This window comes from Desulfofustis glycolicus DSM 9705, assembly GCF_900130015.1.
GTDB classification, from domain to species: Bacteria; Desulfobacterota; Desulfobulbia; order Desulfobulbales; family Desulfocapsaceae; genus Desulfofustis; species Desulfofustis glycolicus.
The window spans coordinates 1-104474 of sequence record NZ_FQXS01000020.1 but is presented as its reverse complement, the minus strand read 5'-3'; the positions used below and the strand labels follow the sequence as shown (position 1 = coordinate 104474).

General features: G+C 59.6%; 104 protein-coding genes and 2 pseudogenes. 82 read left to right on the top strand and 24 right to left on the bottom strand.

The annotated features are described in order from the left end of the window. Window positions 1-285, bottom strand: a 285-nt coding sequence (locus tag BUC26_RS15645; protein WP_073377503.1) for an IS3 family transposase, incomplete at its 3' end; no start/stop codon positions are given. A gap of 74 nt (window positions 286-359) precedes the next feature. Between BUC26_RS15645 and BUC26_RS15640 the strand changes: the two genes are divergently transcribed. Beyond that, the gene (locus BUC26_RS15640) at window positions 360-920 is read left to right on the top strand and encodes a TVP38/TMEM64 family protein (RefSeq protein ID WP_073377502.1); all 561 of its coding nucleotides are present in this window, start codon (window positions 360-362) and stop codon (window positions 918-920) included. Between the two features lie 172 nt (window positions 921-1092). Here the strand turns inward: BUC26_RS15640 and BUC26_RS15635 are convergent, their stop codons facing one another. Further along, window positions 1093-1377 carry a hypothetical protein gene (locus BUC26_RS15635; protein WP_143166039.1) on the bottom strand — a complete coding sequence of 95 codons (285 nt, stop codon included), beginning with the start codon at window positions 1375-1377 and terminating at the stop codon, window positions 1093-1095. 694 nt (window positions 1378-2071) lie between these two features. On the opposite strand from BUC26_RS15635, the gene BUC26_RS15630 reads away from it, so the two are divergent. Then, entirely contained in the window at window positions 2072-4396 is a 2325-nt protein-coding gene (locus BUC26_RS15630) for a heavy metal translocating P-type ATPase (RefSeq protein ID WP_073377498.1), read from the top strand. A 110-nt stretch (window positions 4397-4506) separates the two neighbouring features. Beyond that, the gene (locus BUC26_RS15625; protein WP_073377496.1) at window positions 4507-5325 is read left to right on the top strand and encodes a serine/threonine protein kinase; all 819 of its coding nucleotides are present in this window, start codon (window positions 4507-4509) and stop codon (window positions 5323-5325) included. 35 nt (window positions 5326-5360) lie between these two features. On the opposite strand, the gene BUC26_RS15620 is transcribed toward BUC26_RS15625, so the two are convergent. The 4 genes from BUC26_RS15620 to BUC26_RS23900 all read right to left on the bottom strand — a co-directional run bounded on the left by BUC26_RS15620 (window position 5361) and on the right by BUC26_RS23900 (window position 10153). Further along, on the bottom strand, window positions 5361-6086 hold the full coding sequence (locus BUC26_RS15620) for a PP2C family protein-serine/threonine phosphatase (RefSeq protein ID WP_161949868.1): 726 nt from the start codon (window positions 6084-6086) through the stop codon (window positions 5361-5363). A 36-nt stretch (window positions 6087-6122) separates the two neighbouring features. After that, a complete protein-coding gene (locus tag BUC26_RS15615; protein WP_073377494.1) occupies window positions 6123-7955 on the bottom strand; it encodes a serine/threonine-protein kinase in 1833 nt (610 codons plus the stop codon). A 239-nt stretch (window positions 7956-8194) separates the two neighbouring features. Next, window positions 8195-9769: a multicopper oxidase family protein gene (locus BUC26_RS15605; RefSeq protein ID WP_073377490.1), complete on the bottom strand. Its 1575-nt coding sequence runs from the start codon at window positions 9767-9769 to the stop codon at window positions 8195-8197. Window positions 9770-9787: 18 nt separating this feature from the next. Next, a complete protein-coding gene (locus tag BUC26_RS23900; RefSeq protein ID WP_208609808.1) occupies window positions 9788-10153 on the bottom strand; it encodes an SHOCT domain-containing protein in 366 nt (121 codons plus the stop codon). Between the two features lie 1012 nt (window positions 10154-11165). Here BUC26_RS23900 and BUC26_RS15595 point away from each other — a divergent pair. Beyond that, a complete protein-coding gene (locus BUC26_RS15595; RefSeq protein ID WP_073377507.1) occupies window positions 11166-11552 on the top strand; it encodes a DUF302 domain-containing protein in 387 nt (128 codons plus the stop codon). 179 nt (window positions 11553-11731) lie between these two features. Then, on the top strand, window positions 11732-13081 hold the full coding sequence (locus tag BUC26_RS15590; protein WP_073377488.1) for an APC family permease: 1350 nt from the start codon (window positions 11732-11734) through the stop codon (window positions 13079-13081). A 603-nt stretch (window positions 13082-13684) separates the two neighbouring features. On the opposite strand, the gene BUC26_RS23445 is transcribed toward BUC26_RS15590, so the two are convergent. The 4 genes from BUC26_RS23445 to BUC26_RS15575 form a co-directional block, all read right to left on the bottom strand. Continuing rightward, window positions 13685-13861, bottom strand: a complete 177-nt coding sequence (locus BUC26_RS23445) for a hypothetical protein (RefSeq protein WP_153307087.1) — start codon at window positions 13859-13861, stop codon at window positions 13685-13687. Further along, window positions 13862-14482, bottom strand: coding sequence for a methyltransferase family protein (locus tag BUC26_RS15585; RefSeq protein ID WP_073377486.1), 621 nt, complete (start codon window positions 14480-14482; stop codon window positions 13862-13864). It abuts the gene before it with no gap. A 163-nt stretch (window positions 14483-14645) separates the two neighbouring features. Then, complete coding sequence (locus BUC26_RS15580; RefSeq protein ID WP_073377484.1) at window positions 14646-15194, bottom strand: SHOCT domain-containing protein; 549 nt, start codon at window positions 15192-15194, stop codon at window positions 14646-14648. 2 nt (window positions 15195-15196) lie between these two features. Further along, window positions 15197-15418: an SHOCT domain-containing protein gene (locus BUC26_RS15575; RefSeq protein WP_073377482.1), complete on the bottom strand. Its 222-nt coding sequence runs from the start codon at window positions 15416-15418 to the stop codon at window positions 15197-15199. Between the two features lie 427 nt (window positions 15419-15845). On the opposite strand from BUC26_RS15575, the gene BUC26_RS23800 reads away from it, so the two are divergent. Beyond that, entirely contained in the window at window positions 15846-16484 is a 639-nt protein-coding gene (locus tag BUC26_RS23800) for a hypothetical protein (protein WP_073377480.1), read from the top strand. Here BUC26_RS23800 and BUC26_RS24170 read toward each other — a convergent pair. Then, the gene (locus BUC26_RS24170; protein WP_244155872.1) at window positions 16453-16923 is read right to left on the bottom strand and encodes a hypothetical protein; all 471 of its coding nucleotides are present in this window, start codon (window positions 16921-16923) and stop codon (window positions 16453-16455) included. The two genes, BUC26_RS23800 and BUC26_RS24170, sit on opposite strands and share 32 nt — an antisense overlap. On the opposite strand from BUC26_RS24170, the gene BUC26_RS15560 reads away from it, so the two are divergent. The 3 genes from BUC26_RS15560 to BUC26_RS15550 all read left to right on the top strand — a co-directional run bounded on the left by BUC26_RS15560 (window position 16922) and on the right by BUC26_RS15550 (window position 19054). Next, entirely contained in the window at window positions 16922-17269 is a 348-nt protein-coding gene (locus tag BUC26_RS15560) for a transposase (protein ID WP_073377471.1), read from the top strand. The genes BUC26_RS24170 and BUC26_RS15560 overlap by 2 nt on opposite strands. Before the next feature lie 200 nt (window positions 17270-17469). Next, window positions 17470-17703: a DUF2933 domain-containing protein gene (locus tag BUC26_RS15555; protein WP_073377470.1), complete on the top strand. Its 234-nt coding sequence runs from the start codon at window positions 17470-17472 to the stop codon at window positions 17701-17703. 496 nt (window positions 17704-18199) lie between these two features. Beyond that, window positions 18200-19054: an ATP-binding protein gene (locus BUC26_RS15550; protein ID WP_073377469.1), complete on the top strand. Its 855-nt coding sequence runs from the start codon at window positions 18200-18202 to the stop codon at window positions 19052-19054. Window positions 19055-20216: 1162 nt separating this feature from the next. Here BUC26_RS15550 and BUC26_RS15545 read toward each other — a convergent pair. Genes BUC26_RS15545 through BUC26_RS15530 form a run of 4 tightly spaced genes read right to left on the bottom strand, consistent with a single transcriptional unit; the run spans window position 20217 to window position 23016 of the window. Beyond that, on the bottom strand, window positions 20217-20639 hold the full coding sequence (locus tag BUC26_RS15545) for a hypothetical protein (protein WP_073377467.1): 423 nt from the start codon (window positions 20637-20639) through the stop codon (window positions 20217-20219). Further along, the gene (locus BUC26_RS15540) at window positions 20636-22222 is read right to left on the bottom strand and encodes a recombinase family protein (protein ID WP_073377466.1); all 1587 of its coding nucleotides are present in this window, start codon (window positions 22220-22222) and stop codon (window positions 20636-20638) included. The genes BUC26_RS15545 and BUC26_RS15540 overlap by 4 nt, the downstream gene beginning before the upstream one ends. After that, window positions 22215-22739, bottom strand: a complete 525-nt coding sequence (locus BUC26_RS15535) for a DUF2924 domain-containing protein (protein WP_073377465.1) — start codon at window positions 22737-22739, stop codon at window positions 22215-22217. Before BUC26_RS15535 ends, BUC26_RS15540 begins: the two co-directional genes overlap by 8 nt. Window positions 22740-22773: 34 nt before the next feature. Continuing rightward, window positions 22774-23016: a hypothetical protein gene (locus BUC26_RS15530; protein WP_073377464.1), complete on the bottom strand. Its 243-nt coding sequence runs from the start codon at window positions 23014-23016 to the stop codon at window positions 22774-22776. A 301-nt stretch (window positions 23017-23317) separates the two neighbouring features. Between BUC26_RS15530 and lexA the strand changes: the two genes are divergently transcribed. The 12 genes from lexA to BUC26_RS15470 all read left to right on the top strand — a co-directional run bounded on the left by lexA (window position 23318) and on the right by BUC26_RS15470 (window position 36130). Then, window positions 23318-23950, top strand: coding sequence for a transcriptional repressor LexA (gene lexA, locus BUC26_RS15525; RefSeq protein ID WP_073377462.1), 633 nt, complete (start codon window positions 23318-23320; stop codon window positions 23948-23950). Window positions 23951-23955: 5 nt separating this feature from the next. Further along, a complete protein-coding gene (locus BUC26_RS15520) occupies window positions 23956-25083 on the top strand; it encodes a hypothetical protein (protein WP_073377461.1) in 1128 nt (375 codons plus the stop codon). After that, on the top strand, window positions 25076-26143 hold the full coding sequence (locus BUC26_RS15515) for a hypothetical protein (RefSeq protein WP_073377460.1): 1068 nt from the start codon (window positions 25076-25078) through the stop codon (window positions 26141-26143). Before BUC26_RS15520 ends, BUC26_RS15515 begins: the two co-directional genes overlap by 8 nt. A gap of 189 nt (window positions 26144-26332) precedes the next feature. Continuing rightward, a complete protein-coding gene (locus BUC26_RS15510) occupies window positions 26333-26653 on the top strand; it encodes a hypothetical protein (RefSeq protein ID WP_143166038.1) in 321 nt (106 codons plus the stop codon). 195 nt (window positions 26654-26848) lie between these two features. After that, window positions 26849-27433, top strand: a complete 585-nt coding sequence (locus BUC26_RS15505; protein WP_073377457.1) for a sigma-70 family RNA polymerase sigma factor — start codon at window positions 26849-26851, stop codon at window positions 27431-27433. Window positions 27434-27537: 104 nt separating this feature from the next. Next, complete coding sequence (locus BUC26_RS15500) at window positions 27538-27873, top strand: hypothetical protein (RefSeq protein WP_011367847.1); 336 nt, start codon at window positions 27538-27540, stop codon at window positions 27871-27873. After that, on the top strand, window positions 27870-28886 hold the full coding sequence (locus BUC26_RS15495; RefSeq protein ID WP_073377456.1) for a PD-(D/E)XK nuclease family protein: 1017 nt from the start codon (window positions 27870-27872) through the stop codon (window positions 28884-28886). The genes BUC26_RS15500 and BUC26_RS15495 overlap by 4 nt, the downstream gene beginning before the upstream one ends. Before the next feature lie 26 nt (window positions 28887-28912). Further along, on the top strand, window positions 28913-29683 hold the full coding sequence (locus tag BUC26_RS15490; RefSeq protein WP_028577534.1) for an ATP-binding protein: 771 nt from the start codon (window positions 28913-28915) through the stop codon (window positions 29681-29683). A gap of 12 nt (window positions 29684-29695) precedes the next feature. Then, complete coding sequence (locus tag BUC26_RS15485; RefSeq protein ID WP_028577533.1) at window positions 29696-30169, top strand: DUF669 domain-containing protein; 474 nt, start codon at window positions 29696-29698, stop codon at window positions 30167-30169. Beyond that, the gene (locus BUC26_RS15480) at window positions 30169-30651 is read left to right on the top strand and encodes an ERCC4 domain-containing protein (RefSeq protein WP_013258639.1); all 483 of its coding nucleotides are present in this window, start codon (window positions 30169-30171) and stop codon (window positions 30649-30651) included. The genes BUC26_RS15485 and BUC26_RS15480 overlap by 1 nt, the downstream gene beginning before the upstream one ends. Beyond that, window positions 30603-32831, top strand: coding sequence for an SF1B family DNA helicase RecD2 (gene recD2 / locus BUC26_RS15475; RefSeq protein WP_028577532.1), 2229 nt, complete (start codon window positions 30603-30605; stop codon window positions 32829-32831). Before BUC26_RS15480 ends, recD2 begins: the two co-directional genes overlap by 49 nt. Then, window positions 32828-36130: a CHC2 zinc finger domain-containing protein gene (locus tag BUC26_RS15470; protein ID WP_028577531.1), complete on the top strand. Its 3303-nt coding sequence runs from the start codon at window positions 32828-32830 to the stop codon at window positions 36128-36130. Before recD2 ends, BUC26_RS15470 begins: the two co-directional genes overlap by 4 nt. A 33-nt stretch (window positions 36131-36163) precedes the next feature. Here the strand turns inward: BUC26_RS15470 and BUC26_RS23440 are convergent, their stop codons facing one another. Together BUC26_RS23440 and BUC26_RS15465 are read right to left on the bottom strand one after the other, a co-directional pair. Continuing rightward, the gene (locus BUC26_RS23440; protein WP_043775422.1) at window positions 36164-36313 is read right to left on the bottom strand and encodes a hypothetical protein; all 150 of its coding nucleotides are present in this window, start codon (window positions 36311-36313) and stop codon (window positions 36164-36166) included. A 24-nt stretch (window positions 36314-36337) separates the two neighbouring features. Beyond that, complete coding sequence (locus tag BUC26_RS15465; RefSeq protein WP_073377454.1) at window positions 36338-37846, bottom strand: Fic family protein; 1509 nt, start codon at window positions 37844-37846, stop codon at window positions 36338-36340. Between the two features lie 627 nt (window positions 37847-38473). Here BUC26_RS15465 and BUC26_RS15460 point away from each other — a divergent pair. The 3 genes from BUC26_RS15460 to BUC26_RS15450 all read left to right on the top strand — a co-directional run bounded on the left by BUC26_RS15460 (window position 38474) and on the right by BUC26_RS15450 (window position 40121). Further along, on the top strand, window positions 38474-39247 hold the full coding sequence (locus BUC26_RS15460; protein ID WP_028577529.1) for a hypothetical protein: 774 nt from the start codon (window positions 38474-38476) through the stop codon (window positions 39245-39247). Between the two features lie 3 nt (window positions 39248-39250). Then, a complete protein-coding gene (locus BUC26_RS15455; RefSeq protein WP_028577528.1) occupies window positions 39251-39529 on the top strand; it encodes a hypothetical protein in 279 nt (92 codons plus the stop codon). A gap of 91 nt (window positions 39530-39620) precedes the next feature. Then, a complete protein-coding gene (locus tag BUC26_RS15450; RefSeq protein ID WP_015721258.1) occupies window positions 39621-40121 on the top strand; it encodes a hypothetical protein in 501 nt (166 codons plus the stop codon). 600 nt (window positions 40122-40721) lie between these two features. Here the strand turns inward: BUC26_RS15450 and BUC26_RS15445 are convergent. From BUC26_RS15445 to BUC26_RS15435, 3 genes are read right to left on the bottom strand one after another with little or no spacing between them, the layout of a single operon-like run. Beyond that, the gene (locus tag BUC26_RS15445; RefSeq protein ID WP_028577527.1) at window positions 40722-41636 is read right to left on the bottom strand and encodes a tyrosine-type recombinase/integrase; all 915 of its coding nucleotides are present in this window, start codon (window positions 41634-41636) and stop codon (window positions 40722-40724) included. Continuing rightward, window positions 41617-41991, bottom strand: a complete 375-nt coding sequence (locus tag BUC26_RS15440; protein ID WP_028577526.1) for a hypothetical protein — start codon at window positions 41989-41991, stop codon at window positions 41617-41619. Before BUC26_RS15440 ends, BUC26_RS15445 begins: the two co-directional genes overlap by 20 nt. 33 nt (window positions 41992-42024) lie before the next feature. Continuing rightward, the gene (locus BUC26_RS15435) at window positions 42025-42219 is read right to left on the bottom strand and encodes a hypothetical protein (RefSeq protein ID WP_028577525.1); all 195 of its coding nucleotides are present in this window, start codon (window positions 42217-42219) and stop codon (window positions 42025-42027) included. Between the two features lie 140 nt (window positions 42220-42359). Between BUC26_RS15435 and BUC26_RS15430 the strand changes: the two genes are divergently transcribed. From BUC26_RS15430 to BUC26_RS15150, 58 genes and pseudogenes are all read left to right on the top strand, one after another. Continuing rightward, window positions 42360-42632, top strand: coding sequence for a hypothetical protein (locus tag BUC26_RS15430; protein ID WP_028577524.1), 273 nt, complete (start codon window positions 42360-42362; stop codon window positions 42630-42632). Next, a complete protein-coding gene (locus BUC26_RS15425) occupies window positions 42629-42907 on the top strand; it encodes a hypothetical protein (protein WP_011366961.1) in 279 nt (92 codons plus the stop codon). Before BUC26_RS15430 ends, BUC26_RS15425 begins: the two co-directional genes overlap by 4 nt. Beyond that, on the top strand, window positions 42907-44430 hold the full coding sequence (locus tag BUC26_RS15420) for a terminase large subunit domain-containing protein (RefSeq protein ID WP_028577523.1): 1524 nt from the start codon (window positions 42907-42909) through the stop codon (window positions 44428-44430). The genes BUC26_RS15425 and BUC26_RS15420 overlap by 1 nt, the downstream gene beginning before the upstream one ends. A 114-nt stretch (window positions 44431-44544) precedes the next feature. Beyond that, window positions 44545-46053, top strand: coding sequence for a phage portal protein family protein (locus tag BUC26_RS15415; protein ID WP_028577522.1), 1509 nt, complete (start codon window positions 44545-44547; stop codon window positions 46051-46053). Continuing rightward, window positions 46053-50642 (top strand): minor capsid protein, encoded by a 4590-nt coding sequence (locus BUC26_RS15410; protein WP_028577521.1) that lies wholly within the window; start codon window positions 46053-46055, stop codon window positions 50640-50642. The genes BUC26_RS15415 and BUC26_RS15410 overlap by 1 nt, the downstream gene beginning before the upstream one ends. Beyond that, window positions 50639-51151 carry a hypothetical protein gene (locus BUC26_RS15405; protein WP_028577520.1) on the top strand — a complete coding sequence of 171 codons (513 nt, stop codon included), beginning with the start codon at window positions 50639-50641 and terminating at the stop codon, window positions 51149-51151. The genes BUC26_RS15410 and BUC26_RS15405 overlap by 4 nt, the downstream gene beginning before the upstream one ends. Beyond that, complete coding sequence (locus tag BUC26_RS15400; RefSeq protein ID WP_028577519.1) at window positions 51148-51501, top strand: hypothetical protein; 354 nt, start codon at window positions 51148-51150, stop codon at window positions 51499-51501. Before BUC26_RS15405 ends, BUC26_RS15400 begins: the two co-directional genes overlap by 4 nt. 103 nt (window positions 51502-51604) lie before the next feature. Next, window positions 51605-54013 (top strand): DNA adenine methylase, encoded by a 2409-nt coding sequence (locus BUC26_RS15395; RefSeq protein ID WP_028577518.1) that lies wholly within the window; start codon window positions 51605-51607, stop codon window positions 54011-54013. Window positions 54014-54025: 12 nt separating this feature from the next. Beyond that, the gene (locus BUC26_RS15390; protein WP_028577517.1) at window positions 54026-54388 is read left to right on the top strand and encodes a hypothetical protein; all 363 of its coding nucleotides are present in this window, start codon (window positions 54026-54028) and stop codon (window positions 54386-54388) included. An 18-nt stretch (window positions 54389-54406) separates the two neighbouring features. After that, window positions 54407-55270: an HK97-fold major capsid protein gene (locus BUC26_RS15385; protein WP_011366969.1), complete on the top strand. Its 864-nt coding sequence runs from the start codon at window positions 54407-54409 to the stop codon at window positions 55268-55270. Between the two features lie 18 nt (window positions 55271-55288). Then, a complete protein-coding gene (locus BUC26_RS15380) occupies window positions 55289-55648 on the top strand; it encodes a hypothetical protein (protein WP_013258624.1) in 360 nt (119 codons plus the stop codon). Beyond that, window positions 55635-56099 (top strand): hypothetical protein, encoded by a 465-nt coding sequence (locus tag BUC26_RS15375; RefSeq protein ID WP_028577516.1) that lies wholly within the window; start codon window positions 55635-55637, stop codon window positions 56097-56099. Before BUC26_RS15380 ends, BUC26_RS15375 begins: the two co-directional genes overlap by 14 nt. After that, on the top strand, window positions 56086-56445 hold the full coding sequence (locus tag BUC26_RS15370) for a hypothetical protein (protein ID WP_028577515.1): 360 nt from the start codon (window positions 56086-56088) through the stop codon (window positions 56443-56445). The genes BUC26_RS15375 and BUC26_RS15370 overlap by 14 nt, the downstream gene beginning before the upstream one ends. Beyond that, complete coding sequence (locus tag BUC26_RS15365; protein ID WP_028577514.1) at window positions 56435-56920, top strand: phage virion morphogenesis protein; 486 nt, start codon at window positions 56435-56437, stop codon at window positions 56918-56920. Before BUC26_RS15370 ends, BUC26_RS15365 begins: the two co-directional genes overlap by 11 nt. 59 nt (window positions 56921-56979) lie before the next feature. Beyond that, window positions 56980-57528, top strand: coding sequence for a hypothetical protein (locus BUC26_RS15360; protein ID WP_028577513.1), 549 nt, complete (start codon window positions 56980-56982; stop codon window positions 57526-57528). A 12-nt stretch (window positions 57529-57540) separates the two neighbouring features. Continuing rightward, window positions 57541-57798: a hypothetical protein gene (locus BUC26_RS15355; RefSeq protein WP_028577512.1), complete on the top strand. Its 258-nt coding sequence runs from the start codon at window positions 57541-57543 to the stop codon at window positions 57796-57798. A gap of 2 nt (window positions 57799-57800) precedes the next feature. Then, window positions 57801-59330, top strand: a complete 1530-nt coding sequence (locus BUC26_RS15350; protein ID WP_028577511.1) for a phage tail sheath C-terminal domain-containing protein — start codon at window positions 57801-57803, stop codon at window positions 59328-59330. A gap of 15 nt (window positions 59331-59345) precedes the next feature. Beyond that, a complete protein-coding gene (locus tag BUC26_RS15345) occupies window positions 59346-59807 on the top strand; it encodes a phage tail protein (RefSeq protein WP_011366977.1) in 462 nt (153 codons plus the stop codon). A 15-nt stretch (window positions 59808-59822) separates the two neighbouring features. Further along, window positions 59823-60500 carry a T4 family baseplate hub assembly chaperone gene (locus tag BUC26_RS15340; protein WP_028577510.1) on the top strand — a complete coding sequence of 226 codons (678 nt, stop codon included), beginning with the start codon at window positions 59823-59825 and terminating at the stop codon, window positions 60498-60500. Between the two features lie 143 nt (window positions 60501-60643). Then, a pseudogene (locus BUC26_RS24545) lies at window positions 60644-61516 on the top strand (phage tail tape measure protein); the annotation flags it as partial. A gap of 2771 nt (window positions 61517-64287) precedes the next feature. Next, complete coding sequence (locus BUC26_RS15330) at window positions 64288-64599, top strand: DUF7768 domain-containing protein (RefSeq protein WP_028577508.1); 312 nt, start codon at window positions 64288-64290, stop codon at window positions 64597-64599. A gap of 3 nt (window positions 64600-64602) precedes the next feature. Then, complete coding sequence (locus BUC26_RS15325) at window positions 64603-65073, top strand: CIS tube protein (RefSeq protein ID WP_011366981.1); 471 nt, start codon at window positions 64603-64605, stop codon at window positions 65071-65073. Further along, window positions 65070-65360, top strand: coding sequence for a LysM peptidoglycan-binding domain-containing protein (locus tag BUC26_RS15320; RefSeq protein ID WP_028577507.1), 291 nt, complete (start codon window positions 65070-65072; stop codon window positions 65358-65360). Before BUC26_RS15325 ends, BUC26_RS15320 begins: the two co-directional genes overlap by 4 nt. A gap of 66 nt (window positions 65361-65426) precedes the next feature. Further along, the gene (locus BUC26_RS15315) at window positions 65427-66710 is read left to right on the top strand and encodes a phage late control D family protein (RefSeq protein WP_028577506.1); all 1284 of its coding nucleotides are present in this window, start codon (window positions 65427-65429) and stop codon (window positions 66708-66710) included. After that, entirely contained in the window at window positions 66703-67077 is a 375-nt protein-coding gene (locus BUC26_RS15310) for a YcbK family protein (RefSeq protein ID WP_028577505.1), read from the top strand. Before BUC26_RS15315 ends, BUC26_RS15310 begins: the two co-directional genes overlap by 8 nt. Beyond that, window positions 67074-67493, top strand: coding sequence for a DUF1353 domain-containing protein (locus BUC26_RS15305; RefSeq protein ID WP_028577504.1), 420 nt, complete (start codon window positions 67074-67076; stop codon window positions 67491-67493). Before BUC26_RS15310 ends, BUC26_RS15305 begins: the two co-directional genes overlap by 4 nt. Further along, window positions 67486-68535 (top strand): phage baseplate assembly protein V, encoded by a 1050-nt coding sequence (locus tag BUC26_RS15300; RefSeq protein WP_028577503.1) that lies wholly within the window; start codon window positions 67486-67488, stop codon window positions 68533-68535. The genes BUC26_RS15305 and BUC26_RS15300 overlap by 8 nt, the downstream gene beginning before the upstream one ends. Window positions 68536-68548: 13 nt before the next feature. After that, window positions 68549-68923, top strand: a complete 375-nt coding sequence (locus BUC26_RS15295; RefSeq protein WP_015721232.1) for a hypothetical protein — start codon at window positions 68549-68551, stop codon at window positions 68921-68923. After that, window positions 68920-69183: a PAAR domain-containing protein gene (locus tag BUC26_RS15290; RefSeq protein ID WP_013258605.1), complete on the top strand. Its 264-nt coding sequence runs from the start codon at window positions 68920-68922 to the stop codon at window positions 69181-69183. Before BUC26_RS15295 ends, BUC26_RS15290 begins: the two co-directional genes overlap by 4 nt. A gap of 10 nt (window positions 69184-69193) precedes the next feature. Continuing rightward, window positions 69194-69502 carry a hypothetical protein gene (locus BUC26_RS15285; protein WP_020886740.1) on the top strand — a complete coding sequence of 103 codons (309 nt, stop codon included), beginning with the start codon at window positions 69194-69196 and terminating at the stop codon, window positions 69500-69502. After that, on the top strand, window positions 69499-70509 hold the full coding sequence (locus tag BUC26_RS24165) for a carboxypeptidase regulatory-like domain-containing protein (RefSeq protein WP_028577502.1): 1011 nt from the start codon (window positions 69499-69501) through the stop codon (window positions 70507-70509). Before BUC26_RS15285 ends, BUC26_RS24165 begins: the two co-directional genes overlap by 4 nt. A gap of 12 nt (window positions 70510-70521) precedes the next feature. Next, window positions 70522-71412 carry a hypothetical protein gene (locus tag BUC26_RS15275; RefSeq protein WP_028577501.1) on the top strand — a complete coding sequence of 297 codons (891 nt, stop codon included), beginning with the start codon at window positions 70522-70524 and terminating at the stop codon, window positions 71410-71412. Further along, a complete protein-coding gene (locus BUC26_RS15270) occupies window positions 71412-72329 on the top strand; it encodes a GPW/gp25 family protein (protein WP_028577500.1) in 918 nt (305 codons plus the stop codon). The genes BUC26_RS15275 and BUC26_RS15270 overlap by 1 nt, the downstream gene beginning before the upstream one ends. Before the next feature lie 99 nt (window positions 72330-72428). Further along, the gene (locus BUC26_RS15265) at window positions 72429-73838 is read left to right on the top strand and encodes a baseplate J/gp47 family protein (protein ID WP_028577499.1); all 1410 of its coding nucleotides are present in this window, start codon (window positions 72429-72431) and stop codon (window positions 73836-73838) included. Continuing rightward, window positions 73838-75412: a phage tail protein gene (locus tag BUC26_RS15260; RefSeq protein WP_028577498.1), complete on the top strand. Its 1575-nt coding sequence runs from the start codon at window positions 73838-73840 to the stop codon at window positions 75410-75412. The genes BUC26_RS15265 and BUC26_RS15260 overlap by 1 nt, the downstream gene beginning before the upstream one ends. A gap of 10 nt (window positions 75413-75422) precedes the next feature. Then, window positions 75423-76016, top strand: coding sequence for a hypothetical protein (locus BUC26_RS15255; RefSeq protein ID WP_028577497.1), 594 nt, complete (start codon window positions 75423-75425; stop codon window positions 76014-76016). A 10-nt stretch (window positions 76017-76026) separates the two neighbouring features. Beyond that, entirely contained in the window at window positions 76027-77016 is a 990-nt protein-coding gene (locus BUC26_RS15250; RefSeq protein ID WP_028577496.1) for a hypothetical protein, read from the top strand. A 4-nt stretch (window positions 77017-77020) separates the two neighbouring features. Further along, window positions 77021-77152 (top strand): hypothetical protein, encoded by a 132-nt coding sequence (locus tag BUC26_RS24435; protein ID WP_278594068.1) that lies wholly within the window; start codon window positions 77021-77023, stop codon window positions 77150-77152. After that, a complete protein-coding gene (locus BUC26_RS15245) occupies window positions 77139-77600 on the top strand; it encodes a hypothetical protein (protein WP_028577495.1) in 462 nt (153 codons plus the stop codon). The genes BUC26_RS24435 and BUC26_RS15245 overlap by 14 nt, the downstream gene beginning before the upstream one ends. A gap of 12 nt (window positions 77601-77612) precedes the next feature. Next, complete coding sequence (locus tag BUC26_RS15240) at window positions 77613-78146, top strand: hypothetical protein (RefSeq protein WP_028577494.1); 534 nt, start codon at window positions 77613-77615, stop codon at window positions 78144-78146. Between the two features lie 15 nt (window positions 78147-78161). Beyond that, the gene (locus BUC26_RS15235; RefSeq protein WP_028577493.1) at window positions 78162-81710 is read left to right on the top strand and encodes a DUF4815 domain-containing protein; all 3549 of its coding nucleotides are present in this window, start codon (window positions 78162-78164) and stop codon (window positions 81708-81710) included. A 12-nt stretch (window positions 81711-81722) separates the two neighbouring features. Beyond that, complete coding sequence (locus BUC26_RS15230) at window positions 81723-81980, top strand: hypothetical protein (protein WP_022993020.1); 258 nt, start codon at window positions 81723-81725, stop codon at window positions 81978-81980. Between the two features lie 249 nt (window positions 81981-82229). Beyond that, window positions 82230-83189, top strand: a complete 960-nt coding sequence (locus BUC26_RS15225) for an amidoligase family protein (RefSeq protein ID WP_028577492.1) — start codon at window positions 82230-82232, stop codon at window positions 83187-83189. A gap of 11 nt (window positions 83190-83200) precedes the next feature. Then, window positions 83201-83725 (top strand): DUF5049 domain-containing protein, encoded by a 525-nt coding sequence (locus BUC26_RS15220; protein WP_028577491.1) that lies wholly within the window; start codon window positions 83201-83203, stop codon window positions 83723-83725. After that, window positions 83710-84507 (top strand): glucosamine 6-phosphate synthetase, encoded by a 798-nt coding sequence (locus tag BUC26_RS15215; RefSeq protein WP_028577490.1) that lies wholly within the window; start codon window positions 83710-83712, stop codon window positions 84505-84507. Before BUC26_RS15220 ends, BUC26_RS15215 begins: the two co-directional genes overlap by 16 nt. After that, window positions 84504-85028, top strand: coding sequence for a gamma-glutamylcyclotransferase family protein (locus tag BUC26_RS15210; RefSeq protein WP_028577489.1), 525 nt, complete (start codon window positions 84504-84506; stop codon window positions 85026-85028). The genes BUC26_RS15215 and BUC26_RS15210 overlap by 4 nt, the downstream gene beginning before the upstream one ends. Window positions 85029-85188: 160 nt before the next feature. Continuing rightward, entirely contained in the window at window positions 85189-85404 is a 216-nt protein-coding gene (locus BUC26_RS15205) for a helix-turn-helix domain-containing protein (protein WP_011367784.1), read from the top strand. A 9-nt stretch (window positions 85405-85413) separates the two neighbouring features. Continuing rightward, window positions 85414-87546: a type I restriction-modification system subunit M gene (locus BUC26_RS15200; RefSeq protein WP_028577488.1), complete on the top strand. Its 2133-nt coding sequence runs from the start codon at window positions 85414-85416 to the stop codon at window positions 87544-87546. Then, a complete protein-coding gene (locus BUC26_RS15195) occupies window positions 87546-88961 on the top strand; it encodes a restriction endonuclease subunit S (RefSeq protein ID WP_043775376.1) in 1416 nt (471 codons plus the stop codon). The genes BUC26_RS15200 and BUC26_RS15195 overlap by 1 nt, the downstream gene beginning before the upstream one ends. After that, on the top strand, window positions 88948-89991 hold the full coding sequence (locus BUC26_RS15190) for a PDDEXK nuclease domain-containing protein (RefSeq protein ID WP_028577486.1): 1044 nt from the start codon (window positions 88948-88950) through the stop codon (window positions 89989-89991). Before BUC26_RS15195 ends, BUC26_RS15190 begins: the two co-directional genes overlap by 14 nt. Beyond that, window positions 89988-92978 (top strand): type I restriction endonuclease subunit R, encoded by a 2991-nt coding sequence (locus BUC26_RS15185; RefSeq protein ID WP_073377453.1) that lies wholly within the window; start codon window positions 89988-89990, stop codon window positions 92976-92978. The genes BUC26_RS15190 and BUC26_RS15185 overlap by 4 nt, the downstream gene beginning before the upstream one ends. Further along, the gene (locus BUC26_RS15180) at window positions 92968-94014 is read left to right on the top strand and encodes an HTH domain-containing protein (protein ID WP_028577484.1); all 1047 of its coding nucleotides are present in this window, start codon (window positions 92968-92970) and stop codon (window positions 94012-94014) included. The genes BUC26_RS15185 and BUC26_RS15180 overlap by 11 nt, the downstream gene beginning before the upstream one ends. Next, window positions 94011-94190 (top strand): hypothetical protein, encoded by a 180-nt coding sequence (locus BUC26_RS23795; RefSeq protein ID WP_028577483.1) that lies wholly within the window; start codon window positions 94011-94013, stop codon window positions 94188-94190. The genes BUC26_RS15180 and BUC26_RS23795 overlap by 4 nt, the downstream gene beginning before the upstream one ends. Window positions 94191-94319: 129 nt before the next feature. Continuing rightward, entirely contained in the window at window positions 94320-95393 is a 1074-nt protein-coding gene (locus tag BUC26_RS15170; protein ID WP_028577482.1) for an HlyD family secretion protein, read from the top strand. Then, entirely contained in the window at window positions 95390-98182 is a 2793-nt protein-coding gene (gene rbbA, locus BUC26_RS15165; protein ID WP_028577481.1) for a ribosome-associated ATPase/putative transporter RbbA, read from the top strand. The genes BUC26_RS15170 and rbbA overlap by 4 nt, the downstream gene beginning before the upstream one ends. A gap of 3 nt (window positions 98183-98185) precedes the next feature. Then, entirely contained in the window at window positions 98186-99307 is a 1122-nt protein-coding gene (locus tag BUC26_RS15160) for an ABC transporter permease (RefSeq protein ID WP_028577480.1), read from the top strand. 5 nt (window positions 99308-99312) lie between these two features. Further along, a complete protein-coding gene (locus BUC26_RS15155) occupies window positions 99313-100350 on the top strand; it encodes a lipid A deacylase LpxR family protein (protein WP_200907020.1) in 1038 nt (345 codons plus the stop codon). A gap of 111 nt (window positions 100351-100461) precedes the next feature. Next, a pseudogene (locus BUC26_RS15150) lies at window positions 100462-101025 on the top strand (sodium:calcium antiporter); the annotation flags it as partial. 457 nt (window positions 101026-101482) lie between these two features. Here the strand turns inward: BUC26_RS15150 and BUC26_RS15145 are convergent. The 4 genes from BUC26_RS15145 to BUC26_RS15130 form a co-directional block, all read right to left on the bottom strand. Beyond that, on the bottom strand, window positions 101483-101791 hold the full coding sequence (locus BUC26_RS15145) for an XRE family transcriptional regulator (RefSeq protein WP_073377452.1): 309 nt from the start codon (window positions 101789-101791) through the stop codon (window positions 101483-101485). Then, window positions 101784-102137: a type II toxin-antitoxin system RelE/ParE family toxin gene (locus BUC26_RS15140; RefSeq protein WP_073377505.1), complete on the bottom strand. Its 354-nt coding sequence runs from the start codon at window positions 102135-102137 to the stop codon at window positions 101784-101786. Before BUC26_RS15140 ends, BUC26_RS15145 begins: the two co-directional genes overlap by 8 nt. An 88-nt stretch (window positions 102138-102225) precedes the next feature. Beyond that, window positions 102226-103404 carry a tyrosine-type recombinase/integrase gene (locus tag BUC26_RS15135; protein WP_073377450.1) on the bottom strand — a complete coding sequence of 393 codons (1179 nt, stop codon included), beginning with the start codon at window positions 103402-103404 and terminating at the stop codon, window positions 102226-102228. A 51-nt stretch (window positions 103405-103455) separates the two neighbouring features. After that, window positions 103456-104289 (bottom strand): hypothetical protein, encoded by an 834-nt coding sequence (locus BUC26_RS15130; protein ID WP_073377449.1) that lies wholly within the window; start codon window positions 104287-104289, stop codon window positions 103456-103458. Window positions 104290-104474: the final 185 nt, after the last annotated feature.

The window sequence follows — 104474 nt, the reverse complement described above, 5'->3', positions numbered from 1 at the left end:
CCCGGACTTTTTTTTCAACCAGTCGAGCTCCACCTTCAGCTTGCCAATCTCGCTGTACAACAGTTCAGGTTCTCGATGTGCCGCGATCGGTGTAGGACCTCGCTTTCCTTCAAAGAGCGTTTTTGCCTGCTCTTGAAGTTCCTTCTTCCAATGCCCAACCGTAATAGGGTGGACCCCAAATTCTTGCCCTATCTCGTTGAGCGTTTTTATCCCTCGCAATGCCTCCAGAGCTACCTTGGCCTTGAACTCGGGAGTATGGAACTTTCTCTTCTTTCCTTCACTCATCTTTTCCTGTTCCTCGGGATTGCGTCTAGCTTAAACTACTGTCTTAAAACTGGGGTCCACTATAGTCTGCACTCATGAATGAAAATGATTTGCAGAAAAGCATCTCTGAGTTCGGCTGGAAAGGACCTCTGGTGCTCATGATGCTGATGGCCGGTGCTATCGTGATCTCTCCTTTGCCCAGCGCTCCCATCGCCCTTGCCTCCGGCGCACTCTACGGCCACACCTGGGGAACGGTTTATGTTGCCGCGGGGGCTGTTGCCGGAGCACTGATCGCCTTTTCCCTGGCCAGGGAACTTGGCAGGGCAAAGGCGCAAAAATGGCTGGGCGAACGTCTATCCATGCGGCTTCCCTCCTCGCAAAACGGTCTTATGCTCGCGATTTTCATCTTCCGGCTCGTTCCTTTCATATCGTTTGACATTGTCAGTTACGCCGCAGGACTGACTGATATCTCCTGGTGGCGATTCAGCCTGGCAACTGTGGCCGGAGTGATCCCAGTCAGTTTCCTTCTAGCCCATTTCGGTAAAGAAATGGTTGGGGGAGGTACTCGCCAGACGGTAATCACCGTCCTGGTTCTCGGATTGCTCACCGCCATTCCTGTAATTCTTGCAAAGAGAAGGAAGAAGCGCAAGCCATGATATCTTCGTGATGAGTTGCCGCTGGGTAATCGCTCCGAGGCGAGGTCTGACCAGGCAGCGGCAAAGACCGTGTCACGGTCAGGCCCCCTGTCTGAATGATGATCAAGAATAACTAAAGCATAGCATTGATATGCAGCTATTCCTTACCTTGCCTTTAGCCCGGTGTCGGAACCTATGGCTTCTGCATCAATTGGTGCTGTTGAGCGAGCATGCTTTGCATAACCTCCTGCATTACCATCATCTTTTTCTCCATCTGTTTGAGGCGAGGATTTGCTGCAGCAGCAGACGGACCTCCCATCATACCGCTGCTGCCCATCATGTTTTCCATCATTGCCATCTTTCTTTCCATCATCGCCATGCGATCATTCATGGACATTGCGCTTGTATCCTGCGGGGTCATGATGCTGTTATGCTCATTTGCTTCATGGCCCTGCATCATCTGCATGTGCTGTTGCATGAGGTCTTCTCTGGCTGCAGGATTAACTGCCTGTTGCACCTTCTGTCGCAGTTGCTCCAAGTCCTCAACTGTTTTTTCTAAGAGTCGCCGGAGCGGATGATGCGGTTTTCATGGGCAGGATATCCGATTCCTGCCGGAGTTTTTTGGCGTGATACAAGTGCTGGTCAGCCTGCTGCAGTAGCAGACTCGCTGCATGTTCATCGGCAGCTGATTCGCACGAGGCACAGCCGAACTGACGGTAATTCTACCGCCGGGCTGGCCGAAAAGTTTTGCGGTGCGATATCGATCAAATCCGTGCAAGAACCCGAATATGCCTCCAAGCAGCGTGAAATAAAGGGCCATCGCCATAGGATGCGCATCGAATGCCGCGGGTAGCGAAACGGCTGATGATGAGGAATTCGGAAGAGTTCGGGAATAAATGAACCGCAGATTGGATGCCAGAAAATCAGAAAGAATGAGCGTAATGGTGCTGACTGTAATTCCGCCCCTGTAGAAAGTAGGAAAATCATGGGGCAATAAATCCACGATGCTGCTGCAGAATCTGCTTTTCCCCAGTCCTTGGGGGCGGCATGATTTGTGTGCCTGAGGTCTCATTGTAAATCCAGGCATCCTTTTTATAGTTATCATAAAGACACACCCTGAGCTTGTCAGCAGGAAAGGCGGCAATTGCTGAAATCAACGACAGGAGAAATTTATGGCTGAACGACAGGAGAAAAACGGCAGCGTTGTCGATCCGGTCTGCGGCATGCGCACCGAAGATCCCGACAGCTGGGTGGCCCACGAGCATCAGGGCGAGAGCTACTATTTCTGCAGTGAGCACTGCCGGGATGCCTTTGCCGGTAATCCCCGGCAGTATCTGCAGCACGGAAAAAAAACTATGGGTGAGGATACCCCCTCTGACAAGCGGCAATACACCTGTCCCATGCATCCCGAGGTGGTGCGGGATGCACCGGGAAGCTGTCCCAAGTGCGGCATGGCCCTTGAGCCCAAGGCCATCGCCGCCGAGGAAGAAGGAAATCCGGAATATGAATATATGCGCAAGCGGTTCTGGGTTGCGGCCTTTCTGACTCTTCCCGTCGTACTGGTCGCCATGCGGCACTATTTCGGGCTCGGTTTTCTCGAGGAGGTGGCTTCGCCAAAACAGCTGCACTGGGCCGAATTAATCCTGTCGACGCCCGTGGTCCTCTGGTCGGGTTGGATATTTTACGAGCGGGCCTGGCAGTCGGTGATAAACAGGAATCTTAACATGTTTACCCTGATCGGCATGGGAACGGCCGTGGCCTATGTCTACAGTGTCATCGGGGTATTGTTGCCCGGCATTTTCCCCGCATCCTTTCGTATGGAAGGCGGCACGGTCGGGGTCTATTTCGAAGCAGCCGCCGTCATTGTCACGCTGGTTCTGCTGGGCCAGATGCTGGAGCTTCAGGCCCGCAGCCGGACCGGTGCAGCTATCCGGGCTCTGTTGGGCCTAGCGCCTAAAACCGCCAGGCTCATGCGGGAGGACGGTACGGAGGAGGATGTGCCTCTTGACCAGGTGCAGAAGGGCGACCTGCTGAGGATACGTCCCGGTGAAAAGGTCCCGGTAGATGGCGAAGTACTGGAAGGGGAGAGCAATGTCGACGAGTCGATGATCTCCGGCGAGCCTATGCCTGTTGCCAAATCGCCCGGAGAAAAGGTCGTGGGAGCCACGGTCAACGGGACGGGGGGGCTGATCATGAGAGCCGAGAAGGTAGGCGCAGAGACGCTGCTCTCCCAGATCGTTCACATGGTGGCGGAGGCGCAACGCAGCCGGGCGCCCATCCAGAAACTGGCTGACACGGTAGCCGGTTATTTCGTCCCGGCCGTGGTGCTGATCGCAGTAATCGCCTTCATAATCTGGGCTTTCTTCGGCCCAGAGCCGCGTTTGGCATTTGCCCTGATCACGGCGGTCTCCGTGCTTATCATCGCCTGTCCCTGCGCCTTGGGACTGGCCACGCCGATGTCGATCATGGTGGCCACCGGCAAGGGCGCCACCATGGGCGTACTGTTCAAGGATGCCGAATCCATTGAAATAATGCGCAAGGTCGACACCCTCGTGGTGGACAAGACCGGCACCCTGACGGAAGGAAAACCCCGCCTAACCGACGTTTATTCCCTCGAAGGCTTTACGGACGACGAGGTACTCAGATTTGCGGCCAGCGTCGAGATGTCCAGTGAGCATCCACTGGCCTCGGCCATTGTTACCGGCACCCGCGAGCGTGGCCTTGCCGTCGAGTCCGCCAGTGAGTTTCAGTCCTTCACCGGCCGCGGCGTTTCAGGCTCTTACCAAGGTCGCGCCATTCTTGTCGGCACCAGGTTGCTCTTCGAGGAAAATAGCGTCGATCCTTCCCCCATGACGAAAAAGGCAAATGAATTCAGGTCAGAGGCCAAGACCGCCATGTTCATTGCCGTGGATGGCCAACCGGCCGGACTGGTGGCAGTGGCCGATCCGATCAAGGAGTCGACCTTCGAGGCCGTCTCCAGTCTGCACGAAGACGGCATCAAGATCATCATGCTTACCGGTGATAACAAAAACACGGCAGAGGCGGTGGCCGGCAAACTGAACATAGATCGTTTCGTCGCCGAAGTGCTTCCCGAAGACAAGGTCAAGGTGGTCAAGGAACTCCAGGAGGAGGGCCGGGTGGTGGCCATGGCCGGTGACGGCATCAATGACGCCCCGGCGCTGGCCCAGGCCCAGGTAGGCATCGCCATGGGCACTGGAACCGACGTGGCCATGGAATCGGCCCGGGTGACGCTGGTCAAGGGAGATCTCAGGGCCATTGCCAAATCAAGGATGCTTTCCCGGGCAACCATGCGCAACATCAAGCAGAACCTCTTTTTCGCCTTTATCTATAATGGGATCGGCGTGCCCATCGCTGCCGGAGTGCTCTATCCGGTCTTCGGCATCTTGCTCTCGCCGATGATCGCGGCCGCGGCCATGAGTCTTTCTTCGGTATCCGTGATCGCTAACGCCCTTCGGCTTAAAAATGTCAGAACCTAGAGAAGAGCGGCAGCAGCAGCCTTAATGCCGATCTGAGTTTTCGGCGCCAAGTCGTATCTGGACGCAAATCGCCTTGATTGATCTGTATAGGTCTTTCACAAAAGAGATAGATGCTCACGAGGCTTGGAAAATACCTTCTCCTGGAACGGCTGGGACGCGGAGGCATGAGCGAAGTCCATAGGGCAAAAAACCTGCTTGATGGCGGTATTGTCGCCCTGAAGCTCTTGCTTCCCCGGGATGAAATCTTCATCGATCTCGTCGGGGAGAAGAAACTGCGGGACATCTTCTTTGCAGAAGCACGCACAATGGCAGGTCTTCAACACGAATGTATTGCCGGAATCATCGAGTCCGGTGAGATTGACGATATTTTGTATATCGCGCTGGAATATGTTCCCCGTTCCCTCGGCTCGATCATCGGAGATTCCACCAGGATCGAGGTGACGCGGATTCTTGGTACCAGCCTTACTTGCGACTATCTCCGCCAGACTCTGTGCTGCCTGGATGCGGTGCATGGTGCTGGCCTGGTTCACCGGGACATAAAACCCGACAACCTGATGATCACCGAGCGCGACCAGGTCAAACTGATCGATTTCGGTCTCTGCAAAACGGCAGGAAATGAGGAGATGGTCATACCGGGGATGCAGATCGGCTCACCCTTCTACACTGCTCCCGAACAGGAGCACGATCCTGCGGCAGCCGACGAGAGGGCCGATCTTTTCAGCGCCGGCGTTATTGCCTATCGTCTGCTTACGGGCAGGCTCATAAATCACCGGCAGGGTAAAATTGCTGCCGCCAGCAGGTTTAACGCAGATCTGACCAAGCAGTGGGACCAATTCCTGTTCAAGGGCGTCCACAAAGAAAGAAGCAAACGCTTCCAATCGGCACGTGCGATGCGGCTGCACCTTGAGGATATATGCCGCTCTGTCTGAGACAGCAGTAAGAGTGGTGGATACCTTGGCAGAACTTACAAAACAGCTACAACCGCCGTCGCATCGTCCCGTGTCCCGGCGCGCACAGCCAGTTTAAGAAGGCGGTCGACTTGATCGGAGGCATCTCCGGAGGTGTTAAGAAGATTGCCTATCTCAGTTTCTCCCACATACCTGTAAACGCCATCGGTGCACAGCAGAAGGAGATCGCCGGTGACAATGGAAAAAGCTCCGCTTTCAGGCACAGCTTCGGCGCAGCCGACGCATTGATCGAGCACATGCGCCATGGGATGTTCCGCAGCCTGTTGCGGCGTCAAGGTACCGTCGTCGATGAAATCCTGCAAAAAAGACTGGTCTTTGGTGATCTGCTGCATTTTCCCGTCTCTAAAGAGGTAGAGCCTGCTATCGCCCACGTGCACCCAGAAAACTTCGCTGGCCCGGATAAGGGCGGCGGTAATGGTGGCGCCCATACCAGTCAGCTCGGTATTTCTTTCCACCCTTTTCAGGATGCTCGCTTCGGCGCTCGCTACGGCAGCAATGAGAAAAGATAGGGGATCGGAGATATCTTCTTCTCTAGCGCTAAGGCTCTTGAGAATATCTTCTGCGGCAATATCGCCGGCGGGATGACCGCCCATGCCATCGCTGACGGCAAGCAGCGTGGAGTCCCCGATTGTCTGGACAAGAAAACGATCTTCGTTACGCCTCCTGCCAACCCCCTTTCGCGATCCGCCGGCAGCGTCAATAGTTAAGTGTTGTTCTTTCATGACCATTTCTTGGTTCGGTACTACCGGAATCTGATTTCATTGCTGCTGCACGACTAGTTTGGTGCGGAAGCCGACAGTATCGAATCCTTCCCATGGCTGTCTTCGTACCGGCGGCTTATCCTCTCGAGCCAGTTGTCCATCCATAACCCCGGAGGCATAGGCGTTTGATGTTAGTCCGGTATCTTCGTCACTGTTTTCGGCCTCTATCCGCACCCATTCTTTCGAACCCCACCCGAAGCTCTGCACAGATCGATACTCGCTCTCCCCCTCACCCGGCAAAGTTGATGATGCCTGCATATGGGGCATTCCACCAGATTGGTCAACGGCGTGATTATCTGCCTGATTTACGGTTACATCTGACGAGTGATACCGATAGGCAGAGCGCCACTCCTCGCCGGACAGTAACGATTTGCCATAGATAGCCGCGTACCGGGAGGCGCCGTGATACGTTACGCGCACCACCGGGTCGGTACCTTTACTCTGATCACTAAGATGGAAGGTGTTGTGCAGATAGATAATGGGGGTCTCGTCGGGCGAGCTGCCGATATAGAAAATGATTTGTTCGTCGAGACGGACAACACCGTTATTGACCGTCACTGCATCGCCAAGATGGTTGAGAAATTCGACGAAAAGAAAATTTGATATCTTTTCCTCGTCGACGTAAAAAAGTGGCCTCTCCTCGGGTCCGCCGGGTATTCCGGTAAGTACCATCCTGCTGCCGTCCCTGCCGAACATGGTTGGTGGCGCTATTTCGCCGGAATCAAGTTCGACGATCTGCGGTTCATATCCGCTGCTTTCCTGATGAACAGACGGCGACAAACTTGGCCCGCTGACAAATTTCGGCCGGTCCATCAGGTGATATGCGGTCATCCCTGCAACGACGATGATGGCAATAGCGGCGGTTGTCCATCCGATCAGGGGGAAATAATCGGATCGCACCGGCTTTTTTGACATTTTCCCCCCGGCCGGCAGAATCGGAGTTGTTCCCTCAAAGACGGCCAGGGTTTCATGGATACCACTCCTGAACTCTTGTACTGACTGATAGCGCTCTTCCGGTTTTTCGTTTGTGGCTTCGAGCAGGACGGCATTGAGTGCCTTCAAAAAGCTGTTGGCGGGGTTGTCGAGGGAAACGGCGGTGAACGGGAGTGTGTTCTCCGTGAGAGTCCCCCGAGCTGCTTCATACAGGATCTTTCCCAGAGCATATATGTCCGTTCTGAAATCGGCGTTCTTGAAATCGGCGCATTGCTCGGGTGACATGTAGGCAAGGGTGCCGAGCATCTCCACGGAACAGGTGAGCGCTTTCATCCGGTAAGACCGGGATAGGCCGAAGTCGGCGATCTTCGGTACTTCGCCGTCGAGAAAAATGTTTTCCGGCTTCAGATCCCGGTGCACGATGCTATGCGTGTGCAGAACCTCGACCCCGTTGAGCAGCGGCAGAAAATATTTGGATATCCAGGTGGCCAGCAGTTCCGAGTCGTCATCCAGACCATCTTCATCCATGGTGAAGCGCAGGGTGTTGCCCGGGATGTATTCCATGGCGATATAGGCCGTATGGAATCCCCCGGCGGCCTCGGCATTCGGTATCTCGCCGTAGTCGTAGATTGTCAGCACATTGGGATGGCGAACCTGGGCCATTGCCTGAACTTCGCGCTGGAACCGTCCGAAGGCTATATTCAGTTCCTCAGGGTCATCCTCGATAGCGGCCAGGACCTCTTGTGAAATGATCTTGATGGCAACGTCGCGGTTCAGGTTCGTCTGGTGAGCACGATACACCTCCCCCATGGCACCTTTGCCGATCAATTCAATGATTATCCATTTATCTTCGAGCACCGTGCCCGGCTTGAATATGGAGGTAGATGGTTCGCTCATCGCTGAATTCCCGCCTGACTGTCGTCAAAGGTAAAAGCAGTGCTAGGAGGAGTCATGGCGAGAAGAATGGTCGCTCCCACTTCCGGATACCGGATGGCCGGATGGCCGACTGTCTCGCAGATGGTGCAGAATCTCCTCAAAGCCCCGTCCTCAAGCATTCACGGAATGACTGGCAAAAGAGCCAAAGCACCTATCACTGTTGAAGAAAAGTTGATCCAGCAGCAGTACCCATCATAGGGCTATGCCTTCACATAATAATTGCGCATCATACCCATATCTTCATGTTCCAGGTTGTGACAGTGGTAGAGAAACATTCCCGGGTAGTCGGAAAAATTCACCAATACCCGGGCTCGTTCACCGGGCATAAGCAAGACCGTATCTTTCCATCCTTCATCCACATAGCCGTCATGAAAGACGCCGGCACGCTCAATAACGCGAAACTGTTTGCCATGCAGGTGAATGGGGTGAGGCATGCTCATCATCCCACCCCCGGTGTTGTTGAATTCCCATATCTCCGCCGTATCCAAGCCGACGATCTCGTCGTCAGCCACCTCCTCCATCTGAAACACCCGGCCGTTGATAGTCCACTGCATATGCCGCATCGTGAGATAAAATCGCCGTGGGTTCTGATAATTCACAGCGTCTCGAGGTCTGGCAGGCCCGATCTCGGAGAGTTTGTCCGGGAGACGGTAGGTTGTTTGTACGGGTTGCGTCACATTCACCCCGAATACGGAAAAGGCCGCACCATTTGGTAAAAGCAGGTTTTGGCCCATCCTGCCGCCCATCATCATGCCGTGGCCCATCCGTCCTCCATCCATGCCGCCGGTTTCAAATGGAAGGCTTACTAAAGATGTCTTATAGCCGACCGGATTATCACTGAAATCTGCCCAGATCTCCAACCGTTCCCCGGGGCTTAAAAAAACATACCGACGCTGGACCGCTTTTTCCAGCAACCCGCCGTCTGTGCCAATGACGGTCAGCGGGCGGCCGTCTTCCCATGCCAGCTTATAAATGCGCGAATTGGAGCCATTCAGCAAACGCAGGCGATAGGCACCGGTCGATACCGGCAGGGTAAAATCCGGCATGCCGTTTGTCATGATCATATCCCCCAAAAACCCGGTCATCCGCTCCATTCTGTTTCCCGACAGATAGACAAGCTGATTATCCTGCTCAAAGGTCCGGTCCTGAATCACCAGCGGTACATCATATTCGCCATCGGGTAAGCCAACGGCCTGTTCTTCCGCGTCTGATACAAGGAAAAGGCCCGCCAGACCGCCGTACACCTGAGGGCCGGTTCTCCCGTGCGGGTGCGGATGGTACCAATAGGTTCCGGCCCTGTTCTTTACTTCGAACTCGTACAGGTAAGATTGGCCCTGCGGAATGACATAGCGCGGGTGGCCGTCCATTATCGCAGGCACATGAAGACCGTGCCAGTGCACGATAGACACTTCAGGGATGGCATTGTTGAAGCGAATCCGTATTTTTTCACCCTGATTGACCTTGATGATCGGACCAAGATAGCTCCGTGGCATTTCAACAATCCGTGCGCGGTCGCCTTTATGCACCGTCGCATGGTAGCGCCAGACACCGGTGGAGCTTCCCGGAAAGATTGCAACTTCATCGGGGCGCGCCGAAAGGGAGATGTCGAGGTCGGGCTCAAAGTCCGTATCCGGAGTTTGCGCTGCCGCCAAGAGATCGAGCCCCGGCCAGAGGCCGCCCGCCAGCATGCCCAGCGTCCCATACCCGGTCAGTTTCAAAAAGTGCCGTCTGGAATGATCACTATCTCTGTTTATGCCGGTATTCTTGTCTTTCATCGCAAGCCTCCCGTAGGGCTATTCGAGTATCTCTTTTTTCATGGATTCAAACTCATCCTTGCTGATTTCTCCTCTGGCGTAGCGCTGTTTAAGAATTTCCATTGCCTGCGAACCTGTGCCGGCATCGAAACGATCTCTTCCGCCCCTGCCTTGAACCAGCCAGCGAACCAGGAAGACGATTCCAGCGATTACTAAGACCCAGAACAGTAGCATGAATATCATACCGAACCACCCCATTCCCCAGTCACCCATCATCCCCCCCCACATGTGCCCAGTCCTATATCCACCGGATTGAGCGAAGGCGGGACTCAATAAGATATTGTTCAAAAACCAAATCGTGACAACCCCTAACGACAACCTGCTAAAAAGAATTCTCATGACCATATCTTTCTCCTCTATGGTAACTCACGCTGAGACGGCTATACGCCATCACCGTCCATTATCCTCCACAACCATTCCCGCAGTCTGGCCCGCGGCGGTGGCGGCCTCTGTCTTGGAGGGCTGTGCAGAGAGCCTAAAAGCAGCTATTGCGGCAATCGTCACTGCTATTATACTCTTGGTATTACGCCTCATTTTCCGCTTCTACCCTGTTTTGTCTACAGCGACTGTTCGTCATTTCAAAAGCGGCCGCTTCCTGAAAGTCGCGTGGCTTTTTGCATAATAATCAAGCAAACATCATGCCAGGACCCTGGCAGTCGGTCTACATGTGAGTCTATCGGGTCGTAGTATTAAGAACTTGGAGGATGAATTTTGTTCAATGGAATAAATCGCTCCACCGTATGCGGGCCGGAATGTGTATAGAAAATACCCACATCAGCCCCGACTTGTACGACACGGTGGGACAAAATTAAACAGCCTTCGGGAAAGGTGAGACCTTTATACAAGATTCTTGAACACCATACGGGGACACAAAATCGTATCCTGCCTGCCCTGGCGGATACAGGTGCCATACACGCCGCCCATGGTTATATATAACCACAGGTCGGTTATGACCAAGGCATCACTGGCAGTTTAAAGACAGCCGGCAAAGCTACCATCATTGCAGGGTGGTATGTCCGAAAGACTATTCCATAAAATTATGCTTGGCTGTCCTGTCTTCTAAGTTTTTCGCTCGGGGTGGCATGGTCTCTGCATATAGAGAAATGGAACCACTGCGCATGCTCGAAAATTTGCCAATGATAGTAATGGGGAGATGAGAGGAAACGACGGATAGCAAGATTGGACTTCCACGGTCAACGGATACTTGTCGGCGTGTGAGCGATGCGTGAGATCGTGGTGGTACCATTCAACGTAAGAAGCAGAATCTCTGATACCGGGACGGTATATCACAAGGTCGTGCCACCTCCTTGAGGAGCAGGCAGGTATCAAATTCGGGAAACAAAATATGGAGGAAATGATGACTTATTATTACAGCAAGACGATTGGAACAGGATTCGATGAAGCCGTTGCCAGAATAAAACAGGCACTGAATGAAGAAGGTTTCGGTATTTTGATGGAAATCGACGTCAAAGGCACCATGAAGGAAAAACTGGACGTTGACTTCAGAAATTATCGAATTCTGGGCGCCTGTAACCCTTCTTTTGCCTACAAGGCGCTCCAGGCGGAGGACAAAGTCGGTACGATGTTGCCCTGCAATGTCATCGTTCAGGAAGCTGCCGATGGTGACGTTGAGATTGCGGCCATCAACCCGATCGCATCAATGCAAGCGATAGATAACCCTGAACTGCTTGAGATAGCCGAGACGATAGGGCAGAAGCTGAAAATGGTTATCCAGAATGCATGACAGGCAGAACGTGGAGAATGGTTTGAATTGAGTTCTCTACGATGATTGGCCGGGACATGAAATACGCCTACGCCGGTGGCGACGGCGGCGTGCCACTGGCTTCATTATCCGGCCGTAGATCTCTCTTTTGGTCGTGATGGCCGTCTGGATGACGAAAACATTTATCTCACTACAAAACCATGGGCGAGAACAGTTCTTCCAACTACAAAAAAGATAGCCTGAAGCTTTGGGGCGCGGTCTCCATGGGCACGGGCGTGATGATCGGCGCTGGCATTTTCGCGCTGACCGGGCAAATCGCCGAGCTGGCAGGCACATGGTTTCCATTGGCTTTTTTCATCGCCGCGATCATCGCAGGCTTCAGCGCTTATTCCTACGTAAAGATGGCACAGACCTATCCGTCGGCGGGCGGTATCGCCATGTTTCTCAAAAAGGCCTACGGCAAGAGCCTGATGACAGGCGCCTGCGCTCTGCTCATGTATTTTTCCATGATCATCAACGAGAGCTTGGTGGCTCGCACCTTCGGCACCTATACCTTGCAGTTGTTTGACGCCGAGCAAGCCGACTGGCTTGTGCCCGCGCTTGGGGTCGGCCTACTCGTTTTCGCCTTCGGCATCAATCTGCTGAAGAATAAATACATCCAGTCTTTTTCCTTTTTTACCGCTTTCTTGAAGATCGCCGGGCTTGTTGTGCTTGCGGCCGGCGGTCTGTGGGCTTCAGGCTTGGAGTTTGAGAGCGTGAGCGCCGCACCCGAGCAGGTCGGTGTCGCCGGTTTCCTTGGGGCGGTAGCTTTAGGCATTCTGGGATACAAAGGCTTCACCACCATCACCAACAGCGGTGGCGAGTTGAAGGATCCGAAGAAAAACGTCGGTCGCGCGATCATTGTTTCCATAGCCATCTGCACCGTCCTCTATGTGCTCATCGCTCTGGCCGTGGGTGCCAACCTGTCGATCGAGGAAATCGTCAGGGCGAAGGACTATTCTCTGGCCGAGGCCTCGCGCCCGGCCTTTGGACAATACGGGCTCTGGTTCACGGTCGGCTTCGCCATCATCGCCACGGTCTCGGGCGTGATCGCCAGTGTCTTCGCCGTCTCGCGGATGCTGGCCATGCTCACCACCATGCAGCTCGTGCCGCACCGTCATTTCAAGTTACCCGGCGGGCTGCAAACACACACGCTGATCTATACAGTCGCCATCGCCATCGTCCTAACCATCTTCTTCGACCTCAGCCGCATCGCTTCGCTTGGCGCGATTTTCTACATCATCATGGACATCGGTATCCACTGGGGCGTGTTTAGGCATCTACGGGACGAAATCGGCGCTAAAGCGCCTATTCTGATCACGGCTATCATGCTCGACGTGGTGGTGCTCAGCGCCTTTATTTGGGTCAAGATACAGTCCGACATGCTCGTCATCTGGGCCTCGCTCATCGGCTTGATTCTCGTTTTCGCAGGTGAGAAGTTTTTCCTCAAAGTGCACAAATCCGACGAGGACGATCCAAACTATAACGATCCTCAAGTGGCATCTTCATGATCTCGCGATGCGATAGGCAACGGCTGGAAAGCCCGCCTTAGCTTCCCCCAGCAATTCTCCTGAAACAGTTTATCAATCCACGACGACCTATCTTCGTTCAATCGTCCTTTGAGTCGATTTTATTGTATTATTTTGATGCGATGCACAAATAGCCGTCTTTTACGACATAAGTGGACATCAACCTTTATGTTTTTTCCTCTTGTTTCCGATCGGTTGGAAAGAGCCCCTAGAGCGACCGGAGGCCGTGCGGGGCCTACTAATGCTCGGCTGTGCACGACGGCAGTATGCTTCTCCAGACCGGACTGGTGGTACGGGTAATCCTCAAAGGCACAGTTCTTCAAGATGTGTCTGCATCGCAGTGGCCGACTGAAAGCGGTGCGTTCTTTCTTTGCGGACGCCTTTGAGTAAAAAGTGCTCCCAATCACTCGTTAGCTCAGGACGGTACATGCGGGGGGACGCTGTGTTTTCCCGCCGGTGGTAAACGAGCCTGACCGTGAGCAAGCGATATCAGGAGCAGATTAGGTGCCGATCCTCTTGATCATGTACCCCCTTCATGAGCGATCCTCGGTTGGCCGATGGAGAAGCTCAGGTAATGTCTCATCATCAGGATTGATTTCCTTTTCTTTTCTCCTGCTCGATTGATTCTTTGTCGAATCGCTTGTGATTAGATGGTTTCTTTGGTTTGCTTCCGGCGTTGCGGCGGCGTAAGTATACACCCACCGACGCGAAAAGGATCAACAGGGCAACGCCGCTGATAATCGTGGCGGTTTGGGCATCCATTTACTCCTCCTGATTTTGTCCGGTGCCGAACCTGGGAATGAACATAGGCACCTTTTGCCTGTATTCACGGTATGCGGCGCCGAATTTTTCGAGCATCTGGCGTTCTTCCTTGCGGGCCAGTATGGTGTAGGCGACGACGATGATCGGAAAAGCCGCCACAGAAAAAAGCGTTGGCCAGTGCACAACCCCTTCTCCAAAGACAATAAGAAACAACCCGGTATATTGCGGATGGCGCACACGGGAATATATCCCATCGGTCATAAGTTTCTCCTCCTTGCGGGCACGGTGAATTCTCCGCCATCCCTCCACGACGAATGTTGCCCCGGAAAAGACGATGGTGTAGCCGATGCCCATGGCGACTAGATGCGCCATGGGCGTACCGAAAGTCTGAGCCCACAGATTTCCTCCCGCCCCCGAGTGAATATCGAGGCCGAAAAATCTGGTCAGAAAATAGATGGTCAGCGGGAAGCCGTACATCTCGGCATAAAAAGCGATGATGAAGGCCTGAAGGACTCCGGCCCGGGACCATTCCTTCCAACTTTGCGGCGCCAGATAGCGATACATCAGCCACGAAACGATGACGGTGACAATAGCGGCCAATCCCCACATTCCAACATGCATGTTGTCAGCCCTCCTCCTGAAATGAAATTTTTACCACCAGGCAGGTATAGACAGACCTGCCCGGGGAAAATAAAAACCCGCCTCAGGAAAACTGCACCAGATCATGCATTTCGACACTGCTTTCTACCGGGTCGGGAAGTGCGGCCGGTATAAGGCTGAGGCGCTATTGTTTCAACAGCTGCATTTTTTCCTGAAACTCTTCGGTGGTAATTTCACCTTTGGCATACCTGGTCTTGAGCAGCAGTACCACGTCAACGGCTTCGACTCTGTCAGCGGTACCGCTCTGTCTGATATAGTAGGCAAGCGAGATGATCAGCAGACATACCGAAAGGATGGCAAGGGCGGGGTAGATGAGTAGCGTGACGTCTTTCTTGGCAATTCTGAAAAAAACAACGAGCGATTCTATCAGCAGTGCGGTGACGACCACGATCAGAAATTTGGTGAATTGCCACCTGAACTCTCTCAGATCCTTTTTGGCGCCCCGCCAGGAGATTTCTTCGAAAATGATGCCTGCCAGGTCAAATACCGCAAGAGCAACTGTGATCAGCCATATGGCATTGAAAATTTCGTCGACCGCATCAACTACCTGGAACGAATTCAGGATATGACCAATGGCAAGATGAATCAGGTGCAGAGACAGAACCACCAGAATGAGCGAGAGGGCCAGCTGAATGAGATTTGCGCATGTTCGGGGGATGACGGAGGGGTGCATGGTCACTCCTCGGAAAGGCTCTTTTTCATATCTTCGTATTCCTGCCTGGTGATCTCACCGCGCGCATAGCGTTTTTTCAGGATGTTCACTGGGTCATCCTCTTCGTCTTCGGGAGGGTCTTTTTTTTGTTGTGTCAAATAGATACCGGCAATAACAAAGAACAGTATCAGGACGATGAGATAGATCCAGGCGCCAATTCCCATTTGATGCATGTGCCACCCCATAAATCTTCTCCTCAGATGGATAGTGCTCAGGGGCGTATCGAGCCTTTCCGGCAAGCAGCCCCGGAAGCCCCGTCGGCCGAGCTTTAAGGTTGAAAAACCGCTGCTGCCTTAAGACAAGTGTAGTACCGAGAAACACATTATCAAGAGAAAGAGATTCAATCCCTTATATTTCTGTAGAAACGGTCGGTGCAGTTGCTCCTGTTGTTCGGCATGGAAGAACACGAGGTCTTGTTGCTTTCGTCGTTCCACATGATTAGCTTTTTTATTGTGCTGGAGGAAAGGATCTGCATTTCACGAATAGTACGTAACAGACATAGAGGGGACGCAGTCTGTCGCCAAAGGCGTGTGAGCCCTGCGGGGGATTCGGTGCGCGGGATTTCGGTCGGGAATCGAGAGGAATTAAGGAACCAATAAATGGGAGGCTACTATGTTGAACATCTTTGTTGTCACAATTTTTTCGTCTCTGGTAGTTTTTGCCTCCCCGGTGTGGGCGGTAGATGCGCACCATCCGGAAGAAACGGCAGCTTCTGCTACTGTGGAGACGCAAGACAAGGGCCTTGAACAAGATGAAAAAACGGTCCAGAACCTGAAGCAACTCCGGCAGGAGCTCCTCCAGGCTGAGAATCCTTCAGCCCGAGAAAACCTCATGCAACAGCACATGCAGATGATGCAGGATGCTATGAAGCACATGAGCATGATGGGAAATGACGCCATGATGGCCCAGCAAGATACCAGTTCCATGCCCATGGATGAGCGTATGGCCATGATGGAAAGAAAGATGGCTATGATGGAAAAGGTGATGGGCAGCGGCACCGGAATGATGGGCGGCGGCACCGGAATGATGGGCGGCGGCACCGGAATGATGGGCGGTGGCACCGGAATGATGGGCGGCGGCACCGGAATGATGGGCGGCGGCACCGGAATGATGGGCGGCGGCACCGGAATGATGGGTGGCTCTTCTGATGCAGCGGCCGCTCGTATCGAGCAGATGGAGAAGAAGATGCAGTTGATGCAAGAAGTTATGCAAAGCATGCTCACCCAGCAGCAGTTGATGCAGAAGCCATAAGATCCCGATATCGGGTAAAAGGGAAACGCGCCGATTTGGCCGCAGATCCAAGCTCCTTTTTCCTCTGCCGGTGTACCTTAGGCAGTGGAGGCCACGTCGGCTCGTCCCTTGACGCAGCAATATGCGAATGATCGTCGGTCTGACGGTAGCGGTGGTTGCTTCGGTCGTCTATTTCCTTGCCACGGTGAGTCTGGCCGAATGGCCGCGCCTGGAAAGCCGATGCTGATATAATCGGTACCGCAGTCCCGATTACAACAAGAAGATTCGCCGAAACGGCGCCAATGCCGCCAGAACCAGCACGCACATTAACGTGGCGCTTGATTTCAGAATCGAAGAGGCCGCTGGCAAACAGGTCTGGGAGCAGGTCAGAACCCTGAACTGCCGCGGCGTCGGACAGTGCTGTGGCGAATTCTGGCACATCGGTTGCCGCGGTTGCCATGGACCTGTCGCCGGCCTTTATCACCTCGGACACCGCACATCTTCCCACTGCAACTACCGTCTTCGACCACTTCCATCTGATCAAGCTGTTCAATAAGGTATTTATGCCCTTAGGCATGAATGTGGCCGCTGCCCCATGGGAACCCCATGGGGAGCGGTCAACTTCCGACTGTGTACAATTGAGACAGCAAGGTGATGACTGGCTCAGCGAAACTGTCTCGATTTTAGGCACATTTGCGGCACGGTGTGCGTTGAAAAACGACGCAATACCTGCTCAATATGGCTGGCGTCAAGGAAACGTAGATGATACGCGCTATCTGTTCAGGCTGGCATGTCATGTGCATTAAGACAAAGTGAATGACAACCAAGCGGGCGGCAATGCCCGCCAGGTGGCGATTCGGACCGGCACGAAGTAACTCACCCGCTGCTGTACCGGGTGGCGAGAAGAAATAAGCAGGCAGTCAAGAACGCTCAGCATTGTAATCGGGACGATATCAGTCATCATTTCGATCCTGACTGGATGATTTGAGCCGGAGGGTTGAACAAAATGAACAGTCTACAAAAAAGCATGCAGTGGCTCTCCCGCCGATCCCTGAATCATATACTACTTGCCGGAGTGGTGTTGGCCGGCGGCTTCATCGTGGTGCAAAGGCATCAGGAACATGTCGTCGCCTTCCTGCCGTATCTCATTTTTCTCCTGTGTCCGCTCATGCATATTTTTATGCATGGAGGCCACGGCGCCCCCAACTCGCGGCATCAGGGGGAAAGGGAGGACGGCTGATGGCCGGTAAGACCGACTATACCAAAACGGTGCCGGCCTTGGTCCCCGGTCTGAAAAAACACACCTTTTATTCACCGGGGAAAACGTAGTGAGCGCGAAATGGCGTTGATGGTGGAGCGGTGGTCCTGCGTTCGGACATGCCGGTTTCGTTTTGACGACCACACTTACGGACAACAAGAGAGAAAAGTCATGGAGGTTACCCCATCTATATGATGGGTTACGAAATGAATCATACATACGGAAAAGATGCTTCACGGGGAAATGAATAAGTCGACTCCAACACACAATGCAGATGCCGAGCAGCGTCCGCGGGTGTGGGCTCAGCATCGGTCAGCGCGAGTCCGGCTGTTACTTGTCGCCCTGCTGGTTGTTGGGCTCAGCGGATTGCACTATCTGATCAGCCCAGAGCATATCTATTTGCACGTTATCTACCGAGAACTGTACTTCCTGCCGATTATTCTCGCCGGCTTCTGGTTCGGCCTGCGGGGGGGGGATCATGACTGCCCTCGGAGCAGCTCTCTTCTACCTGCCCTCGATAACGGGCAATCTCGACACGTTCAAGGCTCACGACCTGGGCAATGTGCTCCAGGTCATCCTCTTCTTTGTCGTCGGTCTATTGACCGGATGGCTTCGTGACCGGGAACTCCGCCAGCAGCGTCTCAGGGAACAGGAGTCGGAACTGGCCGCCATGGGTGCGGCGGCCGCCTGCATCGCCCACGATTTCAAGGCGCCGCTCGTCGCCATTGGCGGTTTCGTCCGTCTCGTACGCAAAACAATTTCGGACAACGAAGCCGCGGCCGCAAAACTGGACATCGTCATCCAACAGACACAGCGGCTGGAAGACATGGTTGCGGATATCCTGGTCTTTGCCCGGCCGCTGAAAATAACCCGTCGCCGGAACAGTCTGAACACTCTGTTAAGCAACACGGCCCTGCTTTGTGCCGAAAAGGCCGAGTCCTTCAATGTTGAACTGCGCCTCGAGTATTTTCGGGAGGAGTCGTACGGGGATTTCGACTTCGACCGGCTCCAGCAGGCGCTGATCAATCTGATCGGCAACGCCATCGAGGCATGCGGCAAAACCGGTGAGGTAACCGTCCGCGGTCGCCATTATTCAAACGGCGTCCTGATCGAGGTGGAGGATACAGGTGCGGGCATCCCCGCAGCCATAAAAGAGCGTATGTTCAAGCCATTTGTCTCCGGCAAGGAGAAGGGCACAGGCCTGGGATTGCCGATCGTACAGAAAATCGTTGCGGCCCACGGCGGCACCCTGACCTATTGCTCCGCTGAACACTCCGGCACCATTTTCACCCTCATGCTCCCGGGAGTTGATCCAGCCCCCGAGAAACCATAGCTGAAGCAAAAACATAAAGGTGGTTTAACGTGTGTAAACAAGAATCGCATTTTTTTACTTGAGAAGGGGCACCGATTTCTTGGACAGAATTTTGGCAAGATTTAGGTGGATTCTGGCAGTTTCAAATTGTTAGATGCAGCCAAAGCTCTAGCTTATTCCTGAGCGGTTATAATGCGGGGTGTCGGTTCGCTTCCCATTTCCCATTCTCGCCATCGAACTGGAAGTTCCGTTATCCATCCGTTTCCTGTGAGCAAAAGGAAATTGGTTCTAAATTGTTTACCCCAGCGGGAGCAGAAGCCAGTACGCTGTTTTAACCTGATCGAAACGGCGCTGAACAACAGGTGCGAGGAACTTGTTTCGGGGAGCGACCCGTAAGGCAGGTGGTAACCATTGTTATCGGAGTAACCAGTTTCGGTAACCTTCGTGAGGATCGATTGAGTAATCGTAATTGTTTGATCTCGTTTCGCTTGCGACCGTCTGTAACCACGGTAATCACGGTAACCAGACGTTAATGTTGTTTCACATGAGTTTGATAGGGACGTGGGTTCTAATCCTAAACACTCAATCGAATAGATAGGTTTGAGAGGTAACCAGTAACCACTTTTCGAGGTGGTACATTGAAACTGATAAGATGAGGGCATTGCAGGACATTCGATCACAATGTCGAACGTCAAATTGCTATATGGGGCCTCACTTTTTGAGTTATATCAGTGCAATAACCTAAATTCCCGCCGCCTCCACCATTTAAAAAAGACAAACCCGTCTCTCTGGGGTCATTCTCCGGGGTGACGGGTTTTCTTTTTCCCCTTGTTTCTAAAGGGTTTGCGCCCGTTTCACATCTTTCCAAAGCACCTCTTTGCACCATCGATTCTCCCCATCCTCCCGCCTTCCTTTCTCTGTTTGGCCCCTGATTCTCTGTTTTCTCCGGACCAAGTCCGAAGCGCGTCCGGAAAGCTACATCCTTGATTGATATGGGTTTGCGGCTCGTTGCCATTTTGGGCGGTTGTCTTAGGTCATCGTTCGATGCCGCAACCGGACGTTTTTTTCGAAATTGCCCGCCTCGGCCATGAAAAGAAGCGCGGTCAACTCCGGCTTCCTGCCCCCTAAAGAAGAAAAGCCGACGCTGATGGTCGGCTCTCTGGGGCGGTCTCCGGTCCGGTCGTCAGTCGGTGGCGAAGCCGAACTGGCGGCGCTGCTCGGCCCAGTCCTCCGGGAAGCTCTGGGTCAGCTTCGCCAACGAGAGCCCGTTGGGTTCCTCGCCGTTGATCAGGGCTTCGACGATGTCGGGGGCCAGGGTCGTCAGCTTGAGAATGCGGGCCACATACGAGCCATCGACGTCGAGGGTACGGGCAAGCTCGCTGATGGACTTGATCTGGCCGGATTCGAGGATGTCGGCCCAGGAAAAGGCCCTTGCCAGCGCCTGGAGGACGGCGGACTGCACTGGCTCCTGTGCCCCGGGGGCATCTCCATCCAGGGCCTGGGGAGCGATGACCGTCTTGCGACCGCGCATGCGCCGGATCAGCATCGGGATGTGGATCTGCAGGTTGCCGTTGTCGGCCACGGTAATGGTCGGCTTCATTTTCATCGGCTTGCCCTCCGTTCGGTGACTTCGCAGGCCAGACCAGCCAGCTCGGCGATGAGCGTTGTCAGCCCGTTGGTGCGCAGCTCCATATCGATTCCGGTCTCGCGGATCTCCACCTTATCCACCAGGAGGCGGATGAGCCGGTTTCGCTCCACCGGGAAAAGGTCCTCCCAGAAGCCCTCGACATTCTGGAAGGCCTCCGAAACGTCCTGTTCCGTGATGTTGTTCCCCCGGTAGGCTCTGCATCGCTCGCTCACGTGCGTCAGTTGTTTCGAGAGCTCGACCGCCTGGCGGTTGACGGTCGTGAGCATCTCGGCCTTGCCCGGCTGATCGCTGCCGGGTTTCATCAGTTCGAGTGCCTGCTCCCTCACCTGCGACAGCTCCATCTCGAGTTGGGCTTTCTGCTTGAACAGCCGCTCCCGCTCCGCCTGCTCGATGTCCCGGGCCGCGAAGTAAGTTTTGGCCACCAGCGTCGGTGTGCGGAACACCGCGCTCAACTGCTCGATCACCGCCTGCTCGATGTCCCCGGCGGGAATTCGTTTGAGGGGGCATCGGCTCACGGTCCGCTTGCTGTCCTTCTGGCAGATGTAATAGGTGTAGTGGCGGCCGTTCTTGCGGGCGTAGGTCGGTCCCATCGAGCAGCCGCAGTGGCCGCAGCGGATAACGCCTTTCAGCGGGGCGACCATTTTGGTTCTGGCCATGGACACCTTGACCGGTTTGTTGTCCTCCAGGATGGCCTGAACCTTGTCCCAGGTCGCCCGGTCGATGATCCCCTCGTGCTCGCCGGGGTAGCTGCGATCCTTGTGGGCGATCTCGCCGATATAGATCCGGTTGTTGAGCAGCCGGTAGATATGGGCGGTGTTCCATTCGGAGCCCTCGCGAACCTTACCTTTCTTGGTGGTCCAGGCCTTGGTGCGGTATCCCTGTTCGTTCAATTCCTGGCCCAGCTTTTTGGCCGATCCGATCTGGATGAAGCGGCGGAAAATGTATTGCACTGTCCTGGCTTCATCGGGGTTGACCAGCAGCTTCTTGTTATCCCGGTCGACATCGTATCCGAGAATGGGTACGCCGCCGCAGTATTTTCCCCGGCGCTTGGCTGCCGCCACCTTGTCCCGGATACGTTCGGCGATGACCTCCCGCTCGTACTGGGCGAAGGTAATCAGGATGCCGAGAAACATCCGGCCGGTGGGATCGGTGGTGCTGAAGTGCTGGGTGACCGAGACGAAGCTGACGCCCTTTTCGTTGAAGAGGTCGATCATCTTCATGAAGTCCAGTAGCGAGCGGGACAGGCGGTCGACCTTGTAGACCACGATCACATCAATCTTCCCGGCGTCGATGTCCGCCAGCAGTCGGCGCAGCCCCGGGCGCTCCATATTCCCACCGGAGAAACCACCATCGTCGTAGCGATCCGGCAGAGCCGTCCAGCCACGCATCCTCTGGGCCTCGATATAGTGTTCCGCCGACTCCCGTTGGGCATCCAGCGAGTTGAACTCCTGTTCGAGTCCTTCCTCGTGGCTCTTGCGGGTGTAGATGGCACAGCGCAGGGTTTTGTTTTTGCCCGGCGCGACATTGCTGTTATCAAGCATCCGAACCTCCCTCGGCTTTTCTGCCGTAAACCTTCTTCAGCCCGAAAAAGACCTTACCGTTCCAGCGCGTCCCGGTGATCTCCCTGGCCACCGCGCTGAGCGACCGGAAGGTGCGGCCTTCGAACTCGTAGCCATCGGCAAGGACGATCACCTCATAGCGCCGGTCGTTCCAGACCCGCACCAGTCTGGTTCCGGGCAGGATCGCCTCGTTAGATTTCCGCTCTTCTGGGATGCGTCGATTGACAGTGGCGACCGGGTCATCCTTGGCGGCCTGCTGGAGATGGACCTTGGCCTGCTCGGACAGTCCGCCGTAGAAAAGCTCCTGGATGCGATAGGCCAGCCGCTTGATGAGGAATTGCTTCTTGTACTGGGGCGGCTCTTCGCCGTAGAGGTCGAGCCATTTTTCCCGGAGCTGCTCCAGGGACATGGATTGCAGCAGAGCCATCTGCCGAAGGACCGAGTTTCGGGTTCGGTCCTGATTCTTGCCGCCCGTGGCGGCGTTCTGTAACTCATTCATTTTCAACTCCTTATTTTGGTTTCCGGACGAGTTGTCATGAATGAATGCTCTGTTCCGGCAATGAATCAAGTCCTTCTCCGAGCACAGGGGAAGAATCTTCGAAAACCTCTAACTCATTGCCCACAAATGCGTTTTTTGCCTTTCGGCGCAGGATCGCAGTGGCCAGAATGGAGGCGGCTGACTGGAGCCTCGCCTCACCCGACAGGCGGCCGGGTTTGCCGTTTTCGCCAAGCTCATCCGTCCCCGGTAAATCATTCATTTCCTGTACATCCAACATCGAACACCTCCGGTGGGACCGGGGGGCTGGATAGTGTGGATGCCAGAAAACGGCGGCGGTCGGGATGCACGTTCGATGGCACCCACAACCGCCTCAGCTCCGCCTCTGGTCGGTTATCTGGTTTCTAACTGCTCGTCCGGTTTCAAACCGGCATTCTTCAGGCCTTACCTACCGAGGGGCTCGTGGAAGTGTCGGAAATCAGGTGTGAGATTATTTCTTGACCTGATATGCATCAGGTTTATATTATTAGGATTTGCTGGCGCATTGCGCCTTTTTGTCTTTCAACAGAAATGGAGACGCCATGGGCAAAGCGAAGACGGATGAGATAACGCCGTTGCAGCGGAAAACGCTTGAAGCGATATGTCGTTTTGTCGATGCCAAGGGCTTCCCTCCAACGGTGAAGGAACTGAGCGAGATCTTTGAAATCAGCCCGGCGAGTGCCCACGACCGGATCAACCAACTGGTGCGCAAGGGATACCTGAAGCGAGAGGACGGGAAGTCTCGCGGCATTGCCGTCGCCCGCCGTCCCAGCGAGATGGCTGCCTCCCTGGTTTCAGTACCTGTAGTGGGTATGGTGGCGGCTGGCTGCCCCATCCTGGCTGAGGAGAACATCATCGGCCAAGTACTGGTCGAATCGAACGTCGTTCGTTCCGGTCAGCACTTCGCACTCCGTGCGGTGGGTGACAGCATGGTCGGTGCCGGTATCAACGATGGTGATTTGATCATCGTGCGGCAGCAGCCCATCGCCGAGGACGGAGACATCGTTGTCGCGCTGCTCAACAACGAGGCGACTGTCAAGCGCCTGAAAATCAAAGACGAGCTCATCGAATTGGTGCCCGAGAACCCGGAGGTAAGAAAGATCCGGATCAGGCCGGAGGATGATCTTCGCGTGTTGGGTAAGGTCGTTGCCGTTAGGCATAAACAAGGGAGGTAAGAAAAATGGGGAAGCCGAAACATCGAACCTTTAACGCAGAGCGGTTTTTGGATAAATTCCAAGGCTATGAGCCCATTCTCCGTAGTTTCGTTGAACTTTGGAATGGCCATCTGGAGCTTGATTCCGCATCGCTTGATGTTCCCCTCTTCAAAGAATTCCTCGTTAGTGGCGATGGCTATAGCAAGGATGATCTGCTTGAGAGTCTCTATATGGCTTATGACCTCTGTACAGAGCGAGGTCATGAAGACATCGTGGCAGCTTGTCAGGAATGCAATTATTCGCCGGAAGGAAACGGGGAGTTGCCGGTCGAGTGCCTGAGCCTTAAGGTCAGAACTGAAAATGAGGAGGCTTTTAATCTCGCATATGATCGGTATACCCTTTGGCGTGCAGAACGATTCACCATATTTCGCGGGAAGACTGCAGCAGCCATTGCAGACGTAGATACAGCTTCCGGAGTCTTTCAATCAAAACTTGCCGAGATTTTCAAAAATCATAAAAACAGTGACCGTGTTCTCGTCCGCTACTATCAAGAAGGAGCATACACTAATTTCATCATTTACCACGAGAAGCGGGTCAAAGCGGAACTGATATTCAAAGGAACCACTGCAAGTCCGAAAGTCTCCCCGACCATCCTACGTCCGGCCCAGCAAGATTTCATCAGCTATAACAACGAGACCGGCCAGATTGAAATTGAGGCTGCTGTTGAAAAAGAAGAGACGGCTCTCCGCAAGGCTTTTGCTGAGTGCTGCCTCAAAGACGAAGACTTTTTCGACTCGCCCGGATCAGCAGATAGACTAAACCTCGCCAGGATCGCGGAGGAGGACTTTGACATGCCGGTTGACGAAGATCATTCAGTCATCCTCGCCGAGATCCATTTCAACCTTCCGCAAGCGCCGTTCCCATCATTTATAGTGCGGTCCAGGAATGTGATGGAGACGCTTGAAAAGACTTACCTGCGTAAGCGTTTGGGGGGTGGCACGATCCGACGGGCCGTATTTAAAATCATGTTCCCCGATGACCTACGGGGAAAACGCATCGAATTGTCCGGCACCAACAAAATCAAGTTCAAACGGGCCACACATGCCGAAGACGTATTCCGATATCTGAAGAATTGGGGGATTGTCGTTGACTGAGGGGCTCCTCAACTTCATCTTTCAGCGTCTCGACCAAGTCGAGAGTCCTGTCTTTCTGCACGGGGAACTGGAGTGTTACCCAGAAGATGAGTTCCGTGTCCTTCGAGAGAAAGGAATCCTGAGGGAAACATCAAGAGCAACGGAGATTCCTCGACCGAAACGTTTTCCCCTAGGTGGCGATCTGATTGTCCGCCAGACCTCGAAGGGTATATTTGGGGTTGCTGATGAGGACAATTATTTCGATCCGATCCCGCTCACCGAGGACGACGTCCGGCAGTATGAACTCTCCCTTCCAAAACTCACGACAGTGATCCGCCAAGCGAATGGCATTGAAGGCAGCGGGTTTGCGAATCATCACGGCCTGATTCCTATGGGGCTTAAGACACTTGATAGCCTCGGGACGTTGGAAATTTTTCTTTCGATTCCAAACCTGGATGAAGATGATGTTATTGCTCGATGCAGGAGACTTGACCGAGAGCTTGATACCGTGGGGATTGTCATTTTAACCCCAGGCGGCATCGCACTTTCCCCAGAAATCCGCCAACAGATGAAACGACTTGGAATTATTATGGTCGCCATCACAACAAACTCTTCTTGTGCTTTCTTGCTGGATTGGCATGCCATTGCCAAGAAAGCGGATTTGCAAGTTGCACATTTCATTGGTCACGCTGGAGAGGCACTGCGGGAAGACGAATCGAGAGACGATTCTGTAAATACAATAACCGAAGAGGATAAGATCGTTCTCGAACGAAAAGAAATCGGCGAAAGAGTCCACTGGTTCGTGAACGGGGTGGACAAAGGACACATTTTTGTCCGCAATGAGTCCATCATCGCCAAGATCATGGAAATTCTTTACGATCAGATCGGCCACGGATGGGTACGGCATAAGACTTTTATGAATGCGTGTGCGTGGAAGAAAGATGAGTATTTTCCCGCTTCGGGAGACCCAGGCCGTATGCAACGACAACTGAATAATATCCGGAAAAAACTAGGTGTTGCTATAGACTTTCGCAAGGAGAAAGGCGTGCGTTTTCCCGAAAACATAGTCAAGTCCAAATAACAGTCCAAAGAAACTTTTCTTAAAAAATATTTCCGCGCAACCGAGGCCGCAGGTGAAAAACCTGACGGCCTTTTGTTTTTTGGGGTCGCTCATTTTGGACAGTCCAAAGACAAGTCCAGAAAACAGGGCTTCATGAAAACCGGATTTATTCTGCCCTCCAGAAACATCAAACCATGCTTAGGAGGCAGAATGATGAACAAAAAAAATCTCACCCCACCGAAGCGGCGACTCATCGAGCTGATGCAGGACATCAACTTCGGCCGCATCTCCAACATTCCGGTCCGCGACGGCGAGCCGGAACTCACCCCTGACACGGTCATCGAGCGCGAGATCAAGCTGGGCGGACAAAGCGGTCCCCGGCCCGAGCGCGACCAGGATGACTTCATTCTCAAGCAAGAGGTCGTGGCGCTGCTGGAGCACCTCGCGCAGATGGGCAGCGGAAAAGTCTGCCTGCTCGAGATCAAGCACGGTCTCCCGTTCCTGATGCGCATCGAGGAACGGGCAGCCTGAACACGTAACGACCTGAACCCTTAGACACTGGACAACAAGCTGGACGCATGGCGGAGGCTGTTGTGGGTGTCGCCGAGCCGAATACGGCAATTGGCGGCGTACCTGCGACCCCTTCGCCCACGCGACAGCTTTGTCCTGTGATCTGGCCCGTGCCGACACCCACGCGGACCTCCTCCTCGCTCCGAGGAGGCCCCGATGGTTTCACAGAATTCTTACGACGGCATCGACAAGTATGCCGCCGACCTCATTCGGCACAAAGCACGTCAACTCGTAGGCAAGGCCGGATTCACCGAGGACGACAGACCCGACCTCGAACAGGAACTGATGATCGATCTGCTGCAGCGGATGCGGCATTTCAATCCCGCCAAGGCCAAGAAGACCACCTTCATGGCCCGGATCGTCGAACGTCACATCTCCACCATCCTGGAGGCACGGTTCGCCCAATGCCGGGACTGGCGGCTCTGCCAAACCTCACTCAACGAACCCCTCGACAACGGCGAAGGCGACACCACCGAGCGGATCGACTTCCTGGACGGCGAGGGCTCTCTGGGAAGCGGCACCCGCGAAACAAGAGAGCGCCTCGCCCATGAGATCCGCATGGATCTCGGCCAGGCCATCGCCTCGCTGCCGGAAGAGCTCCGGGATCTGTGCTTGCGTCTGCACGACAGCACCATGGCCGAGGTCGCCCGGGAGATGGGCATTCCCAGAACCACCCTCTACGACCGGCTGAGCAAGCTGCGGGACGCGTTCCGCGAGGCCGGGCTCGAGGACTACCTGTGATCTCCGACGCATCGGCTCCGGCTCCGGTAAGTAAGCACCGTGCCGCATGGTGCGGCTATCCGGGGCCTCGGAAATCTGAACCTGAACGAAAGAGGAGTTCAACCATGACTCACGACACCTACAAGTACCGTTTTGACGAGTCGGTCCCGGCCCAGGAACTGGAAGACACTTTCATGCTGGCGATGCTGGCCGTCGAAAGCCTGCATGGCCGTTCCCGTGTGCGGATGGAGAGCCGGTTCAATTTGGACAAGGCCCGACGCACTTGCGTGATCGACGCCTCCACCGATGTCGGCAGTGATCTCGCCCGCATCTTCACCGGCTTCGCCACCAAGGAATACGGCGAACGCTCGGTCCTGATCGAACGTACCCAGCCGTCGGGTTGCGCCTGTGCCTCCAAGCATCGCGCAGCGCCCGCCGCCGAAGCGGGGGTGGCGGTATGAGCGAGCTGATGACCACCACCTATTCCATGTGGCGGCTGTTCCGCAACTGCCGCATGGCCTGCAAGTGGCGCTACATCGACGAGCTGGTGCCGCTCGAGCGCGACCCCAATCTGGCCTTCGGCTCGGTCATCCACGACTGCCTGGAGTGCTGGCACGGCGAGCGGAATCTGGCCAAGGTCCTCGACCACATCGACCGGACCTATCCGAACCGGGCGCAGGACGACCATCAACAGGCCGACTGGCATCTCGCCCGGGCCATGATGAGCGCCTATGCGGAACACTACCCGGCCGAAGAGTTCGAGGTCGTCGCGCTCGAGAAAACCTTCGAAGGTCCCATCGTCAACCCGGCGACCGGGGCGACCTCGCGCAGTTTCATTCTCGCCGGGAAGGTGGACGGCATCGTCCGTCAGGATGGCCAGTATTTCCTACTGGAACACAAAACCGCCTCGCAGATCGACGCCAGCTACCTGGAGCGGCTGTGGACCGATTTCCAGATCATCCTCTACGCCTGGTACCTGGAGCAGACCCTCGGCATCACGGTCAGCGGCATCATCTACAACGTCCTGGTCAAGGCCAAGCTGCGCCAGGGCAAGGGTGAGACCGAAGCCGAGTTCGAGGCCCGCCGGGCGGAGCTGATCGCCAAGTCGAAAACCGGCAAGAGCAGCGCCAAGCGCAAGCTACCGGAGGACGACGAGACCTTCCAGCAACGGCTCCAGGAGAAGTACCTCGAGCCGGGCATGTTCCATCGCGAGGTGCTCTACATCTCCCGAGACCAGTTCGAGGAACTGCGGGCGGAGCTGTGGGAACTCTCCAAGGCCATGCTCGACGCCCGTCGGCGCGACACCTTCTACCGCAACACAAGCTACTGCTTCCAGTACGGAAGACCCTGCGCCTACTTCCAGCTCTGCCGCTCGGGCGGCAACCCCAACGTCATCGAAAACCATTTCCAACGGATCGCCCCGCACGAAGAGCTGCGGGACGGAGCCGGTGAAGACGCCGCTCCGGTGTTTTGAAATCCCAACCATAAGGAGACGAAGCCATGCTTCCCAAGACCAAAAGCAAACCCAAACACACGCTCTCGGACCTCACCGCCCTGGTGTACGGCCCGAGCAAGATCGGCAAGAGCACCTGGTGCTCCAAGGCCGATGACGCAGTGTTCCTGGCGACCGAGCCGGGCCTGAACGCCCTGGAGGTGTTCCAGACCCCGATCACCTGCTGGGACGACCTTCTGCAGGCCTGCGCCGAAATCGCCGAGGGCAAGCACGAGTTCAAGACCATCGTCGTCGACACGGTGGATAACGCCTACAAGATGTGCTCGGACTACGTCTGCAAGAAATTCAAGATCGAGCACGAATCCGACCTGGGCTACGGCAAGGGCTACGCGCTGATCAACAACGAGTTCCAGCGCGTCATCAACAAGCTCGCCTTCCTGCCCTACGGTCTGATCCTGATTTCCCACTCCCAGGAGCGGGACATCGAGACCCGGACCGGCAAACACACCCGCATCGTGCCGACGCTGCCGGAAAAGGCGCGAAAGCTGGTCACCGGCCTGGTGGACCTGATCCTGTTCTGCGACCTGGACATGAAAACCGGCGAGGACGGCAAGCCGGTATGGCAGCGCGTGATGCGCACCAAGCCCAGTCCCAACTACGACGCCGGTGACCGCACCGGCCGACTCCCCGAAGTCATCCCCCTCGATTTTTCGAGCTTCGTGAAAGCGTTCAACAACACGGCAACCGGAGCTGCGGCGAGTGCCGCCCGGCCGAAGCCGGAGCCGACCGCGAGTGCGGCGGCGAAACCTCAACAGTAAGGAGATCCGACCATGGAACACTACGAAAACCAATCCGGCAGCAACCTCGACCTGGCGCAGTTCGACGACGCCTTTGAAACCGCCGAAGTCGAGGAGCGTGAGTTCGAGGCCGTGCCCGATGGCAAGTACCAGGTCAACGTCGACCGGGTCGAACTGACCCGCGCCCAGACCTCGGGCAACCCCATGCTCAAGTGGACCCTGCGCATTCTTGCGCCGACCCACAAGGGCCGTCTGCTCTGGCGCAACAACGTCATGGCCAGCAACGAGAACATCAAGTGGCTCAAGCAGGACCTCTACACCTGCGGGCTGCAGCTTCAGAAGCTCTCCGACCTGCCGGGCCACCTCGAACAGCTTCTGAACATCAAGCTGGAGGTGACCAAGCGCACTCGCGGTGAAAACGAGAACATCTACTTCAACCGTCGCATTGTCATGGCCGACGATGCCGGGGCTCCCGGCGCGGCGATGGACGACATGATCCCGTTCTGATGATGGACCGGATCACCGTTGTCGTCGACACCCGCGAACAGGAGCCCTACAGCTTCGATAGCGACAAGGTTTCGGCGGTTCGCAAGGCGCTGCCCGCCGGTGATTACTCGCTGGTCGGCCTCGAGGAACGGGTGGCGGTGGAGCGCAAATCCCTGACGGATTTCGTCTCCACCGTCATCCGGGGGCGAAAGCGGTTCCACCGCGAGCTGGAAAAGCTCTCCGCCTACGAATCCGCCTGCGTGGTTGTCGAGTGCAACTTTCGCGATCTGGTCGATGGCCGCTACCGCAGCGATGCCCACCCGCATGCGCTGATTGGAACGGTCGCCTCCATCGTCGTCGACTTCGGTGTCCCCGTCTACTTCTGCTCGGACCGGCAGGCCGCCTGCCGTTTTGTCGAGGAGTACCTGACACGTTTTCACCGGAGGATCGCGAGATGCCAAAAAGAAATGAGAGTAACCCGGCGCGACTCCGGGGAAGAATAGAGCGCGTTTACTATGCCGGACCCAAGTTCTCCGCAGGCCGACTGCTCACCCCGACCGGTGAGGAAGTCCAGTTCGCGGGCAATTTGTTCGCCCGTGAAAATCAGCCTGTGGTCCTGCTCGGGTCGTGGTCCACCCATCCCAAATACGGCCGTCAGTTCAAGGTCGACGGGATGGAGCACGACCTCGAACTCGACCCGGAGGGGCTGATCCACTATCTGGCTAACCATCCGGAGATCAAGGGCATTGGTCCGGCCAAGGCCAGATTGATCGTCGAGAGTTTCGGCGACGCCTTTGAAAAAACCCTTCTGAACGACCCCGAGCGCATTGCGCTCAAGGCCCGACTGCCCTTGGATGCTGCCCGGCGGCTGCGTGACGAATGGTTGAAGAACCGCAGCGTCAACGCCGTCATGGCCTGGTTGTCGGCATTCGGTCTGACCCATCATCAGGTCACCACTCTGGTCGAAAGACTCGGCGGCAACTGCCTCGATATCCTGAAGGAAGACCCGTACATCCTCATTCGGGAGATCCGGGGATTCGGCTTCAAGAAGGTCGACAAGATCGCCCGCAAGCTGGGAACCCCCAAGGACCATAACCCTCGTATCCGGGCCGGGTTGAATTTCTGCGTCCGTGAAGCCCTGGACAATGGCCACTGCTGGATCGAATACGAGGATCTGGTGGACCAGGCCAACCTGCTGCTGGTCATGGATGCCCTGGACAGCCGGGTTCGCATCGAGAGCGCCCTCGACGTGCTCATCGAAGAACAGGCGCTTGCCTGCGATTCCCACGGCGGACGTTTTGTAGTCGCCCTGCCGGAGATCGTCCGTATGGAGCGGGAGCTGGCCTCGCTGTTCGGCCAGGCCGAAACACCCAATCCTCATTTCCAGTCCGTCAAGAAACTCGACGCCCTGATTCGGCGCTGCGCGGTGACGCTGAACGAGAAGCAGCTTGAAGCTGTGCGCTCGGCACTCAAGCACAGCATCAGCTTGATCTCGGGTGGAGCCGGTTCTGGCAAGAGCTACACCATCTCGGTCATCAACACCATCTGCGAGGAGAGTGATCTGGAGGTCGTGCTCGCCGCGCCGACCGGTAAGGCGGCCAAGCGTCTGGAGGAAGTCAGCGGTCGCAGCGGCACCACCATTCACCGTCTGCTCGGCTATGACGGCAAGGGCTTCTCCCGCAGCAAGGAGAACCCCATCGATGCCGACGTCCTGGTGGTCGACGAGTTTTCGATGGTCGACGTGCCGCTGGCCTGGCATCTGTTCGAGGCGGTCGACCTGTCGCGGACCACGGTGCTGCTGGTCGGCGATCACAACCAGCTTCCGCCGGTGGGACCCGGAAACATCCTGCGCGATCTGATTCAGACACGCGCCATCCCCACGGTCATCCTCGACAAGGTCGTGCGCCAGGCTGGCGTCCTCAAGGAGAACTGCACCGCCGTTCTCAAGGGCGAGGTGCGCAAGACCAGCGAGGCGTCGGTGGCCGGATGCCGGGATTGGTATCTGGTGGATCAGTTCACCGACCCGATGGCTGCACGCTCGTTCCTGCTGGAGCTGTTTCAGGAGCGGCTCGACGCCCTGGGGTTCGACATCATCAAGGACGTGCAGGTGCTGACGCCGACCCACAAGGGGCCGCTCGGCACCAAGGAACTGAACGAGGAATTGCAGCGGCTCATCCAGCGCAAACTCTGGAACACCGAGGTGCCGCCGGTCGCCATGGGACGCCGCGCCCCGTTTCTCAAGCACGACAAGGTCATCCAGACCCGGAACAATTACGACCTGAACGTGATGAACGGTGCCATCGGCTATGTGGTCGATGTCCTCGCGAACGGCACCTTGGTCATCGACTTCGACGGCATGCCGGTGGAGCTGGAGAAGGGTTCGCCCGACCTTCAGGACCTGCAGCTCGCCTATGCGCTCACCATCCACAAAACCCAGGGCTCCGAGTTCCCCTGCGCCGTGTTGGTGGTCCACAAGGCGCATTCCTTCATGCACCACCGCAATCTGCTCTACACCGGGGTGACTCGTGCCCGGCGCACCGCCATTGTCCTGGGTGACCATTGGGGCATCCAGAACTGCGCCAAGCGTTGCCAGGTGGATGACCGCCGGACCTTTTTGCCCCTGTTTCTGGACGCCGCCCAGCACGCGGATGCCGATTTCGCCCGTGTCGCGGAGGCCGAATGAGTATGGGCGGAACGGATAACGTCAGGGAGTATTACCGGCTCGTCACCGAGATGGACATCGGTGACGTGGCCCGGGAACTCCTGCCGGGACGGATCACCCAGGAGACCGGCCAGCGCTTGATGTGCGACTGCCCCAACCATCAGAGCCAGTCGCGCCTGTCGCTGCACGTGATGCTCGACAAGCAGGGCTGGTACTGCTTCGGCTGCGGAGCCGGCGGTGATGTGCTGCAGCTCGTTGAGTTCATTCAGACGGGCTCGGTCACCGCCGGGCAATCCGGTCCGATGACGGACAGCCACCGTCAGGCCCGGGACTATCTCGCCAAAAAGGCGGGCTTGCCGCCGCTGTCGCGCTATGGCCTGAGCCAGGAGCGTCTGGCCCAGACGGAGGCCGACCGTACCTTCGAACTGCGGGTCAAGGACGCGCTGACCTCGCTGGCCAGGCTTTACCACGCCAGGCTGAAGGAGTCGTCGGAGGTCCTCGACTGGCTGAAATCCAAATACGCCCTGAGCGAGGAGACCATCGACGATCTCCTGATCGGCTACGCGGACAACGCGTCCGGCGCGGTCGCCCAACTGACCGGGGGTGAGGACGGTTTTTCCAAGCGGGAGCTCGCCGCCACCGGCGCTTTCCGTCCCACCAGCCAGGACGGCCTGACGCCATTTTTCGAGCGCCGCATCGTCTTTCCCTACTGGAGCCGTGGCCGAGTGGTGTTCATGATCGGCCGCAAGACGCCGTGGACCCCGGACGTGGGCTGGGAGCAAGGGAAATACAAGAAACTGCCGGTTCATGACGAGCACCAGCGGCCCTACGTCGCCGACTTCATCAACAACGCGCTGCTGTTCAACGAGGACTGTCTGCTGGCCCGGCCCGGCAAGGTGATCATCACCGAGGGGGTGACCGATTGTCTGGCGCTGATGCAACTGGGCCTGCCCACCGTATCTCCGGTCACCGTTCGCATCCGGGCCGCCGATTGGGAACGCCTGATCCCCAAGCTGCGCGGCGTCGAAACCGTCTACATCTGCCAGGACAACGAACTCTCCCAGGCCGGTCTCAAGGGGGCGCTGCAAACCGCCCGCACCCTGGCCGAACACAAGATCGACACCCGCCTGGTGACGCTGCCCTTGTCGGAGACACAGATCTCGGCCCGGCAGGAGCTGACCGAACGCTTCGGCCTGACGGCGAGCGTGGGGCCGAAGGAGCTGGCCAAGCTGCTGGCGGGACGTCCCGCCGAGGAAATCAAGTCGGCCGAGGTGCTTCTCGCCACCGCCAAGATCGACGTCAACGATTACATTGCCGCCGGGCATACCCGGGAGGATTTCGAACGCCTGCTCGCCGAGGCCAGCACGCCCATCGAGTTCGGCGTGCGCTCGCTGCCAGAGGGCGCTGAGGAAGAGGAACGCAACCGCCTGCTCGAACCGATACTGGGGGAGATTTCCGAGCAGTCTCCGTTGGAACAGGCCCGCCTGCTGAAGCTGGTGCAGGAGCGCATCGGTGGTGGCGTCTCCATGGCCACCCTGAAGGAACAGATCCGCGCCATCCAGAAGGACCGCAAGGTCGAGTTCCGTAATGAAAAGAAGAAGGCCAAGCGGATGTCCGGCGCGATGCCCGGATCATGCCGCGCCAGGGTCGACGAGGTGCTGATCGACACGGAACTGGAGAACGGCGCTCCCGACTACACCCTGGCCGCCGAGGCCGCCTACGACTGGTTCACCGCCAACGGTGCCCAGTTCTTTCACACCCTGCAGGGCGAGCCGTTCATGTATTTCGATAACGCCATCTACTGGATGGATTCACCGGACCGTGGCCGCAAGCGCCATTACGCGGCCATGCTCTACAAGCACACGGGCATGGTGCCGACCTCCAACGGCGGACGGACATTTTTCGAGGTGCTGCCCAGCCTGGCCATGATCCGTGGCCAGGTGCGCGACCATTTTTCCTGGCTGCATACGGATGTGGCTTCCTACACCGTCTATTTCAACCTGAACAATCCGGAGCACGAGATCGCCAAGATCACCCCGGACGAAATTCAGATCATGAAGAACGGCGGTAACGAGGACGGCATCATCCTGGATGGCTCGCGGAAGATGAAGCCGCTGAAATTCCTGCCCGACGCCGACCTCGAAGAGGCGGACCGGCTCCTGGTCGATCTGCTGGTGGGCAACATGACCTGTCCGCAGGGAGATCGCTTTCTCATCCTTTCCTGGCTCTCCTGTTTCCTGCTGATCGACTTCGCCGGGACGCGGCCCATGACCCGCTTCGAGGGCTCGGCCGGATCGGGCAAGACCACCGCCAGCAAGATCACGTCGACGCTGCTTTACGGCGAGCCCCAGCACAAGAAAGCCACCGACGCGGCGAACTACACCGATGGCTCGCAGAACCCGCTCATCGTCCTCGACAACATCGAGGTCAAGCAGATGACCGAGGATCTGACCACCTTCATGCTGACCAGCATCACCGGCATCGCCAAGGAGAAACGCAAGAGCGGCACCGACAGCGAGACCATCACCGAGCGGACCAAATGCCTGCTGAACACCACCGGCATCGAGCCGCTGTGCGGGGAGCTCTCGGAGGTTCAGTCACGCAGTTTTGTGATCAATTTCGATGTCGCCAACCAGGGCAATGACTGTTTCATCGAATCCGAGGTTGTCGCAGGCATCCAGCAGCATCGTGACCTCATCATTTCGGTCATCATGAAGCGGACCCGGGTGGTGCTGGCGATGATGCGAGACGGCATGAGACGCCATGCCATGAAGCTGTTGCACGAGGCCCTGGGGAACCACGACAAACGCCGCTGCAATGAGTATCTCAGCCTGATGTACCTGATGATGCTGGCCGGATCGAGCCGTGAAGAGATGGAACAGGGGCTGGAAGCGTTGGCACCGGCATTCGCCCGGCAAATCGAGTCGCTCAACCGGACCAGCCGGGATACGGCCCGGGATTCAAACCATACGGCCACCGCGCTGGCGACCCTGTTCAACGCATGGCGCACCGCGACCGAAACCAATGCGCATGATGTTTACGGAGACCGCCGGACGGACCCGGTTCAGGAGTTCGTCCAGCGGTATCAGATCCGCTTTGAAGACGATGGAAGTTTACGGGAGGTTCTTTCCCGGGACCTGTTCGTGGCCCTCAAGCGAGTCGCTCGGGATTTCGGTCTGCGTTTCGAGATGGACTCATCCCGGCAATTCGCACAGCGGCTGGTGAATGATCTGGAGACCATCCGGGGGGCAGGGTTCGAGATTGAAATAGGCCAGAAGCGATACGGCACAAAACTCTACACGATCCGCCGCATTGAATGACCCGGGAAGAGGGGCAAATGATGCTTTTCCTCTTCAGGTTGTCGCCCGCCGCTCCCGTAGTCGCTTAATCATTTCTGCGGCTGGCTGAACCTTGCCATCCTTGATCTGGCGTTCGCCAAGGACCAGAATTTCTTGGAGTGCAACAGTGTGTTTGCTCTGCTCGTTTTGATCGATTTTCTTCATTTCACACCCCCATTGCTTTGAAGCTCAGTCCCTCGCGTATCCTTCCCGGACGGCATTTTCCATGTCGGCCAACTCGTCATCGGTCAGAAACCCGAAATGCGATTCCCTCTTTCTCGCCGAAAGGCGACCATTGTTTTGCAGGCAGAGCTGGATAAAAAGATCAATGAGGCGGTCAGGCATGTCCACGATCTCCTGAATGGCCTGCTTGGTCTTGTCGTAACTCGCCAGAAAATCGAGTTCTTCCACCAGTTCGTGCTCGATGGTGAGCTTGACGAAATCATACAACGCCTCCGCCTGAGCGGTCATGTCGATGTACCTGTACAGAGGTCCGGTCTCATCCGGCACGGTCATCTGGCCGAGATCGTCCAAGTCGTATTCAACCAGCCGCATCAGCGGGTTTGAGAACGCCTCCAGGGAGTGATCGTAAAGCGCCGGATTTTTCAGCATGGCGGCGGAGACCGGGAACATGAGCCCTTTCGGGATCTCGCCGCGCAGAAACAGGATATTGTGAATGAGAAACCGGTGAATACGGCCGTTGCCGTCCTCAAAGGGATGCATGAAGACGAATCCGTAGGAGATGGCGGCGGCATGGATAATGGTGGGGACCGCGCCCTCCTTCATCACTTGATGGGCAGCGAGTAGTCCCGCCATCAGTTCCGGGAGGTCGTCGGGCTTCGGGCAGACATAGTGAACGAGCTGCTTCTGATAGGAAATAGTTTGACCGACGTAGTTCTGGTTGGCCCGGTAGTCCGTGTCTCGAAATCGGGGATCGACGATGCGGTTCTGCACGTCGATCAGGAGAGGCTTCTCGCAAAAGTCCTTGTGCTCGGCCATCTCCAGCAAGCCGATGAATTTCTCTATCCGGGAGGCGCTCGGCTTGATGTGTTCGATCTCGAATGAGGACTTGGTCTCTTTGTTATACAGGTAGCTTAGTGCCCGTCTGAGAAGCTCCGGTGGATAGGAGGTCACGACCTCTTCGCACCGTTTCTGCAGGTCGATTCCTTCCATGGCGGCGAGCTTTTCGGTGCGCCGGATGATGGGACAGAAATCTTTCCCGCCAAGCAGATTGTCGATGACTCTCTGACGCTGCATGCGACGGCCGGGCGCTGCGGTGTAGTAACGGTCCGGCTCGAGCAGCTCGATGTAATTCCCCTTGGTCAAATCCGGCAGCGGGAGTTCCCGCCCGGTCAGGAATTCATACAGGAACCAGATCCTGCGGGCGTATTTCCCGGTCGGTTTCGAGCTGATCCAGGCCGCTATCTCGTCTGCTGGGACCACGTCGAAAAGGGCCGACAGGATGCCAAGGTTCACGCCGTCGTACTTGAGGGCGAACTCCAGATGGTCTCCCGTCCCGTCTCCGGGCCAATAGGACTGGGGGTAGACGGATTCCACCTGCCCATCCTGAATAGTAGAGCGCAGCGTCCCCGTCGGGCTGACTGAGGACGTGTGCCAGTTCGGCAAAGCTCTCAAGTCGAATTGCTCTATCAGAAACGCATAGCCTGCCAGCCGGTTCTGTGTCGTGTCCAATGTCATCACACCTCAAAAAATCGTTACGTTTCTCAAAAAATGATTACTATGAGCCTTTGAGTTAAAAATATAGTTACATTATCAGCAGTTTTCAAGAAAATTGTTTGGGATGCCTGGGTGAGGGGTCAAAATGGGGGGTGGTCCTCAAAAAACGTATTTGCAACTCAAAATATGATTACAAACAGGCATTTTTTACGAAATACAGTTACAGAGGCGTCGGAATCCGGCGGAGGATGCACAGCCTCCGGTAGAAAGACCTTTCTACGCTGTAGAATGTCCCGGGAACCACTTTCTACGCAGCAACCCATTGGTTTCAATCGGTTTTCATCGGAAGCGTAGAAAGGGTAGAAAGGTTTCCGGGGTCACTTCCCCTGACTCATGAATTTTTCAGCCCCATGACCTCGGTGCTGGCTCACGGGAAAAATCCCCGTGCGGCAAGTAACCTCCATAACCTTTCTACACTTTCTACCATCATAATCATAACCTATTGATTACAAGTCTGTTTTTGCTTGTAGAAAGGTACCGTAGAAAGGGGCGGAGACGTAGAAACCCCTTTCTACAGCTCCGTCACTCGCTCAGGGGCTCCGGTAAGTAACTGGAAACGATGACTACCAACGTTTCCGGAGAATTGCCATGAGCTTGCTGACCACCATGATCCGTCACCTCGGCACGGATGCCCCCAAAGCCGACAGCCAAGCCAGTCTCGCCGTTTCCGAGACCTCGGAACACTGCCAGTCCCTTTTCGTCACCACCGATCTTGAAATCAGGAAGTTCGCCTGGGTCCGGACGGGTGAGATCGACATCGAGCAGAACGGCAAGGTTTTTCGTCTGCTTTCGCCTGAATACTTTGCCTGGCTGCGTTCCCGCATGGTCACGGCCCAAGCCGCGCACAAGGCCGGAAAGCTCCCCGAGGATGCCTGGAACACGCTGCGGCAGCGATTCAACGCCCTGCAGGAGCTGGCCATCCGGGAGTTCGGCAAGGAAAGCCTGCAGGAGGTCCTGCATTCCTTTTCCCCGAAGAACTACCGGCCACCCGCGCTTCGTCCCGAACCCCAGGAGAAACCCGTCGAAGTTCCCAGAAAGGACTGGATTTATCCCGGGAACCAAGCTTGGAAATGTAAGCAGCCGGTAACTTCCCAGGCTGTCGCCAAGGTCGACGCCATCCGTGAGGAGGCCATGGCCAAGAGCTGGTCCGAGGCACGCCTCTATCAGAACCAGGGCCGGTTTCGGTTTCCCTGCGGCGAGGACTACGGCCTGGTCTGTTTCGTCGATGGCGATCAGGAGATTGGCGAGGTCACCGAGCGTTTTATCGAAATTGTCCACGGGCCGAAGTCCGGGCGTCCCAGCACGCTGCGGTTCTACAACCCGGACGTGCCGCAGCCGTGGATGAAGAAAGTGGAGGATTGAGCCGTGAAGAAAAAGAAACGCTACGCCAACGCCAAGGATGTCTTGCCCGAGGAACTCTTCGAGCAGGTTCAGAAGCACTACACCGGAATTCTCTGGGTCCCTGCACCGAGCCGCTTCTACCAGGAACGCCGTGACCTGGTGCTTGCCCTTCATCTGCAGGGGATCAGCAGCCAGGAGATCTCCAACCTCGCCGGTGTGACCACCCGCCGGGTCAACCAGATCATCGCCGCCGAACGAAAACAGGATCGGGACCGACAGTTGAGCGCCGCTTCCGGTAAGTAACCCCTGAACCGGCGGGAGCGCGTTTGGAGGCTAAATCGGCCTCCCGCCCCGCATCCCGGCTTGGGAAAACAATATTCGGCAGGATTTCCACGTGGCACTGAACAAACCGGACAAAGAGACGCTGGACCGCTGGCACCGCAACGAGGGCAAGACCGAACCGCCCCGGCGCGGGCCTGGTGCGCCCGAGGGCAATCAGAACCGGCTGCGTCACGGCATCTTTGCCGACCGCTGCCTGACGCCGGAAGAGAAGGTCATGTTCGACGCGATCATCGACCGCCTCAACCAGGACTTCGAGTTCAACAAGTCCAGCGACTTCCTGCAGGTGGAGCTGGTGGGCGTCTACTCGGTGAAGCTGGTCCGCGCCCAGATCGAGGGGAACACGGACGCCGCCGAAAAGCTCGACCGGATGATCCGCTGCCACATGAAGGACCTCAAAACCACCAAGATCGCCCGCGAGGGTGAGGAGCCGAAAGGCCCGCAGACCTCTCCGGCGGAATGGGCGGCGGCGCTGCTCGAGAAGGTGGCCGAGGCCGCAAACGCCCCGGGCGCGAAACCCTCCGGCCGCAAGAAACGCGGAAAGAATTGCGGATAACACCATGGAGGGCCTTTCCGATGACCCCGGCACACGGCGACTTGCGGCAGACAGCTTCACCAGGAATTGCGGATAAGACGTGTTCCTTGCACTTTCGGAATCGGCATTCTCCGGCTGCCGATCATCATTTCCACTCCTCGACCTCCTCCTGCAGCTCTCGATATCCGCTTGGGATGTGTGCGCATAAGCCGAACCGCATAAGCCAAGTAGATATCGGCATGTTCACGCCGGGGCTCTCTCACACAACCCAAGTAAATATTGGCATATCCAGCCCCAGGCAGAACCGGCCAAGCCCCGCAAACAGCCATTACATCGGCAGCGGCCCTCGCACATGCCAAGCAGATATTGCCATGTGTGTTCCGCGACTGGAGCGCATAAGCCAAGCAGTTATAGCGATGTGCGGCCGACAGACAGCGAAGGAGAAATTCCGGTCAATCGATATTTCCCGCTCCGCCTGGGAGACTAAGAACCATCGTCATGATCAATCATCATCGGCGGATGTGTTCTTTTGCGGGCACTGTCATTCACTGTCTTCGACACTGTCTCGCCCAACGAAAACAGGAGCAGCCGAGGCCGCTCCCATCGTCGGGTTCGGAAGGATCAGAGTCGTTCGAGGGCTTCCTCAAGCTGGCCGTCCACGAGGTGGGTGTAGATCTGGGTGGTGGACACGTCCCGGTGCCCCAAGGCCCGCTGCACCACGAGCAGGTCATTGGTCGCGCCGTAGAGGTGGGTGGCGAAGGTATGCCGCAGCCCGTGCGGCGTCAGTTCCTTTTCGATCCCGGCCTTCCGCAGCCAGTGGGCGAGCCGGTTGGCTATCTGCCGCTGGCAGAGTCTGCCGTCCCGGTTCGACAGGAACAAGGCTTCCATTTCCGGGCGGCCGTGTCGACGGCGCTCGGCCAGGTAACGGCGCAGCAATGTGCGGAGGTCGGTCTTGATGAACTTGACCTGCGGCACATTCCCCTTGGCCCGCACCCGCAGATGCTTGGCGTCGAGGTCGATGTCATCCATGTCGAGCGCGGCCAGCTCGCCAAGCCTGATCCCGGTGCCCAGCAGCACCTCGATCATGGCGCGGTCGCGCAGCGCGGAGAAGTCGGTCCGTCCTTTGAGCTCCTTGAGCAGACGTTTCTTTTCGGCGGTGGTCAGGAAGACCGGCAGCTTTCTCGGCAGCCGATGCATGCGGATGGACCGGGCCGGATTGTCATCGACCACGCCCGCCTCGGCGGCCCAGGCGAAAAACGCCCGCACCGCCGCCTTCATCCGATGGAGCGAGGCCGCCGAGCGTGGGCCTCGCTCACTCTCGGTGACCGCCCCGGCGGAAAACACCTGGTCGAGGAGCCCGGCCGTGACTTCCCGGCAGACGATGCCCGGGGCCAGCTCATCGGCAACGCGGGCCACCAGGGCGAGGTCTCGGCGGTATGCGGCTATGGTCGCAGGGGAGCGACCTTCGGCCGACAGGCGGGCACAGAACGCCTCTGTCGCGCCCGTCAGGTCGAGGTCAGCCGTTCGGTTGCTCATCGCTGGACTCCTTCACCCGGCTGTGGCCCATGGGTGTGCTCTTGGGCAGCGGCAGCTCCTCGATGCGCCCAGATTCCATGGCCCATACCATCATCATGCGGAACACCCGGACGGTCTTGGCGACGGTGCGTTCGGCTCGCTCCTTGCCGTCGGGGAGTTTGAGCAGCAGGTCGGACTTGTAGAACTTGCCGACCTGGGGAAGCCGGATCTCTGCGAGCTGGCGATCCGCGCCGAAGAAGGCCTCCACTACATCGAGGTCCTTCCGGTAGGTGTAGAGGGTCCGCTCTTTCTTTCCGGATTCCCGCAGGTGGCCGATGAAAGCCTCGGCGGCTTGATGCACGGTGCATTCGCTCATGTCAATGTCTCCTTTGTCGGTGGCTCGGTGTGTTCAGGACAGGAACTCGTCCAGCTCCCGCAGCAGTTCCTCGACGTGGCCGAGGGAGCCAACGCTCGCCCAGTTGATGTCCGGCTGCTTCGCGTCCGTTTCGAGCTTGCCGCGAATGCCCTCGATCAGCCGGGCGATGTTCTCCTGCTTTTCTCGGTACGCCTTGAGTGCCTGCTGGCGGTTTCTGTCGTAGGTCATGGCCTGCCTCCGGTTCCAGTTTTCGTGGATGCGGGACCATCCCGCGTCACATCCAATGACGCTTCTATTTCGTTGGAAATCAAGTGTTTGCAGAGATCTTTCTGCATGTGCCCCAAACCCATAACCCAAAGGAGATCAACATGTTGAAGAAGACCCTCGAATGGACCATTCCGCTGGCGCTGGCCGGGATCATGACCGGCTGCGCCACCTACCGGCCACCTGCCCAGATCCAGTCGGCGGTGGCCACCGTCAACCGCCACACGCCCGGGTACGTGACCGAGGCCAACAAGGCGCTGCGCGAGGTCGGCCACCCGGACGCCGAGCGCCTGACCGGAGTCGGTCTGCGCCTGCAGACCGCCGTGGACGCCCTTGACCAGTGGGCCAACGGCGCGAACCAGGAGGCAGGCCAATGAAAGAGATTCTTCAGGAGAACAGCGATGCCGTTCGCCAGGCCGGTGAGGCCCTGGTCGAAATCGGCACCGAGCTGGCGGCGGGACGGATTGAGAACGCCCTCGGCCGTCTGGAAGCGGCCCAGCAGCAGTACCGGGCTTGGGCGGAGTTGGACCAGGCCATCATCGACATTCAGGAGGCTGTCCACGACAGGAAGAACACTCTGGCCGTGCAGCAGATCCTGACGGAACTGGTGGGCACCATCCTCGGCAGCGCCTTGAGGACGGGAATGCACTGATGGCGGTAACCGACAAGGAGCGCAAACTTGCGGCGACCCTGAGCGATCCCGTGTTGTGGGGGCAAGCCTACCTCTACAACCGGGATGGCTCAGGCCGCGACTATTGGCCGCATCAGGTGGAGGACCTGCGCTGCCCGGCCAAGAACATCATCCACCTCGACGGCCGGGACGTGGGCAAGTCCATCGTGCTCTCGACCGACGCGCTCCATTACGCCTTTACCACCCGGGGCGGCCAGGGCCTCATCGCGGCTCCGCACCAGGGGCACCTCGATACCATCATCGAAGAGATCGAGTTCCAGCTCGACACCAACCCGGATCTGATGAACAGCATCGCCCTGACCAAGTACGGCAAGCCCAAGATCCACCGCAAACCCTACTTCCGGCTGGAGTTCACCAACGGTTCGGTGCTCTATTTCCGCCCGGCCGGGGCCTATGGCGACGCCTTCCGGTCCTTGCACGTGGGCCGCGTCTGGGTCGATGAAGGAGCCTGGCTGACCGAACGGGCCTGGAAGGCGCTGCGCCAGTGCCTCAAGGCCGGGGGGACGCTACGCATCTACTCAACGCCCAACGGCCTGCGCGACACCACCTATTACCGGCTCACCTCATCGGATCAGTTCCATGTGTTCCGCTGGCCGTCTTGGCTCAATCCCCTGTGGACCGAGGATCGCGAGGCCGAATTGCTGGAGTTCTACGGCGGCCGTGACAGCTCCGGTTGGCAGCACGAGGTGGCCGGTGAACACGGTAAGCCATCCTATGGGGCCTTCAATGTCGAGCAGTTCAACCTCTGTCGGCAGGATCTGCTGGAGTACCAGAAGATCGTCATCACCGATTCCGAGATGCGCGACTGCGACACCGAGGAAGCGGCCCACGACCGGCTGGAGATGCTGCTCAACCTCACGCCCCGCAGCGGTCAGTTCTGGGTCGGCGGCGACCTGGGCTACACCAACGATCCCACCGAGATCGTCGTATTCCAGGAGTTGGAGATCGGCGAGCGGACGCTGCTGAAGATGATCCTGCGCGTTCATCTCGAACACGTTTCCTACCCGCACATCGCCCAGATCATCGCGCTGCTGGAGCGTTACTACACCCCGGCGGGCATCGGCGTGGACAACGGCGGCAACGGCCTGGCCGTGGTCCAGGAGCTGCTCACCCTGGACAAGTACAAAGGGCTGGAGCTGGAAGGCAGGCTCAAGGGATACGACTTCGGCGGCATGACCCGGCTGGCGGTCCGCGACGGCAAGGAAGTCAAGAAGCGGACCAAGGAGCTGATGACCAGCCTCATCAACGGAGCCCTGCAGCGCAAGCAGCTCATTTTCCCCTCGGACGATCTGGAGGTGGAAGACCAGTTCACCACCCACACCTACACCCTGCGGGACGGCAAGATCATCTATTCCAAGGGCAACGACCACATCATCGACGCGGTGCGCTGCGCCATGCTGATCCGGGAGGAAGGCAACCTCGACCCGGTCGGCGAAGAGGTGGTCTCGCTCAAGCCGGTGCTCACCAATCCGGTCTTCATCTGACCGCATCCTCCGACGCTTTCCACCCCGCTCCGGTAAGTAACAGGCATCGAGCCGGATTCGGCCCACACGGGCCGGATGTGCGGCTGTCATGGCCGAAACTACCGAGAGGATCACGTGGAAAGCACCGCCCATCAGGACGAACAACCCGAAAGCCTGGACACCACCGGCTTTGTCATCGCGCCGCTGGCCGCTGCGGCCGCGCTCGACTCGGCAGCCTTCAGCAAGGTCAACGCCGCCGAGGCGATTCCTGCCACCTGGGAAGAACGCGCCCGCAAGGCATGGGAATACTATGTCGAGGAGCCGCTGGTGAAGAACTGCGTCAACTCCTGGCGCACCTTCGCCGTGGGCGACGAGATCAAGATCACCAGCGACGACGAGACCCTCAAGGAGCAGGCCCTGGAGGCCGCCTGGCGGCTGAACATCTCGCAGTTCATCAAGGACATGGTTCTTCAGCTCCTGGTGAAAGGCGACGCCATCGGCTTCAAACGCTTCACCAAGTCCGGCCAGGACATCGAGGAGCTGGTCTGCGTCAACCCGGTTTCGGTCAAGGTCAAATACGCCCAGGGCGAGCTGATCGAGGCCCGGCAATTTCCCGAGGACACACCCGGCGGCGGCGAATCCATTCCGCTGCCCGTCGAGCAGGTGGTCCACCTCAAATGGGACGCACCGGCCTTCTCGCCCCGAGGCAACTCCCTCGTGCTTCCCGCCTTTCAAGCCATCGAACTGCTGCGCGACTACCGCCGGGCCGAACAGGCCATCGCCAAGCGCTGGGCCACGCCGTTCCGCCTGCTCAAGGTGGGTGGCGCGTTCGGCCAGAAGATGGTGATGCCGGACCAGCGGATGCTCGAACAGGTCCGCGACATGGTCAACAAGATGGACATGAAAAGCGGCCTGGTGGTCCCGTTCTACGTCAACGTCGAAACCCACGGCACCGACGGCCAGGTCCTCAACGTCGAGGACAAGGTCAAGGAGGTGAAGGAAGACATCGTGGTGGCCTTGGGGCTGTCACGCTCGCTGGTGACCGGCGACGGTCCGAACTTCGCCACCGCCTCGGTGAGCATGCAGAAGATGATGGTCATGATCCGCGAGATCAAACAGGCCGCTCGCAAGCTCCTCGACTGGGTGTTCGACGACTGGATGGAACTTAACGGCCACGGCGACAAGAGCATCCAGTTCATCTTCAACGACCTCGACCCCAGCGACGCGGTCGATTTCAAGAAGCTCCTCATCGAACTCTACGACCGCAAACTCATCAGCCGCTCCAGCCTCCAGCTCAAGATGGACCTGGACCCGGACATCGAGGCCGCCAACCGCGAGACCGAACGCAAACAGATCGACCTGATGGACGAGAAACAGGTGAAGCCGGTGGTGGATATGGTCGTCTCCGGCATCCTCAGCGTGCCTCGTGCTCGGAAGATGCTCGGGATTCCGGCCGAGGACGATGAACCCACGGCGGAGGCGGCATTAGTCTGGTCGGGCGACCTGGAGTCCACCGGCATTGCTGCCGTGTGCGACGAGTGCAGCCACTTCATTGCTGACACCAACCACTGCCGGGTCCACAACAGCGAGCGCACCTTCGACGCCCCGGCCTGTCGTTTCATCGACCGCCGGGAGCCCCGCTGATGCCGTCGGACCTCAAGCAGCGCATCCAAGCGGCCACACTGAAGAGTCTGACGGCCCGCAACCGCTACAACGACCAGGTCACGGCCCAGCTCACCCAGGCGCTCAAACAGGCCGAAGACGAGGTCGCCCGCGCCATCCTCCAGTACCGCTCCCTCGGCTCCCTGCCGGACAACAAGCTCGCCGCCCTCAAAGGGCTGGAAAAGCTCCAGCTCGAACTCGACGACACCATGAAACGGCTCAAGCGGGAGCAGACCCTGGTCTTTCGCAAGACAACCAAGGACTCCTTCAAGCTCGGCATCCAGCAGGGAATCGGCGAACTCGCCGACGCGGCGCTGCCGTTCTACGCCGACCTCAAACCAGAAGGCATCGACAAGCTGGCCACTAAGGTGTTCACCATCGTCGACACCAATGCCCTCGACTTCATGGTGCAGTACAACCTCACACTCGCCGGTGACGTTCACCGCGAACTCGCAGACGGCATCAAGCGCACCATCCTGAACGGCGTCGCCACGGGTAAGGGAGCCGACGACATCGTCCGGGATATGGGCAAGGTGATCATCGACAAGGACTCCTTTCGCCAGGCCGGAAGCCGGGTGTTCAGCAAGGCTCAGTACCGCATGGAGATGATCGCCCGCACCGAGGTCCTCCGCGCCCACAACATGGGCAGGCTCAAATTCCACGAGCGGGTCGGCATCCAGAAACTGGAATGGCTGGCCATGGAGGATGAGCGCATGTGCCCGGTCTGCGGCGGCCTGGACGGCAAGACCTTTCCCATCGACAAGTTCCCCCAGCAACCCGCGCATCCGCACTGCCGCTGTACCAACATCGTGGCCTGGCCGATGACCGTCTGCGGTAGCGAGATGGCAACCAAGGCCGCCGCCCAGGCATCGCAGGGGGACGCCTGCATTCTACCGCCCCATGTGCTGGAAGGCATGGCCGCCGCCCAGGCCAAGGAGAACGCCAAGCTCAAGAGCGCCTTTGAAACCGGCGACATCGCCGACCTCGGTTCGCTGACGGTCAAACAGCTCCAGACCCTGGCGAAACAGAACGGCGTGGCCATTGCCCGGACCAAGGCCGATTTCATCAAGCTGCTCGATCTGGCCGAACCGGGGATCGATCACGGTGACCTGGCCGGAGCGGCGCTCAGCGCCAAGCTCAAGGAACACAAGATCGGTCTGCTGCGGACCAAGGAAGAACTGGTCGAGCTGCTGGGACTGAAGCAGGCGGAACTCAAACAGGCCAAGCTGCTCGCCGCCCAGATGGCGAAGATCCCGCCCGCCGAGGGGCTGGAAGGCATGACCGCCCAGCAGCTCAAGGAGATGGCGAAGGAGAACGGCATCTCTCTCAACATGACCAAACAGGAGACCATCGAGCTGCTCGACAAGCTGGAGCCCGGCGTGGATCACAGCGGCCTGATGGGCAAGGAACTCGCGGCGGCCAAACAGAAGCACGGCATCGGCATCCTCAAGAACAAACAGCAGCTCGTCGAAGCGCTACAGAAGAAGGCCGGTGCCGACATGGCCGAGTCGGTCAAGAAAAAGGCGGTCGACGAGGCCAAGCAGAAGTTGATCCTGAAACAGAAAACGGCCCTCGAAGACGCCGCCAAGGCCGTGGTCGTTCCCGACACGCCGACCGGCTATAAGGATTTCCTCGACGCGATTGCCAAGGCGGAACAGGCGGTTTCCGGCGGCACCGATCTGCCCCAGGAGCTGCTCGCGGCCCACAGCAAGGAAATCGCCCTCAAAAAACAGCTCTTCCAGGATCAGGTCGGAAAACTGAAATCGGCAGAGCTCAAGACGCTCGCCAAGGAGACCAAGGTCCAGTATTGGCAGTGGGCCAACAAAGACGAGCTGACCACGCTCTTCACCGAGACCGACCCGGCGAAAATCAAGGCGGTTCAGGCCAGCATCGACACCAAGCACGCGGCCTGGGCCGAAAAGCATGGAGGCAAGAAGAAAACCGCTCCTGCCAAGCCCGCCACGCCGAAGAAAGAGCCGCCGAAACCGGCTCCACAGCCGAGCCCGGTCAAGCCGCCCGAGGCCAAGATCGGCAAGAAAGGCGCGGAGTTCGCCACAGTCGATTCAGCGTGGCAGCAGAAAGGTCTGCCGTCAAAATTCAAGAAAACCGGCAAGGCCGCAGTCGGCGGCGCACACGAAAAGGAGTTCTGGACCGACGAAAACGGCGACAAATGGCTGTTCAAGCCCATTGGCCGCAAGGATGATGAGTTCATCGCCTTCGGAGAGGAAGCCGCCTACAAGATCGGCCGCCTGATCGACCCCCATTCCATCGAGGTGCGCACCATCCAATTGAACGGCCGCACCGGCTCCATCCAGAAATGGCGTACCGATCTGCGGGACGACTTCGATTTTCGCAACATCCTGCCACAGGATCTGACCACCATCGAACTGGAGCAGATCCAGCGCGAGCATGTGGTCGACTGGCTGATCGCCAACCACGACGGACACTCCAAGCAATTCATCCGCGCCCGGGACGGTCGCGTCTACGGCATCGACAAAGGCCAGGCATTCAAGTTTCTGGGCCAGGACAAGCTCTCGTTCGACTATCACCCCAACGGCGTCTGCGGCGAGGAAGAGCCGTTTTACAACAAGGTCTTCCGGGGGGCCAAGGAAGGGAAGGTACGGGTCGATCCGAACGCGACCCTTCGCTACATCCAGGAAGTCGAAAAGATCGCCGACGAGGATTACCTCGATCTGCTGCGGCCATACGCCGAGGGACGGTTTTCCAAGGACCCGGCCGGGATGCGGCATTTCTACGATCTGGCCCTGGAGCGGAAACACAATCTCAGGCGGGACTTCGAAGGCTATTACGCCGATGTGCTGGGGGATCGGGGCTTCCGTTTCGACAAGCTGAGCGCCGCCACCGGGAAGAAAAAGTTGCTCTCCTCCGCCGAAGAGACCCTGGTCGAAGAGGCCCGCAAACTCGGCTGGCAGGGCAAGACGCTGCCCTTCGACAGTGGCGACGTGGAGGACCAGAACGCGCTGATCTTCACCGAGAGTTTCAAAGGGAAGAAGCGAACCGTGGTCAAGATGAAGATCCGGCCGGACACCGACCGCCGCATCGACGAGGTGCTGCGCAGGTATGTGCAGACGGCGGTCGGGGAAAAGGGACAACCGCTGGTCGAAGACAGCTTCTTTCCGACGATTCTGGACGCCGTCAAAAACGTCAATTTCCACGTGGGCGACGGCAAGTACAACCGGACCAAGATCGACAAGGCACTGCGCCTGCGCAAGAAACTGGAGACCCTGCAAAAGAACACCGACCCCAAGGTCAAGGAGATGGCGGACCATTATCTGAAATGGGTCAAGGAGATCGAAGAGTCCGTCGACTGGGACCGGGCCACCAACGGCGTATTCGAGCAGTACCTGCCCAAGCTCGACGCGCAGAAACCCAAGGAGAAACCGCCGTTCAAGGTGGAACGCGGCAAGGTGACCCACATCAAGCGCAGGATCGGTTCCGGCACCATTACCGTCGAGGCCGACGACATCGACAACCGGACGCTGTTCAATCACAACTCCCGCATGCAGGACGGACACCAGTACACCGTCACCTTCGAGGACGGCACCCGGGTCCGCTATCGCCCCTGGTCGGACACCAACCTCTACGCCCAGCGCGGCGAGCTGGAAATGTTCCTGGATGGCGACGCCACCCCCGGACGGGTCGAGGCGATGCTGGAAAAGCTCGAACAGCTTGGCATCGACACACGGGTGGCCACTGCGGAAAACGCCGAGCAGATGTACCTCGAAAAGCTCGCCTACATCCGCAAGACCGACAAGAGCGCTGATTACAAACGGCTGCAGAAATCGCTCGACGACCGCAACGCCAGCACCACCGAGCGTGTTCAGGCCCTGCGCGGCTATTGGCAAAAGGAGCTGGGCGTCCAGGACATCACCCAACTTTCCGGATACAACCCGCTGGGCGAATACCAGGCGGGCTTTCTGGACCGCGACGCCAAGGGCGGATACCGGCACCAGTTCCGGTTCGACATCACCGAGGAGGACCTGGAAAAACAGATGAAGGGCTATTCGCTGGTCCACGATCTGACCAACGGCGAGAGCATGTCCGGCTTCATCGACATGATCATGGAGAACAACGGAGCTATGGTCAGCACGGTAGAGAAAATGCGCATGGGCGTGGCTCCGGGCGGAATGTCCCCGGTGGCCGACATGCAGACCGGCGGCGCGAGCTATTTTTTCACCCGGATCAAGAAGCAACCGGCCAGCGACGCCTCACCGGCTCTCTATTTCAAGAAACAGATGCTGCGGCGCATGGACGCCATCAGTTATGACCATGACGCCTACGGCAAGGTGATCGACGACTACGTGCAGCGCAACCGGGGAGCCAGCATCGACGACTGGAAGCGGTTCTCGCAGCGCCATGGCAACGAAACCATCTTCAAATACTCGGTGACGCTGCTGGACAACGTCGAGTTCATCGTGGCCAGAAGCGACAACGAACGTCGGGAGATCATCCAGAGTTTCACCCGGCGCGGCATCAAGAAACTGCCCGACGGGCGCAAGGTGGAGGACATTGTCCATACCCCGCAAAGCTGGAGCAAACGCAAACAATGACCATAAAGGACTTTATCGAACAGGAGAAACGACGGCTGCAGGAAGCGCTGCACTGGTTCAACAACCGGGGCAGTCGCATGACCGTCAGAGAATCCGGGGATCTCTTTCTGGACGCCCTGGTGGACAGCTTCACCGTCACCCGGATCGCTCCCCATTTCGACACCGCTGGAAACCATCTGCACACCGATTTCTGGCTGTTGTGGAAGGCACTCGGTTACGACGAGGGCTTTCAGCACGCCCACACCATCAAGGTGGTCGATGTCCGGGTCGAAGACACACTGATGGCCGAACATGACGGCAAGGAGGCCGAAGGCTGGCTGATTGTCGAGCTGACCGACGATCTGGGCCGGATTCACCATGTCGAAATGATCGAGCCGGTCTCGGAGCCCGAGCTCGCGGCGGACTGGCAACGCTGGATCGCCTACCGCCAGAAAAGCGCCGAAAGATTCCGCCGGATCGACGCCCAGCTTCTAGCCGAACATCTCCGGATCGCGGAGGACTGGTCATGAAACTGCGCTATATGCTCGACTCGATAATCGCAGACCGGCAAGCCACCGCCCCGGAATACGTGCCCGTGGGCGTCTGGGTTCAGGGGCCGGGTCCCGGTCTGGATGTGGAGATGTACTATCTCGACCGTGGGCCGAACGGGCTTGCCGACCGCAGGGACGAGGCCGCCTGGGTGGTCAACCGTCTGGTCGAGGCCGGGGCCACCTCGCTTCCGGCGGATTTTCTCGAATACCACCGGCTGTCCCGCTCCCCCTATGACGGGGTCTTTTCCGAGATCACCGAGAGCGACGAATACCCCTCCCTCGACGCCTGCGGAAAGGCCGTTCTGGCCCGGCTGAACCCCGCCCGCTGAAATTCGCCGTCACCCTCCGACACATCGCCGACGCTTCCGGTAAGTAACCGCTGAATGCTCCCCGCAGGTCGCGGAGAGCACAGCAAACTGACCGGAGACGTTGATGGAACTGTTCGCCACAGACCTGGAAAGGCTGGCGTTTCTACTGGAGGCCGATGCGGCGCTGACTCTCGATCCCGATGCGCTCGGGACCGAGGCCGCCGAACAGTCCGCTCCTGAAGAGCTCCCTCCCGAGAAGCGCCCCAAGTACATCACCAACTACATCGGCAGTAAGCAGAAGCTCGTCGACTGGATCTGGAAGCATACCCCGGAAGGCGTTGGCACCGTGCTCGACGCCTTTTCGGGGTCTGCGGTCGTGGCCTACATGTACAAGACCAAGGGCCTCCAGGTCATCGCCAACGACCGGCTCCGCTACTGCCACCATGCCGCCAAGGCGATCATCGAGAACAACTCGGTTCGCCTGAGCGAGGACGAGATCGAGGCACTCCTGGCCGACAACGCCAAGGCGGGCAGCTTCGTTCAGGACAACTTCAAGGGCATCTTCTTCGCCAAGGGCGTCCATGCGCTGATCGACACCATCCGCGCCAACTGCGACAAGCTCTCCGGTTTCAAGAAAGACATCGCCCTGTTCGGCCTCGGCAAAACCTGCATGAGCGGCAAGGGCGGCTTCGGCCACTTCTCGTCGTCCACCGATTATGGCCGCCGCCAGGACACCCCCGACGAGTTCAAGGATCGTCTGCGCAAGAATCTGCAGCGCATCAACGCCCTGGTCTTCGACAACGACAAGGAAAACAAGGCATACCGGCAGGACATCAACGATCTGCTGCCGAAAGCCAAGGCGGATCTGGCCTACTTCGATCCGCCCTACGCCACCGAGTTCTCGACCACCAACTACGAGCGGGCCTACCACTTCGTGGAGGGGCTCATGACCTATTGGGAAGGGCTCGAAATCAAGGCCGACACCAAGGTCAAGTATTACGAGACCGACCACAAGACCGTCACCAAGGCCAACGCCAGCGAGTTTTTCCAGACCTTCCTCGGCAATGCCAAGCACATCCCGCACTGGCTGATCTCCTACCGCGATCACGCCTATCCCAACGAACAGGAGCTGAAGCGGATCATCGGCTCCTTCGGCAAACAGAGCCGGATGAAGTCCAAGGATCACCACTACGCCATCACCTCCAAGCACGGCGAGGCTTCCAACGCCAAGGAGCGTCTGTTCGTCTGCGCTCCCGGGGCCAAGGCCAGCGCCGAACGGGAGGAGAAACCCTTTCCGATGGCCGCCGCCGCGAACTTCCACACCAGCATCCCCGTGGACATCCGGCTGGGCGATGGTGAACGCCTCGCGACCGAGGCCATGGATGTCGGTTCGGCGGGCGACCCCCAGTTCAGCTTCGTTCTCTGCCGCACCGGGACCAACAAGAACGGCGACCACTTCACCGCCGAGGAGTTGTCCGGTCGGCACATGACAGCCGTGAACAAGAAGGTCGATCTGCAGCATTCGCAGGAGTTCAACGACATCGTCGGTGGCATCGTCGCCGCCGACTACCTGGAGGACGACAACGGCGGCCGCGTGGAATGCGTCGGCGAGCTGTACGTCCACGACACCCCGGCCGCCAGGCTGGCCTACAAGCTTATGAAGCGCGGGATCATCTCCCAGGTCTCCATGGAGTGCGACTACCAGGAAGGCGAATGTTCGGTCTGCCATAAGCGCTTCCAAAACAAGGCCGATTACTGCACGCACCTGCGCAAGTTCAAGGGCCGTGATTTCAATGGCCAACCTGTTTTCGAGATTCTGCACGGCGTCACTTTCACCGGACTGGGACTGCTCGACCGCAAAGGCGCGGACGAGAACGCCAGGATTCTGCAGGTGGCGTCCCTTCAGAGCCAGCCCGACCAATCCCAACCCGAAGGAGATTCCACGATGGAAGACAAAACCAAACCCACCGATGACCAGGCCGCCAAGACTGAATCTGACGCGGCCAAGAAGAAACCGGCCCAGCAGGAAGGCGATCCTGCTCGCGTTACCGACCTGGAAAAGGAAAACCGGCAGCTCAAGGCCCAGGTCGCCGAGCTGCAGAAACGAGTCCAGGAACTGGAAGCCGAACAAAAGGCGGCCGCCTGCCGCTCCCGGGCCAAGAAGCTGCTCACCCGGCTGGAGAAGCAGGGACTCTCCTTCGCTTCCGAGGAGGACCGGGAAGCCGAACTGAAACGCCTGGCCGAACTGTCCGACGAAGCCTTCGCCGCCACCGAGGCCGCTTACGAACGCCTGCCCAAGTCGGCCAAAGCGGACAAGGACAAGGAAGAGAAACCCGCCGACAGCGACCAGGGCGGCAAGCCCGCCGCCAAGGCCTCGACGGAAACCCCGCTGCGCAGCGACGCCGGTGTCCGGCCCCACGATGTGGACGACCGCAAGGTGTCGCTCGAGGACCGCCTGCGCGACGGGTTCATGGCCGCTTACCGCAACCGTGTCGGCGAGGACTCTCCCGAACACTCGGAAATCAACGCATAAGGAGGAAACACCATGTCATTTATCAATCCGTGTCACCGCAGCCTCGCCTATGGCGACGGCCACATCCAGGGCGACGGCCAGCTTGGCCAGGTGGTCCGCATGGTCGGCGACGACCTGTTCGCCGTCAACACCGATCCCACCAAGCGCTCCTTCGGCATCCTGATCAAGGACTACGCCGGTGGCGAAATGCCCGGCATCTACTGTGACGGCGGCGTCTACGAGACCGACGCCTTCGAAGGGACCGTCGTCGCCGGAGACGACCTAAAAGTTTCGGCGGGCGGTCGTCTGACCAACGGCGTCGCGGCCGGAGAGCACGTCGTCGCCCACGCCATTTCCGTACAGAGCGGCGTCCTCAAATTCCGCCTACTCGTCTAACCCAAGGAGCCAACGCACATGAAAACCAATCAGTTGAAGATCCACTCCCAGGAGTACATGGAAACCATGGCGCGGCTCATGAGCGAGGCTCTCGAGTCGCCCGAAGGCATGCGGGCGCTTGCCGCCGCCATTGCCGCGCCCATCGAACAGGAGATCAAGCGCAAGGAGATCTCCTCGCTGCTGCTCACCAAGCACACGCTGCCCAAGGGCGAACGTCCGGTTTACCAGAAGAAACCGACCGTCAAGGCCCACTGGATCAGCAAGGACGGCGACGCCCAGGAGCAGGAGGTGGGCAAGGACGAAGTCGAGTTCCCCACCAACCGCATCCACTCCAATCCGATGGTGGACGTGTCCGTCCTCAAGAACGGCAACATCGGCACGCTGATGGACATCCAGACCAGCGCCGCCGACGCCATCCGCAAGGAGATGGACCGCCGCACCATCTCGGTGCTCTCCTCGGCCATCCCGGCGACCAACACCATCGAGGTCACCGGCGACCTGCTCACCGAAGAGGCGCTGAACGAGGCCATCTCGATCATCGAGGACCTGGAGCTGTCGGTGAAGTACATCGTCATGCGCGGCCGCCGGTTCAACGACATGCGCGGCTGGAACCTCGATCCCCAGACCAAGCTCGAGCTGCGCCAGAAGGGTGTCATCAAGAACTACGGCACCGGCGGCATTCTGCTGACCGCCTCCATGCCGCTGGACGAGATCATCATCGTCCCGGATGAAGAGGTCGGAAAGATGCCGGTGCGCGAAAACCTGAAGACGGAGTCCATCGATCAGAAGACCCGCTTCAAGACCGGCTGGCTGGTGTGGTCCGAAATCGGCCAGGGCATTACCCGCCCTGACATCATGGCCAAGGTCAAACTGGTTCCGTAATCCGGGAGGTGACGTGAGATGAATCGAATCAAGAACATCCGTCCCGGCGTTCTGGTGATCCCCGACGCCGGGCTGAAACTCAAGCCCGGCCAGGTGGTCGAGGTGGAACGCCTCACCAAGCAGATCCAGGCGGCGCTCAAGAACGGCCGCCTGGCCATGGCCGACAAACCGAAGCAGGAACCGCTCGCCCCTCCAGAGCCCGACCAGGACGCGGAACCGGTGGACCTGAGCAAGCTCTCCGCCACCGACGCCATCTCCAGGGTCAACGAGGAGGCCAATCCTGAGACCCTCAAAGGCTACATGGACACAGAGAAACGCCGCACGGTGATCGACGCGCTCAAGAGCCGTCTGGAGGGCCTGCAAGGTGCTGCTGAGTGACCTGATCGCCGACCTGCGGCTCGACCTGTCCGATCCGGGCGCATCTCTCTTCGAGGACCAGACTCTGGAGAGATGCGTCCGGAAAGCCGTTTTCCGGGTCGGCCGTGACCTCGACCAATCGCAGACGGTCACGGCCGGAGAGATCACCCCCGATCCCACCGGCGAGGTCCGCGAGCTCCTGGTGATCATGGCGCAGATCCACGCCTGCCAGGTCATGCGTTCGGCCACCGCCAACGCCTTCTCCTTTTCCAGTGGCGACAAGCGGGTGGATAAAACCGGCCAGCCCGGCCACTGGGCCAAGCTCGAGGCCGATCTGCTCGCCGACTACCGCCAGCGGCTCACCGAGCTGCGTCCGGCCACCCAGCTCGACCAGGAAGCCTACATCCTGACCCCGAGCGGCCTCACTCCGGTCATCTACGAACAAGGGATCGATCTCGATGTTGTTGAATGACCGGGAACGCGCCGAAGCCGTGGCCGATGTCGCCCGGCTGATCCTCTCCTCGGGCCAGACCGCACGCATCTTGCGCGTGGTTCCCGGCGAGCGGCTCTACGGCACCGACGATGCCGAATACACGGAAATCTCCGTCATCCCCCTCGAACTGAACGAAACCCCGCCGGAGGAGCTGAGCGGCAAGATCGACGCGCTCGCCTGTGTCCTTCCGGATGCCGATGTCCGGGGTGAAGACCGCCTGGCCGCAGACAGGGAAACCTATCGCATACAGAGTGTGGAAGAAGAACACTTCTTCGGCACCGTCACTCATAAGAACCTGCAACTGGTGAAGCTCAATGGGCGTTAGGCGGACCGGTGACTGGGACAAGGCCCGCGCCAAGCTGACCACCGGCATGGGGCCACGCCTGGCCACGGCCCTGCGTCAGGCCACGATCCGCAACGCCCTTTTTCTGGTGCGCGAGATCCAGCGGGGGATTCGCTCCCAGGCCCCGGGCGGACAGGCCTTCGTGAAACTCGCCGAGAGCACCACCCTGCGCAAAGGCTCAAGCAAGGCGCTCATCGACACCGGCTTTCTCGTCAACGCCATCACCCAGAAGATCATGGCCGACAAGGCGTTCGTCGGCCTGCTGCGCGGCACCGTCAACAAGGACGGGGAAGACATGGTGAACATCGGTGCCGTCATGGAGTACGGGGCCACCATCAAACATCCGAACGGCGCGACCATCATCATCCCCGCCAGACCCTTTCTGCATCCGGTGATGGATAAGTACCGCGAGCAGATCCTCCAGAACTATCGCGAGGCGATCCGCTCCGCGCTTTGAGCCTCCGACACATCGCCAGCGCTTCCGGTAAGTAACCAGGCAGAAAACGGAGGCGTCCTTTGAGCACGATACAGACCGTCACAGAAACCCTGATCCGCCTGGCCAAGCAGGCCATCCACTCGGACACCGTGCTGGTGTTCCCGGATGACCTGTTCGAGGTCCAGCGCACCCCCAGCGTCATCCTCCAGGGGCCGAAGCTGACGGAAGACCGTTTCCGTCGCAGCCAGAGCCGCCTGTTCGAGAAGAATGTCGCGGAGCTGAGTTTCGAGGAGTGCCGGTTTCCCCGGCTCTATCACCTCGATTTCGATCTGGTGGTAACCGTGGATCGGGAGGCCGAACTGCTCGGTTTTCACGAATCGGTGTCGCGGTTCCTCCAGCTTCACCCGGAGATCGCCATCGTCGACCAGGGCAGCCTGAACCTCACTGAACTGGTTCCTCTGGGCGGCCTGGCCCGGGTGAACCTCTCCAACCTCCGGCAAAGCTCCGGACGCATCCGCATCGAATCCTGCCCGGTGTACGACGGCGACCTGCGCGACGGTCGGCTGATCCGGGACCGGACCTTCCAGTTTCACGGCGACGTGACAGAGCAACGAACCATTCAACCGTAAAGGAGAACAACCGTGATCGAGATCAGAAACCTGCAGTTCCAACCCCTGACGTTCAACCTCTCCGGCCAGGGAACCCTTCACCTCGGGCCGCGAGAACGCAAGAGCATCGCCCGCAAGGACCTCTCCGCCGAGATCAAGACCGCCGGAAAACGCGGCCTGGTGCGCATCACCGACCTGACCGGCGGCGCGGAACCGGAACCGGAAAAGCCCACGGCAACCGATGACGCCGCAGCCGATGAGGCCAAGACCACCAGCAAGCGGAGGAAATAACCATGCCGACCTATCTATCGCCCGGGATTTACACCCGGGAAACGGACTTCAGTTTCTATGTGAAGCAGATCTCGACCTCGTCGGCTGCCATGGTCGGAGTGGCCGAGAAAGGCCCGATCAACAAGCCTGTGCTGGTGACGAGCTGGGAACAGTTTATCAACCGTTTCGGCTCCTATATCAACGAAAGCTATCTGGCCTACGCCGCACGGGCGTTTTTCGACAACGGCGGGTCGGTCCTCTACGTCACCCGCATCGCCCATCTCACCGACTCCACCGACCGGGACACCCTGACGGCGCTCAAATCTTCCATCGTGCTGCAGAACCGGGAGGCGACGCCCGCCGACGCCCTGCGGATCGAGGCCGTGAACGAAGGCGTCTGGGGCGACCGACTCTCCATCTCCATCGAGGACGGTTCTCTCGATCCGGCCAACCATTTCAACCTGGTGGTCCGGCACAAAGGCGATGTGGTCGAGGTGTTCAAGGATCTGAGCATGGACGAGACGCTGCCGAACCATGTGGAGCTGGCGATCAACGACCGCTCGGATTTCATCCTGGTCCAGGATCTGGCCGCAGCAATGGGAACGCCCAGCGACCGTCCGGCATTGGGCGTGTTCACGCTCAGCGGCGGCGACAATGGTCTGACCGATCTGGCCGATGCGGACTTCATCGGCGATCCCTCGCAGCATACCGGCCTCTATGGCTTTGACGAGATCGACGCCCTGAACCTGCTGATGGTCCCCGGCGTCACCACAGTGCCGGTGATCAACGCCGGAATCGCCTATGCCGAGGGGCGCAAGGATCTGCTGTTCATCGCCGACACGCCCATGCACCTGGAGCCGCTCGAAGCGGTCGACTTCCGCAAGGGACAAGGGATGTACAGCCACGCGGCCTTCAACTCCTCCTACGCGGCGCTCTACTACCCCTGGCTGGAGATCAGCGATCCGGTCAACTCGCGCAAGAAGCTGGTGCCGCCCTGCGGCGCGGTGGCGGGATGCATCGCCCGCAGCGACCAGAAGACCAACGTCTGGAACGCGCCCGCCGGTATCGACCGTGGCCGCATCTTCAACACGCTCTCCCTGGCCTACAAGACCAGCCGTGGCGAGCGCGATGTGCTCTATCCGGAAGGGGTCAACGTCATCGCCGTGTTCCCCGACACCGGCATCAACATCTGGGGCCAGAAGACGCTGCAAAGCCAGCCCTCGGCCGTGGACCGCATCAACGTGCGCCGTCTGATGATGTTCATGGAGGAAGCCATCTCGGAATCCTCCCGCTTCGTGGTGTTCGAGCCGAACCATCCCCAGACCTGGCGTGCCCTCGGCCGCCTGATCAACCCCTTCCTGCAGGACATCAAGGACAAGGGTGGCCTCTACGACTTCGCATTCCAGTGCGACGAGGAGACCAATACCCCGGCGGTCATCGACCGCAACGAAATGGTGGCCCGCGTGTTCGTCAAGCCGACCAAGACGGCGGAGTTCATCGAGCTGAACTTCATCCTGACCAGCACCGGCGCGGACTTCAAAGAAATCATCTAACGGGAGAACACGGCTATGAGAAGCGGAAACATGCCCAAGAGCCTTTACCAGAACTGGCAATTCGCCATCGAGGTAAATGGCTTCGACGTGGCCCTGTTCCACAAGGGACAGGAGCCAAAAACAGAATTCGAGGAAGTGGCCTTTGCCCCGGCCGGTTCGATGTTCGACCAAAAGGTGGCAGGGCGGGTCAAGTTCGAGGACATCACCCTCGAGAAAGGCAACCTGCAGGACGGCTCCGACGAGGCGGCCCGCGAATGGATCAAGAAACAGGTGGACGTGAACGCCGTCACCGGCGGTCTTCCGGCCGACTACATGCGCGACATCGACGTTGTCCGCTACGACCGCACCGGCAACGAGACCCGCCGCTGGACCCTGCACGGTGCCTGGGTGAAGGCGCTCGAATACGACGAGCTCGAAGGCGGCAACACCGAGAACACCATCGAGAAGCTCACCATCTGCTTCCAATACTGGACCTAAACCGGAGGATCGACCATGTACAGCTTTGAACTGCCAAGCGGCACTGAACTCGAGCTTCGGGAAATGACCGGGGCCGAGGAAGAACTGCTCACCAACCAGCGCCTGATCCGTTCCGGAGAGGCGATCAACCAGGTGCTCCGCAACTGTTTCGTCCGGCTGGGCGAGAAGACCGATCCCGATCTCGCCGAGGTGATGAACCTGCTCTCGGGTGACCGGCTGTTCGCCCTGGTCCGCCTGCGCCAGATTTCCCTCGGCGACGAGGTGGAGCTGGAGCTGAGCTGCCCGAACAGCTCCTGCCGCATGACCAACTTTGTGACCATCAATCTCGAGGATCTCAAGGTCACCCCCTACGGCGAGGAGCGGGAGTTCGCCTTCAAGCTGCCCGGCTCGAAGAAAACCGTGCGCTTCGGATATCTCGACGGCCACAAGGAAAAGCGCCTGGCCAGCCTGCGTGAGCCCAACATCACCTCGGCCATGCTCATCCGCGTCCTCGACATCGACGGCAAGGCTCCCTCCAAGAAGAGCCTGGCGGAAATGTCGATGCGCGACCGCAACGCGCTGCGGCAGGAGATGTCGCGGGTCGACGCGGGAATCGACACCTCGGTCGAGACCGAATGCGATGGCTGCGGCACCAAGATCCGTACCCGCCTGGAGGCCGAACCGGCTTTTTTGTTCCCCGGAGTTCGCTTGTAAGCGACGCATTCTTTCTCGCTTACGGCGGACTGCACTGGGGCTGGTCGGAAACCCGCTCGCTGCCGCTCAGGGTCCGGCGTCAGTTCGTCGAGGCCCTCGAGCGGCAGCTTGATTTTGAACGTGAGCAAACGGAACGGCGATAGATGAACGGCGATCTCGGACTGGGCATAGTGGTATCGATGAAGGATGCGTTCTCGCAGAACGCGCAGCGCATCCGTGGCTCCATGATGGACCTCGATTCCACCGTGGCGGATGCCAGCGAGCGGATGACCCGCAACCTGGACCGCATCCAGCAAGGGACCATGATGCTCGGGGCGGGACTGGCCCTGATGGCAGTGCCCGCCGCCCTGGTCGCCTCCACCGCCGCGACCCAGAAGGCTCTGGGCGAGCTGGCGTCCCTCGGCGTGCAGGACCTCCGGGCCATCGAGGACGCCGCAGAATCCTTCACCAACCAGTGGTCCGGTGCTGACAAGGCGGCGTTCATCACTGCCACCTACGATGTGAAATCGGCCCTGTCCAACCTCAGCGACGAGGCGGTGGGCGTCTTCACCTCCATGGCCGCCATGACGGCCAAGGCGACCAAGGCCACCACCCAGGAGATGGTCGGCACCTTCACCACGGCCTACGGGATCTTCAAGCCCATCATGGCCGACATGAACGACATGGAATGGGCGACCGCCTTTTCCGGAGCCATGGCGCAGACCGTGGCCTCGTTCAAGACCAACGGCACCCAGATGGCCGACGCCATCAAGAACATCGGCGCGGTGGCTGCCGCGAGCAATATTCCGCTGAACGAGCAGCTCGCCGTGCTCGGCCAGCTCCAGACCACCATGCCCGGCTCAGAGGCGGGCACGCTGTACAAGGCGTTCATCATGAAGGCGGCCGAGGCCGGTGACGAGCTTGGCCTGTCCTTCACCGACACCAGCGGCCGTCTCAAGGGCGTGGTTCCCATCCTGCAGGAGATCAAGCGCCAGTTCCCCGATCTCTCCAACGCCGCCGCCCAGGTGAAGCTGAAGAAGGCCTTCGGCTCCGACGAGGCGGTCAAGTTCCTGCTACAGATGTCGGCGGGCATGGAGAGCCTCGAAGGCAATATCCAGTCGGTGGGCCGGGCCATGAAGACCGGCACGGCGGTCACCGAACAGATGGCCGACGCCATGAACCAGGACATCGGAGCCAGATTTCTGCTCCTGCGCCAGCAGATGGCCAACCTCAGCGAAATCCTGGGACGCACTCTGCTACCGGTGGTCACGCCGGTGATCAACGGCATCTCCCGCTTCATTCTGTTCCTGCAACGCATGGCTAAATCAATGCCGGGCGTGACCCGGGTGGTCCTGGGGCTGTCCATGGCCCTCGGCACCATTCTGGTCGTGGCCGGAGCTGTCACAGCCGCCGTAGGCATGGTGGGACTCATGCTGCCCGCCATCAAGGCCGGATTCGTGGCCATCAGCGCCGCGCTCGCCGGAGTGGGTTCGGCGGTCGCGACCTATTTTCTGCCAGTTACCGCCATCATCGCGGGCGTGATCCTCTCGTTGTATTTGCTCAAACGCGCCTGGGAAACCAACTTCGGCGGCATCCAGGACGTCATCACCGGGGCCTGGAACAAGGTCTCGCTGGTCTTCCGGGGGATCAGGGAGCTTGTGGGCTCGCTCAGCGGCGGTGTCGGACAGATGTCGGCCGAACTGGCCCAGAAGCTCCAATCCGCCGGTCTGCTGGGCTTCGTGGTCACCGTCTTCAAAGCCTATTACCGCGTTCGTGAGGCCATGGCCGGATTGTGGGGCGCTTTTTCCCATGCCTTTGGTCGCATCCGCGCCATCCTCGAACCGACCGTCCGCACCCTGATGAGCGCCTATGCGGCGCTGGCCAGCGCGGTCTTTTCGGTGGTGGAGATCTTCGGCGTGGCCGCCAGCGCCACCGACGGCTCGTCCTGGCGCACCTTCGGCACGGTTATCGGCACCGTCGCCGGTGTGCTTCTGCAGGGGTTGGCGTTCGCCCTGAAGATCGTGGCCTGGAACCTGTCGCTCATCGTCCGAGCCCTGGCGGTGGTGGTGCGCAGCGTGGTCTGGGTCGGCAAGGTCATCGTCGGGTCCCTGTTCGGAGCGGCCAAGTTTATCTACAAGTTCCTGTTGCCCGTGCGCATGATCGGCGAGGCCTTCGTGGCCGCCGGAAAGATCGTCTATGCGGTCTGGCAGGTGCTGACCGGCGACATTTCCCTGCTGGACGGTCTCAAGGCCATCGGCGGCGCGGTCTACGATTTTGTTGCCACCCCGTTCCGCTGGGCGCGGGATGTGGTGGTCGGTGTCTGGAATTTCATTTCCGGGATATTCACCTCCATCGGACGCCTGGTGGCTGACGCCGCCGGACAGATCGGCCAAGCGATTCTGAATCTGCCGATCATCAGCACCCTGCGGGATCTGTTTGCCACCGTGCGCTCCTTCTTCGCCGGGGATACCACCTTTTTCGAGGCGGGCAAGAAGCTACTGATCACCCTTGGCGAAGGGATCTGGTCGGCGGTGACCTATCCCTTCACCATGCTCAAGAACGCTTTGGGCAAGCTGCGCAATCTGCTGCCGTTCTCCGATGCCCGTGAGGGACCGCTCGCCAGCCTGACCGCCTCCGGTTCCGCGCTGCTCAAGACCCTCGCCGACGGCATGAGCCTTACCCAGTCGCTGCCCGCGAAAGTGTTCGGCATCGCCGCTCGCGGGATTCTCACAGCCGCTGCGGGAGCCTGGCAGCAGATCAAGACGGCGGGCGGCAATCTCATGGACGCCGCCTCGGCTCCCTTCCGCATGGCTGGAAAACTCTGGGATGGGTTGACCTCCGGGGCTCAAACCGTCGCGGCCAAGGCCGGTGCCATCTTCGGCGGTCTCAAACAATCCCTGTTTGGCGACACGCCCGTACTGGCGCTCAAACCGCCCCAGGTCAATGCCTGGGACGCGCTGGCCACGGGAGCCGTCAATATCCGCGACCGGATCGTTGCCACACTGTCGGCCGTTCCCGGCGCTGTCGGTCGAATCTTTACCAACGCCGGTGCCGAGGGGCAAACCCTCTGGCAGAGGCTTTCGAGCGGCGCGAGCGCGGGCATTCAGGCGATCAAGGATAGAAGCGCCGGGATCGCCAATGGTTTGCTCTCCTCCGCTCGCGCCATGCTGGGAGTCCAGCCCCCGATTCCGCAGGTGGCCGAGCGGAAGCAACCACTCGGGACCGAGCCGCCCGCCGAATCGATTGGGCAACGCATCATCGAAAGTGTACTCAGTCTCGTGCCGCGTCTGGACGAGCGCTTGGTGCCCAAGGCCCTGAGCGCCATGCTGATGCTCCAGCCGGTCATGGCCACTGCCGCGCCGCCTCCGCAACCGATGAACGGCATCGTGCAGACCGTCGCAGCGGCCGTCGAGCCGGTAAGTAAGAGCTATATCCAGCCGTTCGCGGTGGAACCGGCACTGGAAAACGGAGATGCCTCTCTGGCTCCGGCCGGGATCGAGCGGCCCAAGACAACCGCGCCGACTCCGATAGCGAAGCCCCTGCAATCGGGACTCGCCGAGACGGTGCCTTCCGAGCGGTTGATCGCTCCGGCTCGCACCGCTCCCGCGACACCCATGCGCGGAGAGGAAGCCGGTCCGGGGCTGCGCGAACTGCTGGAATCCTTGCTCTCGCGCCTCGATGGCTTGGCCGACCGCCCGGTGGAACTCAGCGTGACCACCAACATCGATGGCCGGAAGGTGGCCGAGGCCGTCTACAAGGATCTTCGGGAGCGGAAGATCAGAAACTACGAAACCCTTTGAGAGAACCGATGAAACGCATCTTTGTCTGCAGCCCGTTCGCGGGCGACATAGCCCGAAACGTCAAGGTCGCCGAGGCACTTTGCCGCCAGGTCATGAGAAGCGGTCACGCGCCGTTCGCGCCGCATCTGCTGTATCCGACCTTCACCGACGACAGCGTTCCCGAGCAGCGGGAGACGGGCATCGCCTGCGGCCTGGCCTACATGGAATGTTGCGACGAGGTGTGGGCGTTCACCGGCAACGGCATTTCCAACGGCATGCGGCGGGAACTCGACCGGGCCGGACAACTGGGCAAACCGATCCTCGAGATCGTCGAGATGTAAGCAATGGCCTGGGATCAACAACCCATCAAGGGATATCTGGTGGACGCCGACACGGGGGAGCGGCTCGAATTCCAGTACAACCCCAACTCCATCAGCGACGAGAAGTCGACCGACTACGCGACGATCAAGATCCCCGGTATGAGCCACCCGCGCTACCAATACGTCGCCGGGGAACCGCGCCGGATCGCCTTCAAGGTCGAGCTGTTCAAGGGGCCGGTGAAACAGAAGGTCGACTGGCTCCGCTCGCTGCAATATCCGGAACACGCCGGAACCATGCTCAAGAACGCGCCGCACCGCGTACTGCTGATTTTCGGCGATCTCTACCCGGGCGTGACCTGCATCGTCCGTCAGGTGAAGGCGCGGTTCTTCGGCCTGTTCGACCGGGACAACCTGCTGCCGCAACGGGCCGAGGTGGACATCGTCCTCGAGGAATACGTGGACCGTTCCATCAACTGGTCGGAGGTACGTTCATGATCAGCCGTGATTCCCGCTACGCCCGCTGCGTTCTCTACCGGGACAGCGACGGCACCTCCCTCGGCATGCGCCAGCGGATCGACACTACTCCGAGATATGACGACCGCCTGCACACCGTGGTTGAGGGCGACCGTCTGGATCTGCTCGCGCACCGCTATCTGGGTGACGCCCGGCTCTGGTGGATCATCTGCGACTACAACGACATCTTTTTCCCGTTGGCGCTCGAGCCCGGCTTGGCGCTGCGAATTCCCTCCCGCGAACACGTTCAGATGCGCCTGCTCGACTGAGACCTCCGACACCTCGCCATGCCTTCCGGTAAGTAAGCAGGGAACTGCGAACCGCCGGAGATACGCATGGATCTGGATACCTTCAAACCGACATTTCTGATTCAGATCGAGGGGCAAGACCTCTCGAAGGACATCACCCAAGAGATCACCTCGTTCATATTCACCGACAACGAGGAGGAGCTGGATGTCCTCGAACTGTCGGTGACCGACCGCAACCTGCAGTTCGTCGACGATCCGCTGTTCCAGGAAGGCAACGAGATCGTGGCCCGCTTCGGCTACGTGGGGAACCTCTCTCCGCGCAAGAAGGCGGTCATCAAGGACATCGATTACGACTTCCCGGAAAACGGCGATCCAACTATCCGCATCAAGGCCTACGACAAGGGCTTCAAACTGGCGGGCAAGGAGAACCAAAAAGTCTGGCAGAAACCCGCTCCAGGCATCCTCTATTCGGAAATCGCCGAACAGATCGCCGCCGCCAACGGCCTCACGCCAGTGGTCACGGCCACCAAGGGAACCCATCTCCGCGTTACCCAGAGCAACATCTCGGACGCCCAGTTCCTCAAGGAGCTGGCGGAAAAGGCCCGCGACCGCGATGGCGACGGCATGAGCGGCTATGTCTTCTACATCCAGGACGACGAACTCCATTTCCACCCCCGCGAGCTCGACCAGACGCCGCTTCTGACCCTCGAATATTTCACCGACACCAAGGGCCTGTTGCGCTCGTTCCGCCCCAGCACCCAATCCCAGGGAGCCAAGGGCGCGGGTGTCGAAACCAAGACGGTCGGCGTCGACCCGCGCAAGAAGGACGTGGTCGAGCACAAGGCCAACAACGCCACCACCCCCGAGCGGACGGCCCTGGGCAAGCAGACTTATCTGGTCGACGGCAACACCGGCGAAGGCAGCTTCAAGGAACAGGAGACGGGGCAAATCGTGCCCAGCTTCGACCGTTCCGAAGGCTTTCACGAAGAGCCGCGCCAGGAGCCCGCCCAGGACAGCGCCGAAGGCAAATTCCGCGAGGCCGAGCTGCGCCAGGTCGAGGCGGATGCGGCCACCATCGGTATTCCCCAGCTACGCGCCAAGAAGAACGTCGATATCAAGGGCGTGGGACGGAAGTTTTCCGGCATCTATTACTGCCACTCGGTGCGCCACAGCATCAGCGGCGCTGGCTATCTCTGCGAACTCAAACTCAAGAAGAACGCCCTCGGCAAGGGCGCGGGCGACAAGTCCGCCGAGTCCCAGGGCAAACCCAACGACAAGGAGGCCCCGCCCACGCCGCAAAACGAGCCGCCAGCCATGGTGACCATCGACGCGGATTCCGGCGCGGTCACACAAGGAGGCGGCAATGGGTGATCTCAGCAAGAATTTCAACCGTTCGGAATTCGCCTGCAAGGGCAAGAACTGCTGCGGCCATTCGGCTGCGGTCCATCCCGACCTGGTCGACGCCCTGCAGGCTTTGCGCGACCACATCGGCAAACCGCTGTCCATCACCAGCGGCTTCCGTTGCAACCGGCACAATAAGGCGGTGGGTGGCGCGGAGCAGAGTTTCCACACGCTGGGCATGGCGGCCGACGTGAGCTGTCCCGCAGGCGTTTCGCCCGAGGAACTGGCGGTCATCGCCGAGGAAATTCCGCTCTTCCGCGAGGGCGGCATCGGCGTCTATGCCTCCTGGGTCCATCTCGACGTGCGCCAGTCGGGCAAGGCGAGGTGGCGGTCATGAGCGCCGAAACCAAGACCCAGTTTTCCGGCACCGCGCTGGGTCTCTCCGGGCCGCTTCGGGTGGAGATACTTCCCAATGGAATGACCGCCAGGCTGACTCAGCCGTTCCGTGTCCGTACCGGCGCTGGCCGCATCATCGAAGTGCCCGCCGGGTTCGAGACCGACTTCGCCTCGGTGCCGCGCCTGTTCTGGCGCGTGGTGCCGCCCTGGGGGAGATATTCCCCGGCGGCCGTCGTTCACGACTACCTCTACCACACCGGCAAGGTCTCGCGGCTTGCTGCCGACCGCGTCTTTCTCGAACTGATGGCGGCCCTGGGCGTGCCTCTGTGGAAAAGACAGGTCATGTATTGGGCGGTTCGCCTTGGCGGCTGGCTGGCCTGGGACACCAGTCGAAAACGGGAGACGGAGCATGCTTGAAACCCGCGACCGTCAATCCGAGGAGCGCTACCGCAACCGCTGGTACGGCAAGTACCGGGCCTTCGTGCGCGACAACAACGATCCCGAACGCCTCGGCCGGGTCCGGCTGGAGATCCCCGCCGTGCTCGGCAGCGGGCGGGAGAACTGGTCCGAATGGGCCGCTCCCTGTTTCCCCTACGGCGGCAACGACGACACCGGCATGTTCCTGATCCCCGAGGAAGGTGCCTCGGTCTGGGCCGAGTTCGAGGGCGGCGTCGTCCAGTATCCGATCTGGACCGGGGTCTGGCTGGCCAAGAGCAATCCCGGCGAACAGCCCGAGGAATCCAAGCGCACCTGCGCGAATGCCTTGTGCCATGACTGCGAGGACAAGGTCGAGCATCAGGTCAACCGGCATGACGATCTCGAACACAAGAAGTACCACGACCATCCGCCGTATTACTGCCCGCGCCTGAAGGTCCTGCTCAAGACCGAAACCGGCCACACCATCCTGGCCGATGACCGCGACGGCGACGAGCTGCTGCGGATCATCGACCGCGCCGGACAGATCCTCACCATGGAAGGGAAGGTGAAGCCGGAGATGCAGAGCGGCAACGCTCTGCGCCGAGGCACGAAGGACGCTGAGAAAGGCGACCAGCTCGACATCGCCTCGCAGATCGTCGGCTCCCGCGCCCGCATCCAGCTCACCGACCTCTGCCGCCAGCAGGTGATCCTCGAAGCCTGGCAGGACAAGGAGAAGGTCCACATCCTCTCGTGCGACAAGGGCCGCTCCCGCTGGCAGAAGATCCTCATCGATACCACCAAGGGTCGGGAGAAGGTTCACATCTGGGGACTCAACGGCACCCAGGAAATCCTCGTCGATTCCACCGCCGCCGCCGAACAGATCCGGCTGACTGACAAGGCCGGTCAGGTGGTGCGCATGAACGCCGCGCCCGGCCAGGAGAGCATCAGCGCCACCGACAAGTCCGGCAGCCTCGTGTTCATGGATGGGGTGGCTGGAAACATCATCATTCGCTCGACGAACACCGTCTTGATCAACACCTGAAGGGAAGCATCGCATGGGAGAAAGAACAACAACGCCCTCCGGACTTTCGGCCAGCGAGGAATTGCTGGCCCGGACCTTCGATCATTGGCGGGAGGAATTCCGCAGCATCCTCGAAAGTCACCGCCGGGAAATCCAGGACCGCCTCGAGAAGATCGAGCGTGAAATCGAGAAGAAATCGGACAAGGAAAACGTCGAGGTGCTGGTCCGCTCGATTTATTCCGATCTGCACCGACACGCCGAGGAGATCGACCGGCTGCATGCCAGGGTCGGCTCCAAGATGGGGACCGAGACCATGTGGAAGATCGTCGGCCTGGTGTTGACCATCGGCAGCACCATCGGCGGACTCGTCGGCTTTCTGATCCATCTGCTGCTGAAAGTGAACCCATGAGTTCCCAGGCGCGACTCGGCGACATCAGCAGCCACGGTGGCGTCATCATCACCGGGGCAAGCCGAACGCTGGACAACGGCATGCCCGTGGCCCGCATGGGGGACCTGCACGTCTGTCCCATCCCGGGGCATGGCGTGACGCCCATCGTGACCGGGAGCTTCGACACCATCACCGAAGGATTGCCCAACGCCCGCATCGGCGACATCACCGCCTGCGGAGCCATCATCGTCACTGGCAGTCCCAACACCATCGACAACTGAGGGGGACGCGATGAACAATCTCGAACAGCCGCAGGAACCGCACTACTGGGATGTTTTCCCGAAACTGATCCGGGTCTCGCGATCCCCATTCGTTCAGCGTATTCCGCTCTCGATCCGTGGTCTGCCCGAAGCGCCGGTGTTCGAATCGTCCAATCCCGACGTGGCCAGTGTCGATGAAGACGGCAATGTCGAATGCGGCTTCGTTCCCGGAGCGGCCATGATCCTGGTCTGGGATTCACCCGAGCGGCTCAGCCTGCGGCACGTTCAGGTCGAGGTCTATGGCGGCGGCGTCTCCGCACCGGTGGAGGTCCCTTCATGACGGATGCCCCGGCAGCCTTCAGCCACTGGGAGGTACAGCCTCGCTCCATCCGCCTCTCCGCTGGCGAGTTCGAGCAACGGATTCCGCTCTCCCTGCGCGGCGACGTGGACGCTCCGGTCTTTGCCACCAGCAATCCGGAGGTCGCGGAGATCGGGCCGGACGGTGTCATTCGCTGCGGCTGGACCATCGGCAACGCCGTGCTCATGGTCTGGCGATCCTCGGCCCGGGACAGTCTCCGCCATGTTCTGGTGGAGGTCCGCGATCCGTCCTGGTTCGCCGACCACCCGGACTTTGCCAGCGGAGCCACGGTCTTCCTCAGCGGCATGGTGGTCAACGCCCTCAATACCAGCGGTGTCGGAAACGCGCTGATCGAATTCCGCCGCTCGGAAACCGGCCCGGCGGCGTACCAGACCTTCGCCAACGCCTATGGTGGGTTCGAGCTGTCCGTACCCGAGGGGTTATATTACGTGGAGGTCACCGCGCCGGGATACATCGCCTGGCATGACTGGGTGAATGCCGACCCCAACACCTCCGGCGACATCCAGATCGTTCTCTCGCCCGAGCTCGACGGCCAGGTCGCCCGCATCGTGTTGCAGTGGGGCCTGAATCCCCGGGACCTCGATTCCCATCTCACCGGACCGACGCCATCCGGCGGCAGGTTCCATGTGTTCTATTCCCACACCATCGAAAACGAGGCGGCGGAATTGGACGTTGACGACACCAGTTCCTACGGGCCGGAGACCATCACCATCCATCGGCTCATCCCCGGTGTCTACCGCTACGCGGTCCACGACTACACCAACCGCAACGCCAATCCGAGCACCGGCCTGGCGCAGTCGGGAGCATCGGTGAAAGTGTTCCTGAACGATGGCCGTGAGCAGACCTTCACCGTTCCCAACGCCCCGGGCACGGTCTGGACCGTGTTCGAAATAGACGGTGCGACCGGGACAGTGACGCCGGTCAACGCCATGAGCTATCAATCCCAACCAGCCAATGTCGGCATGTAATGGAGGTTGTCCATGATTTCCGAAGAACCCGCCGACTTGCAGGCCACCATCGAACAAACCGATTCCGGCGAACAGCAGTATGTGCTGCGGGTGCTCTGCGATCACCTGTCCGGCATCCGTGAAGAACTTTCCGGCATCCGCACGCTGCTGGAGGCCAGTCACGCCGCCTCGGAGGCGATGCGTGGCCAGGCCCAGGCCTATCTTGAGGCCCAGCAGGCCAGGACCCAGGAGTACCTGGAGCAGGTCCAGATCGAGCCGGAGCCCGATTTTTATCCCTTTGTCGAACTGCCTGTGGGCACCGAACCCCGGGATCTGCCGGATGGCAACCGGCTCTTCACCTTGCCCGACGGCATGATCCTGCGGACCACGGACGACCAGCGCATCTGCGTTATCGACGGAGGAGAACAGCAGGTCATCACCCCCGGACCCGGCACGGCCACCGAGGTCGCCCCGGGACGCCTTTACACCCTGGTCGAGTCCTATCTGCGCTCGACCCAGGAGGCAGCCGGTATCAGCGGACTGCCTGCCGGGATCGAGCCGACCGCCATGGGCGCGGAACGCTTCGCGGTGGTTCTGCCCGAGGGCATCCGCCTCGACGTCGATCACCGGGAGCGTTTCATCACCCTGATCAACCCGGCCGGACCTATCGACATCATCGGCATCGGCCGCATCGAGGGCATCGGCGAAACCATCGCTGCCCGTCTACTCTCCGGCGGAGCCAAGGGATTCCAGTGCGGCCAGTCCGGCCACGGTGGGTTGATCGAGGCGGACGGCACCATCCATCTGGGGCTCAAGAGCGGACTGGATCTGGTGATCCGGTTCCAGGGAGAACCTATCGACGACGACGCACCGGAAAATGGCTGCTCGGGACAGTGCGGCATCGACTGCGAGGAGCGTACCTGATGAGCTACGATTTCCTCGGCAAGGGATTGCGCTACCCGTTCCGGTTTCAGTCGGTATCCGGCGGCACCCAGATCTCGACCGCCACCTCGCGGGAGCACGAGCATATCCGCGAAAGCATCCTGCAGATCCTCGGCACCCGGATCGGCGAACGTTTCATGAATCCGGAGTTTGGCTCCCGGCTGAAGGATCTGGTGTTCGAACAGAACGACGAGGTGCTCAAGGGCCTGCTGCGCCATTACGTGATCGACGCCATCAAGCGCTGGGAAAAGCGGGTGATCATCACGGAGGTGCGCTTCGACGACCGGCCGCTGAACATCGACGGCAACCTGCTGCTGGTGCATATCGCCTACCGGGTGATCCAGAGCCAGGTGGACGGCAACCTGGTCTATCCCTTCTACAGAGAAGACCCGAACAATCCCGCGCCCAGCTATCCCCAGCCGGAGCCCGAGCCGGAACCGCCGCCGGTGCGCAGCGTGCGCCTGTCGCCGGACGTGCGCTCGCTGTTCAATCTGCTCTGGTTCGACGCGGCCGAGATGAGCCCCGATCCGGATGATTCCCTGATCTGGCCAGCGGGAGAATACGAAGTCGCCTACATCGAGGGAGCCTTTCAGGACCGCAACGGCAAGTGGATCGTCAGCGATCCGGGTGACAACCACGGCCACTACCTGACATTCGAGGGAGCGCCAGAAACGGAAGCGCCCCAGGCCGAGCACGCCCTCTATCTGGCCGCGAGCGGTCTGGGCTTCGACACCCAGAGTCAGGCGGAAGACAACGCCGCTGGCACCGTTCACCGGATCACCACGTTGGAGCCGGGCCGCATCGGCCTGTTCTATTTCGAGGGCAAGAAGGAATCCCACTACCTCAACAACACCTCCGGGCAGCCCAATCCCGTCTGGCAACTGCGCGGCCCGCTCTGAGGCATCCCGCCTCCGACACATCCAGGTCCCTTCCGGTAAGTAACCGGCGTGGCGAGAGCATCAGGCGCTCTCGCATAACCGCCGAAAACCGGAGAGACCATGGGCCGCGCAAGCATCGGATACATCAACAAGGATTACGAATCGATCCGTCAGGAGCTGCTGGCGAAGATCCCGCAGCTCACCGACCGCTGGACCGATTTCAACCACTCCGATCTCGGCGTCGTCCTGCTCGATCTGTTCTGCGGCGTGGGCGACATGCTGGCCTACTACCTGGACGCCCAGGCGGCCGAGGCCTTTCTGCCCACGGCCCGCCAGCGCCAGAACGTCATCAACCTCTGCAAGCTCATCGGCTACCGGCTGGATTCGCCGGTGGCCTCCACCACCACGCTGCGTTTCCGGCTCTCCGCCCCGCTCGGCAAGGATCTGACCATTCCGGCGGGAACGGCCTGCCGCGCCTTGCTGAGTGACGGCGAGGCGGATTTCGAGACGGTCGAGGACGGCCTGCTCCCGCGAGGCCTACTCTCGGTGGACATCCCGGCCCGGCAAGGCGTGCGCCGCACCGAGACCTTCACTTCGACGGGGCTGCCATTCCAGCGCATCCGCCTGACCGGCGACGTCATCGCCCAGGGCACCATCACCGTTACGGTGGGGGACGACGCCTGGAGCGAGGTCGATCACTTCCAGGACAGCCTGGCCGACAGCCGCCATTTCATGGCCGACCTGGACGCCCTCGACATCTCCACCCTGATTTTCGGCGACGGACAAAGCGGCGCTGTACCCGCTCAGGGAAGCGCCATCGCCGTCAGCTATCTGCAGACCATCGGGGACCAGGGCAATCTCGGTCCGAACCGGATCACCCAACTGCTGAGCCCGGTCTACCTGAACGGCGGCCAGGTCTCCCTGACCGCCACCAACCCGGTACCCGCCACCGGCGGCGCTTCGCGGGAAGCCCTCGAACACGCCCGCCGACAGGCACCGGCGGAGCTGCGCAGTCTCTGGAAAGCCGTCACCCTGGAGGATTACCAGGCGCTCGCCGAAGGTTACCCAGGCGTCGCCAAGGCCAAGGTGCTCGACACCAATGCCTGTCAGAACATCCGCTATTACAACGTTCAACTGGCCATCGCCCCCAACGGCGGCGGAATGCCCTCGGCGCTGCTCAAGCGGGACCTCGCCGAGTTTCTCGAACGCCGCAAGGTCATCACGGTCGAGATCACCCTGTTCGACCCGATCTACCGGCCCGTTTCCATCGACGCCGAGGTCTACATCTGGCCCGGTGAACCGCTGGAAAACGTGCGCAGCCGTATCGAAGCCGCCCTCACCGATTTCTTTTCTTTCGACCGGGTCTCCTTCGGGCAGACCATTCACTTCTCCGACCTGGTGGCGCTGATCGATGGCGTGCGCGGCGTCAGCCACATGCATCTCTACGCGCCGCAGCAGGACATCGAGCTGCGCCACGGCGAAATTCCGGTTCTCGGCAGCGTCAACCTCGATCTGCGGAGGGCCGGTTGATGTCGGATTGGTTCAAGGACAATCTGCTCGGCCTGCTGCCGCCGCTTTACGAGCACAACGACGAAGCCGGTGACCTGCGCACCTTTCTGAGCCTTCCCGCCGGGACGCTGGACGAGCTCAAGCAGGCCATCGACGACTTCCCGACCATTTTCGATGTCGATCACTGCGACGAGCGCTTCCTGCCGCTGCTGGCGAGACTGGTCGGCCTCGAAGTGGACGGCACCTGTTCGCCAGACTGCCAGCGCCGCCGCGTGCGGGAGGCGGTCGAGATCTATCGCCGCAAGGGCACCATTCCGGCCATCGAACGCGACTTCGACTCGCTCGGTTGGCAGGGGGAACTGCAGGAGACCTTCCGCTCGGCGCTGCGTCTCAATGCCCGCTCCAGACTCAGCAGCGCCAAGCTACCCGGGCTGGTGTTCAGCCTCGGCGTGTTTCGCGTGCTGTGTCTCAACCAGACCGAGGGACTGCGCGACGCCCTGGTGTTTCACCACCCGGCGGGCACGCGCTGTTTCTGGCTCCAGTTTCTCCTGGAATGGATCGAAGGCGGCGCGATGCTCGACTTCGGGCATGCCAACGCTGTGCGCCGGATCGTGCTGGCGTTTCTCGACGAGACCTTCGTCCTTGGCCGCTCCTCGCTCGGTTCCTGCCGTCATCTGACCAACAAGCAGAGGGTCTGGGAGCTTCTGCAACTCACCAGTACCACTGAGATGATCCCGGAGATCGACCGGGCCGCCGTAAAAGTCTCCCGTTTTCAAGGCCGCCAGAACCGGATGCGCCTGAACCACAAGGCCCTCAACGACTGGCGGCTTCCGTACACCCGCGTCGGCGAGGACCGGGTTTCCTTCTGCACGCCCATCTACACCGGCCGCGACTTCGAAGGGGATGTGCTGGAAAGCGGCTTCGGGCTGGGCGAGAGCCATCTCAACCGCAAGCCGCTGACCCATGGCGAGACCGCGCTGCGCTACTGCTTCCGGCAAAAGGATTTCTTTTTCGACACGCAGGCGGAACCGGTCGAGCGGGCGGAGGCCAAGTACGATCTGCGCCTGCCGCTGGAATCTCGGTACCGCCTCTGCTTCCAGCTTGGCCGCGCCAGGCTCAACGAAGGTCTCGATCTCACCGCCAACCAGGGCGGCATCAGCAATCTGCTGCTCGCCTCCACCGCTGGCTGCGACGCGGACGTCACCCTGGCCGTCGACCGGATCGACCGATGGCGGCGGAGAGGGCCTGTGTTCCGGCTCAACGCGAACACCCTGAACACCCGGTATCTGAGCAATGCGAATCTGACCGGCGAACGGGCCTCGCTTGAAGTCTACGTGGACACGGGCTCTCTCCAGCGCCATCGGGTCGAGACCATGAAGCTGGGCGCAAGCCCGCTCAACACCACCGGCCTGCGTCTCTCCGTGGACCGGACCCGCCCCCTGCGCGTCAGCCGCATGCGCCTCAACCAGGCCGGATTCCGCTGGTCGCGGCCTTCCTACCACTGGCTGTTCCGTCAGCAGGACCTGCACGCGCCCACGCAGGCCGGGTTCGAGGCCGCCACCAATAACTATCGCGCCACCCAGTGGCCCACCTGAAGGAGAACCCATGGCGATTCACCTCTATCTTGACGAAGCGCTGACTCAGCAGATTTCCGAGGGGGATTTCAGCCGCCCCGAGGCCGAGAGCTACAACGGCACCGATGGCGACATCAAGGACCGGCAGCTCTACGTCGCCAACGAGCAAACGAGCCTCCCCTCGGCCATCGACGCGGCGCAGCCCTCCATCGCCCTGGCCGAACCGCGCTTTGCTGACGGCGAACTCATCATCATCGACGGCGAGCAGATGCTCGTCGAAAGCGGTGGCTGCACCGTCAATCTCACCGTGCAGCGGGGCGTGGCCAACACCGCTCCGGCCGCGCACGACGCCGGGACGACCATCTATTCCGGCTACGACTACACCGGGCTGGTGCTCGATCCCATCGATGAGACCGGCACCGACGAAGCGGTCTGGTACCGCCTGGCCCGGACCCAGGCCGAACTCGACACCGCCACCCAGGGCGCACCGCTCAATCTCGGCGACAAGGCATTCCAGCAGACGCTGTCTTTCTGGCGGCGCTGCACCGTGCTCCCGGGCACCCCAGTGCAAAACAAACTCGACATCAAGCTGCGCCTGACCGGCACGGAAAACCCGATTCTCTAAGGAGGCCGCCATGGCATACCACAGCATTCAAGGACTCGCCCACGGTCGGCTCGACCTGCTCAATCAACTGCGGACCTTTCTGGTGACCACCACCGGATGGACCCTGCACGACGATCAGTCGGCCGACCCACAGCCGTATTTCGTCTTCAAGTCGCACGGGGAATCCGGGGCCGAGGACGTCTATCTGCAGTTCCGTATCAGCACCACCTCCGGGCGGATTCACGTCGCGGCATTCCAGTATTGGGACGCGGCCACCCACACCGGCGTCAACGAGGCGTCGCACACCAGTTACACATACCTGCGGGTGGAGGACAGCGCCGACTTCATCTTCTGGCTGTTCGCCGACCTGGATCACGTTTTCGTGGTCACCAAGCTCGTCTCCACCTACTACGGCCATTACAGCGGATTGCTGAAACGGTTCTGGTCCGGGGCCGTCGCGCTTACGCAGGCGGCGGTTACTGCTGGAAGCGGCGTGGTGCTTCAGGTCAACGACGCCACCGTGGTCACGCCCGGACAGGACTATGTGATCAAGGACGACGCGGGCATCGAACGCGTGCGGGTGAGCGCCATCGACACCGCCGTCACGCCAAACACCATCACCGTCGAAACCCTCGTTCGGGATTACGCCTCGGGAGCCAAGATCGGTGAGGACCCGCAGCCGGTCATCAACAGCTACTACAACGCACCGGGTACCTTCTACGCCGTGAACAAGTTCGACGGCTGGACTTCCGCGTCCGGCCAGCAGGGCCGCTGCGGCGCGGCCAACGGCGGTCTCCAGGGCGAAACCGATCCAGAGATGCGCTACGGCACCACCATCCTCTTTCCCTGGCTCGCCTCGATGTCCGGTTCCGCCGCCTACCAGGAACTGCGTGGCGAACTCATCGAGATCTTCGCCGTGGGCGGCGGCAACGTCGCCTCGGAAGACACCATTCAGATCGGAATGGACAGCTACCGCGTGTTCAATCTGACCACCGGCGGCTGGTGCGCGGTGAAGGAGTAACGCCATGGCAACGCATAGCGGAAAGCTCAAAATCGTCACCACGATCACCGGCCAGCGACGCCCGGAAACGCTCCTGTCCATGAACCGTGGTCAAGCGCTCAAGCTCTGCGGGAGGATTCGCCGTGGCCGTGCATAAGGGACAACTGGCATCCATCACCACCCGCAGAGGTATCCGGCGGCCGGAACTGCTCGCCATCGGCGCGGCGCAACCCGGAGCGCTCTTCGAGCTGTTTTCCGTGGCACCGGCCAGGCGCACGGTGATGGTCCGGGCCGACAGCGCAGTACGGGTCGCCCATCGGCTCGAACGTCGATCCGACCTCGCGCTTCGCGTGAACAACCGCCTGAACCGGAGCACCGATCTGTGGCTCGTCATCCATGGCCGTCTGGGCGTCGATGCCGACACGGCGGTGCGAGTGACGCGCCCCTGGCTGCGGAGCATCGACACCAGCGTCCGGACGTCCGGCGCACACATCAGCCTATCCGACACCGTTCAGCGCATCGCGATTCCGGCCGGTCTGCTGGCCGACACGCGCCAGATCCTGTTCGCGGTGCTCATCGATCAAGACCACGAAATTCAGACCTAAAGGAGAACAGCAATGGCACTGGGACTCATCGTTAAAACCGGCCGGATACTGACGGCCAAACTCCTCCTCGGCCAGGCCGTGGACGGCATCACCCACTGCGCCATCGGCGACGGGGATGCCAGCTTCACCGACCCGCAGAATCCGCCCGCGCCGGATATCGGCCAGACCGGGCTCAGAAACGAACGTGCCCGCAAGCGCTACTACAAGCGGACCTTCCTCAAGGAGGACGCCGAAGGGGCGCTCCTGGTCAACGGCGTGCGCTACCTGGAAACCGGCGAGGAGACCAACACCATCGGCGTCTTCTTCCGCTTCGACGAGGCCGAGGCCAACGGCATCACCATCCGCGAATACGGCTTCTTCGGCGGCGACGTGCAGTACGTGGCCAGCACCACCGGGGATCTCGCCATGGGCGGCGTGTTCCATCAGGACACCAACCCGACCGGCGAGGTGCTGCGCCCGGGCTACCTGTACGAGGTGAAGAACATTCCCGACTTCAACAAGATTTCCGACACCCGCGTGGAGCTGGTCGGGATCATCAAGATCTAACTGGAGGATTCAAACATGAGCATCTCACGCGAAACATTCGACCCGACCAAGAACTACAAGCGCATCCGCTACCATCAGGATCGCGACCTGCTGGATTCGGAACTCAACGAGCAGCAGGACATCATCAACCTGGAGCGGCGCAAGATCGCAGACATCCTGTTCAAGGAAGGCTCCATCATCATGGGCCTCGAGGTCAGCTCGGCCGCCAACGTCCTGACCCTGGCCCTTGGCGTGGTCTACATCGACGGCCATCTCGAACAGGTGAGCGGCGCGACCCTGACCTATGATCCGGCCACCACCAGCGGGGCCGATTACGTTTACGTGGAGCTGCTGAAGTACAACTACGGCTACACCCAGGACCCGGCCCTGATCAACCCGGCCACCGGCGAGCCCACCGCCGAACGGGAAAAATGGGCGCTCTCCCTCAAAGCGACGGACACCAGCGGCCAGACGCTGCCCAACAACGTGACCGAGCGCCGGGTGATCCCGATCTACAAGTTCGACCGCGAGAGCGGAGACGTCACGCCCACGGTGCAGGAGAAGTCCAACCTCTACCTGCGGGATCTGCTGGGCACGCTGCCGGGCAGCCGGATCACCGTTTCCTCGATCACCGAGGACCAGCTCTCATTCGCCGCCGCCGAGGGGCTCAATTCCCTGATTCAGAACCTGGCCGAGCGCACCTTCGACCAGGCCGGAAGCTATCTGGTGCGGGGCTTCGACACCTTCATCGGCGGCGTCGACGACGACAGCGTGGAGGCGATCACCAACGCCGGACGCGCCTACATCCAGGGCTTCCGGCATCAGCGCGATCTGCCCACCTCGACCCTGGTGCCCAAATCCATCGCCACCAAGTCGGTGCGCGGCGAGCAGAAGACCTTCGACATCAACAAGCGCCGCTATCCGGTCAACTCCACGCCGCTCAAGGAGACGACCCAGGTGGAGGCCATCGTCGAGATTACCCGCAACGTCACTCGCGGCTCGGTGGGCGGCGGCGAAGACCTGCTCGACCCCAATCCCGTCGTGGACATCCTCGAGGTCAGCCAGGGGGCGACCATCTTCCAAGAGGGCGTGGACTGGCAGCAGTCGGGCAACCATGTCGACTGGCTCGGCTCCGGTAACGAACCGGCCATCGGCACCACCTACACGGTGCGCTGGACCTACACCAAGCAGATGGTCAAGGGCACCGACTACGTGGACAGCGGCTGGTTCGGACAGGCCAACCATCCGGCGGCCGGAAACTATTTCTATCTGGTGACCGCCTACAACGCCACCGGCGAGACGGCCTTCAACGCCGGTGCGGTCGTTGCCCGGGCCACCACCGCCGGGGAGATGAACAAGCTCTGCTGGCTACCGGTCAGCGGCGCGACCGGCTATCGCGTCTACCGGGCCGCCACCAACGGCGCACGCACCGACTACAAGCGACTGATGGAACTGGGCAGCGAGGCGCTCTCCTATGTCGACGACGGCGTCGAGGAGATCGGCACCGCTTCGCCTCCGGCCACCAACACGGCCGGACTCACCATGTCGCCGGTCCAGCTCGAGCTGGGCAACCTCAACGTGATCAACTTCGGACGCGGCAGCCTCGGCGACCAGCCGGTGAACGGTTCCAACTGCAGCCTGGACTACGACTATTACCTTGGCCGTCGCGACATCGTTTACGCCACCACCACCGAGATCAAGCGGCTGGAAGGGGCTCCAGCCGATTTCCCGAAGCTGCCCATCGTGCCGGAAAACGCCCTGGGGCTGTGCAGCATCGACTGCCCGCCCAACTCCACCGACATGGAAATCCACAACTTCGGCCTGACCCGCATCACCATGGACCAGATCCACGACATCATTCAGGACGTCGAGGACCTGAAGTACAACGACGCCCAGTACCAGATGAACAACGAACTGCAAAACCGGGACGCCCAGACCAAAAAAGGCATCTACTCGGACGACTTCTCGAACACCGCCCAGTCGGACATCTACCATGCCGAATGGGACGCCCGGGTCAACGAGATCGCCCGTTTCGTCGCGCCGGACCGCATTCCGCACTCCACGGTGCTCTCGGTCGATCAGGCGGGCAGCAACGCGAGCTTCTTCGGCAGCCTGGCGCTGCTGCCGGGCAACGAGACCGTGCTGGTGGAGCAGAACGACTGGTCCGAGGAGCGCAACATCAACCCCTACGCCGTGTTCGACAAGCCCCCGGCCATGCTGCAGATCACGCCCAACCTCGGGCGGCGCGGCCAGACCGGCATTGCCGTAACCGGTATCAACTTCACCCCGAGCAAGTCCGGCATCGTGCTGCGCTGCGACGGCCAAGTGATGGCCAGCAACCTGATCAGCGACGAGGCCGGTCGGGTCAGCGCCTCCTTCACCATTCCGACCAACGCCCGCAACGGCAACCGCATCGTGGAGATGGCCGACGGGGTCTACTCGGCCCGGGCCAGCCTGCAGATCAACGATCCGCTGGTCATCACCCGCATCGAGCGCATCATCGAAAACCGCATCATCCGCGTGCCCGTGGTGCAGGTGGTCTGGCGCACCCAGACCATCTTCGTGCCCCGCGATCCGCTGGCCCAGACCTTCAGCTTCACCCAAAACCAGGTGATCTCCAGCATCGGTCTGCAGTTCACCGCCAGGGACCCGAGCATCCCGGTCACGGTGCAGATTCGCGGCGTCACCACCGGTCTGCCCAACGGCGTGGTGTTCGCCGAGAAGGTGCTGGCCCCGAACGAGATCAGCCTGAGCGGCGAGACCCGCATTCGCTTCGACGACCCGTTCTACGCCGAGGCCAATACCAGCTATTCCGTGGTGCTGCTGACCAACAGCACCAATTACAAGGTCCGCACCGCCACCCTCGGCAAGATGGGCCGCTGGGGTATCATCACCCGGCAGACCTACATGGAAGGCGTGCTGCTGGAGAGCTCCAACGCCGAGACCTGGACGCCGCTCAACGGCTCCGACCTGGCGATGAAGATCTACGGCTACAACTTCCAGTCCGAGGGGATGATCCGCTTTCAGCCGATCACCGGCGTGCAGTTCTCCGACATCAACCTCGACGAATACTCGGCCATCCCCCAGGGCACCGGCCTCGACTGGGAATACTCCACCGACGGCGGCGTGACCTGGGACGCCATGGTTCCCGCCGAGGAGGAACGGCTGCCCAACCTCGCCACCCGGGTCCAGATCCGCGTGCGTCTGAGCAGCTCGCTTTCCAACGACACCCCGGCCATCAACTTCCGCGACGTCAACCTAGTGGGCTACCTCAACAAGACCACCGGGGCCTACCTGACCCGCGAGAACGAGCTGACCCAGGGGGTGGAATCGACCAAGGCCTATGTGCAGATGCAAATCCCCAGCGGCACCACCCTGCAATGGTTCGCCAGCAACGACGGCGGCCTGACCTGGGAGGCGATGACCATCCAGGAGACCCGGCCCATCGACGAGAACTGGACCGAGTACACCCTGGTGCGAACCTTCACGGACAACACCGGCAACAAGGTCCGCTACAAGGCCGAGATGACCGGCACGCCGCTGATCTACCCGCGCATCCATTCGCTGGGCGCGACCCTGAGCTAAGGAGGCACGGCCATGATCGTTCGACGCAAAGGCGGCCTGACCGAGTTCATCCCCACGCCGCAGGAGAAGCGCGACGGCCTGATCCGCGACCACGCCCTGGGTCTGCTGGAGAATCTGCACCAGCGCCTGGCGCGGCTGGAACGGGCGTCAAAGCTCCCGACCGACGAAGCGGAGGCCTTCACGGCGCTGCTGGCGCGGATGCGGGCCGACGAGTCGCGCAACCTCGAGCTGCACGCCAGCCTGATCACCTCCGATACCGCTTCTGGCTGACCGGCTCACTGCCACCGCCAACCCAGAAACCCCGGATACGGCCAGCCCGTTCCGGGGTTTCGGCCGCCTGTGCGCCGCCCAATCCGGACAAACTCGCAAGTCATTGAAAATAAACGTGTTAAATGTCGGCTTCGGCTGTTCTTCTACTTGATTTGTGTCCGGAAAGAAGCATTCATTCATGGTGTAAGCGGAGGCTGAAAAGCCTTGCCAGACAACGACTTAGAAGCGCCACGAACGACGGAGGCACGCATGAACCTGAAAGAGATCCACTACGGGATCGAGATCGAGACCGTAAAACGCACCCGGGAGCAGATCGCCTGGGCCATCCACTCGGTGGTGGGCGGCACGGTCCGCCATGTCGGCATCCCCAGCAGCTATGACCCCTGGGAGGTCGAGGACCTGCGAGGCCGCGTCTGGAAGGTGGTGGGGGACGCATCCCTGACCAGCGTCCCGGCCCATCTGCGGGCCGAGGTGGTCAGCCCGGTGCTCGGCTACGACGACATCCCGCAACTGCAGGAGGCGGTCCGGGCCATCCGCCGCGCCGGAGGCAAGATCAACAGCCAGTGCGGCATTCACATCCATATCGACGCCGCGCCCTTCGACGGCAGACACCTGGGTAACCTGGCCAAGATCATCTACAAGCAGGAGCCGCTGATCCTCCACGCCCTCGGCATCAGCCGCGACCGGCTCAATCGCTACACCCGGCCGGTCAGCGACGAGCTGATCCAGCGCATCGAACAGCATCGCCCCCGCACCAAGGACCAGCTCAACCGCATCTGGTACGGCTACCACAACCGCCAGCCCCAGCACTACGACAACAGCCGCTACCACGGGGTCAACCTGCACAACGTCTGGTACCGGGGCACGGTGGAGTTCCGCTGGTTCGAGGCGACCCTCCACGCGGGGCGGATCAAGGCCTACCTGCAATTCTGCCTCGCGGTGGCCGCCAAGGCGCTCAACGGCCGGGCCGCTTCCAGCCGCAAGCGGGATTTCGATCCCCAGAGCGCCAAGTACGACTTCCGGGTCTTCCTGCTCCACCTCGGCCTGATCGGCGACGAGTTCAAGACCGCCCGCAAGCATTTGATGGCCAACATGCCCGGCGACGCCGCCTTCAAAAACGGACGGCCCAAACCGGAGGACGTCCTCCCGGACGAAACAACCACCACTCTCACCAACGAGGCCGGGCAAGTTCCCGGCCTCACTGTTTAAGGAGGTGCCCAATGAAGATTCTGATCCGCTCCACCACGCTGGACGGCGAACCGATCCCCGGCAGCGGAGAAACCCTGCAGGCCGCCGACTGCCTTGAAATTGTCGAGCTGATGCGCGGCCAGACGCCATTCACCGCCAGCCGAGCGCCCAGGGACTACATGACCGAGGTGCTCTCCGGCATCGAAGGCGGACCGACCCGGCCATTGCCGGAGGATGCCGCCGCTGCGGCCGCCGAGTTTCTCACCCGTCTGGCGCGGCACGGACTGATCGAGTTTCTGCCCGACGACAAGGCCAGCGATCCCTGGCCGGAACGCTTCCTCGAAGCCCTGGAGACGGTGCGGCTCTCCGGGCGCACCAATATGCTCGACCACCCGGAGGTGACCCGGCTGACCGCCGATATGGGCTACCCGGAGGTGGCCGAGTGGCTGGCGGACCACCGGCGCGAATACGCGGCCTTCGTTCTCGAAGGAACGAGACCGCTGCTCGGCAAGAACTTCGGCGGCAAGGAGGACCCGGCTCCATGTGCGGACAAGTAGGCATCATCTTCGGCCGCAAGCACAGACGGCCCAACGAGCGGGATTACCTGCGCGAGGTCTTTATCCGCATGCTGCTGCACAGCGAGGAGCGCGGCCCGCACGCCTCCGGTCTGGCCTGGCTCAAGACCGACGGCAGCCACCGCATCTTCAAGCGGCCGATGCGGGCGCACGAGCTGGTCTACGAGAAGCCGTTTCAGGAGCTGCTTGGGCAGGTCGACAACGAGACCACCATCCTTATGGGCCACACCCGCTGGCGCACCCGGGGCAACGAGTTCAATAATCGCAACAACCATCCCATTCAGGCCGGGATCGTCATCGGTACTCACAACGGCACCCTCTACAACGCCGATTATCTGTTCCGCCGTCTCGGGCTGCCGCGCTATGCCGAGGTGGACAGCGAGCTGATCTTCCGCCTGGCCGACCGCTTCGCGCCCGAAGGCCCCATCGACCAGGAGGGCCTGAAGAAGGCGCTTGCCCTTTGTCGCGGCCAGATGAGCGCCGTGCTGGCCTCGCGGCTCGCCCCCGGCACCATCACCGTGCTCAAGGGCAACAAGCCGCTCTGCCTGCGCATCCACCGCCAGCACCGGGTGGTGCTCTACGCCTCGGACGACGCCTTTATCGACTTTGCCGTGGACAACGAGAAGGGTTGGCGCGAGCTAGAGGTGCCGCCCATGACCATGCTCACCATCCGCCACGAGGATGTGCGGGCCATCGAAAACAGCGAATTCCGCTTCATACCCCAGGAGCGCAAAGGGACACTGCCCGAAGGAGTGAATGCATGAACATTGGAGAATCCTCGAAGCTGAACACAAATCCGGAAGACAGTCCCGAGACCATCCTCCGGCTCTTCGTCTACGGCACCCTGAAACGGGGCTACTGGAACCATCAACGTTTCTGCGCCCAGGCCCGCAGCACCGAACCGGCCGTGGTCTGGGGCAGGCTCTACCACCTCCATGCCGGGTTCCCGGCGCTTGAGGTGCCGGAAGGGCTGATCCTGGCCCGGGGCACCGCCGACCCATTAGCCGACGCCCGCAGGCAACAGGAGATCGGCACGCCGCGCTTCGGCCGCCCGACCGGCGACTGGGATCTGATCTATGGGGAACTGGTGACCTTCACCGCCCCGCAACGCGACCTGCCGCCCATCGACCGGCTGGAAGGATTTCGGCCCGGCGGGCACAGCATGTATCAGCGGGTGATGGTGGCGGTGCTGTGCGGGCGCACCTCGATTCCTGCCTGGACCTACTGGATGCCATGCATTGATAACGGCACCCGGCTTGACACCGGCGTCTGGCATCGAGCGTGATAGAAAATAATCGGCTCAAATCGGTAAAGATCGTTTGACATAGCACATAGCGTCTTTGTATATTAAAGGAGTTTTTTAACCTGGGAGAGGTGCGTCCAGTCTCTCCCGTTTCGCCTCTGTCGGACGTGGCAAACAACCAAAGCGCCCGTGGAGCAAGAGAATGAACGAGATGGAAGACCGCTGGTTATCAATAACCGAGATTTGCAAGTACCTCGGGGTCAGCAATGACACCGTTTACAAGTGGATCGACAAGCATGGTATGCCCGCCCACCGCATGGGTCGTCTTTGGAAGTTCAAGAAAGATGAAGTGGACGAGTGGGTCAAGGCTGGCGGCGCGGCCGAGCCTGCGGAAACCGACAAGAAGCGCAAGGAGTAATAGCGGGCTATGAACCATGTGATCCACAACAGCATCGTGAATTTTATCTGGGGTATCGCCGACGACGTGTTGCGCGATGTCTACGTGCGCGGCAAGTACCGCGACGTGATCCTGCCAATGACGGTCATCCGCCGTCTCGACGCACTCTTGGAGCCGAGCAAGGAAAAGGTGCTCGGCATGAAGAAGCAACTCGACGGGGCCGGAATCGCCAACCAGCACGCCGCGCTCTGCCAGGCCGCAGGCGAGGCCTTTTACAACGTCTCGCCCTTTACCCTGCGCGACCTGAAGAACCGCGCCAAGCAACAACAGCTCAAGGCCGATTTCGAAGCTTATCTGGATGGCTTTTCACCCAACGTCCAGGAGATCCTCGACAAGTTCAAGTTTCGCAACCAGATCCCCACGTTGATCGAGGCCGACATCCTCGGCCACCTGATCGAGAAGTTTCTCGACGGCCGCGTCAATCTCAGCCCCAAGCCGGTGCGGGACGTGGACGGCAACGAGCTGCTTCCGGCCCTCGATAACCACTCCATGGGTACCATCTTCGAGGAGCTGATCCGCCGTTTCAACGAAGAGAACAACGAAGAGGCCGGGGAGCACTTCACGCCCCGCGACGTGGTCAAGCTCATGGCCGACCTGATCTTCCTGCCGGTGGCCGACGATATTGAATCGGGCACCTACCTCGTCTATGACGGAGCCTGCGGCACCGGCGGCATGCTGACAGTGGCTGAAGAGCGCTTGGCCGAGTTGGCCGAAAGCCACGGCAAGGATGTCTCCATTCATCTGTTCGGCCAGGAGGTGCAGCCGGAAACCTACGCCATCTCCAAGGCCGACCTGCTGCTCAAAGGCGAAGGGGCTGAGGCGGAGAACATGAAGTACGGCTCCACGCTCTCCAGCGATGCCTTCCCGTCGCAGGAATTCGATTTCATGCTCTCCAATCCGCCCTACGGCAAGAGCTGGAAGACCGACCTGGAGCGCCTGGGCGGCAAGGGTGATATCAAGGACCCGCGCTTTGTCACCCAGCACGGCGGCGACCCGGAATACAAGATGATCACCCGCTCCTCGGACGGGCAGCTCATGTTCCTGGTCAACAAGCTCTCCAAGATGAAGCACACCACCCGCCTCGGCAGCCGCATCGCCGAGGTTCACAACGGCTCGTCGCTCTTCACCGGCGACGCCGGTCAGGGCGAGAGCAACATCCGCCGCTGGATCATCGAAAACGACTGGCTGGAGGCCATCATCGCCCTGCCGGAGAACATGTTCTACAACACCGGCATCGCTACCTATATCTGGGTGCTGACCAACCGCAAGTCTGATACGCGCCGGGGCAAGGTCCAACTCATCGACGCCACCGAATGGTACGTACCGCTGCGCCGCAACCTCGGCAAGAAGAACTGCGAGTTCTCCGAGGAGCACATCCGCGCCATCTGCGACCTGGTGGTCAATCCAGTTGAAACCGAGAAATCCAAGATTTTCCCCAACGAGGCCTTCGGCTACTGGAAGGTGACGGTGGACCGCCCGCTGCGCCTTGCCGTTGACCTGAGCCCGGCCCGGCTGGACCGGTTCGAGCGGGCCTGCGCCAAGGCCAGGGAAGAGCCGCTGGCCAACCTGGCCCGTCGTGTGGCGAAGACCATCGGAGCCGGGCCGCACCTCGATTTCAATGCCTTCATGGACACCTGCGACACCGATGCCGACAAGCACGGTGTCAAGCTCACCGCCAAGCGCAAGAAGCTGCTGCAGAGCGACCTCTGCGACACCAGCGAAGATGCCGCGCCGGTACTGAAGAAGGTCCACAAGCCGGGCAAGGCCACGCCCGATCCCATCCACGGCCTGTTCGAGGCCGAGGTGGGCGGCAAACACTGCGTGGTCGAATACGAGCCGGATACCGCCCTGCGCGACAGCGAGCAGGTACCACTTCTGGAAGACGGCGGCATCGAGGCGTTCTTCCGGCGCGAGGTGCTGCCCTACACCTCGGATGCCTGGATCGACCCGGGCAAAACACTGACGGGCTACGAAATCTCCTTCACCCGCCACTTCTACCGGCCCGCGCCCATGCGCACCTTGGATGAGATTAAGGATGACATCTATGCCCTGGAGCAGGAAACCGAAGGGCTGCTGGAACAGATTGTCGGGGAGGCTGAGTGATGAAGCTGGCCCCTTATCCAGAATACAAGGACGCGGTTGTGAGCTGGGTCGGGAGCATCCCCGCACATTGGCCTGAGAAGCGGGCAAAGTATTACTTCAAGGAGATTGATGATCGCTCCCTGACAGGCGATGAAGAAATGCTCTCGGTGTCGCACATCACCGGAGTGACTCCCCGCAGCCAGAAGAACGTGACCATGTTCAAGGCCGAGTCGAATGTCGGTCAGAAACGTTGCCAACCCGGAGACCTGATCATCAATACGATGTGGGCCTGGATGTCTGCATTGGGCGTCTCGAACCATGCTGGAATTGTGAGTCCCGCCTATGGCGTTTACCGGCCAAGAAGCAACCAGGATTACGACTACTACTATCTCGACAGTCTGTTGCGGATTGAAGGATATCGGTCGGAATACATTTGCCGGTCAACGGGCATTCGCTCTTCCCGGCTCAGGCTCTATCCCGATAAATTTCTGAGCATGCCGGTGGTCTGCCCTCCGCAGGAAGAGCAGCAAGCCATCGCACGATTCCTGAAGGCGCAAGACCGTTTGTTCCGAAAATTTATCCGCAACAAGCGGCGGTTCATTGAACTTCTCAAGGAGCAGAAGCAGAACGTCATCAATCAGGCCGTGACCCGGGGGCTTGATCCCAAGGTCAAGTTCAAGCCCAGCGGCGTGGAATGGATCGGAGATATTCCGGAGCATTGGGATGCCACGAAGCTCAAACGCGTGGTCAGCTTCAATCCATCAAAATCTGAGACACGAGCGAATCCGGCGGATGAAGAAAAGGTTGTCTTTCTTCCCATGGAGAACATCTCTGTCAATGGGGATATCGACTGCTCTGAAAAACGCACTCTGTCCGAAGTCTGGAATGGCTTCACCTATTTCCGACGCGGGGATGTGGTTGTCGCGAAAATCACTCCCTGCTTTGAAAATGGCAAAGGAGCTTACCTCAAAGGGCTTGAATCTGATTTCGGCTTTGGCACTACCGAACTGATCGTTCTTCGTCCTTCAAAGGCCATTGACGGCGCTTTCCTTCGGTTCCTCACGTCAACCAAACAGTTCTTGTTGCTGGGCGAGCAATACATGACCGGCGCGGCTGGCCAGCAGAGGATTCCATCGGATTTTGTGAAAAACTATCCAATCGGTTTGCCGCCAATCAAAGAGCAGCGGGAGATTCTCGAACACATCCAGGAAAAATCGGCCGAGATCGACCAAGCAATCACCCGCGCCCAACGCGAGATCGAGCTGATGCGCGAATACCGTACCCGGCTGATTTCCGATGTGGTCACCGGTCAGGTGGATGTGCGCGGAATCGAGGTGCCGGAGGTTGCCGATGAAGAGCTGCTGGCGCTGGAAGAGGACACCGCCGATGCCGATGACGTGATCGATGACGAGGGGGAGATGGATGAAACCGACTGACAAAACCCCAAAAAACAGCCTCGGCAAACCGCAGGACTACCCGCGCCTGCTGTCCGAGATTAAGGAGCGCATCCGCTCCGCCCAGTATGAAGCCCTCAAGGCGGTCAACAAGGAGTTGGTCGGTCTGTACTGGGACATCGGGCGGATGATCGTGGAGCGGCAGGATGTTGAAGGCTGGGGCAAGGCGGTGGTGGAACAGCTCGCCGCCGATCTGCGGACGGAGTTTCCCGGCGTGGGGGGCTTTTCGGCTTCCAACCTCTGGCGGATGAAGGCTTTTTTCGAGGCGTACAACGGACTCGAAAAACTCGCACCACTGGTGCGAGAAATCGGCTGGAGCCACAACCTGGCCATCCTGGAGCGCTGCAAGGACCCGCTGGAGCGGGAATTCTATCTGCGCATGACCCGCAAGTTCGGCTGGTCCAAGAACGTGCTCATCCATCAGATCGACAACCAGAGCTACGAAAAATCCCTGCTCGGCCAGACCAACTTCGACCAGGCGCTCACACCGGAACTTCGCGCCCAGGCCAAGCTGGCGGTGAAGGACGAATACACCTTCGATTTTCTGGAGCTGGGCGAGGAGCACAGCGAGCGGGAGCTGGAGCGGGCGCTCATCGCCCGGATCGAGGATTTCCTCCGGGCCATGGGCGGCATGTTCGCCTTCATGGGCAGCCAATACCGGCTGGAGGTGGACGGCAAAGAGTTTTTCATCGACCTCTTGTTGTTTCACCGCCGTCTGCGCTGCCTTGTCGCCATTGAATTGAAAGTCGGCGAGTTCCTGCCGGAGTTCGTCGGCAAGATGCAGTTTTATCTGGCGGCTCTGGACCGGCAGGTCCGCCAGGAGGACGAGAACCCCTCCATCGGCATCATCCTGTGTAAGGAGAAGAGCCGCACGATTGTGGAATACGCCCTGCACGACGCCCGCAAGCCCATCGGCGTGGCCACTTATGAAATCACCAAGACCCTGCCCAAGGCGCTGAAAGGTCAACTGCCGTCGCCGAAGGACATCGCCCATTTGCTGGAGGATCTATGAAACCGACCGACACCAGCGAAAAGGGCCTGGAGTCCATCATCGTCGCGTCCCTCGTGGAGGAGGCCGGATACGTTCAGGGCGACCCGCAGGACTACGACCGGGAACACGCCGTCGACCGGGCCAAGCTGCTGCAATTCCTCTCCGCCACCCAGCCCGACACCTATGAGGCTCTTGGCATCGACGAGGAAGGCCCCAAGCGCACCCAGTTCCTGCACCGCCTGCAGGGCGAGATCGCCAAGCGCGGCGTGGTAGACGTGCTACGCGGCGGCATCAAGCACGGCCCGGCCCATGTGGACCTTTTCTACGGCACGCCGACGCCAGGCAACGTGAAGGCGGCCGAGCGGTTCGCGGCCAACGTCTTCAGCGTCACCCGCCAGCTCCGCTACAGCCGCAATGAGACTGCGCTCTCCCTCGACATGGCCGTGTTCATCAACGGCCTGCCCATCGCCACCTTCGAACTCAAGAACAAGCTCACCAAGCAGACGGTGCTCGATGCCGTGCAGCAGTACCAGCGTGACCGCGACCCGAAGGAGCTGCTGTTTCAGTTCGGCCGTTGCGTCGTTCATTTTGCCGTGGACGATCACGAGGTGCGTTTCTGCACCCACCTCAAGGGCAAGGGCTCGTGGTTTCTGCCCTTCGACAAGGGCTACAACGACGGTGCTGGCAATCCGCCCAACCCGGCCGGGCTCGCCACCGACTATCTGTGGAAGGAGGCCCTCTCCAAGGCGGGGTTGACCGACATTCTGGAAAACTACGCCCAGGTGGTGAAGGAAAAGGACGAGAAGACCGGCAAAAAAAGGCACAAGCAGATCTTCCCCCGCTACCACCAGCTAAAGGTGGTGCGCATGCTGCTGGCCAATGCCGCTGAGAGCGGCGTCGGCAGACGCTACCTGATCCAGCACTCGGCGGGCAGCGGCAAAAGTAACTCCATCGCCTGGCTGGCGCACCAGCTCGTGGGGCTGGAACACGAGAGCAAGGCGTTGTTCGATTCGGTCATCGTGGTCACCGACCGACGGGTGCTCGACAAACAGATCCGCGACACCATCAAGCAGTTCGCCCAGGTTTCCGCCACCGTCGGCCATGCCGAGCATTCCGGCGACCTGCGCCGCTTCCTCAAGGCCGGTAAGAAAATCATCATCACCACCGTGCAGAAGTTCCCGTTCATCCTCGATGAGATCGGCGACGAACACCGCAAGAGCAAATTCGCCATCATCATCGACGAGGCTCATTCCAGCCAGGGCGGCAAGACCACCGCCGCCATGAACATGGCCGTTGCGGAAAAGCCGGGTGAATACAAGGCGGAATGGGATGAACTGGATACCGAGGACAAGATCAACAAGATCATGGAAGGCCGGAAGATGGTGACCAACGCCAGCTACTTTGCCTTCACCGCCACCCCCAAGAACAAGACCCTGGAGATCTTCGGCGAGCCGGACCCGCAGCCCGACGGCACCGTGAAGCATCACCCGTTCCACAGCTACACCATGAAGCAGGCCATCCAGGAGGGCTTCATCCTCGATGTGCTGAAGAACTACACCCCGGTGGAGAGTTATTACCGCCTGGCCAAGACAGTGGAGGACGATCCGCTCTTCGACGCTAACAAGGCCCAGAAAAAGCTGCGCCGCTATGTGGAGTCCCATGATCACGCCATCCGCGAGAAGGCGGAGATCATGGTGGACCACTTCCACGCCCAGGTGATCGGCCACCGCAAGATCGGCGGCCATGCCCGGGCCATGGTCATCACCAACGGTATCGAGCGAGCCATTCAGTATTTCCACGCCTTCAAGGACTACCTCAAGGAGCGTAAAAGCCCTTACGCGCCCATCGTGGCCTTTTCCGGGGAGCACGAGTATGGCGGAAAGAAAGTGACCGAAGCGACGCTGAACGGCTTCCCCAGCAGCCAGATCCCGGACAAGGTACAACAGGACCCGTACCGCTTCCTGATCGTCGCCGACAAGTTCCAGACCGGCTACGACGAACCGCTGCTGCACACCATGTACGTAGACAAGGCGCTCTCCGGCATCAAGGCGGTGCAGACCCTCTCACGGCTCAATCGCGCCCACCCGAAAAAGCACGATACCTTTGTGCTCGATTTCCACAACGACTCGGAGACCATCCAGAAGTCGTTCGAGCCCTATTACCGCACCACTATCCTCAGTGACGAAACCGACCCGAATAAACTGCACGACCTGAAGTCGGATCTGGACGGCTACCAGGTCTACTCCCAGGAGCAAATCGACGACCTGGTGGGGCTCTACCTGAACGGCGCGGACCGCGACAAGCTCGACCCGATCCTGGACGCCTGCGTGGCCACCTACAACGCCGATCTCGACGAAGATGGCCAGGTGGACTTCAAGGGCAAGGCCAAGGCTTTCGTCCGCACCTACGGCTTTCTGTCCTCGATTCTGGCGTATTCGAATGCCGACTGGGAAAAGCTGTCGATCTTCCTGAACTTCCTGATCCCGAAACTCCCCGCGCCCAAGGAAGAGGACCTGTCCCGGGGCATCCTGGAGGCCATCGACATGGACAGCTACCGTGTCGAGGTGAAAACCAGCCTGAAGATAGGCCTTCCGGATCAGGATGCTGAAATCGGACCGGTGCCGACCAGCGGAGGTGGCCGCAAACCGGAACCGGAGCTGGACCAACTGAGCAACATCATCAAGGCGTTCAACGACCAGTTCGGCAACATCGATTGGAAGGACGGCGACAAGATCCGCCAGGTCATCGCCGAGGAGATCCCGGCCAAGGTCGCAGCGGACGCCGCCTACCAGAACGCCATGAAGAACAACGATAAGAAGACCGCCCGGATCGAACACGACGCCGCGCTGCAACGCGTCATGATCGACCTCTTGTCCGACCACACCGAGCTGTTCAAGCAGTTCAGCGACAATCCGTCGTTCAAGAAATGGCTGGGCGACACCATCTTTGGCGTGACTTATCAGCAACAGGCCGAACAATCCGCAACGGGAACGAGCCATGGACGTTAAAACGGCCGCAATTCAGGTTTTGCAACAGGCCGGAACGGCGCTGCACGCCAAGGATATCGCCGAGCAGATCATGGCTGCCGGTCTCTGGCAGTCCGGAGGTAAGACCCCAGACGCCACTGTCAGCGCCCGGCTCTACTCCGACATCAAGAGCAATGGGGACAAGTCGCCCTTTGTAAAAGTCGGCCCTCAGACCTTCGCACTTCGAGATTCCACTGAAATATCGAGCGGCGCTGCGCCGGTTCCTGCGGCCGTCGAAGAAGCCCCAAAACATCATCCGAACGCGGGTTTCTCCTTCACTGATTGCGCTCAGAAGGTGCTCGAAGAGTTCGGCGGCAAGAAGCCGATGCATTACAAGGAAATAACCGAGAAGGCCCTGCAAAAAGGCTGGCTGGTGACAGGCGGCAAAACGCCCGAGGCCACCATGTACGCCCAGGTGATCACCGAGATCAAGCGCCAGCAGAAACGCGGTGAGCGGCCCCGCTTCGTTCAGCACGGTCGTGGCTATGTGGGCCTGAGCCAATGGATGGGGCGTGGACTCGCATTCCAAATCGAGCAGCACAACCACCAGGTCCGCAAGGTCCTGCGCGAGCGCTTGCTGGCCATGAAGCCCGGTGAGTTCGAGGAGTTCATCTCTCAGTTACTGGCGGAGATGGGTTTCGAGATGGTCGAGGTGACCAAACTCAGCGGCGACGGCGGCATCGATGTCCGGGGCACCTTGGTGGTCGGTGCCGTGGTCCGCATCAAGATGGCCGTCCAGGTCAAGAAATGGAAGCTCAAGAATAATATCCAAGCTCCGGTTGTGCAGCAGGTGCGCGGCAGCCTCGGAGCACACGAGCAAGGGCTGATCATTACCACCAGCGACTTCAGTGCCGGAGCCATCAAGGAAGCGGCCCAGCCCGACAAGACTCCCATCGCCCTGATGAACGGGGAACAGCTTGTAATGCTGCTGATGGAACACGGCATCGGCGTCCATCGTTCGACGCCGGATCTGTTCGAGATCGATGAGGAGTTTGCTATGGGAGGGGATGTGAAATGAGCACGATTGACAGAGGAACGGTGGGGAACAGAATGGCCATTGAACGGATAAGCAAAATCAAAAGCCATCTGATCTTCCGTAATGGATGCACTTTAAATAAGATCAAGGCCGATATCTACGCCCTGGAGCAGGAGACCGAAGGCTTTCTGGAACAGATTGTCGGGGAGGCTGAGTGATGAAGCTGGCCCCTTATCCAGAATACAAGGATTCCGGGCAGCCGTTTTTAGGAGATATTTCGGCTCACTGGAATCTGTTCCGGAATGGCCGCCTGTTCTCTGGGAACGGGGCAAAGCGGAGGTCAAAAAATGTCGAAGCTTAATAAAGGACGGTTGCTGGCCATCGCCATAGGGGTGCTTGTTATCGGGGCCGCACTCTTTGCTTGGCAATCCTTGCAGAAAAAGGGTCTTCCCGACGGCTTCACCAGCGGCAACGGCCGCATTGAAGCGGTGGAGATTGACATAGCCGCCAAGACGGCGGGGCGGCTCAAGGATATCCTGGTGGACGAAGGCGATTTCATCACGGCCGGACAAGTTCTGGCGAAGATGGACACCGCCGTATTGGAAGCTCAGCTGAGAGAAGGGCTGGCCCGCTTGCGCCAGGCTGAGAACTCGGTGCGGATCGCCAACAGCCAGGTCGTGCAGCGCCAAAGCGAGAAAACGGCAGCGCAGGCAGTGGTCTCGCAACGCGTGGCCGAGGCCGAGGTGGCACGGATACGGCTTGAGCGGTCGCGATCGCTGGTCGCCGACAAAGCCGTTTCCCAGCAGAAATTCGACGACGATCGAGCCGCTTTTCTCAGCGCCGAAGCTATGTTGCGCGCTGCCGAGGCTGATGTCGCAAGGGCGGCCGCGGCCATTGCCACGGCCAGATCGCAGGTGCTTGGCGCGCAAGCCGATGTGGAGGCGACCCGGGCGATGCTTGAGCGAATCCAGGCTGACCTTGATGACAGCGTGCTGAAGGCGCCGCAGAAGGGACGGGTGCAATACCGGGTGGCCCAGCCCGGCGAGGTGCTGGCCTCCGGTGGCACTGTCCTGAACATGATCGACCTCACCGATGTCTACATGACCTTCTTCCTGCCGACGAAGGCGGCCGGACGGATCGCACTGGGTACCGAAGCGCGTCTTGTGCTCGATGCCGCCCCGCAATACGTCATCCCGGCCGAGATCTCGTTCGTCGCCGACGAGGCCCAGTTCACCCCGAAAACGGTGGAAACAACGGAAGAACGCCTGAAGCTGATGTTCCGGGTCAAGGCGCGGATCGCCCCGGATCTGCTCAGAGAGCACCTCCTCCAGGTCAAGACCGGCCTGCCGGGCATGGCCTATGTGCGGCTCGACCCACGGGTGGATTGGCCGCCTGAACTGCAGACGAGGCTGCCGCAATGAGCCGGGACATACATGCACAGATCGAGGATGGCGTGAGTGCTGCCGCACCGGTTGCCCGCCTGCGGGATGTGTCCCTGCGCTACGGCAAGGTGCGTGCGCTCGACGAGGTCAGCTTCGATTTCCCTGCGGCCTGCATGGCCGGGCTGATCGGCCCGGACGGGGTCGGCAAGTCGAGCCTGCTGGCGCTGATCGCGGGCGCCCGCGCGGTCCAGACGGGGCAGGTTGAGGTGCTCGGCGGCGATATGGCCGATGCGCGCCATCGGCGCGCACTCGGCCCGCGTATCGCCTATATGCCCCAGGGTCTGGGAGGAAACCTCTATCCGACGCTCTCGGTGGCCGAAAACCTCGACTTCTTCGGACGGCTGTTCGGGCAGGATCGTAGCGAACGGACGCGCCGCATCGAGGCCCTGACCAAGGCCACCGGGCTCAGGCCGTTTCTCGCTCGCCCGGCGGGCAAGCTCTCCGGCGGCATGAAACAGAAACTCGGCCTCTGCTGTGCACTGATCCACGATCCGGATCTGCTCATCCTCGACGAGCCGACCACCGGCGTCGATCCCCTCTCGCGCCGCCAGTTCTGGGAGTTGATCGCCGGCATCCGTCGTTCCCGGCCCGGCATGAGCGTGCTGGTGGCCACGGCCTATATGGAGGAGGCGGCCCGCTTCGACTGGCTGGCGGCGATGGACGGTGGGCGGGTGCTGGCCAGCGACACGCCCGAAGGCCTGCTGCAAAGCACGGGGGCGGCTTCGCTGGAGGCGGCCTTCATCCGGCTGCTGCCGGAAGACAAGCGCCGGGATTATCGGGCGGTCGAGATTCCGCCGCGGCCGGAAGACGATGGCGATACCGCGATCGAGGCCCGGGATCTGACCATGCGCTTCGGCGAGTTCACCGCGGTCGATCATGTGAACCTGCGTGTCCCACGGGGTGAGATCTTCGGTTTTCTCGGCTCCAACGGCTGCGGCAAGACCACGACGATGAAGATGCTGACCGGTCTCCTGCCGCCGAGCGAAGGCCGGGCCTGGCTGTTCGGACACGAGGTGGACCCGCACGACCTCGCGACCCGCCGCCGCGTCGGCTACATGTCGCAGTTCTTCTCACTCTATACCGAACTGACGGTGCGACAGAACCTGACGCTGCATGCCCGGCTGTTCCACGTGCCCGCTGCCGAGATTTCAGGGCGCGTGGACGAAATGGTTGAACGCTTCGATCTGACCACAGTGATTGACAGCTTGCCGGGCCGGCTGCCCCTCGGCCACCGCCAGCGCCTGTCGCTGGCAGTCGCCATGATCCATAAGCCCGAAATGCTGATTCTCGACGAGCCCACCTCAGGTGTCGACCCGGTGGCGCGCGACACCTTCTGGCGCATGCTGGTCGAGCTCTCGCGCCGCGACGGGGTGACCATCTTTATCTCCACCCACTTCATGAACGAGGCCGAACGCTGCGACCGCATTTCGCTGATGCATGCAGGTCGGGTACTGGTGACTGACGCGCCTGCCACCCTGGCAAGCAAACATGGCGAGAACAGCCTGGAAGAGGCTTTTATCACCTATCTGAAGGATGCCGAAGCGCAGAGCGCTGGCGAGGCACGCCAACCGGACGCAAGCACTTCGCTCGATTCAGTCGAGGCCTCGCCAAGTCATGTCGAACCACAGGGCTGGCGGCGCCGATTCGACCCCCGGCGCATGATCAGCTATGCCCGGCGCGAAGGGCTGGAGCTGCGCCGTGATCCCATCCGGTTGACGTTGGCCCTGCTCGGCAGCGTCATCCTGATGTTCGTGATGGGCTATGGGATCAGCCTCGATGTGGAGAATCTCACCTTCGCGGTGCTGGATCGCGACCAGACCACCGTCAGCCGCGATTATACGCTCAACCTCGCCGGCTCCCGGTACTTCATCGAGCGGGCTCCGATTACCGGTTATGCTGATCTCGACCGGCGAATGCGCGAAGGCGACATCAGTCTGGCGATCGAGATCCCGCCGGGCTTCGCGCGCGACATCGCACGGGGCCGGCGGGTCGAGATCGGCGCCTGGATCGACGGCGCCATGCCGACACGGGGAGAGACCATCCGCGGCTATGTGCAGGGGATTCATGCCCATTGGCTGGCGACCAAGGCGCGCGAGGCTGGGCACGGCGAGGCTTTGGCGGGGCTCGTGAATATCGAGACCCGGTTCCGCTACAACCCGGATGTCAAGAGCCTGGTGGCGATGGTGCCGGCGGTGATCCCGCTGCTGCTCATGCTGATCCCCTCCATGCTCGCGGCGCTCAGCGTGGTGCGCGAGAAGGAGCTCGGCTCGATCACCAACTTCTACGTCACGCCCACCACGCGGCTCGAGTTCCTGCTCGGCAAGCAGTTACCCTATATAGTGCTGTCCTTCCTGAGCTTTCTGTTGCTCACCCTGCTCGCTGTGACCGTCTTCGGCGTGCCGCTGAAGGGCAGCTTCCTGACCCTGGCGGCGGGTGCGTTGCTCTATGTCGGCGCCGCCACGGCCGTGGGGCTGCTGATTTCCACCTTCATGCGCAGCCAGATCGCGGCGATCTTCGGCACGGCGGTACTCACCATCCTGCCGGCGGTCAACTTCTCCGGCATGATCGATCCAGTCTCATCGCTGGAAGGAGCGGGCCGGCTGATCGGCCAGATCTACCCGACCGCCCATTTCCTTACCATTGCACGCGGCACCTTCTCGAAGGCGCTCGACTTCTCCGATCTGCAGGCGGCCTTCGTCCCGCTGGCGCTGGCCGTGCCGATCCTGATCGCGCTCGCCGCCGCGCTGCTCAAGAAGCAGGAGCGATAGTCCATGCGCCCGGCCAACATCCTTCATCTCGGAATCAAGGAGTTGCGCAGCCTGATGCGCGACCCGATCATGCTGGTGCTGATCGTCTATGCCTTCACCATTTCGGTCTACACGGCGGCAACGGCCATGCCGGAGACCCTCAACAAGGCGCCGATCGCGGTCGTCAACGAGGATCGCTCACCGCTGTCGTGGCGCATCGTCAGCGCCTTTTACCCGCCTTATTTCGTGACCCCCGAAATCATCGACCACGCGGAGATGGATGCCCGCATGGATGCCGGCCTGGCCACCTTCGCCCTGGATATTCCGCTGAACTTCCAGCGCGATCTGCTCGCCGGGCGCCAACCCACGATTCAGCTCAATGTGGACGCCACACGGATGAGCCAGGCGTTCACCGGCAGTGGATATATCCAGACCATCGTGAGCGACGAGGTGCGCGCTTTCGTGCAGCGTTATCGCGAGGTGCCAGCTCTGCCGGTCGATTTGGTGCTGCGCGCGCGCTTCAATCCCCAGCTCAACAAGTCATGGTTTGGCGCCGTCATGCAGGTCATCAACAACGTGACCATGCTCTCCATCGTGCTAACCGGCGCGGCGCTGATCCGCGAGCGCGAGCACGGCACGGTCGAGCATTTGCTGGTCATGCCGGTCACGCCATTCGAGATCATGACGAGCAAGGTGTGGGCGATGGGGCTGATCGTCCTTGCCGCCACTGCCACGGCACTCACCGTCGTCGTGCAGGGCTGGCTTTCCGTACCGATCCAGGGCTCGCTCGCGCTGTTCCTGGCCGGCACGGCGCTGCATCTGTTCGCGACCACCTCGATGGGCATTTTCCTCGGCACCGTCGCCCGCTCCATGCCGCAGTTCGCCTTGTTGCTGTTGCTGGTGCTGCTTCCGCTACAAATGCTCTCCGGCGCTTCGACGCCGCGCGAGAGCATGCCGGAGGCCGTCCAGTACATCATGCTCGCCGCGCCCAACACGCATTTTGTGATGTTGGCTCAGTCGATCCTGTACCGGGGCGCTGGCCTCACGGCGGTCTGGCCGCAGTTCGTCAGCCTGGCCCTGATCGGAACGGCATTGTTTGGTTTCGCGCTTGCGCGATTTCGGAAAACCATCGAGACCATGGGATGAGCAGAATGACGGCAGCCCCGATGCTCACCATAAATCCCGGAGTGATCCACCCGGGAAGGAGAATCGCCGCCATCCTGATCGGCATGCTTTTGCTCGCGCCCACGGCGGCCTTCGCCGCCGAGAAGGCGGAGAAGGGCATCCTCAGCCTGGTCCTGGAAAACGACCTGTTCTACAATACCGACCGGAATTACACCAACGGGGTGCGTGTATCCTGGTTGTCTGCCGAAGACAAAACTCCGGAGTGGGTGTTGCGCCTGGCCGACAAGTTCCCTTTGTTCCCTGTCGGCAAAGCCGTGCGGGCGAGCTACGCGGTCGGCCAGAACATGTATACTCCGGAGGACATCACTTTGCGGGACCCCCCGCTCGATGACCGCCCTTATGGCGGCTGGCTCTATGGTTCCGTTGGCTTAATCGCCGAAACCGGGCAACGTCTTGATCAACTCGAATTGACCGTGGGCATGGTAGGCCCCGCCTCGCTTGCTGAACAGACCCAGAAGCGCGTTCATTCATTCGTGAACGCGGATGAACCGCGAGGCTGGGACACCCAACTCAAGAACGAGCCAGGGTTCATCCTGGCCTATAGCCGCAGTTGGCGTAGTTTGGTTGCGGAATCACTGCTGGGCATTCCCTTCGACCTGACTCCGCATGCGGGTGGCGCCCTGGGCAACATATTCACCTACGCCAATGCCGGCTTAATGCTGCGCTACGGCAAAAACCTGCCGCTCGACTATGGCCCTCCCCGAATCCAGCCCAGCGTGCCGGGCTCAGGCTTTTTTATTCCTCGGCACGGTTTCGGCTGGTATCTGTTTGCAGGCATTGAGGGCCGGGCCGTCGCCCGCAACATCTTTCTTGACGGCAACACCTTTCGCGACAGCCGCAACGTAGACAAAGAACCGCTGGTGGGAGACCTCCAGTTCGGTATCGCTATTACCTGGCGGAACCTGCGTTTGGGTTATACCCATGTGCTCAGGACACGGGAGTTCAAAGGCCAGGGCGACCGCCGCGATGATTTCGGGGCGCTCAGCCTTTCACTACAACTTTGATAGTGCGCGTTACGAGTAATGGATCAGTTGGTTACTTCGCTATCCTGCCTGGTCTTTTTGAAGCCCGACTGACGGGCACACCAAAGTAGGCGAAATGACCTTGCACAACAGATCGTAGCCATCTCCATCTGGCAGGGGCTGCGGAAGAAAGAGGATGCGCTGGGAAACGAGATGGAGCAGGAACTGGACGTTCGCGCCATGCCCATCCGCCGTGCGGTCTTCTGGTTGGTGGTGGGGCTGGCGCTTTTAATTGTCAGCTCCCGTGTACTGGTCTGGGGCGCGGTGGAGATCGCCCATGGATTCGGAGTCAGCGATCTGATCATCGGCCTGACCGTGGTCGCGGTCGGCACCTCGTTGCCGGAACTGGCTTCATCAATCATTGCAGCCAGGAAAGGCGAACACGATATCGCTCTCGGTAATATTCTCGGCTCCAACCTGTTCAACACCCTGGCGGTGGTGGGGATCGCCGGTACGATTCACCCGCTGGCCGTTGGGCCGGAAGTCTTCAACCGGGACATGCTGGTGATGGCCGCACTGACCCTGTCGCTATTCGTGATCGGCTATGGATTCCGGGGACCAGGACGTATCAACCGCATCGAGGGCGCGGTGCTGTTGGTCTGTTACGTGGGCTATACGGCCTACCTGATCAGCACGGTTTTTGGCGGGCAGGCATAGGTCAATTCGATTCCGTTTTGGGAACCGAACCGGCGTCCGAAAACTGGATTCGAAGTTGTTGCTGCTCGACGCCAGGTATCCGGTTTTACTGCAAACCCGTCACCCTCGTCCGGTGCCGGGAAATCAGGGGAGAAAATCGTTTCTCTGGTCGGGTTGTTGGGAAGTGGTTGTGTAAGATGACTTCGGCGTTTATTATCAAGGAGTTACGAGGAGCGCGGGCTTTGAGACTGTTTTGCGGTAGGTCGGCGTTCCCTCCACCATTTATCTAGAGCAATATCAGTCAGTTAAGAAAATTCAGGGACATCAAATGGTGTCCCGGATGTGTCCCGTTTTTTGAGTTGGGAATAAGCCGGTATCAGTTTGATACCGGCTTATCTTTTTCAATGATATTGGGCTGCTGGGGAGGGGGGCGAAAGAGCGGGTGATTGACTATATCAAATGCAATGGATAGACGGTTTTAAAGGGTTTCAAACTTCTCTATCAGAACGCTTCCTTCTGGGAATTTTGCAATTATCTCCAGATCTCCACCCATTGCCTTTATATATTTCCGAAGTGTGGAAATATACATATCCGTTTGACCTTCCATCTTTGAAACAGAAGCCTGTTTGATCTTCATGGAATGTGCCAGCTGTTCTTGGGTAAATTGCCGCGCTTGACGTAGTTCTGCAAGCGGCATGGTCTTGATAAGCTCTTCTACCCGCTTATCTATCTTTACCTTCCGCTCTTCGGACAATTTGCTTCTGAGTAAGTTGAATGATTTAGCCATGATTTTCCAGCTCCTTCAGGTGATCAGCAAAAAGCTTATCTGCGATAGGAATAATCGTTTTATACCAGTTCTTCTTCCCTGTCTTGTTGCCGCCTATGAGCAAGATTGCTGTTCTGCGAGGGTCGAAGGCATATAACGTCCGATAAGGTTGCCCGTTATGCTGGGTTCGAAGTTCCTTCATATTTGGAAAGCTGGATCCTTTTACAGTGTCTGAATAGGGTCTCGGCAGGTTCGGACCCAATTTTTCCAACAGGCCAACTGTGACGGCTATCGAATCTTGTTCATCCGGATCCAGCGTGTTCCACCAATTCTCAAATTCGTCAGTGTATTCAATTTCCCATTTCATAAGTAAAATAGCCACTAGGCTATATAGCTGTCAAGCTATGATTTCTCTTTCCGATAGATTGCCTAGTAATTCAGATAGTTGATGGTGATCAGTTTTTTCGGTAAGAAATTATCTTTTGGGGCTGGGTTGATTTCTCAACTTCCTGAAACGATGATGTCAGGCTGTACACCTGTATCGCGTCCTGGCTGTTTCTTTGGAAATACCGTTCAAAAGCTTTGTTGGTGCTGTGCATCGTTCCGGCTTTGATTTGCTCCGGAGTAAGCAGTTCCTTCAAGGCCGTGGCCGAGCTGTGGCGGGTGCCGCCGTATAGGTCGACGCCTTCGATGCCGAGGTTGCTGCAGGCTATTTTCCACCATTTATAAAGATACTTTTCGCCAAATGGTGTCCCTGGGCGGGTGCCGCTCGTTCTCTTGTGATGTCGGAAAAACGGAAGTTCCGGCAGGCCGATCGGCAGGCTGTTGATGAGATCCCGGTCTTCTTCAAGCATGGGAACGATTTTTTCGCGGCCTTCCTTTGAATGTTTGATGATGAAGCAGCCGAGGCGGGTGTTCAGATCCTGTTCTTGGACTTTCAGCAGTTCCCCAGGGCGGATTGAAATATACGTGCAGAGCCATTTGATGCCTAGCCAGATCCTGGGGTTTCTATCGTATGAGATTCGTTTTACTTCATTGAGAATGGCGGTTTGGGTTTCTTTGTCGATGATTTTTCGATAGCCCAGGTTGAATTTTACCGTGGGAAAGTCGGGGAATTGCTGAGTGGTGACAATTCTGCGATGCAGCAGCCAGTTCCAGAAGGAATGGAGGCATGAGCGGATATTTGATTTGGTCTTGTTGCTGACTTTTTGTTTATGAAGAAAGTCTTCCAGTTCGGCAAATCCGATTTCCTTGACGTTCTTCGGTCCCCATTCGTGGATTGCTGCAATGATGAAGCGTTCGAGGTTGGCGTAGGATGAAGGTTTGACCTCTTCTTTTTTGATGGTTAACCATTTTTCGGCCAGGTTTTCAAAGCCGAGCGGGTTGCTTGATTCGTAGTCCCTGGGGTCGAAAGTACCGCGATCCACTTCATAGCGTAGGCCGGTGAGGAATCGTTCTGCTTTTTCAAAGCTGGTGAACCGGCGTCTGACCTGCCGGCCGAAACGGACAACGAATTCGTTGTTTGCTCTGCGGTCTGGATGGGAAGGGCAGACCAGGCCGCGAGCTGTGTCAACGTACTTAAAGCTCTGACCGCATTCGGGGCATTTCTCGTAAGAATATATTCCACCGCGCATGCATAGTTCACTATGCGAAATGGAATATGAAGTCAACAAAATACCCTCTGATTACAAGACAGGTTGATAGTCTATCGTCTTGCCCTGGGATAAAAAGCCGTTCACGCTGTCGTGTTCGCTCGGGCCGGGGATCTCACCGTAGCCGTACGGCCAGACTTCGTTGATCTTGGTTTTCATTTTCTCCTGGAGTTCGGAGCGGCCGGTTTTCGGGTTGATTTCCCTGGCCTTCGTTCGGCACCAGGTGTCTACCTCGCCCATCAAGTACATGGTTATTTTCTCGATGTTGTCGTATTGGCAGCCGTCGATCGCGGCCAGGTTCATCGCGCAGCCGACCATCATATCGATGAGCAGGTATTTATCTTTCTGAGGGAGTGGTTTGCGGCGGATGGTTGGTGGTGAGGTGCCCCAGCTGACCGACTGGACCAGGTGCCAGAACTCATGCAGTTTGATCCGGTCCTGGTGCCGGTTCTTCCGGTCAACCGGTTGTTCCGAGAGTTTCGACCAGTCGCGGGTGCAATACTTCCACAGGCCGTCTTGTCTGTTTCTCAGATCTTCGAGGCTTTTGACCTGGAATTGTTTCAGGACGTTTTTCCTCAGTTGGAATTCGACGCGGGTAACGTGGCTTTCGTTATATTCCTCTTTGCCCCAGACGGAAGCGAACAGCGATTGTTTCGTGCCATTGCGTTTGATTTCCAGGACTTTATCGTAGATTCTCAGGATGATGTCGCCTTCGCCGAGGCGGATACCGGTTTCAATTTCCTTGTCGTTCTCGTCCAGGTAGCGCAGGGTGCCTTCTGTTTGTGACAAGGTGATTCCGGACAGGCGGTTTACATCGGAAAAGGTATGCAGGCGGTTGGCGCGGGACAGGTGTAAATCAGCGTGCAATAATGACCCCCTGAGAGCCGGAATCAGCGTCGAAAATTGACCCCCTATGGTATCCCTCCATGGTCAAGAATTGACCATGGAGGGAGGGGGATGCTGATAGTGGAGACGATCGCCAAGATACGCCGATATCATTTCGTTGAGGGCAAGAAGATCAAACAGATTGTCCGTGACCTGCGGATATCGAG

What these genes read in the sequence shown, in the direction of transcription:
- BUC26_RS15640 (WP_073377502.1), top strand. Translation starts at nt 360, where the DNA reads ATGAATGAAAATGATTTGCAGAAAAGCATCTCTGAGTTCGGCTGGAAA.
- BUC26_RS15635 (WP_143166039.1), bottom strand. Translation starts at nt 1,377, where the DNA reads ATGCAACAGCACATGCAGATGATGCAGGGCCATGAAGCAAATGAGCAT.
- BUC26_RS15630 (WP_073377498.1), top strand. Translation starts at nt 2,072, where the DNA reads ATGGCTGAACGACAGGAGAAAAACGGCAGCGTTGTCGATCCGGTCTGC.
- BUC26_RS15625 (WP_073377496.1), top strand. Translation starts at nt 4,507, where the DNA reads ATGCTCACGAGGCTTGGAAAATACCTTCTCCTGGAACGGCTGGGACGC.
- BUC26_RS15620 (WP_161949868.1), bottom strand. Translation starts at nt 6,086, where the DNA reads ATGAAAGAACAACACTTAACTATTGACGCTGCCGGCGGATCGCGAAAG.
- BUC26_RS15615 (WP_073377494.1), bottom strand. Translation starts at nt 7,955, where the DNA reads ATGAGCGAACCATCTACCTCCATATTCAAGCCGGGCACGGTGCTCGAA.
- BUC26_RS15605 (WP_073377490.1), bottom strand. Translation starts at nt 9,769, where the DNA reads ATGAAAGACAAGAATACCGGCATAAACAGAGATAGTGATCATTCCAGA.
- BUC26_RS23900 (WP_208609808.1), bottom strand. Translation starts at nt 10,153, where the DNA reads ATGGTCATGAGAATTCTTTTTAGCAGGTTGTCGTTAGGGGTTGTCACG.
- BUC26_RS15595 (WP_073377507.1), top strand. Translation starts at nt 11,166, where the DNA reads ATGACTTATTATTACAGCAAGACGATTGGAACAGGATTCGATGAAGCC.
- BUC26_RS15590 (WP_073377488.1), top strand. Translation starts at nt 11,732, where the DNA reads ATGGGCGAGAACAGTTCTTCCAACTACAAAAAAGATAGCCTGAAGCTT.
- BUC26_RS23445 (WP_153307087.1), bottom strand. Translation starts at nt 13,861, where the DNA reads ATGGATGCCCAAACCGCCACGATTATCAGCGGCGTTGCCCTGTTGATC.
- BUC26_RS15585 (WP_073377486.1), bottom strand. Translation starts at nt 14,482, where the DNA reads ATGCATGTTGGAATGTGGGGATTGGCCGCTATTGTCACCGTCATCGTT.
- BUC26_RS15580 (WP_073377484.1), bottom strand. Translation starts at nt 15,194, where the DNA reads ATGCACCCCTCCGTCATCCCCCGAACATGCGCAAATCTCATTCAGCTG.
- BUC26_RS15575 (WP_073377482.1), bottom strand. Translation starts at nt 15,418, where the DNA reads ATGGGGTGGCACATGCATCAAATGGGAATTGGCGCCTGGATCTATCTC.
- BUC26_RS23800 (WP_073377480.1), top strand. Translation starts at nt 15,846, where the DNA reads ATGTTGAACATCTTTGTTGTCACAATTTTTTCGTCTCTGGTAGTTTTT.
- BUC26_RS15560 (WP_073377471.1), top strand. Translation starts at nt 16,922, where the DNA reads ATGGACCTGTCGCCGGCCTTTATCACCTCGGACACCGCACATCTTCCC.
- BUC26_RS24170 (WP_244155872.1), bottom strand. Translation starts at nt 16,923, where the DNA reads ATGGCAACCGCGGCAACCGATGTGCCAGAATTCGCCACAGCACTGTCC.
- BUC26_RS15555 (WP_073377470.1), top strand. Translation starts at nt 17,470, where the DNA reads ATGAACAGTCTACAAAAAAGCATGCAGTGGCTCTCCCGCCGATCCCTG.
- BUC26_RS15550 (WP_073377469.1), top strand. Translation starts at nt 18,200, where the DNA reads ATGACTGCCCTCGGAGCAGCTCTCTTCTACCTGCCCTCGATAACGGGC.
- BUC26_RS15545 (WP_073377467.1), bottom strand. Translation starts at nt 20,639, where the DNA reads ATGAAAATGAAGCCGACCATTACCGTGGCCGACAACGGCAACCTGCAG.
- BUC26_RS15540 (WP_073377466.1), bottom strand. Translation starts at nt 22,222, where the DNA reads ATGCTTGATAACAGCAATGTCGCGCCGGGCAAAAACAAAACCCTGCGC.
- BUC26_RS15535 (WP_073377465.1), bottom strand. Translation starts at nt 22,739, where the DNA reads ATGAATGAGTTACAGAACGCCGCCACGGGCGGCAAGAATCAGGACCGA.
- BUC26_RS15530 (WP_073377464.1), bottom strand. Translation starts at nt 23,016, where the DNA reads ATGTTGGATGTACAGGAAATGAATGATTTACCGGGGACGGATGAGCTT.
- lexA (WP_073377462.1), top strand. Translation starts at nt 23,318, where the DNA reads ATGGGCAAAGCGAAGACGGATGAGATAACGCCGTTGCAGCGGAAAACG.
- BUC26_RS15520 (WP_073377461.1), top strand. Translation starts at nt 23,956, where the DNA reads ATGGGGAAGCCGAAACATCGAACCTTTAACGCAGAGCGGTTTTTGGAT.
- BUC26_RS15510 (WP_143166038.1), top strand. Translation starts at nt 26,333, where the DNA reads ATGATGAACAAAAAAAATCTCACCCCACCGAAGCGGCGACTCATCGAG.
- BUC26_RS15505 (WP_073377457.1), top strand. Translation starts at nt 26,849, where the DNA reads ATGGTTTCACAGAATTCTTACGACGGCATCGACAAGTATGCCGCCGAC.
- BUC26_RS15500 (WP_011367847.1), top strand. Translation starts at nt 27,538, where the DNA reads ATGACTCACGACACCTACAAGTACCGTTTTGACGAGTCGGTCCCGGCC.
- BUC26_RS15495 (WP_073377456.1), top strand. Translation starts at nt 27,870, where the DNA reads ATGAGCGAGCTGATGACCACCACCTATTCCATGTGGCGGCTGTTCCGC.
- BUC26_RS15490 (WP_028577534.1), top strand. Translation starts at nt 28,913, where the DNA reads ATGCTTCCCAAGACCAAAAGCAAACCCAAACACACGCTCTCGGACCTC.
- BUC26_RS15485 (WP_028577533.1), top strand. Translation starts at nt 29,696, where the DNA reads ATGGAACACTACGAAAACCAATCCGGCAGCAACCTCGACCTGGCGCAG.
- BUC26_RS15480 (WP_013258639.1), top strand. Translation starts at nt 30,169, where the DNA reads ATGATGGACCGGATCACCGTTGTCGTCGACACCCGCGAACAGGAGCCC.
- recD2 (WP_028577532.1), top strand. Translation starts at nt 30,603, where the DNA reads ATGCCAAAAAGAAATGAGAGTAACCCGGCGCGACTCCGGGGAAGAATA.
- BUC26_RS15470 (WP_028577531.1), top strand. Translation starts at nt 32,828, where the DNA reads ATGAGTATGGGCGGAACGGATAACGTCAGGGAGTATTACCGGCTCGTC.
- BUC26_RS23440 (WP_043775422.1), bottom strand. Translation starts at nt 36,313, where the DNA reads ATGAAGAAAATCGATCAAAACGAGCAGAGCAAACACACTGTTGCACTC.
- BUC26_RS15465 (WP_073377454.1), bottom strand. Translation starts at nt 37,846, where the DNA reads ATGACATTGGACACGACACAGAACCGGCTGGCAGGCTATGCGTTTCTG.
- BUC26_RS15460 (WP_028577529.1), top strand. Translation starts at nt 38,474, where the DNA reads ATGAGCTTGCTGACCACCATGATCCGTCACCTCGGCACGGATGCCCCC.
- BUC26_RS15445 (WP_028577527.1), bottom strand. Translation starts at nt 41,636, where the DNA reads ATGAGCAACCGAACGGCTGACCTCGACCTGACGGGCGCGACAGAGGCG.
- BUC26_RS15440 (WP_028577526.1), bottom strand. Translation starts at nt 41,991, where the DNA reads ATGAGCGAATGCACCGTGCATCAAGCCGCCGAGGCTTTCATCGGCCAC.
- BUC26_RS15435 (WP_028577525.1), bottom strand. Translation starts at nt 42,219, where the DNA reads ATGACCTACGACAGAAACCGCCAGCAGGCACTCAAGGCGTACCGAGAA.
- BUC26_RS15430 (WP_028577524.1), top strand. Translation starts at nt 42,360, where the DNA reads ATGTTGAAGAAGACCCTCGAATGGACCATTCCGCTGGCGCTGGCCGGG.
- BUC26_RS15425 (WP_011366961.1), top strand. Translation starts at nt 42,629, where the DNA reads ATGAAAGAGATTCTTCAGGAGAACAGCGATGCCGTTCGCCAGGCCGGT.
- BUC26_RS15420 (WP_028577523.1), top strand. Translation starts at nt 42,907, where the DNA reads ATGGCGGTAACCGACAAGGAGCGCAAACTTGCGGCGACCCTGAGCGAT.
- BUC26_RS15410 (WP_028577521.1), top strand. Translation starts at nt 46,053, where the DNA reads ATGCCGTCGGACCTCAAGCAGCGCATCCAAGCGGCCACACTGAAGAGT.
- BUC26_RS15405 (WP_028577520.1), top strand. Translation starts at nt 50,639, where the DNA reads ATGACCATAAAGGACTTTATCGAACAGGAGAAACGACGGCTGCAGGAA.
- BUC26_RS15400 (WP_028577519.1), top strand. Translation starts at nt 51,148, where the DNA reads ATGAAACTGCGCTATATGCTCGACTCGATAATCGCAGACCGGCAAGCC.
- BUC26_RS15395 (WP_028577518.1), top strand. Translation starts at nt 51,605, where the DNA reads ATGGAACTGTTCGCCACAGACCTGGAAAGGCTGGCGTTTCTACTGGAG.
- BUC26_RS15390 (WP_028577517.1), top strand. Translation starts at nt 54,026, where the DNA reads ATGTCATTTATCAATCCGTGTCACCGCAGCCTCGCCTATGGCGACGGC.
- BUC26_RS15385 (WP_011366969.1), top strand. Translation starts at nt 54,407, where the DNA reads ATGAAAACCAATCAGTTGAAGATCCACTCCCAGGAGTACATGGAAACC.
- BUC26_RS15380 (WP_013258624.1), top strand. Translation starts at nt 55,289, where the DNA reads ATGAATCGAATCAAGAACATCCGTCCCGGCGTTCTGGTGATCCCCGAC.
- BUC26_RS15370 (WP_028577515.1), top strand. Translation starts at nt 56,086, where the DNA reads ATGTTGTTGAATGACCGGGAACGCGCCGAAGCCGTGGCCGATGTCGCC.
- BUC26_RS15365 (WP_028577514.1), top strand. Translation starts at nt 56,435, where the DNA reads ATGGGCGTTAGGCGGACCGGTGACTGGGACAAGGCCCGCGCCAAGCTG.
- BUC26_RS15350 (WP_028577511.1), top strand. Translation starts at nt 57,801, where the DNA reads ATGCCGACCTATCTATCGCCCGGGATTTACACCCGGGAAACGGACTTC.
- BUC26_RS15345 (WP_011366977.1), top strand. Translation starts at nt 59,346, where the DNA reads ATGAGAAGCGGAAACATGCCCAAGAGCCTTTACCAGAACTGGCAATTC.
- BUC26_RS15340 (WP_028577510.1), top strand. Translation starts at nt 59,823, where the DNA reads ATGTACAGCTTTGAACTGCCAAGCGGCACTGAACTCGAGCTTCGGGAA.
- BUC26_RS15330 (WP_028577508.1), top strand. Translation starts at nt 64,288, where the DNA reads ATGAAACGCATCTTTGTCTGCAGCCCGTTCGCGGGCGACATAGCCCGA.
- BUC26_RS15325 (WP_011366981.1), top strand. Translation starts at nt 64,603, where the DNA reads ATGGCCTGGGATCAACAACCCATCAAGGGATATCTGGTGGACGCCGAC.
- BUC26_RS15320 (WP_028577507.1), top strand. Translation starts at nt 65,070, where the DNA reads ATGATCAGCCGTGATTCCCGCTACGCCCGCTGCGTTCTCTACCGGGAC.
- BUC26_RS15315 (WP_028577506.1), top strand. Translation starts at nt 65,427, where the DNA reads ATGGATCTGGATACCTTCAAACCGACATTTCTGATTCAGATCGAGGGG.
- BUC26_RS15310 (WP_028577505.1), top strand. Translation starts at nt 66,703, where the DNA reads ATGGGTGATCTCAGCAAGAATTTCAACCGTTCGGAATTCGCCTGCAAG.
- BUC26_RS15305 (WP_028577504.1), top strand. Translation starts at nt 67,074, where the DNA reads ATGAGCGCCGAAACCAAGACCCAGTTTTCCGGCACCGCGCTGGGTCTC.
- BUC26_RS15300 (WP_028577503.1), top strand. Translation starts at nt 67,486, where the DNA reads ATGCTTGAAACCCGCGACCGTCAATCCGAGGAGCGCTACCGCAACCGC.
- BUC26_RS15295 (WP_015721232.1), top strand. Translation starts at nt 68,549, where the DNA reads ATGGGAGAAAGAACAACAACGCCCTCCGGACTTTCGGCCAGCGAGGAA.
- BUC26_RS15290 (WP_013258605.1), top strand. Translation starts at nt 68,920, where the DNA reads ATGAGTTCCCAGGCGCGACTCGGCGACATCAGCAGCCACGGTGGCGTC.
- BUC26_RS15285 (WP_020886740.1), top strand. Translation starts at nt 69,194, where the DNA reads ATGAACAATCTCGAACAGCCGCAGGAACCGCACTACTGGGATGTTTTC.
- BUC26_RS24165 (WP_028577502.1), top strand. Translation starts at nt 69,499, where the DNA reads ATGACGGATGCCCCGGCAGCCTTCAGCCACTGGGAGGTACAGCCTCGC.
- BUC26_RS15275 (WP_028577501.1), top strand. Translation starts at nt 70,522, where the DNA reads ATGATTTCCGAAGAACCCGCCGACTTGCAGGCCACCATCGAACAAACC.
- BUC26_RS15270 (WP_028577500.1), top strand. Translation starts at nt 71,412, where the DNA reads ATGAGCTACGATTTCCTCGGCAAGGGATTGCGCTACCCGTTCCGGTTT.
- BUC26_RS15265 (WP_028577499.1), top strand. Translation starts at nt 72,429, where the DNA reads ATGGGCCGCGCAAGCATCGGATACATCAACAAGGATTACGAATCGATC.
- BUC26_RS15260 (WP_028577498.1), top strand. Translation starts at nt 73,838, where the DNA reads ATGTCGGATTGGTTCAAGGACAATCTGCTCGGCCTGCTGCCGCCGCTT.
- BUC26_RS15255 (WP_028577497.1), top strand. Translation starts at nt 75,423, where the DNA reads ATGGCGATTCACCTCTATCTTGACGAAGCGCTGACTCAGCAGATTTCC.
- BUC26_RS15250 (WP_028577496.1), top strand. Translation starts at nt 76,027, where the DNA reads ATGGCATACCACAGCATTCAAGGACTCGCCCACGGTCGGCTCGACCTG.
- BUC26_RS24435 (WP_278594068.1), top strand. Translation starts at nt 77,021, where the DNA reads ATGGCAACGCATAGCGGAAAGCTCAAAATCGTCACCACGATCACCGGC.
- BUC26_RS15240 (WP_028577494.1), top strand. Translation starts at nt 77,613, where the DNA reads ATGGCACTGGGACTCATCGTTAAAACCGGCCGGATACTGACGGCCAAA.
- BUC26_RS15235 (WP_028577493.1), top strand. Translation starts at nt 78,162, where the DNA reads ATGAGCATCTCACGCGAAACATTCGACCCGACCAAGAACTACAAGCGC.
- BUC26_RS15230 (WP_022993020.1), top strand. Translation starts at nt 81,723, where the DNA reads ATGATCGTTCGACGCAAAGGCGGCCTGACCGAGTTCATCCCCACGCCG.
- BUC26_RS15225 (WP_028577492.1), top strand. Translation starts at nt 82,230, where the DNA reads ATGAACCTGAAAGAGATCCACTACGGGATCGAGATCGAGACCGTAAAA.
- BUC26_RS15220 (WP_028577491.1), top strand. Translation starts at nt 83,201, where the DNA reads ATGAAGATTCTGATCCGCTCCACCACGCTGGACGGCGAACCGATCCCC.
- BUC26_RS15215 (WP_028577490.1), top strand. Translation starts at nt 83,710, where the DNA reads ATGTGCGGACAAGTAGGCATCATCTTCGGCCGCAAGCACAGACGGCCC.
- BUC26_RS15210 (WP_028577489.1), top strand. Translation starts at nt 84,504, where the DNA reads ATGAACATTGGAGAATCCTCGAAGCTGAACACAAATCCGGAAGACAGT.
- BUC26_RS15205 (WP_011367784.1), top strand. Translation starts at nt 85,189, where the DNA reads ATGAACGAGATGGAAGACCGCTGGTTATCAATAACCGAGATTTGCAAG.
- BUC26_RS15200 (WP_028577488.1), top strand. Translation starts at nt 85,414, where the DNA reads ATGAACCATGTGATCCACAACAGCATCGTGAATTTTATCTGGGGTATC.
- BUC26_RS15195 (WP_043775376.1), top strand. Translation starts at nt 87,546, where the DNA reads ATGAAGCTGGCCCCTTATCCAGAATACAAGGACGCGGTTGTGAGCTGG.
- BUC26_RS15190 (WP_028577486.1), top strand. Translation starts at nt 88,948, where the DNA reads ATGAAACCGACTGACAAAACCCCAAAAAACAGCCTCGGCAAACCGCAG.
- BUC26_RS15185 (WP_073377453.1), top strand. Translation starts at nt 89,988, where the DNA reads ATGAAACCGACCGACACCAGCGAAAAGGGCCTGGAGTCCATCATCGTC.
- BUC26_RS15180 (WP_028577484.1), top strand. Translation starts at nt 92,968, where the DNA reads ATGGACGTTAAAACGGCCGCAATTCAGGTTTTGCAACAGGCCGGAACG.
- BUC26_RS23795 (WP_028577483.1), top strand. Translation starts at nt 94,011, where the DNA reads ATGAGCACGATTGACAGAGGAACGGTGGGGAACAGAATGGCCATTGAA.
- BUC26_RS15170 (WP_028577482.1), top strand. Translation starts at nt 94,320, where the DNA reads ATGTCGAAGCTTAATAAAGGACGGTTGCTGGCCATCGCCATAGGGGTG.
- rbbA (WP_028577481.1), top strand. Translation starts at nt 95,390, where the DNA reads ATGAGCCGGGACATACATGCACAGATCGAGGATGGCGTGAGTGCTGCC.
- BUC26_RS15160 (WP_028577480.1), top strand. Translation starts at nt 98,186, where the DNA reads ATGCGCCCGGCCAACATCCTTCATCTCGGAATCAAGGAGTTGCGCAGC.
- BUC26_RS15155 (WP_200907020.1), top strand. Translation starts at nt 99,313, where the DNA reads ATGACGGCAGCCCCGATGCTCACCATAAATCCCGGAGTGATCCACCCG.
- BUC26_RS15145 (WP_073377452.1), bottom strand. Translation starts at nt 101,791, where the DNA reads ATGGCTAAATCATTCAACTTACTCAGAAGCAAATTGTCCGAAGAGCGG.
- BUC26_RS15140 (WP_073377505.1), bottom strand. Translation starts at nt 102,137, where the DNA reads ATGAAATGGGAAATTGAATACACTGACGAATTTGAGAATTGGTGGAAC.
- BUC26_RS15135 (WP_073377450.1), bottom strand. Translation starts at nt 103,404, where the DNA reads ATGCGCGGTGGAATATATTCTTACGAGAAATGCCCCGAATGCGGTCAG.